Genomic DNA, 84,261 nt, shown 5'->3' with positions numbered 1-84,261 from the left:
ACGATCCGCGGCCCTACGTGTGGACCAAAACCGCCGACCAGATCCTCGAATCCATCGCCCGCTACTGCACACGCATTAACGACTCACGACACTAGCGGGTCAGGCCGCGCAGATAGGCGGCGATCGTCTCCCGCGCGTCGGGACGGGTCGCCGGGTCCATCCCGGACCCGGCGACCCGGTCCAGCAACAGCCCGTCGACCACCGCGACCAGAGCCGGGGCGTGCCGCTCCGGCTCCTCGACGCCGAGCCCCCGCAACGTCTCGGCCGCCGCGGCCAGGAACCCGGCCCGGGCCGGTGAGGCGCTCGTCAGGCGGGCGTGCAGCTCGGGATCCCCGGTCAGCTCCACGACCAGCGCGTAGCGGGCGAGGTGGTCGCCGGGCCGCTCGGCCAGCCGGTCGAGCAGCCGCGCGAGCCGTTCCGCGGCGTCGTCCACCGGTCGCCGCCCCGGTACCCCGGTGATGTCGCGCTCGGCCACTCCCGCCATGTCCCCGGCGGTGCGCGCCGCCAGCCGATGGACCATGGCCTCGATGAGGTCGCGGCGGGTGCGCGCGTAGTACGACGTCGAGCCCGTCGGCAGGCCCAGCTCCTTGTCGATCGCCCGGTGCGTCAGCGACCGGAGCCCTTCCCGCGCCACGATCGCGATCGCCGCGTCCGCGATGGCCTCTCGCCGATCCCCGCTCTTCACAACCCCGACTCTACGGGAGTAGAGTCCTCTACATGCGTAGAGCCACCGTCATCGGCGCCGGAACCGGCGGCCTGACCACCGCCATCGGCCTGCACCGCCTCGGCTGGCAGGTCACCGTCCTCGAGCGTTCCCCCGCCCCGGCGGTGGCCGGGGCCGGCCTGTCCCTGTTCGGCAACGCCTTCGCGGCCCTCGACGCCGTCGGCGCCGGCGACGCGGTCCGGGCCATCGCCGGCCCCCACTCCACGCTCACCGCCGGCCAGCGCCGCTCCGACGGCCGGTGGCTCTCGGTCATCCCGCCCGGGGCGGTGCGCGACCTGCGCGTGGTCCACCGGGCCGACCTCCAGGCCGCCCTGTCGTCGCTGTTGCCGCCGGGCACGGTCCACTACGGTCACCCGCATTCGCCCGCCGACCCGCTCGAGGCCGACGTGGTGGTCGCCGCCGACGGCCTGCGCTCGCCGACCCGCGCCTCGTGGCCCGGCGACCCCGGTGTGCGCTATTCGGGCTATACGAGCTGGCGCGGCGTCACGGCCCACCCGGCCGGCCTGGTCGGCGGAGCCGGCGAGAGCCTCGGACGCGGCGAGCGATTCGGCTTGGCTCCGCTGCCCGACGGGCGCGTCTACTGGTTCGGCGTCGTCTCGCTGCCGGCCCGCACGCCGTTCCCCGACGATCACGCCGAGCTGCGCCGCCGCTTCGGCGGCTGGCACGCCCCGATCGGTGACGTGCTCGCCGCCACCGATCCGGCCGCGATCGTCCGCACCGACATCCACGACCTGGCCCGGCCGCCGGCCACGTTCCGCCGGGGCCGCACGGTCCTGCTGGGCGACGCCGCCCACGCCATGACCCCCGATCTGGGCCAGGGCGCCGCCCAGGCCATGGAGGACGCGGCCACCCTCACCCATCTGCTGGCCACGCTGCCGATCGACGGGGCCCTCACGGCGTACGACCGGGCCCGCCGTCACCGCACCCGCCCGATCGCCGCCCGCGCCCGTGCCATGGGCCGGCTGTTGCAGAGCTCCAGCCCTCTCCGCGACCCTCTGCTGCGCCTTGTCCCCTCGGCCGTGGTCGCCCGGCAGCTCACCGCGCTCCAGTCATGGCGGTTGCCGACCGGTAAATCGGGAGCGCTCAGCGATCTTGGCGGCTAGCGTGACCGGCGACAATCACCGACGTCCCCCGGAGGGGAGAGCAGTCATGCAGCGGGTCAACGACCGTCTGATCAATTGGGCGAGCCTCATCGAGGCCGGCACCTTGGCCCAGGCGGAAACCGCTTCGACACTGCCCTTCATCTTCCCGCACATCGCCCTCATGCCCGACGCCCACCTCGGCAAGGGCGCGACCGTCGGCTCGGTCATCCCGACCCTCGGCGCGATCATCCCGGCCGCCGTGGGCGTCGACATCGGGTGCGGGATGGCCGCGGTGCGGACGCAGTACCACCGCGACGACCTCAAGCCGAACCTGGCCGACCTGCGCACGGCGATCGAGCGCGCGGTTCCGCTGTCGGCCGGCGTCTACAACACGGCGATCACCGACACCGCGGCCCGCCGCGTCGAGACGCTCACCGCCAAGGCGGAGAAGGCCGGATTCGAGCCGGGGCAGTACGCGGGGAACTGGCATCTTCAGCTGGGCACGCTCGGCAGCGGCAACCACTTCATCGAGGTGACCGCCGACGAGACGGGCGCGGTGTGGCTGTTCCTGCACTCGGGTTCGCGCGGCGTCGGCAACAAGATCGCCACGCATCACATCAAGGTGGCGCAGGAGCTGATGAAGCGCTACTGGATCAGCGTGCCCGATCCCGACCTGGCGTACCTGGCCGAGGGCACCGACGAGTTCTGGCGTTACATCCGCGAGCTGCGCTGGGCCCAGGACTTCGCCCTGTCCAACCGCGACGAGATGATGGACCGGGTCGTGGCCTGCTTCGCCGAGTTCACCGGCGGGCCGGTCGAGGAGCTCGAGCGGGTCCAGTGCCACCACAACTACACCGAGCAGGAGACCCACTTCGGCAAGAAGGTGTGGCTGTCCCGCAAGGGCGCCATCAACGCCGAGCAGGGCCGTCCGGGCCTGATCCCGGGTTCGATGGGCGACGCGTCGTACGTGGTCGTGGGCAAGGGAAACCGCCTGGCCCTGAACTCGTCGCCGCACGGCGCCGGCCGTAACTACTCGCGGTCGAAGGCCCGCAAGACCTTCACCCGCGAGCAGCTGCGCGAGGCCATGAAGGGCATCGAGTACCGCGACACCGACGCGTTCCTCGACGAGATCCCGCAGGCTTACAAGCCCATCGACGTGGTCATGAACGACGCCGGCGACCTGGTGGAGATCCGCCACACGCTGCGCCAGATCGTCAACGTCAAGGGCGACTGATCCAACCCGCTAGCCGGGCGGCACAACAGTGACGCCCGGCCAGCGGACCCGCGGCTGATGCCGTTCCAGCCGGGCCCGGGACAGTTCGAGGCTGACGCGGCGGGGGTTTCGCCGCCAGACGCCGTCGAGGAGGTCGTCCAGGCCGAACGGCGCGCACACCTCGATCTCGTCGTCCGGGCCCAGGCACACCGCCACGGCGGTCGCGGTCTCGGGCCAGGTGCCGACGGAGTCCTCGATCGACGTGAACGCCTCGACCGGCTCACCGCCGAACCTCGCCGCGTACCAGGTATGCACGGCGGCCTGGTTCTTGGCCTCCCACGGCACGCCGGGCCGGCGGCGGCCCAGGCGTTCGGTCACCCGGTCGTCGTTGGCACGGCTCAGGTCACCCGGGTCGAAGAAGGCCACATCCACGTCCCGTACGGCCTCAGGGGTGAAGCCGGCGCCGAAACGCTCACCCCACACCAGATCACGCAGGACCCCGGCCCCGGCCCAGGCCTCGGGCACCGCCTCGTCCCGCACCGCCGCGAGCACGCCCATCATCCACGCGTCGCCCCGGATCAGCCCCACGAGCGTCTCCTCCGTCGTCATAGGACCACAATGCACCCTCATGGCGACGAATCCTTGGCTGGCCGGGCCCAGCCCCACCCGGCGACTGGAGCGTGAGCGGCTCGAGGAACGCATCCTCAACCTGCTGTCGTCGCAGAACATGTGCGTGCTGGCCACGGTGGGCCCGGACGGCCCGCTGGCGACGCCGGTGCGCTACTTCCATCTGGACTTCGCCATCGTCTTCACGGCGATGGGCACGTCACCGAAGATGCGCAACATCCGGGCCGATCCCCGCGTGTCGGTGGGGGTGTTCGCCCCTCTCGCCGGCCAGGCGAGCAGCCGGGGCGCGCAGCTGTTCGGGGCCGCCCGGATCCTCGAGCCCGGCGACGACGGCTTCGACCAGTACTGGCCGGTGGTGCGCTGGCAGTCCGACCACGTGGAGCGCTCGCGCCCGCTCGACGAACCGCCGATCGGCACCATCGGCGTGCTGGAGGCGCAGCGCATCGTCTACACCGAGCATTGGCTGCGCCGCGAGGGCTACGCGCCCCGGCAGTTCTGGAAGCGGTGACAGATCTCTGGACTTGCGGGTCCATCGCGGCCTGGCGGGACTACGGCAATCCGCAGTACGCGATGACACTGCTCACGCCGTGAGATCCTCGAGGCGCAGCGAGCACAGGTAGCGGCGGGGCGCCCGGTCGCCCAGGCGGGTGCGGATTCGTTCGGCGACGGCGTCGAGGAGGGGCTCGCGGACGGCCGGATCGAGTTCGCGGCACAGCGACTGGGTGCGCAGCAGATCGGCGAAGCCCTGGCCGTCGAACCACTGGACGACCGGGTACCACCGGCCGGGCTCGGCGAGCACCCGCTCCTCCAGCGGTGGATGACCCCAGGACGGGTTGCCGGGGCTGAAGTGCTCGTGCAGGTCGGCCGTCTCGGCGTACACCTCAAGCTCGCCCGGGCGGCGGACCACCGTGAAGTCGAGCAGGGCGAGGTGACCGGCCAGCGCGGCCGCCCGGCGCCGGCCGATCTCCGGATCGACCCAGTGCCACGACGAGGCGGCCACGAGGACGTCGAAGCGGCGGCCCCGGTCGGGCCAGTCCTCGAAGGCCGCCTCCTCGACCGTGACGTTCGGGAACCCGGCGAGCCGCCGCCGGGCCAGCTCGGCCAGGGCCGGGCCCGGCTCGACGGCGGTCACCGTCCAGCCCAGCGCCGCCATCGACCTGGTGGCCTGGCCGGTGCCGCAGCCGACCTCCAGCACCGGGGCGCCCGGCCTCAGACCGGTCAGGGTGGCCAGGTCGGCGAACAGCTCCTCGGGATAGCCGGGGCGGACCCGGTCGTACAGCTCCGCCACCTCGTCGAATCTCAGGCCCAGCGATCCAGTCATTCCCCCACCTAACCTGTTGTTACGCGAAACGGTCCATCAAGTTACGAGTGTGTTTCCGGATTCCTGGTGCGCGTCTTCTCTCTTTCCCCCGGACGGGCGCGATTCGTACGGTCGCCGCAGCCGAGTTCACGGGTGGAGAGGACACGACGATGGACGGGACCAGCATGGCCGCGGTGGGCATCACCGGATGAGCCGGCGCCCGGGACCCCGCGGAGGTGCCGTCCGCGGGGTCCCGGCGCTACATTCGGCAGCGGTGTTCCAGCTATCCGCCGCCTTCAACCTGCACAGCGCCAAGGCCTTCGTGGGCCGCGACGGTGAGCTGGCCGTGCTGCGCGCGGCTCTGGCCGCTCCCCCGTCGGCCGTGCTCGTCCTCGGCGAGGGCGGCGTCGGCAAGACCCGCCTGGTGGCCGAGGCCCTGTCCGGCATGGCCGGCCGCGTCGTCGTGGCCCATTGCGACGACCTGCGCGAGCCGCTGCCGCTCGGCCCGATCCTGGACGGCCTTCGCCTCTGGTCGCCGGCGCTGCCGCCCGGCCTCGACCCCGCGGTCGCCGTCTTCGCGCCGTACCTGCCGTCGCTGGCCGCCCTCACCCCGCCGCTCCCGCTCGACGATCCGCGGGCCGAGCGGGCCCGCCTGCTGGGGGCCATGGCCGGCCTGCTGGGCGCGCTGGCCCCGGTCGTGGTCGCGCTCGAGGACCTGCACATGGCCGATCCGGTCACTGTGGAGTTCGTGACGTGGCTGGCCGCGCATCCGGTGGACGGCCTCACGGTGGTGATGACCTCCCGCGAGCCGGTCGCGGTCCCGGCCCGCGTCCTGCAACTGGCGCCGCTGTCACCGGCCGAAGTCGGCTCGCTGGCCGGTACGCTGCTGCGCCGCGACGTCCTGCCGCCGGTCTTCGTCGAGCAGCTCTTCGAGCGTACGGCCGGTGTGCCGTTCCTGGTCGAGGAGGTCGTCCGCTCCCTGGTCGAACGCCACGAGATCGACCGCATCGACCAGCGGCCCGACCTGCTGGGCGACGTCCTGGGCGACGTGACCGTGCCCGCTCTGCTGCGCGACGTCCTGCTGTGGCGCATGCGCCCGCTGGACGAGCCCACCCGCGACATCCTCGGCGCCGCCGCCGTGCTGGGCGTGGTGGCCGAGGCCCGCGCCCTCGCCGAGCTGCTGTCGCTGCCCGTCGACCGGGTGGAGGCCGCGCTGGACCGGGCGGCCGAGGCGGGCCTGCTGGACCGGGTGGACGGCCGGTCGCCCCGGTTCCGGCACACGCTGGCCCGCCAGGTCGTCTACGAGCTGCTTCCGGCGCTGGAGCGGCGGATGCTGCACCTGCGCTGCGCCCGGGTCCTGGAACGCCAGGTGCCCCGCCCGGTGGCGCAGCTGGCCCACCACTACCGGCTCGCGGGCAACGCCGCCGACCACGTGCGCAACGCCGAGGCCGCGGCCGACCTGGCCACCGCGCGCGGCGACGACGCGACGGCGGCCCGATTCCTGCTGGCCACCATGGACCATTCGGAGCTGCCCCGCCGTCAGCGGGCCCGGCTGGCCGGCAAGCTCGGCCGCTCGGCCGTCGAGGGCGTCACCCAGGCCGAGGCGATCCCGGTGCTGCGCCGCATCCTGGCCGACCGGCGGCTGCCGCCCGGCGCCCGGGGCGATCTGGGCCTCGCCCTCGGGCGGATGCTGCGCCAGCAGGGCGAGGCCTCGGCCGGCTACGAGGAGATCGAACGCGCCGTCCCCCACCTCAAGCATCACGGCCACCGGGCGCGGGCGCTGGCCATCCTGTCGGCGCCGGACACGGTGCTCGACCGGCACGCCGACGACCATTGGCGCTACGGCGAGGCCGCGCTGGAGGCGGCGCGGCAGTCGGGCGACCCGTCGGCCCTGCTCGCGGTCGAGATCGCCCAGCTGTCGCTACGGCTGGAGCTGGACGATCCGGAGGCCTGGCCGGCGGTCCGCACGGCCCTGACCGATCCCCGCTTCGCCGACCATCCCCGCGACCATCTGCGGGCCTGCCTGAACTGGGCCCAGGGCGCCCTGCACACCGGCCGCCACGACCGGGCCGCGCAGCTCCTGACGATCGCCCGGGGCCTGCCCGCCGCCGGTGAGTACGAGCGCATCCGGCCCGTGGTCGAGCTCACCGAGCATGCCCTCGACCTGGCCACCGGCCACCTGGACGGCCTCGAGGACCGGCTCCGGCACTTCCTGTCCCGGCCCGACCGGCTGCCGCTGACCATGCTGGACGCCCGCCTCCACCTGGGCCGACTCCGGGCCCGCCGGGGCCGCGCCGCGGAGGCCGAGGCCGACCTCCGCTCGGTCATCGCCGACGCCGAGCGGGTGGGGGCGGCGTGGCCGTTGATCCCGGCCCACACCGCCCTGGCCGGCCTGCTCGGCGACCCGGAGCCGGCCCGCACCGCCCTGGCCCTCTCCGACCGCAAAGGCCTGCCGGCGTGGGGCCGCCCGGCCGCCGCCCTGCTCGACCGCCTGACCCCGCCTCAGCCGCGCGGCGGAACGAAGCCGGGCGGAACGAAGCCGGGCGGGACGACGCCGGCCGGGACGAAGCCGGTTCGGCCCGAGCCGATCTCGTAGGCCGTCACCCCGTTCGCCGTGCCGAGATAGCGGGCCCGGCCCTCCACCCGATAGGCGACTCCGGCCGGCAGCTCGACGCGGGCCGTCACGTTGACCGGAACCGTGGCCTCGGCCCGCAGGCCCCGGCTCGTGCGCTGCCACGACAGCCCGACCTCGCCGCGCTGCGTGGGCACCGAGCCGGACGCCCGCCCCAGTCCGGTGGCCGGCGGGGCCAGCACCACGCTGCTCGCTCCGGGCGCGCCGATCCGGATGCCGAGCATGGTCTCGGCGATGTCGACCGCGGCCTGGCTGCCCCAGCCGTGCGATTGGCTGTAGTCGCCCGGCGCCGGGTCCCAGGCCTCCCAGGTGAACGTGCCGCCCTGGTCGAGGATCCGCGCCCAGCCGAGGTCGTCGTGGTTGGTCAGCAGGGCGAGCACCGCGTCGGGCCGCCCGGCTTCGGCCAGGGCCCGCAACAGCACGTGCGCCGTCATCGGCCCCTGCTTCATTCCCTGAGCGGCCAGGTGCCCGGCCAGCGCCGGCAGGTCCGCCTGCGGCGCCACCCCGAAGGCGATGGCGTACGACGTCGAGTGCTGGCCGGCGTGCGGCGACTGCGTCCCGTCGGCCAGCAGACCGTCCACATAAACCCCGTCGCTCCGGCGCAGCTTCTGGTTCATCGCCGCGGCCAGGTCCTCCTGGGCCGTACGGAAGGAAGTGAGCTCCGGTTCGCCCAGCACCGCCGCCATGTCGGCCGCCCGCCGCAGGACCTGCACGCCGAGCGCGTTGACGACGGTTCGCGCCGAGGCGCTCATGTCGTAGCCGAACCGGCCCGGCTCGGGCCAGTCGACGATGCCGTACCGATAGGCGCCGCTGCCCCCGGTGAGGTTGGTGACCAGGCCGGCCGTCGGCCCGTCGGCCGGGATGTGCCGCCGCACGTAGCCGGCGGTCTCGCGGATCGCCGGGTACGCCTCGGCCAGCAGCGATTCGTCGCCGGTGACCTCGTACCAGCGCCATACCCAGTCGACGAACATCTCGGTGAAGTCGGGGATGTCGCGCTTGCCGTCGCCGTTGGGGTAGACCGCGTTGTAGCGCCCGGCGTCGGCCCCGGTGGTCCAGTAGCGCCGGTTGGAGGCGAGGAACTCGCGGATCGCCTTGCGGGTGGCCGCCCGCTCACCGAAGCCCTGCATGGTGGCGTACGAGATGTTGGCCGCGTCGGCCAGGAACTGGCCCTTCTCCCGGGTCGGCGTGTCCACGAACTGCTCTTGTACCGAGTAGAGCGCCGACCGCTGCACGAGCTGCCACACCGCGTTCAGCGTCGGATCGTCGCTGGTGAAGCTCGCCCGCGGCCCCTCGACGGCCGTGTGCACGACCACCGCCCGGACGTCCGCGGCCGTGATCTCCTCGCCCGCCCCGGGGATATCGAGATAGCGGAAGCCCAGGTGGGTAAAGGCCTGGAAGGTCTGCGGGCCGTCGGTCTGCGTGTACGGGAAGGACATGTCGGTGCTCTGCGTGGCCCGCCCGCTGGTGGCGACCCGGCCGTTGCTCGCGAGCTCGTAGCTGGTGCGCAACGTCAATGTTCGTTCGTGCACACCCGCGTCGAAACGAACGATCGGGCGAGCGGGGATGACCACGCCGAAGTCGGCCACCGGTGTGCCGTCGGCGGCGGTCAGCATGCGCACCGGCGTGACGGTCTCCTCGGTGACACGCGCGTCCAGGCCGGTGAGGTGGGTGAACGGGGCCACCGGGTGGGCGCCCAGCACGACCGCCGGCGCCCAGGCCGCGTCGTCGTACCCGGGCCGCTGCCAGCCCTCCACCGCCGCCGCGCGGGTCGCGTCGGCGTGCTCGATCCGGTCCCCCTCGCCGTTGCGAAGGGCGCCTTCCCGGTACGGGCCCTCGTGCGCCCGCCAGCCGCCGTCGCTCACGATGGTCTGGGTGCCGCCGCCGGCGTACTCGATGACGATCTTGACCAGGAGCCCGGGAACGCCGGCCGCGCGCCCCTGCCCGCCGCCGTACCAATGCAGCAGAGCGCCGACCGCGAGCGTCTTCCCGCGGATCAGCCGGGTGACGTCCGAGGCCTGGTAGAAGCCCTCGCCCGGATAGCCGAACGAGCTGCCCCGGTCGGCCCGCCGCCCGTTCAGATAGAGCTCCCAGGTGTGGTCACCGGCGACGTAGGCGCGCGCTCGCACGACGCGTTGCCCGCGCAGGGCGGCCTCGGTGCGCAGAAGTGACCATTCGTCCGCCTGGCGCGCGGAAGTGAACGCCCATTTGCCGGTGCCGTCGCTGAAGTCGTCGCTGAACAGCGTGGCGCCGTCCCGGGTGACCGCGACGTCGTCGAACTCGCCGGCCTCGTTGGCCGCTTCACGGAAACCGACAGTCCCACGGGGGAAGCGGGTGTCCGTTCGCTCATCGACGAGCACGCCGTCGACGAATGTGCGGAAGGTGCCGCCCGCGATGTCCATGCGCACGCGATAGTCGGTCCCGGCCGTCACCATGAGCGGAACGGTCGCCAGTTTGGTGAAGGCTCCACCGATCTGCACGTGGGTGTTGAGCCCGCTGCCCGGAACGAGCTGCCACATATATCCGTTCGCGCGGTCGGGGCTGCGGAACACCCAGCCGGCTCCGCCCGTGCGCGGCCGCACCGTCAGGTCCAGCGTGTAGTCGGTCCATTCGGCGCCCGTCCCGGCCAGGGTGACAAGCCCTCCGGTGACGCGGGCACGGCCATCGGTCACGGCGATCGGCCCGGTGCCGCCCGGGGCGCGCTGGATCCATTGCGCGCCACCCCAGTCCTGGTCGCCGAGGCCGGTCTCGAAGGTCTTCCCGGCCGCCCAGGGCGACGGCCGGCCGGTGCCGTCCCAGGTGCGGACGGTCCAGGTGTACGGCGATCCCGGGGTCAGCGCGGCGCCTCGATAGGCGACATGGGACTGCTCGGATGTGCGCACCCGGCCGGAATCCCACACCGGCACGCCGCGGCGATCGGCGACCCGGATCTGGTACGCGGTCTGCCGCTCCCCGGCGTCACGGTCGACCGGCAGCCACCCGAACAGCGGCGTCCCTTCGACGTTCATCGGCTGCGCGAGGTCGTCGACGGTGAGCCGGATGGGCGCGCCCGGCGCATGCCCACCGTGCGCGGCGGCCGGGGCCGACAGCAGTCCGGCCGCGAGCATCCCCGCTGCCACGGCGCTTGTGTAACGTTTCAACCCGCCACCCCAAGACATCGCTGTTCATGAATGTTAAGGCCGACCCTAGGTAGACGTACCCCGGCCGTCAAGGTTTGCCTAAATGCCTTAGGCAAATGCATAATGTCTAAAGGAAGGAGCATCAAGCCATGATCACCACGCCGATCACCGCCGCCCTCGTCCGCGGCGCCGCCGAGCTCGAGCCCACCCCTCAGGGCCTGCTCCCCCACCGCCTCCCGGGGTGGGCCCGCGCGCAGACCCCCGACCCGCAGCTGGCCATGGTCGAGGCACAACCTTCGGGCGTACGTCTCGTCTTCCGCACCCGCGCCACGACGATCGAGCTGCTGACCGTCCCCACCAAGCGCGTCTTCACCGGCCTGCCGCCACGTCCCGAAGGTGTCTACGACCTCCTGGTCGACGGCGCCCTGACCGCCCAGTCCACCGCCATCGGCGGCACCGTCATCACCATCGACATGTCCACCGGCACCTCCGGCTACCAGCCCGGCTCCCCCGTCGCCGTACCGTTCACCACCCTGCCCGCCGGTGACAAGACCGTCGAGATCTGGCTCCCGCACAACGAGACCACGGAGCTGGTTGCCGTGCGCAGCGACGCCCCGATCGAACCCGGCGCCGACGCCCGGGGCACGATCTGGGTGCACCACGGCAGCTCGATCAGCCAGGGCTCGAACGCCACCAACCCGACCTCCATCTGGCCGGTCCGGGCCGCCCTGGCCGCCGGGGCCGACCTGATCAACCTGGGATTCGGCGGAAGCGCCCTGATGGATCCGTTCGTGGCCCGAACGATCCGCGACACCCCGGCCGGCCTCATCACCCTGAAGCTGGGCATCAACGTGGTCAACGCCGACCTGATGCGCCGCCGCGCCTTCGCCCCCGCCGTCCACGGCTTCCTCGACACCATCCGCGACGGGCACCCCACCACCCCGCTGGCGGTCATCTCGCCGATCTACTGCGCGATCCACGAGGACACTCCGGGCCCCGGCGCCTTCGACCTCGAGGCCCTCCGGGCGGGCGAGGTGAAGTTCCTGGCCACCGGCACCCCCGACCCGACCAAGCTGACCCTGCGCGTCATCCGCGAGGAGCTGGCCCGCGTCGTCACCGAGCGAAAGGACGAAAACCTGAGCTACATCAACGGCCTCGACCTGTACGGCGAGACCGACGCCACCGGCCTCCCCATGCCCGACCGCCTGCACCCGGACACGGCCACCCATCACCTGATCGCCGACCGCTTCGTCAAACTTGTATTGACAAGCTAGGGTGGCGGCTGTGGAAGATCGTGCGAGATATGCCCGGTGGGACGGTCCCGGCCGCCCGTTCGTGATGTGTTCGGCGCCGCTCCCGGCCGAGCCGGCGGCGGGCGAGGTACTGGTGAGAGTCGATCTGGCGACTGTCTGCGGAAGCGACCTGCACACGGTCGCCGGTCATCGTTCGTCACCGGCGCCGGGCGTGCTCGGACACGAGCAGGTGGGCACCGTGGTGGCGGCCGGCGATGGCGCATCCGTGCGGGCCGGCGAGCGGATCGCCTGGTCAGTGACCGCCTCGTGCGGCCGTTGCGCGCGCTGCCGGCGGGGCATTCCGCAGAAGTGCTTCGAACTTCGCAAGTACGGCCACGAGCCGCTCGACGAGAAGCGCCCACTGACCGGAGGCTTCGCATCCCACTGTCTTCTGTGGCCGGGCACCACAGTGGTGAAGGTGCCCGATGACGTGCCGGACGAGGTCGCCGCCCCCGCCGGCTGCGCAACCGCCACGGTGGCGGCCGCGGTGCGAGCGGGCGGGTCAGTGGGGGCCGGGGACCGCGTCCTGGTCACCGGCGCCGGCATGCTGGGCCTGACCGCCACGGCCATGCTGGCCCGGCGGGGCGCACACGTCATCACGGCCGACCCCGACCCGGCCCGGCGCGAGCAGGCCCGTCAGTTCGGCGCCGCCGAGATCGCCGACGGCACCGAGGAAATCGACGGGATCGACCTGGCCGTCGAACTGTCGGGAGCCACGACCGCCGTCCGCACGGCCTTGGATTCGCTGACGATCGGCGGCACTCTGGTGCTGGCCGGCACGGTGTCACCGGGCCCGGCGGTCCCCTTGGACCCGGAACGCACAGTACGCCGCCTGCTCACCGTCACCGGCGTGCACAACTACACTCCCGCCGACCTCCGAACGGCAGTCGACTTCCTGGCCGGCAGCCACCACACTTACCCGTTCGCCACCCTCGTCAGCGCCCCGTACCCCTTGCACCGCTTGGACGAGGCTTTCACCAACGCCGGATCAGCCGCCCGCCACTCCATCGCGCCCGCCAGGTCAGGCAACGGCCGTGCGGAACGCGCGTGAGCTCCGGATGTTCGTGACCGTGAAGGTGGCCACGTCCGGCCGGTAGCGGTCGTCCGACCACTCGATCGGCATGCCCGACGAGTCCGAGGTGAGGCGCCGTTCCCGCAGGAGCGGTGTTCCTTCGGCCACGCCCAGCAGGGCCGCGTCGACCGGGTCGGCCGCGACGGCGTCGAAGGTGTGCCGCGCCGCGTGCAGGTCGACACCCGCCGAGGTCAAATGGGCGTAGATCGATCCGCCGTCCAGATCGACATCCAGCAGGCGGCGGCCGACCGCTTCGATGAACGTGGTCCGCTCCAGCATCGCCGGCTGGTCGTCGAGCAGCCGCAGCCGCAGCAACTCCACGGCCAGGACATCCGGTTCCAGCTGCAGAGCGGCCGCCACCGGCGGCGCGGGTCGGCGTAACGCGATCTCCTGCAGCCGCTGACCCGGCACATATCCGGTGGCCTCGGCCCACACGGTGAACGACATGAACGACTCGAACGGCTGAGCCGGCACCGCGTCGAGCACCACCGAACGCTTGCCCTGTCCCCCGCCGACCAGGCCTTCCTCCCGCAGCGCGGCCAGGGCCTGCCGCACCGGCCCCCGCGAGGCGTTGAACTCACTGCACAGCGCGGCCTCGGACGGCAACGGATCGCCGACGCGCAACTGTCCGCCGCGGATACGCCGCCGGAGTTCCGCCGCGACGGTGCGATGCAGGGGTGTCGTCACGCTACCGGACTATACAAGTCGGCCGCGCGCCCCGTTCATCGGAATAAGCCGAGATGAACGCCGCATGACTTGTCTATACAAGTCATTGACCGGAGCGCCCGAACGCGCGAGCGTTGCCGTCGTGAACCCCACCGATCTGGTCATTGTCGGCGCAGGCATCGTCGGCCTCGCGCACGCCGTCGAGGCGGTCGCGCGCGGCCTGTCCGTCACGGTCGTCGACCGCGACGAGCGCGCTTGTGGCGCTTCCGTGCGCAACTTCGGCCATATCTGCATAACCGCTCAAACCAAAGAGGCTTTGTCGTACGCCCGCGACGGCCGCACGACGTGGCTCCGCACCGGCCGGGAGGCGGGCTTCGCGGTCGCCGAGTGCGGAACGGCCGTCATCGCCCGCTCCCCCGAGGAACTGGCCGCCCTGGAGGAGCTCCGAGCAGAACGCGGCGCCGACGAGGTGGTTCCCCTCACCGCCAGCCAGGTCACCGAGCGGCTTCCCGTCATCGACCCCGAGATCCTGGGCGGGGCCCTTTTCCCCCTGGACCTCCGGGTCGACCAGCGCCGCGCCGCCGCCGCCCTCGCCGACTGGCTCGCCGCCCGGCCCGGCGTACGCATGCTCTGGTCCACTCCGGTCCTGAGCGTTGAGAGCGGCCGGCCCGGCGACTGCCTGGTTCGCACCGGCCGGGGTGAGATCCCGGCTCGGCAGGTCATCGTCTGCGCCGGCCACAACCTCGACCGGCTGCTGCCCGAGATCGCCGACGAGGCCGGACTCCAGCGCTGCACCCTTCAGATGCTTCAGCTGCGCGCGCCCGGCGGGCTGCGGCTCGAGCCGGCCGTGCTCACCGGAAGTTCGATGTTGCGCTATCCGGCGCTCGCGAACACCGAAGGCGCCCGGGCCCTGCGCGAACGCTGGCGAGACGAACGGCCCGAACTGCTCGATGCGGTCGTCAACCACATGTTCACTCAGCTTCCCGGCGGCGATCTGGTCGTCGGTGACACGCACGCGTACGCCCGCACCCCCGAACCGTGGGCCGACGAAGCGCTCGACGAGTTGGTGCTCGCCGAGACACGCGCCCTGCTCGGTCCGGGCCTGAAAGTCGTCCGCCGGTGGCGTGGTGTCTACGCCAGCGCCGGCGGCGAGTTCCTCCGCGCCCGGGTCGCCCCCGGCATCACCGCCGTGGCCGTCACCTCCGGCATCGGCATGACCACCGCCTTCGGCCTCGCGGCCGAGAGCTTCGACAACCCACCCTCCGAGACTCTGGAGTTCTGATATGCGTATCCGCCGTTCCCTTGCCCTCATCACCGCGCTGGTTGCCGCGGTCTCTCTGACCGCTTGCGGCGGCGACGGCGACGCCGCCGCCGGCAGCGCCACCTGCCCCAACGGGAAGATCCGGTTCGGCGTCGAGCCGTTCGAGGATCCCGCCAAGCTCACGCCGGCCGTGAAGGTGCTGGGCGAGGCCGTACAGAAGACTCTGAACTGCCCGGTCGACATCCAGATCACCGAGGACTACTCGGCCGAGGTTCTGGCCATGGAGAACGGAAAGCTGGACGTCGCGATGTTCGGGCCGCTCGGCTACGTCTTCGCGAGCAAGCGGGCCAAGGCCGAAGCGGTCGCCTCCTTCGCCGGCGCCGACGGCAAGCTCTCGTCCTACACCGCCGGCATCTGGGCGCCGGCGAACTCCGACATCGGCACGCTCGCGGCGTTGAAGGGCCGTTCGCTCGCGCTGAGCTCGATCGGCTCGACGTCGGGCGACGCGTTGCCACGCAAGGCGCTCAAGGACGCCGGCATCGACCAGAAGGACCTGAAACTCAACTACGCCGGCGGTCACCCGGAGGCGCTTCTCGCGCTCACCAACGGCAAGGTCGACGCCGCCGAGATCAACTCGCAGCAGCTGGCCACCGCGACCGCCGCCGGCACGTTCGACAAGTCCAAGTTCAAGCAGATCTGGACGTCCGAGGCGATCCCGAACGACCCGATCACCGTGCGCGGCGACCTCGATCCCGCCTTCAAGACCGCCCTGAAGGACGCTCTGCTCAAGCTCGACCCGGCCTCGGTCGGCAAGCTCGGCGAGCTGCTCGACGTCACCCCGCCCGGCCCGCTGGTCGCCGTCGACCAGTCCACCTATCAGCCGCTGTTCGACCTGGCCGACACGCTCGGGCTCACCGAGAAGGACGTCTGATGCTCGCCCTCGACGGCATCCGGGTCCGCTACGGCGACCGGGACGTGCTGCACGGCGTCGACGTCACGGTCGCGGCCGGCGAGTTGCTGGCCGTGCTCGGCGCGAACGGCTCCGGAAAGTCCACATTGCTCCGTGCGGCCGCCGGGCTGGTCTCCGCCTCGGGCGGTGCGGTCACGGTGGCCGGCCGGGCCCGGGGCCCGCTCGACATCGCGCTGGTCTTCCAGCAGATTCATCTGGTACGCCGCAGAAGCGCGCTCGACAACGTATGCGCCGGAGCGCTCGGCCGCCTGCCCCTGCGCCGCTCGCTGACTCCCGCCCTGTTCCCCCGTGAGGTCCGCGAGGAGGCCATGGGCTGCCTCGACCGGGTCGGCCTGGCCGATCGCGCCCACGACCGCGCCGACCGTCTCTCCGGCGGCCAGCAGCAGCGGGTCGCCATCGCCCGCGCCCTCTGCCAGCGCGCTCCCGTGGTGCTGGCCGACGAGCCGGTCTCCGCCCTCGACCCGGCCGCCGCCGACCAGGTGCTGGCCCTGCTCGCCGAGCTCGCCCACCGCGAGGACCTGGCCGTCCTGGCCGTTCTGCACCAGCCCGGCCTGGCCCGCCGCCACGCCGACCGCGTGCTGGGCCTCCGCGAGGGCCGCGTGGTCCTGGAGGGCGACCCCGCCCAGCCCGTGGACGCCCTCTACGGACCCCACCCGCTGGAGGCGGCACGATGAGCGAAACGCCGAGAACCGTCAGCGTGTTCGCCGTCTCCGTGCCGGACAAGCCGCGGCGGCCGGGGCGGGCGGCGCTCGGCTGGGCGATCGCGGCCGTCGTGGTGGCCGCGCATGTGGTGGCCTGGCGGGCCACGGATGTGTCGTTCGGGCTGCTGGTCGAGGGCTGGCAGGGCATGGCCGACTTCCTGGCCGAGGCGTTCCCACCCGACCTGTCGCCCGATGTGCTGCGCGAGAGCGTCGACGGGGCCGCGGTCACGCTGTGGATCGGGCTGCTCGGCACGACTCTGTCGATCCCGGGGTCGCTTCTGCTGGCGTTGCTGGCCGCCCGCGGCACGTCGCCGGCCGGGTGGGTCTATCAGATCGCGCGCGGTGTCCTTTCGTTCTTGCGCGCGGTGCCCGATGTGGTGTTCGCGCTCATCTTCGTGACCGCGGTCGGGCTGGGGCCGTTCCCGGGCGTACTCGCGCTGGTCTGCCACAACGTCGGCGTGATGGGCAAACTGTGGGCCGAGTCCCTGGAGGAGGCCGATCCCGGGCCGTCGCAGGCTCTCCGGTCGGCCGGGGCCGGGCGCATCCAGGTGGCCTCGCACGCGCTGCTGCCGGCGGTGCTGCCGCAACTGGTCGGCTTGCTGCTCTACCGCTTCGACGTGAACGTTCGCTCTTCGCTGGTGCTCGGCCTGGTCGGCGCGGGCGGCATCGGCTTCCTCATCAATCAGTCCATCCGCCTGTTCCAGTTCGATCAGATGCTCACGCACATCCTGGTGATCCTCGTGGTGATCGTGGCCGTCGACAGGTTGTCCGCTTTCGTTCGCCGCAGACTGGGGAGCCCCGCATGATCAGACTTGTTGCCTTGGACATCGCCGGTACGACCGTGGAGGAGGGCGGCACGGTCTACCGCGTGCTCGCCGAGGTCGTCGCCGAGCACGGCGAGCCGGCCGCCGACGAGGAGATCCGCCGCTGGATGGGCGCCGACAAGCGGGCCGCCCTGGCCGCGCTGACCGGCGATCCGGACGCCACCGAGGCGTTGCACGCACGCTTCGTGGAGCGCCTCACGCAGGCGTACGCCCAAGAAAGCCCCCGCCCGATCACCGGCGCCGCCGAAGCCCTGGCCGAGCTTCGCGCGGCCGGCGTCAAGGTCGCCCTGACCACCGGTTTCGACCACGCGGTCACCAATCCCCTGCTGGAGACCGTCGGATGGCGGATCGGCCGGGACCTCGATGCGGTCGTGTGCGCGAGCGACGTCGCCGAGGGAAGGCCCGCCCCGGACATGATCCGCGAGGCGATGCGCCTGACCGGTGTGACCGATCCGGCCCAGGTGCTCGCGGCGGGCGACACCGCCCTCGACGTGCAGGCGGGCCGGGCGGCCGGCGTGGCGTACGTCATCGGGGTTCTGAGCGGTGCCCAAACCGCCGCCGAACTGAGCCGGGAGAACCCGACGCGACTGCTCGACAGCGTCGCCGGCCTGCCGAAACTCCTGCTCGAAGAAAGTTCTCCCGAAGACCGATGAGTTCGGGGGCGGGCGCGGGTCTACTGGGCAGGACTTCGATGAAGGGACACGACAGTGAGCCAGCCAGAGACCCGCACCCTCGTCACCCCCGGCGCGGTGCTGACCTACGACGTGCGCCGCGGTGACGGGCCGATCCTGCTGCTCATCGGCTCGCCGATGCAGGCCGAGGGCTTCGCGACGCTGGCCGGGCACTTCACGGACCGGACGGTCGTCACGTACGACCCGCGCGGCATCGCCCGCAGCGAGCGCACCGACGGCGTGACCGAGTCGACGCCCGACGAGCACGCGGACGACATCGCGTCGATCATCCGGGAGGTTTCCGGCGGCGGCCCGGTCGACGTCTTCGGCAGCAGCGGCGGCGCGGTGAACACCCTCGCGCTCGTTTCGCGTCATCCGGCGCTCGTTCGCACAGTGATCGCTCACGAACCGCCATCGCTGAATGTCCTCTCCGACCGGGCGGCCGCCACCGCGGCGACCGTGGACATCTACGAGACGTACCAGAAGTCAGGCGTGGGACCCGCGATGGTCAAGTTCTTTCTGCTCACCGGGGCCAAGGGCGACATCCCGCCCGGTTTCGGCGACCAGCCGGCGCCGGACCCGGCGCAGTTCGGCCTGCCGGCCGAGGACACCGGCGACCGCAACGATCCGCTGCTGGGCCAGAACCTGATGACGTGCACCCACTACGAGCACGACTTCGAGGCGCTCAAGGCGGCACCGACCCGCATCGTCATCGCGGTCGGCGCCGAGTCGGTGGGCGAGCTGGCCCACCGGGGCGGCGAAGGCGTGGCGGCCCGCTTGGGCACCGAGCCGGTCACATTCCCGAGCCACCACGGCGGCTTCCTGGGCGGCGAGTTCGGCATGACCGGCGACCCGGACGGCTTCGCCGCAGCCTTGCGCGCCGCGCTGCGCTGAACTGCGCACACGCCCCAGCTCTTCCACCCTGGATCGGCAGCGCCTAGATGGGAGGCTGGTTCTCCGTGCAGGCGGGCTCGCCGGCCTGGATGCGCGCGGTGACATGGCAGGCCACCTGGCGCAGGACCTTGATCTGCTCGTCGGTCAGGCCGTCGATCACGTAGCGCCGGACGGCCTCCACGTGACCCGGGGCGGCCTGGACCACCAGGTCCCAGCCGTCGTCGGTGAGGATGGCGACCGTGTAGCGGCCGTTGCACGGGTCGGGCTCCCGGCGCAGCAGGCCGCGCGTTTCGAGGCGCTTCACCACGTTCGACAAGCGGGACAGCGAGCTGGCGATCATGCGCGCCAGCTCGCTCATGCGCAGCGTGCGGCCCTCGGACATGGAGAGGCCGCTCAGCACCATGTAGTCGAACAGCGTGATGTTCTTGTCGCGCAGGAGCTGGGCGTCGAGCGCGGACGGCAACAGGAACATCAGCTGGGCCAGCGAGATCCACGCCTCGCGTTCCTGATCGTCGAGCCACCGCGGTTCCGCCTGCATGCACAGAAGAGTACGGCGCGAGTGCGACCTCCCCGGAAACGGACGTGATCCATCTCCCATGTTCAAGCTTGAAGTGAACCTGCTACGTTGGCTTCAAGCTTGAAGCGAGCGCGAAAGCGTGCGCGGACGGCGAGCGCGAGCGGAGAGCAAGCGCGACAACGCCGAAACCTAGGAGAGCTCCCCATGACCCTGTTCCGCCTGGACGCCAGCATCCGGATCGACGGCTCCACCAGCCGCGAGATCGCCGACATCGTCGAGCAGGAGTGGCTCGCCTCCCACCCCGGCGACAAGGTCGTCAACCGGCACATCGGCGCCGAGCCCATCCCGGCCACCGCCTGGGGCAATGCCGTCGCCGCCGGGGTCACCGACGAAGCACAGCGCACCCCCGGGCAGCGCGAGGCCGTCGCCCTGGCCAAGACGCTGGCCGACGAACTTCTCGGCGCCGACGCCATCCTGTTCGCCGTTCCTCTGTACAACTACGGCGTCTCGCAGCACTTCAAGACGTACGTCGATCTGCTCCTGACCGCCCCCAACGCCTTCGGCCAGCCCTTCCTCCAGGGCAAGCCGGTCGTCCTCGCCACCGTCCGTGGCGGCGCCTACGGCGCCGGCACCCCCCGTGAGGGCTGGGACCACTCCACTCCGTACCTGAAGCGGGTCATCGCCGACGTCTGGGGCGCCGACCTCACCATCGTCGAGCGCGAGTTCACCCTCGTCGGCTCCAACCCGGCGCTCGACCAGTTCACCGACGCCGCCGCCGCGATGCACGCCGAAGCCCTCGACGCCGCCCGTGAGGCGGGCAAGGCGCTCGGTGCTCTTCCCAACGGCATCTGATGTCGGGCACTGTGAACGGGTGAGCCGATTCGTCGATGGTCTGATCGCGAACGCCGCCCGCGCCCGCACCGGCATGGTGACCGGTGAACCGGGCGAACCCCTCCGCCGCACCTGGGGCGAGATCCACGACGCCGCGAGGCGGATAGCCGGTGGACTGGAACCCGGTCAGGCCATCGCCGTCCTGGCCGGGCAGCCCGCACAGATCGCCCCCGTCGCGCAGGCGATCTGGCTTGCCGGCGGCAGCATGACGATGCTGCACCAGCCCACTCCCCGCACCGATCTCGACGTCTGGCGCGACGACACCCTGCGCGTCCTCCGGATGATCGACGCCCGGGCCGTCGTCGTCGGCGCCCCCTTCGAGCCGGTGATTCCGGTCCTTCAGGCGTACGGCATCAAGCACCACCGTGTCGAAGACCTGCTCGACGGCCCGGAAATAGAGGGCGCGCGAGAAGCCGGCGAGGACGACGCCGCGCTTCTGCAGCTCACCAGCGGGTCCACCGCCGAGCCCAAGGCCGTGCGCATCACCCATCGCAACCTCTACGCCAATGTCACCGACTCGGCCCGGCATCTCGGCTGCGACGAGAGCGGCGTGATGGTGTCCTGGCTGCCGATGTTCCACGACATGGGCATGGTCGGCTGTCTGCTGCTGCCCATGCTCAGCGGCCTGGAACTCGTCAGCGTCACCCCCACCGACTTCCTCAGCCGCCCATTGCTGTGGGCCGAGCTGATGAGCCGGTACGGGGGCACCATCACCACCGCCCCCAACTTCGCCTGGGCGGTCCTGGCCCGCCAGCTCACCCGGGTGCCCGACGGGGCCCTCGACCTGTCCGCGCTGCGGGTGGCCGGCAACGGCGCCGAGCCGATCGACCCGGCCACCATGGCGGGCTTCGTGTCGACGGCGACCCGGTTCGGGCTCAGGCCCGAGGCCGTCAACTGCTGCTACGGCGCCGCCGAGAGCACCCTCGTCATCTCGATGTCGGCCATGGCCGACCCGATGCTGCTCGACGTCGTCGACGCGGCCTCGCTCGAACAGGAGCGGCGGGCCGTGCCCACCGAGGGCGGCGCCCGGCAGCTGCCGAAACTCGGCAAGCCGTTCCCCACCGTCGAGGTCCGGGTCGTCGACGACGACGGCAAACCGCTCAGTGAGCGCCAGGTCGGCCGCCTCCAGCTGCGCGGGGAGTCGGTGACCAACGGCTACATCACGCCGGACGGATGGGAGCCCGCGCGCGACGCCGACGGCTGGCTCGACATCGGCGACGAGGGCTACCTCACCGACGGTCAGGTCGTGGTCTGCGGCCGCCGCAAAGACGTGATCATCATGGGCGGCCGGAACATCTACCCGACCGACATCGAGCGGGCCGCCGGCCGCGTTCCCGGGGTCCGGGAGGGCAACGTCGCAGCCGTGCGCCTGCCAGCCGGCGAGGGCCGCGCCCGCGAGTCCTTCGCCGTCATCGTGGAGGCTCGCGAAGGAGCGCCGGACGACATCGCCCGCGAGGTCACCAGCCGCATCGTGGCCGAGATCGACGCCCGCCCGGCCCAGGTGCGGGTCGTGCCGCCGGGTTCCCTGCCCAAGACGCCGTCGGGCAAGCTGCGCCGGGGCGCCGCGCGGGAGCTCCTCGAATGACGCGGATGCTCGTGTTCACCCGCACGGCCGGCTACCGCCACGAGTCCCTTCCGGCCGCGGTCGCGGCGGTTTCGGCTTTCCCGGGTGTACGCGTCGTGCACAGCGAGGATCCCGTCGCGCTGCACGTCCTCAGCGGCTTCGACGTGGTCATGTTCCTGTCGACGACCGAGGACGTCCTCGATCCGCGCGGGCGCTCCGCGCTGCGGTCGTTCGTCCTGGACGGCGGCGGTTTTGTGGGTGTGCACTCGGCGGCGGGGACGGAGCTGAGCGATCCCTGGTACGGCGAGCTTCTCGGTGCCCGCTTTCTTGGGCACCCGGACGGCGTACAACAAGCAACGCTCTTTGATCCTGAGGGTGTGCCCTGGAAGTTCACCGACGAGTGGTACGGCTTCGGCGAGGTCCGCGAGGACCTGGAGATCCTGCTGACGGTGGATGAGGAGACCTACGAGCCGGGTGTGTACGCCATGACGGGCCCCCACCCGCAGGCGTGGCGGCGGCGGGTCGGCGAGGGCCGGTCGTGGTACACCGCGCTGGGCCACACGAGCGAGGCGTGGTCCGATCCGGCGTTCCTCGGCCACGTTCGCGGAGGTGTCGCCTACGCGGCCCGCGGCTGACGGGTTCACGCTGGTGACGACGGTCGCGAAAGGGTGTCACGGCGACACCGGCGGCCTAGCGTGGGCGGGGTGCTGGAACTCATCGACCGCTTCGGCTACCTGGGCGTGGCCGGCGTCGTCCTCGTGGAGAGTTTCGGTGTCCCGGCCCCGGGCGAGACGGCGATAATCGCCGGCGCGGTGGCGGCCGGCAGCGGCCACCTGAACATCTTCGGCGTGGCCGCGATCGCCTTCCTGGCCGCGGTGATCGGCGACACGATCGGCTACGAGATCGGCCGCCGGGGCGGGCGGCCGCTGGTGCACCGCTTCGGCCGGTACGTGCGGCTGACCCCCGAACGCCTGGACAAGGTCGAGGCGTTCATGACCCGCCAGGGCCCGAAGGTCATCGTGGTGGCCCGCTTCGTCGAGGGTCTGCGGCAGTTCAACGGCATCGTGGCCGGCCTCAGCGGCATGCACTACCGCAAGTTCATCGCCTGGAACGCGCTCGGCGCCGCCCTGTGGGTGGGCCTGTGGGCGACCGGCGGCTATTTCGCGGGTGACCACATCGAGCAGATCGCCAAGGCGGCCAGCCGCTATCTGGTGGTCGCGCTCGGCGTGGCGGTGCTGGCCGTCATCGCGTACGTCTGGCGCCGTCGCCGCCGGAAGGTCGATAGGTGACAATGTCCGCGCAGCGAACGTCGTCCTGTAGGAGGCACCGATGAAGGGCCAGATCGTCCACTCCCCCGAGGGCCAGGAGATCGTCCTCGCCGACATCGGCCTGGTCGAGGTGTTCGACAACCCGGTGGTGCGGGTGTGGGACGTGTCGCTGCAGCCGGGCGAGACCCACCCGTGGCATCTGCACCACAACCCGTACGTGGTGCTCAGCATCTCCGGTTCGGAGTGCCGGATGGACTGGCTGGACGGCGCGGAGCCCCGCTTCCTCAGCGAATATCGGGGCGGGGCCGTCTATCGCCCGCTGTCGCCGGTGCACCGGCTCACGAACATCGGCGACCGCTTCTACCAGAACCGCCTGGTCGAGCTGAAGCAGCTGGGCGAGCTGCGCGCCGAGCCGTACCCGGTGGGCGAGGGCGCCCGCAGCGCCCCCGGCCCCCACCCGGGCCCGGTCCTTTCGCACGAGCACCTCCGGGTGTGGACCGTGCAGGCGCCCACCGAGCTCGACCTGGCCGAGGTGCCGCATGTGATCGCCGCGCTGGACGCTCCGCACGAGGTGCGTTTCCACGAGGGCGGCCCGCTGAAGCTGGACGGCGACGGCGAATGGTTCGTGGTGGAGCTGACGTTGCCGGTTTAGAGGCCGGCGTACGCCCGGAGCCCCTCACGCCCGTGCGGAAGCCCATGGTCGGACACCTCGAGGCTGAAATTGGCGAACTCCACCCCGTCGTAGAGCCAGGCCCCCGGATTGGCGGCGAGCACGCGAACGAGCCGCTGCTGCCGTTCGTCCAGCTCCCGGAATCCCGTCCCCTTGGCCACACCGCCGTCCGGGAAGGCGGCCCGCAGCGCCACGGCGAGCGCGGTCAGGGCGGGCTCGGCGCTCACGTGCCGCAGCCTGCCCAGCGCCGCCCCGAGCGGATCCACCCCGATGAGCGGCAGCGAGAGCAGGGCATAACCCCCCGAGGTCCCCTTCGAGGTACGGAATCGACGGGTCCGCGGGCGCATCGCTCGCCGCCCAGCCGAGCAGCTCGTCCCGCACCCGGTCCCCACCCACCCCGAGGCGGGCCAGAGCCACCGCACCCGCCCACCGCAGGGCGGGCTCGTCGCTGCCCAGCGCGCGTTCGGCCACCGGAATGCCGCCGGAGAGCCCCAACAGCCCCACCCCGACAACCGCCGCGGCCTCCTGCCCCCGCGCAGCCTCACCCCGCGCGGCCCCACCCCGCACGCCCTCGCCCCGCACGCCCTCGCCCCGCGCGGCCTCACCCCGCACGCCCTCGCCCCGCACGCCCTCGCCCCGCGCGGCCTCACCCCGCACGCCCTCGCCCCGCGCCGCCTCACCCCGCACGCCCTCGCCCCGTGCGGCCTCACCCCGCACGCCCTCGCCCCGCGCCGCCTCACCCCGCACGCCCTCGCCCCGTGCGGCCTCGCCCCGTGCGGGCTCGCCGCCCGCCGCCCGATTTTTCAGGATATCCAGCGACTTAGCGTCGCCGGGGAACCAGCCCAGGAGGTACGCGGCCGACAGCGCGACGTCCGCGTCCGCGCCGATCCCGCCGGCCAGCCGTTGCAGCACCGGCAACCCCGCCGCCACCGCCTCATAGGCGCGTAGCTCGTCGGCCAACCCCCGGGCCCGCAACTCGGCCACCCGCACCGTCCCCGGCAGCCACATCCCCTCGGCGCCGATCGCGATGATCCCCAGCAGGTGGAGCAGCAGATCGCGATCCGGAGTGGACGGATCGCCCACCAGCTCCAGCAGCGCCGGCACCGCCGCCGCACTGGCCGGATACCGGTTCCCTGGTGCGCGATGCTGGCGTACAACTCCCCGAACGCCTCCCGGCGCTCCTCCTCGTCCCCCGACCTCAGCGCCGCCAGGTGCCCCGGCACGTCCTCCGCCGACCCGTACGCATGCCGCAGCCCCGCCCAATCGACCACCGCGCCATCATGCCAGCGTTTCCTCGATCCCTGTCCGCGCGTTGATCATGCGATGAAACGGCGAGCAACCCTGTTCCTGGCGATCGTGCTGTGCACCCTCGTGCCCTCTGTCCCGGCCCTGGCCACCGGCCCCACTCCCCCACCCGGCGCCCTCACCGCGGCCGGCAGACAGGCCGCGCTCGTCGCCCTCACCGCGGCCGGCGCAGAGACCGCACCCGGCACATCGACCGCGCCCAGCACCCTCACCGCGGCCGGCGCACAAGCCGCGGCCGGCACGCAGGCCGCATCCGGCACGCAGGCCGCCCCGGGCGCCCTCACCGCCGCCGTCGACCGATTCCTCGCCGATCCCGCGCTGGCCGGCGCCCAGACCGGCGTCGTGGTCGCGGACGCCCGGTCGGGCGGGATCCTCGTGAACCGGCGCGGCGACGAGCGCCTCCTGCCCGCCTCCAACGTCAAACTCCTGACCTCGGCCGCCGCCCTGGCCCTGCTCGGCCCCGGCCACCGTTTCGTCACCACCGTGCACGCGGACGGCCCCCGCCGCGGCCCGGTCCTCGACGGCGACCTCTACCTGCGCGGCTCCGGCGATCCCGCGCTGACCCCCGCCTCGCTGGACGCCCTGGCCCGCCGCCTGGCCGCCACCGGCATCCGCCGGGTCACCGGCGACCTGGTCGGCGACGACACCGCTTTCGACGATGTCCGCCTCGGCCTGGAATGGGCCTGGGACGACGAACCCTTCGCCGCCCCTGTGTCCGCCCTCACACTGTCACCCGACGGTGACTTCCTATCCGGAACGGTCACGGTTACTGTCCGTGGCGCCCGGCCGGCTCCGGCTTCACCCTCAAGGCCGTCCGTCCGGCTCACTCCGCCCACCTCGCTCCTCCAGGTCGTCAACAACGCGACCTCCACTCCGGGCGCCTCCACCATCACGGTGACCCGCCGCCACGGCACCGGAACACTCCTGGTGACCGGCACCATCGCCGCCGGCGCTCCCGCCGAGAGCTTTTCAGTCACGGTGAGCGATCCCACCCGCCTCACCACCGAGGTGTTCCGATCCGCGTTGCGCCGTCACGGCGTACACCTGGAAGGCCGGACGAGGACCGCCGAGCCCGCGCCGCCCGGCAGTCGCGAGCTGGCCCGGCACGCGGGTCCGCCGTTGCGGGCGCTCATGGCCCCGCTGCTGAAAGCTTCCAACAACAATATGGCTGAGCTGCTGGTCAAGGCCATCGGCGGCGGCTCCTGGGAGGCCGGCGCGGCCGCCGTCGCCGGCTATCTGTCCCGGCTCGGCATCGACCCGGCGACCCTGCGGCAGGTCGACGGCTCGGGCCTGTCCCGGCGCAACCTGATCCCGCCCGCCGCCTTCACCCGGCTGCTCCTGGCCGTGCGCCGTGAACCCTGGTTCGGCACCTGGTTCGCCGCACTCCCCGTAGCGGGCGACCCCGATCCGCTCGTCGGCGGCACGCTCCGCAACCGCATGCTCGGCACCGCCGCGGCCGGAGTCGTGCACGCCAAGACCGGCACGCTCACCGGCGTCTCGGCCCTCTCCGGGTACGTCGACGGCGACCGCCCGCTCGTCTTCTCGGTGATCGTCAACAACCAGCTGGCGCCCTCGGTGACCCCGGTCATCGACCGTCTCGTGGTCGACCTCGCCGGCACGGCCCGCTCGTCACACACAGTCACCATGGGCCGGGCTTGTGTGCGACCCTCCGTCTGCTGACTGGCGTACTGCGAATACGGTATGGCGGTGACTTCGCTGGGATGACGACGGGGTGATCTCGGCCGAGCGATGCTGGTGGGGGCAAGGATGCCGCGGCACCGCGCATCGAACGACTCTGGAGAACGGCACCGTGACGACCGAGCAGCCCGCTGTGAGCGGCGACCAGGAGATCGCCCGGCGGATCGACAAGACCCTGGCCGTGCCGGCGGCGCCCTCCACGTTCGCCGACGACCTCGGCCACTTCATGCTCGTCTACAAGTTCGGGCTGGCCGAGATCGGCACGAAAATCTCGATCCTGGCCGAGGAGCTCGCCCACCGCGGCCGCGGCAACCCGATCGAGCACGTGCTGCCGCGCCTCAAGAGCACCCAGAGCCTCACCGCTAAGGCCCAGCGCATCAAGTGCCCGCTGAACCTCGACGACATGCGCGCCCGCATCCGGGACATCGCCGGCATCCGCATCGTCTGCAGCTTCGTCTCCGACGTCTACACGGTGGCCGACATGCTCACCCGGCAGCCCGACGTCACGCTGATCGAGACCAAGGACTACATCGCCAACCCGAAGACCAACGGCTACCGCAGCCTGCACCTGATCGTCGAGATCCCGGTCTTCCTGTCCGACCGGGTCGTGTCTGTGCCGGTCGAGGTCCAGCTGCGTACGGTCGCCATGGACTTCTGGGCCAGCCTCGAACACAAGATCCATTACAAGTACGACCCGGACGTGCCGGCCGCGCTGCGGCAGGAGCTGGCGGCGGCCGCGGAGGACGCCGCCCGCCTCGACGTCCGCATGGAACGACTGCACCGGGAGATCCACGGCCCCCGCCGCTGAGCTAGACCCAGAGCCGTCAGACCCAGAGCGCGACCCATTCGATCTCGTCGCCGTCACTGCCCACGTCCTCGCGGGTGGCGATGTTGACGCCCAGGCCGGGCACGTCCATGCCGTCGGTGAACTCGACCGGCTCGGTCAGCTCGAGGCCGCGGGCGATGAGCGCCGGCTCCAGGACGCCGAACGTCGTGTCGTAGAGCTCGATCCCGTCGTACTGGAGAGAGCCGGCGATGAACAGGAGCGACGTGAGCAGCCCGTCCTCGTAGCGCAGGAAGAGGGTCGTGTCCGCGTTGCTGAACTGGTCCTCGTAGGGCCGGTTCTCGTCCGGCGGGCCGAAGCGGCCGGCCAGCGCGGTGCGCAGCTCCTCGCGGCCCGCCCGCAGCCGCACCTCGACATCGCCCGATCGGAGCCCTTTGGTGGGCACCAGCTCCCAGCGCTCGGCCATACCGGCCCTCCCCAGAAAAGGATCATGCTAGGCGCGGGCCTGGAAGACGAGGTTGAAGGGGGTCTCGGCGACGCGGCGGAACTCCGAGAAGCCGGCGCCGGTGGCCACCTCGCGGATGCGGCGCTCGCCCGCCTGCGCCCCGAGTGCGGTCCCGACCTCCTGGGAGAGCGAGTGGGGCGTACACAGAAGGGTCGAGGCTCCGTAATAGACCGCGCCGACCGGGTTGAGGTTGTCGCGCACGGAGTCGCCGGCGAACGGCTCGACGATGAGCAGGGAACCGCCGGGCGACAGCCGCGAGCGCAGGTGGGCCAGGACGCCGTCCGGGTCGCCCATGTCGTGCAGGCAGTCGAACAGGCAGATCAGGTCGTAGTCGCCCTCGAGATCCTTGGCCGGGCCGGTCTCGAAGCGGGTCCGGTTGGCGACGCCGGCCGCGGCTGCGCGCTGCCGGGCCGTCTCGATGGAGCCGGCGTGATAGTCGGTGCCGACGAAGGTCGAGCGCGGATAGGCGGCGGCCATCAGGATCGTCGAGGCGCCGAGCCCGCAGCCGATGTCGGCCACCCGGCCGCCGGCCTTCAGGGTGGCCTCGACGCCGTCCATGGCCGGGATCCACGAGTCGGCCAGATAGGCGTTGTAGCCGGGGCGGAAGAACCGCTCGCAGCCCTCGAACAGGTCGTGGTGGTGCTCGTGCCAGCCGACGCCCTCACCGGTGCGGAAGGCGTCGACGAGCCGGTCCGTGGAGCGTACGGCGGCCAGCATCAGCTCGAAGCCGCCGATCACGCAGGCCGGGCTGTTCTCGTCGGTCAGCGCGACGGCCTGTTCGGCCGGGAGCACGAAAAGGCCGTCCCCGGAGAGCTCGACGTACCCGGCCGCCGCCTGGGCCGAGAGCCACTCGCGGACGTACCGCTCGGCGGTTCCCGTGCGCCGGGCCAGCTCGGCGGGGCTCACCGGCGTCCCGTCGGCCATGGCCCGGTAGAGGCCCAGCTTGTCGCCGATCACGGCCAGCGACCCGGTCAGCATCGAGCCGAAGTCGCCGACCGCCTTGAAGACGAAGTCCATCAGGCGCTGCTCGTTCAATGTCGTAGTCGTCATGCCGGGCAAGCTATTCCGGCCGATTTCCGTTTCGTGTCCGCTTCCCGTCCGCGCGAGTGGCGCCGGGCGCGCACAATCACCGGCATGCCCGGCGAGCTGCGCATCCGGCTGTTCGGCGGCTTCCACGCGGAGGCCGGCGGCGAGACCGTCGTGGAATGGCACCGCAGCGCCGCGCTCTCGTTGGTCAAGCTGCTCGCGGTCACGCCCGGCCACCGGATCCACCGCGAGCGGGCCGTCGATCTGCTGTGGCCGTCGACGCCGTCCCGCCTGAACAAGGCCCTGCATTTCGCCCGCCGCGCGCTGGGCGGCGAACACCTGCTCCTGCGCGGCGAGATGCTCAGCCTGCACGGCTCGCCGCTCTGGGTCGACGCCGACGCCTTCGAGGAGGCGGCCGAGCGGGGCGACATTCCCCAGGCCCTTCAGTTGTACGCCGGTGAGCTGCTCCCCGAGAACAGGTTCGACGCCTGGGCGTCCACCCGCCGCGATCAGCTGCGCGACATCCTGGCTCCGCTTCTGCTGTCCTGGGCCGACGGTCTGCGCGCCCGCGGCGACCGTCGCGGCGCGGTGGCGGCCCTGGAGCGGCTCGCCGACATCGATCCGCTGCGCGAGGAGACGTACGAGCGGCTGATGGTCCTCGAGGATCGTCATCGCGCGCTGCGCTGGTATGCGCGGATCGAGTCGCTGCTGCGCGACGAGCTCGGCGTCGCCCCGGGCGCCGCGCTGCGACGAGCCCACCGGGCGCTGCTGTCCGCCGCCGAGTCACCCGGCGAGGCCGAGGAACGCAAGCTGGTCACCGTGCTCGACGCCGACTTCCGCGGCGTGCCGGGCGACGATCCCGAGCGCGCCCGGCGCGAGGTGGCGGCGTGGACCGGTCTGCTCCGGGAGATCGCCGAGCGGTGGGGAGGCACGGTCCGGACCCGGGTCGGCGGCGGGGTCATCGCCGTCTTCGGCTATCCGGCGGCCCGCGAGGACCACGCCTCGCGCGCGCTGTGGGCCGGTTTCGAGATGTTGCAGCGCTCAGCCGCGCCGCTGCGCCTCGGCGCGGACACCGGCGAGATCATCGCGCCCGGCCCGCCGTCCGACGAGGCGCTCGACGACATCGGCGGCGCCGTTCTCCACGGCGCCGCCCGGCTGCGGGAAGCGGCTCCCCCGCACACATTGCACGCCACCGGGCGCACCCGGCGCGCCGCCCACCGCGGCGCCTTCCGCTTCGGCGGCAGCCGCCTGCTGGCGGCCTCGTGGGCGGCCGAGCAGCAGCCGACCGGCGAGCCGCCGATGGTCGGCCGCGCCGGGGAGCTGAGCGCCGTCCTCGCTCTCATCGACGAGGCAGTGACGAGCCGCCGGCCGCGCCTGATCACGGTGGCCGGCGCGGCCGGCATCGGCAAGAGCCGCCTGGTCCGCGAGGTCGTGCTGGAGGCCGTGGCGGCCCGGCCCGGCATGCGGGTGCTGCGCGGGCGGTGCCTGGCCGCCGGCGACGGCATCACCTACTGGCCGCTCGGCGAGATCCTGCGCGACGCGTGCGGCATTCCGCTGAGCACGCCCGGCCCGGTCGCCGCCGAACGGCTCCGCGGCGCGGTCCGGCCGCTCGACCCGCCGACCGTCCACGCGCTGGCCGCCGGGGCCGCCATCCGCCTGCCCGGCAACCCGCTCGACACCGCCGATCCGCGGACGGTCGACGACGAGCTCGGCCGGGCCTGGCCGCGGTTCGTCACCGCGCTCGCCGCCCGGGGCCCGCTCCTGCTGGTCGTCGAGGATCTGCACTGGGCCGGCGCGCCCATGCTGGCCATGCTGACCCGGCTGCTCGCCCGCTCGGCCGGCCCCGTCGTCCTGCTCGCCACCGCCCGGCCCGAGCTGCTCGAACGGGACCCCGCGTTCGCCGGTTCGGCCGGCGCCTCCGTCGTGTCGCTCAGCGCGCTCACCGACGAGGCCGCCCGCGAGCTGGTCACCCGCCTGCCGCACGATCCGGGGCGCCGCGACGAGATCCTGGCCCGGGCCGAGGGAAATCCGTACTTCCTCGGGCAGCTCGCCGCCCACCTGGCCGAGGGCGGCTCGGGCGCGGCCCTGCCCGACACCCTGCACGCCCTGCTGTCGGCGCGGGTCGACGCGCTGCCGCCGGCCGAGAAGAGCCTCCTGCGGGCGGCCGCCGTCATCGGCCGGGTCTTCTGGACCGAGCCGCTGCGCGACCGGTACGACCCGTCGGCTCTGGCCTCGCTGGAGGCGCGCGGCCTGGTTCTGGCCCGGCCGGGGCCGGGGCGGGAGGAGTACGCCTTCCGGCACGCCCTGCTGCGCGACGTCGCCTACGCCGCGCTGCCGACCGCCCAGCGGGCCACCGGGCACGCCGACGTGGCGGCCTGGCTCGAGGAGGTGTCCCGCGACCGGATCGACGAGGTCGTCGAGCTGGTCGCCTTCCATTACGCGGCGGCCGCCGACAACGCGGAGACCAACGACTGGGTACGGGCCAAGGCGTTCCGCTCCCTGATCGCCGCCGGCGTCGGCGCGCGCCGCCGGTACGCCGTGGACAAGGCCCTCGAACTCCACCGGCGGGCGCTGCGGTACGCGGCCGACCCGGCCGAGGCCCTGGAGGCGATCGGCGACGACCACGAGACCGCGTACGCCGGCGACGACGCCGTCTCGGCCTGGCGGGAGGCGATCGCGCTCACCCACGGCGACCGCCGGGCCGCGCTCTGCCTGAAGACCGCGCAGATGGTGGTGACCCGCTGGGGCGGCTTCCGGGTCCCGGCCGACCCGGCCCTGGGCGACCGGGTCATCGACGACGGCCTGGCCGCGGTCAGCGACCCCGCCACCAAGGCACGGCTGCTCGCCCTGCGCGCGCTCTGCGGCTCCCGCTGGTCGTGGACCGGCCGTCCCGATCCCCTGCCGGTGGCCCGCCGCCGCCAGGCCGCCGACGCGGCGTGCGCGCTCGCCGGCCGCCTCGACTCGCCCGCGCTGCGCGGCGTGTCGCTGCTGGGCCGGGCCGCCGTCCACTTCCAGGAGGGCCGCTACTCCGACGCCGTCCTGGACATCCTGGAACAGACCGGGAACGACGGCAGCGACCGGGACCGGGCCCTGGCCCACCTGATCGCCTGCCTGCTCATCACCGACATCCGGGGCGACCACGAGACCGCCCTGGAGCACGCCCTGCTGGCGTACAACGGCGCCCGCGATCTGTCCCCGCACGACCGTCTCCACGGCACGGCCGTGGTGATGACCTGCCTCGAACATCTGGGCCGCTGGGACGAGATCGACCCGTACCTCCAGGAGCACCTGGCGTTGCGCCAGGGCCCCGAGGCCGAGATGAGTTGCCCGTACATCCGCTCCGGCCCGTTGGTGGCCGCCCTGGCCCTGGCCCGCCGCGGCGAACCGGGCGCCGCCCGCGAGGTGGCCGCCACCGTCACCCCCGACGAGGACCAGCCCGGCAACCCCGAGGCGGCCCGGGCCCGCCTGCTCATCGAGCTGGGCGACCCGGCCGCCGCCCGAGACCTGGCGCTGCGGCTGGTGGCGCGGCGCCGCCGCCCCGGCCCCGAGGAGATCCCGCACGAGGCTCTGGCGCTGGTCGAGGCGTACGAGGCAATGGCCGACCACCAGGCGCTGAGAGATTTCCTCCCCACGGCCAGGGCGGCCGGCGGCTACTTCGCCGCGATCGCCCCGCACTGCGACCGGGCCGAGGCGCGAGCCCTGGCCGCCGCCGGCGACCACAGCGCCGCGGCGACCCTGCTGACCCGCGCCGCCGAAGCCTTCGACCGCATGGCAATGCCGTTGCAGGCGACCCGCACCCGAGCGGCCGCAAACTCCGTGGCGCGGCCCGGCTGACCGTCCGTAGGCTCGCCATCGTGCGACTGACGACCGAACGCCTGCTGCTGCGCCCCCTGCGCCCGGGCGACGAGGCCGACGTGCTGGCCTACCGGGGCCGGGCCGACGTCTCGCGCTACCTGGAGAGCGAGCCCATGGCGCCGGAGGAGGTGACGCCCTTCATCGCCGAGAGGATGAACGCCACGCGCATCGAGAAGCAGGGCGACCGCATTCTCCTGGGCGTCGAGGTCGAGGGCCACGTCATCGGCGACGTACGGCTGCGCGCGGGCCGCATCGAGGACGAGCAGGGCGAGCTGGGCTGGGTCTTCCATCCCGGCCATCAGGGCAAGGGCTACGCCACCGAGGCCGCCCGCGAGTTGGTCCGCCTCGGCTTCGACGACTTGGGCCTGCACCGCGTCTGGGCCCAGCTGGATCCCCGCAACGAGGCTTCGGCCCGCGTCTGCCGCCGCCTCGGCATGCGGCAGGAGGCCCACCTGGTCGAGGAGTCCCGTTTCAAGGGCGAGTGGGGCGACCTGGCCATCTACGCCCTGCTCGACCGCGAGTGGCGGGCCGCGTAGGTGTCGCCCGAAACTCCGTTGATCGGGGCTTGCGCCCGGACGAGGGTGGACGCATGGATTTCTTGAAGGGCCGGGTGCTCAGACCCGGCGATGAGGGCTTCGACACCGTTCACCGGCCGTGGAACCTGGTCGGGCAGGACGTGAGCGCGGTCGTGGAGGCCGCCGACATCGACGACGTGGCCGCGCTCGTGCGGCACGCGGGTGAGAACGGGCTTCAGATCGCCACTCAGGCGGGCGGGCACGGCGCCTCGGGCAACGCCGGCGGGGCGATCCTGCTGCGGCTCGACCACCTGGACGAGTTGACGATCGATCCGGTCGCCGCGACGGCGAGGGCGGGCGCGGGGGTTCGCTGGGGAGCGGTGCAGGAGGCGGCCGGCGCACACGGGCTGACCGGGCTGGCCGGCAGTTCGCCGATCGTGAGCGCCACCGGCTACACGCTCGGCGGCGGCCTGAGCTGGTTCGGCCGGGCGTACGGCTGGGCCGCCGACAGCGTGACGGCATTCGAGGTCGTCACCGCGGAGGGTGAGAGGGCACGGCTGACCGACGGTGACCTGTTCTGGGCGCTGCGCGGCGGGGGCGGCGACTACGCCGTCGTGACCGCGATCGAGTTCGGGCTGCATCCGGCCCCGGAGCTGTACGGCGGCCGCATGCTCTGGCCATTGTCAAAGGCACGGCAGATCTTCCAGACGTACGCCGAAATCACCACCACCGCGCCCGATGCGCTCACGCTGTGGCTCGGAGTGCTGAACTTCCCGGGGATGGACCCGCTCGTCGCGCTCGACGTGACCTATCTCGGGCCGCCCGCTTCCGCGGTCGACCTGCTACGGCCGTTCGGCGACCCGATCAGTGACAGCCGTCGCGTCCTGACCCCGGGCGAGCTGGGCGGGATCACCTCGGATCCGGTCGACCCGAGCGCCTCGGCCTCGCGCAGCCTGCTGCTGACCGGCTTCGACGAGGTGGAGGAGGCGCTGCTCGGCGGGCCGCTGGGCCCGGTCTTCGGCGTGCAGTTGCGCCACTTGGGCGGCGCGCTGGCCGGGCCGTCGGCCACGCCGTTCGGTCCGCTGACCGAGCCGTACTACGTCTACGCGCTGGGCGCGCCCGGCCCGGCCACCTACGCCGGGCTGGACGAGCTCACCGCGCGGCTGGGCAAGTCGGTGAGCCACCGCAAGCCGTACTTCGCCCTGTCACCGTCGAACACGGTGGCCGACGCCTTCGACCCGGACACGCTGGAACGGCTGCGCGCGGTCAAGCGCCGCCACGATCCCCAGGCCGTGCTGCGCGCGAATTACCCGATCGGTTAGCCGTCGAGACTTGGATGCCTGAGTTGGCCGTGATGATCTGGGCGCGGGCGCCTCAGTTGGCCATGATGATCTGGGCGCCGGTCCGGCGGATGGCCTCGAGGCCGGCCGGGTCGGCGCTCGCGTCGGTGATCAGGGTGATCGAGTCGTCGACCGGCCAGATCCGGGCCAGGCAGACCTTGCCGACCTTGGAGCCGTCGGCGACGACGATGACGCGGTCGGCCCGGCGGAGCATGGCGGCGTCGGTGTTCGCCTCGATCTCGTCGTGCGTGGTGAGGCCGCCGCGAGCGCTGATGCCGTCGACACCCACCACCGCGATCTCGATGTTGAGGCCCTGAAGGGCCTGATCGGCGATCGGGCCGACCAGCTCGTACGACTGGGTGCGTGAGACGCCACCGGTCATGATCAGCTTGAGCCGGGGCCGCAGGGCCAGCTCGGCCGCGATGTTCACCGCGTTCGTGATCACCGTCAGGTCGACCCGGACCGCGAGCAGGCGGGCCAGCAGGTGGGTGGTGGTGCCACCGGTCAGCCCGAGCGTCAGCGGGCCCGCCGGGAGCATGAGCGAGGCCTTCTCCGCGATCAGCCTTTTCTCGTCGCGATGCTGCCCGGCCCGATAGCGCACCGGCAGCTCATAGGCCACGTCCACGGCGACGGCGCCGCCGTGCGTGCGCGACAGCAGCCGCTGATCCTCCAGGGTCTGCAGGTCCCGGCGTATCGTGGCCGCGGAGACATCGAACTCCTCGGCCAGGTCGCCGGCGTCGACCGAGCCGAATGCGGCCAGGCGCTCCAGGATCGTCGTGACCCGATCGGCACGGCGTAGCGAAGACAAGGGACGGACCTCCAGACTGCGCGCCGGCTCCCCAGCCGGCCTGAGCGAAACGCGCAGTCAACTTAGTTCGTTTCTAAGCGAATGGCCACCTTGCCTTGTGCGTCTGTGCGCGAAGGCCAACAATCCGCGCATGACGGTGATCGCTTTTCTCGGGGCCGGCAGCGTGGTCTTCACCCGCGAGCTGCTGGCCGACATCCTCTCCTTCGACGAGCTGCGCGGGGTCACCCTGTCCCTGCACGACATCGATCCCGAACGTCTCGAGACCGCCTCGCTCATCGCCCAGCGCACCGCCGATCAGCTCGGCGCGCGGCCCGTGATCAGGGCTTCGCTCGATCGCCGGGAGGCCTTGCGGGACGCCGACTTCGTCATCAACGCCATCCAGGTCGGCATGTACGAGGCGACGGTCCGCGACTTCGAGATCCCCGCCCGCTTCGGCCTCAGGCAGACCATCGCCGACACGCTCGGCGTCGGCGGCATCTTCCGCGCACTGCGCACTTTCCCGGTGCTCGAAGCGATCGCAACCGACATGCGCGAGCTGTGCCCGGACGCGTGGCTGCTCAACTACACGAACCCGATGGCGATGAACGTGGCCTACCTGGCCGCGATCGCCCCCGATCTGAAGGTGGCCGGCCTGTGCCACTCGGTCTTCTGGACCGTGCACGACCTGGCCGAGCTGCTGGAGGTCCCGCTGGAGGAGATCGACTACACCGGCGCCGGCGTCAACCACCAGTCTTGGCTGCTGCGTTTCGAGCATCGGGGCGAGTCGCTCTACCCCCGCCTGGACGCGCTGCTCACCAGGGACACTTCACTGCGCAGACGCGTACGTATGGACATGTACCGGCGACTCGGCTACTTCCCGACCGAGACGAGCGAGCATTCTTCGGAGTACGTCCCCTGGTACCTCCACCACGACGACGAGATCACCCGCCTGCGCATCCCGGTCGGCGACTACCTGCGGATCAGCGCCGACAACGTGGCCGAATATCACCGCACCCGGGACGACCTGCGAGCCGGAAAGCCGCTGGACCTGACGCGCGAGGCGACCGAGTACGCCCCGCAGATCATCCACAGCATCGTGACGGGCGAGCGCCGCCGCATCCACGCGAACGTCGCCAACCACGGCCTGATCAGCAACCTCCCCGAGGGCTACGCCGTCGAGGTGCCCTGCGTGGTCGACCGCCTGGGCGTGCGCCCCGAACGCGTAGGCGCCCTGCCACCACAGTGCGCCGCACTCAACCGCAGTTTCATCAGCGTCGGCGAACTGACCGTCCAGGCGATGCTCGACGGCGATCCGCGCAAAATACGACAGGCCGCCATGCTCGATCCGAACACAGCCGCCACCCTGACCCTCGACCAGATCTGGTCCCTCTGCGACGAACTGACCACCGCCCACGGCGACTTGATCCCCGCCGCGCTGCGCTAGCCCTCGTCGCTCTGAAACACGCAGCATGGAATGCTCGTTTGCTGCGCACATCTTGTTAAACGAAAGCAAACGAGCATAATCAGCGAACATGAATGACACCTCCGCCGAGATCTCCAGCCAGCCGGTGGTGTGGGAGAAAGCCGCTTCACTGGACGGCCACGAACTCGTCGCACCGGGCGAGCGCATGCTCATCCTCGGCTGCGGCACCTCCTGGTTCGTCGCGCAGAGCATCGCCGAGCTGCGCGAGAGCGCCGGCCTCGGCGAGACCGACGCCATCTGCGCCTCCGAGTACGTTCCGCGCCGCCACTACGACCGCGTGGTGGCGGTGACCCGATCGGGCACGTCGACCGAAGTGCTCGAAGCGCTCAGAAACGTGCCCTCCGGTGCGCGCCGGGTCGCGGTCACCGCGGTCCGGGGCGAGCCGGTCGACGACCTGACCGACGCCCAGCTGCTGCTCGACTTCGCCGACGAGCGCAGTGTCGTGCAGACCCGGTTCCCGACGAGTGTGCTTGTGCTCGCGCGAAGCGCGTACGGCGCCGATCTCGAATCTGCCATCGCCGACGGCCGTGACGCGCTGACGGCCGATCTGCCCGCCGACCCGGCCTCGATCGATCATCTCGTCTTCCTCGGCACGGGCTGGACGGTCGGACTCGCTCACGAAGCCGCACTGAAAGTGCGCGAGTCTGCACAAGCGCACTCGGAGTCGTACCCGGCCATGGACTTCCGGCACGGACCGGTCGCTGTGGCCGGGCCGCGCAGCCTCGTCTGGTCGTTCGGCGACGTGCCGCCCGGTCTCGACGACGTCGCCCGCGCGGCCGGCGCCACCGCGTACCGCGACCGGCGTGACCCGCTCGCCCAACTCGTGCTCGCCCAGCGTTTCGCCCTCGCCCTGGCCGCCCACCGCGGCCTCGACCCCGACGCTCCTCGACTGCTCACTCGTTCCGTCGTGCTCACATGACCACGGAGGTGCCCCCGAGATGCGAACCCCCCGACTGCTCGCCGGCGGTGTGACGGCCGCCCTGCTTCTTTCCGCCTGCATGGGCGGCACCCAGGACGATGGAAAGGACGCCGCCGCCGGTTACGACCCCCAGGCGACGGTGGAACTGACGTGGTGGACCGGTCAGACCGAGGACGCGGAAAAGGTCGCCGAATCGCTCGCGGCCGACTACCACAAACTGCATCCCAACGTCACGATCAAGACCTCGCCAGGCGCGCCGACGACCGACGATCTGCTCACGAAACTGTCCGCCGGTTTCACCGGCGGCAGCTACCCCGACATCTCTTACGCGTACGGGAACTGGGCCGGCGACCTCGGCGCGAGCGGCAAGACACAGGACCTGACCTCGTACGTCAATGACCCGTCCTTCAAATGGGACGAGATGCCAGCCGCCGCCCGCACCGTGGCCACCGCCGACGGCAAGGTCATCGGCATTCCGGCGCTGGTCGACAACCTCGCCCTGCTCTACAACAAGGCCATCTTCGACAAGGCGGGCGTCGGCTATCCCACCGACGACTGGACATGGGAGGACTTCCGCGCGGCGGCCGCGAAACTGACGGATCCGGCCACCAACACCTACGGCACGGCTTATTCCGTCTCGGGCAGCGAGGACACGACCTGGCATCTCTGGCCGCTGCTGTGGCAGAACGGCGGCCAGATCCTCGACGGGACGAAACCCGCGTTCAATTCCGACGCCGGTGTGAAGGCCCTCGAGACACTGCGCGCGATGGCGGTCGACGACAAGTCGATGTACCTCGACCAGACCGACGAGAAATACCACCCCCTGTTCAACAGTGGCCGCATCGGCATGATCATCTCCGGGCCGTGGGCGCTGCTGGAAATCAAAGAGGCCAAGCTTTCGTACGGGGTGGCGAATCTGCCCGGCGTGAACGGCGACCACCAGACCGTCTCCGGGCCCGACCTGTGGGTGCTGTTCGACCACGACGACGTCAACCGGGCCGGCGCCTCACGCGATTTCATCAAATGGCTGACCAGCGCCGAGACCGACGCCAAATGGAACCTCGCGGTCGGCAACCTGCCCCTGCGCACCTCGGAGAAGGACACACCGGAGTTCGCGGCGTACGTCAAGGAGTATCCGGGCGGGCAGAAGTTCTTCGACAATCTGGCGAACGCCAAGCAGGCCCGTCCGACCGTGCCCGGCTACGAGGTGCTGTCGCGCAACGTCGGTGACGCGATCGCCTCGGTCCTGCAGGGCAAGTCGTCGGCGAAGGACGCCCTGGACGCGGCCGCGAAGAAGTCGGCCGACGCCGTGGAGAACTGATGGCGGTCACTTTCGCGGCCTCCTCGCGCGCGTTCGCCCAGCCGACTCGCCGCCGTCGTTCGGCGCGCCGCAATCTGACCGGATGGGCTTTCGCCGGGCCGGCTACCGCATTGGTCGCCGGCCTGTCCCTCTTCCCGGCGGTGTGGGCGTTCTTCATCTCGCGCGCCAAATGGAACGGCATCGCCCCGGCCACCCAGGTCGGCTGGGCGAACTACCAGAGACTGGCCACCGATCCGGACATGCTGGCCGCGGCCCGGCACACGTTGCTGCTCACGGCGCTTTTCGTGCCGACGTCAATTTTCCTGGGCATTCTGCTGGCGGTCGCGCTCAACCAGAAGATCCGGCTCATCGGCTTCTACCGGACCTGCCTGTTCGTGCCGTACGTGGCGTCGGCCGCGGCGACCGGAATCCTGGCCGGATTCGTCTTCAATCCCCAGTTCGGCGCGGCCAACGACGTGCTGCGCCACCTCGGCATCCCGGCCCAGCAGTTCCTGGAGAGCCCCTCGCAGGCGCTGTACGTCATCTGCCTGATCGCGCTCTGGGGCGAGGTCGGATTCACCACAGTCATCTACCTGGCGGCGTTGCAGGACATTCCCCGTGAGCTCGTCGAGGCGGCCCGCATGGACGGCGCCGGAAAGTGGCGGGTCTTCCGGCACGTGACGCTCCCGGAACTGCGGCCGGTCACCGTCTTCACGGCGGTCTGGCAGACCATCACGGCGATGCAATTGTTCGACCTGATCTACACCACGACGCGCGGCGGGCCGCTCAACAGCACCCAGACGGTCGTCTATTACATCTACGAACTGGCCTTTCAAACCCAGAGACTGGGGTACGGGGCCGCGGCGGCGTACCTGCTTTTCGCGGTGACGTTCCTGCTCACGCTGCTCGTCATCTGGTACGGCCGTCGACGCGGTTCGGAGGTCTTCTGATGCGGTGGCGTCTCCCGTTCAGCCCGTGGCATCTGCTGCTCATGCCGCTCGCCCTGCTATTCGTGCTGCCACTCGTACAGATGGTGCTGACCTCGTTCATGTCGTCGGCGGAAATCAACCAGTTCCCGCCTCAGTTGTTGCCGACCAGCCTCCACCTGGAGGGCTACCGGTCGCTGCTCACCGAGACACCGGCCCTGCGCTGGCTGTTCAACAGCGTGCTCGTTTCTGTCGTTTCCGTCATCGGCCACCTGATCCTCTGCTCGACGGCGGGCTACGGCTTCGCCCGCCTGAAGTTCGCCGGCCGAGGCGTGGCGTTCCTGGTCATCGTGGCCACGGTGATGATCCCGATCCAGCTCCTGATGATCCCGACGTACCTGATGTTCGCCCGGATCGGCATCGTGGACACCTTGGCCGCGGCCTTCGTACCGTGGCTGGCCTCGGCATTCGGCATCTTCCTGATGCGCCAGTTCTTCCTGGCCCTCCCGGTCGAACTGGAGGAGGCCGCCCTCATCGACGGTTGCGGCACGTGGCGCACGTTCTGGAGCATCGTGCTGCCCCTGGCCCGGCCGGCCTTGGCCACGCTGGCCATCTTCACGCTGCTGTCGAGCTGGAACGACCTGTTGTGGCCGCTGGTCGCCATCTCCGACGACAACCGCTTCACTTTGCAGGTGGGCCTGGCCAACTTCCAGGGAATGCGCCGCACCGAGTGGTCCCAGCTGATGGCCGGCAACGTCCTGGCCACGGCCCCGCTGATCGTCGCTTTCCTGGTGGCCCAGCGCAAGTTCATAGCCACCATGACGTTCTCAGGCCTCAAGGGCTGACCAGCACCGGTGTTGGCGTGAGTTCAGACCAGATCCTGCCGCGTAGCTTGGGCAGCGGTCCCTCCGGCAGCGCGCGTGCTGAGCGATCCCGCCACGGCCGCCCACCGCACGGCCTCGGCCATGTCACGCCCGTCAAGCCGCGCCGCGAGAAAGCCCGCGTTGAAGCTGTCCCCCGCCCCGGTGGCGTCGACCACCTCGACAGCCTTACCCGGCGCCGCGCACTCCCCGCCCGACCACCAGGAACGGGCACCCCGAGCACCATCCTTCATCACCACCGTCGTGCCGCCCTGAACGAGCGCGGCCGCCGCCTCCTCCAGCGCCGCTCCCCTATCCACCGCCGCGACCTCGCCGGGCGTCGCGACCATCTCCACCCCTGCGGCATTCCCTTGCCTCGAGGCCTCTCCCCGCGTTGCGCCCACCTCCGGCCCCGCAGCTTTCCTCCGCCTCGCGGCGCCGGTCACGGCCAGCAGCTCGGCGGCATTCGGCAGGAAGTAGTCCGTGTGCTCGAGGATGTCCTCGATCGCCGCCCACTCCCCCGACGGATCGAAATTCGTGTCCAGCGATGTCGTTCGGCCCAGCCCGTGTGCGCGTTCGAACACGCCCGCGAGTCCTTTTGCCAGCTCCGGCTGCAAATAGAGCGATGCCACATGGACATGTCGCGCACGAACGAGCAGTTCGGCGGTCACGTGCTCGGGCCGCAACGCCGAGATCGTCCCCGGCAGCGTCAGCATCGCGCGGTCGTCCGGCTCGGACAGGATGACGGTCAGTCCGGTCGGCCTGCCGGCGGCTTCAGGCGACACCAGATGTACGCCGGTGAGCTGCTCCCGCACGAGCGTTCCGAACATGTCGTCGCCCACCGCCGCCAGCAACGCCGTACGCAGCCCGAGCTTCGCGCAACCGACCGCCGTGATCGCCGCCGACCCGCCCAGCACCAGCTCGGCCGCCGTGAGCAGCTGCTCCTCCTGCCCGAAGCGCGGCCGCACATCCCCCCGCAGCAGCAGATCCGGGTTGGCGTCCCCCACGACCAGCACGTCGAACTCGGTCATATCCGCGCTCCATCTTGTCCATATGAACACTTGCGAGGCACCATACGCGCACGAACGACTATTGACACGTGCACGTTCGATCAGTTGAATCACTGTCAACGCCTAGCCGGTAGCCAGTCCGGCGGTCAGTTCGCCAGGGCCCGCTGTTCCCCTTCGCCCGAGGCGGGGCGCGTCTCGTGAGGGCGCCCATGATCGTCACCGTCACCTTGAATCCGGCTCTGGATCTGACGTACGGCGTCGACGCCCTGGTCCCACACGGCACCCATCGCGTGGCCACCGTCGCCGAACGCCCAGGCGGCAAGGGCCTCAACGTCGCCCGCGTCCTGCACGCGCTCGGCGAGCCCGTGCTGGCCACCGGCCTCCTCGGCGGCGACACCGGCACCCGGGTGGCGTCCCTTTTGGACACCGAGGGCGTGCCCACTTCGTTCGCACCCATCACCGGGGAGACCCGCCGCACCGTCGCCGTGGTCGACGCCGCGGACGCCACTGGTTTCTGGGAGCCAGGCCCGGTCATCTCATCTGACGAGTGGTCCCGCTTCGTGGCCCACTTCAGCGGCTTGCTTCCCCGAGCTTCCGTGGTCGCCCTATGCGGCTCGTTGCCGCCCGGCCTTCCTTTGGACGCTTACGCCACGCTCATCCGCCTGGCCACCGAAGCCGGCGTCCCTTCTGTCCTGGACACCAGCGGCCCGCCTCTGCACCACGGCCTACGCGCCACCCCCACCATCGCCAAGCCGAACGCGGCAGAACTCACCGAACTCCTCACCGCCCGAACCCCTCCACCCCAAGCCGCACCCTTCGCTCTCTCCTCCGCCGCGCCCTCCAGCAATTCCGATGCAGGTCTCCTCAGCCCTCTGAGCGCTCCGCCCTTCAGCCTTTCCGCCGCCGCATCTCTCGGCCCTTCCGCCGCCGCACCCTCCAGTCCTTCCGCCGCCGCACCCTCCAGTCCTTCCGGCACCACGCCCTCCAGTCCTTCCGGCACCACGCCCTCCAGTCCTTCCGCCGCCGCACCCCTCAGTACCTCGGCTGCCACGCCGCTCAGCCCCTTCGCTGCCGCACTCCTCCGCCCTTCGGCCGCCACGCCCCTCAGCCACTCCACTGCCGGACTCCTCGGCCAACCCGCGGCAGGTATGTTCGGGCTGGATGACGGAATGCTTTCGTTCGTTCGTGAACTGACCGCCGCCGCTATCGTCATCTCGCGTGGACCGGACGGGCTGCTGGCGGTCACGCCCGACGCCGTCCATTCGTGCACTCCGCCCGCACCGCTCGACGGCAACCCCACCGGCGCCGGCGACGCCTGTGTCGCCGCACTCGCCCGCGGGCTGCGCGACGCCACCGACTGGCCCGAGTTGCTCGCTGACGCCGTCGCCCTTTCCGCAGCCGCCGTGGTTTCCCCGGTCGCCGGGTCCTTCGACCCCGAGGTCTACCGCCACACCTTGGCTTTCCTCAGCAGCCATCAAATGACTTCCAGGAGCTCGACATGCTGACCCCGACCGGTGAGCTGGTTGCCGCGGCGCGCTCGAACGGCTGTGCCGTCGGCGCCTTCAACGTGATCACCGTTGAGCATGCCGAGGCGATCGTCTCCGGGGCCGAGGAGGCGGGATTGCCGGTGATTCTTCAGATCAGTGAGAACGCTGTGCGCTTCCATCACGGGCGGCTGGCGCCGATCGCCGCCGCGGCCCGGGCCGTCGCCGAGGAGGCCGTCGTGGCCGTGGCGTTGCATCTCGATCATGTCGAGGATCCGGCGCTGGTCGACGCCGCGCTCGTCAACGGCTTCGGGTCGGTGATGGTCGACGCTTCGAAGTTGCCGTACGGCGAGAATGTCGCCTTCACCGCCGCCGCTGTCAAGCGGTGCCATGCGGCAGGGCTGTGGGTGGAGAGCGAGCTCGGCGAAGTGGGTGGCAAGGACGGTGCTCACGCTCCGGGCGTACGCACCGATCCGGCTGAAGCCGCCGCCTTCGTCACGGCTACCGGTGTCGACGGGCTCGCCGTGGCCGTCGGCTCCTCGCACGCCATGACCAGCCGGACCGCCGCGCTCGACCACCACCTGATCGCCCGGCTGCGGATCGCCGTCGACGTTCCGCTGGTGCTGCACGGCTCGTCGGGGGTGCCCGACGAGGAGCTGGCCGCCGCCGTGCGGGCCGGCATGGCGAAGGTCAACATCGGCACGGCCCTCAACCTGGCCTTCACCGGCGCGGTCCGCACCACCCTCGGCGACCGCCCCGACCTGGTCGACCCGCGCCGCTACCTGGCACCGGCCCGGGCCGCCATGGCCGCCACCGTCGCCGAGTCCCTGCGCCTCTTGGCCGCACCGGTCGTCTGCTGAACGCTCACCACTCTGCGCGAAATCGCGCGCTCCGTCACAAACGAGCACGCCCGTGACAGCACGTGGGCGAGATCCGGCGCCGGCCACGCGGGAGGGGCGCGCAGCGCGGGAGGGGCGCGCAGCGCGGGAGGGGCGCGCAGCGCGGGAGGGGCGCGCAGCGCGGGAGGGGCGCGCAGCGCGGGAGGGGCGTGCAGCGCGGGAGATAGTGGCGGGGCGGGGCGGGAGGGGGTGGCGAGACGGGCGTGACGGCGACGAGGCGGAGCGGAAGTGGGCGGTGGCACAAGCCGGGGCGCGCGCGGCAGGGCAGGCGGAGCAGCGCGGTTTATTTTGGGTTGCTCAAGAAGACCGTTAAAGCTCACACCTATTCCCCCCTGACCGATTTGTCAGGTGAGCTGCCTTCAGCAGAGGGTTGACGACCGACACGAGGCACCCATGACGACGAGCATGTCTCACCCCGCCGGTAACGCCGTGACGCGGTGGTTCGCCAATATGAAGATCAATACCAAGATCGGGGTGCTGGTCGCGGTTCTGACCGTGGCCGCGCTCGGGGTCGGCGTCATCGGCATCAACCGGATGAGCACTCTCAACGGCGAGCTCGAGACGATGAAGACCAAGCACGTCGAGAGCATGGCCAACCTCCTCGGCGTTCAGGGCGGCATGGCCGACATGTACCGCGAGATGCTCATCTACAGCCTCGGGGCCTCCGCCGCCGAGAAGGCCGACGCCGTCACGCAGACCAAGGCCGCCGACGCCGAGATCGACGAGTCGCTCGAGGCCTACGGCACGGCCGCGGCCGGGTCGGCCACCCGGCAGGCCGCCGTGACGGCCCTGACCGAGGCGTTCGCCACCTACCGGGACCTGCGCAACGTTCTGCTCTACCGGGAGACCCCGCCGGCCGGCTTCACCATGCCGACCGATGTCGGCGCCGCCTTCGACGAAGCCGAGGGCACCGTCAACGACACTGTCAGCCAGCTCCGGAACCTCGAGAAGACCGAGGCCAACGACCGGGCCGAGAAGGCCTCCGCCGCCTACTCCACGGCCCGGACCTGGGTCATCATCGCCATCGTCGTGGGCCTGCTGCTCGGGCTCGTGCTGGCGTACGTCATCTCCTCCTCCATCAAGCGCCAGGTCACCTCCGTCGGCAACGCGCTGCGCTCGCTCGCCGCCAACGACCTGACCACCTCCGCCACCGTCTACGGGCGGGACGAGATCGGCGAGATGGCCATCGCCGTCAACGAGGCCCGGGACGGGCTGCGGCACACCCTCAACGAGGTCACCGCCACCGCCGCCACCCTCGCCGCGGCCGGCGCCGACCTGTCACACGCCAACCAGGAGATCTCGACCCACGCCCGGGAGGCCGCCGCGCAAGCCGACATGGTGTCCTCGGCCGCCGACCAGGTCTCGGTGAACGTCTCCACCGTCGCCGCCGGCTCGGAGGAGATGGGCGCCTCGATCCGGGAGATCAGCCAGAACGCCAACGACGCCGTGCAGGTCGCGGCCCAGGCCGTCGGGGTCGCCGAGGCCACCAATCGCACCGTCTCCAAGCTGGGCGAGAGTTCGGCCGAGATCGGCAACGTGGTCAAGACGATCACCGCCATCGCCGAGCAGACGAACCTGCTGGCGCTCAACGCGACCATCGAGGCCGCCCGGGCCGGCGAGACCGGTAAGGGCTTCGCCGTCGTGGCCGGTGAGGTCAAGGATCTGGCCCAGGAGACGGCCAAGGCGACCGAGGACATCTCGCGGCGGGTCGAGGCCATCCAGGCCGACACGTCCAGCGCGGTCGACGCCATCGGGGAGATCAGCCGGATCATCGCCCGGATCAACGACTATCAGGTGACCATCGCGTCGGCGGTCGAGGAGCAGACGGCCACCACGGGCGAGATGACCCGCAGCGTCGGGGACGCGTCCGGCGGCACGACCGACATCGCCTCCAACATCACCGGCGTGGCCAACGCGGCCCAGTCGACCACCGCCGCCCTGGCCCGCGCCACCACCACCGTCGACAACCTGTCGCGGGTGTCGTCCGAGCTTCAGGTCATGGTCGGCCGGTTCCGGCTCTGATCACCGGTTCCGGCTCTGATCGAAGACGCCGGCGCGCTGGTCGAGGACGGCCGCGGCGGCCAGCGCGGCCGACCACACGACGAGGGAGACCAGCGCCAGCGTCAGGCCGTGCTCGGCGCCGTTCCGCAACCACGCGACGACCACTCCGGCCTGCACGATGGCGAAGATCAAGAAAATTGCGGCCGTACGGAGGAGCCACCGTCCCGAGCGCGGTAGGCGGTTCATGGCGATCGCCGTCACGACGATGACGCAGAGCAGGCCCACGAAGGCGGTCACCGCCACCGCCAGGAACGGAAAGGCGAACAACACCGAGGACGGGTCCGTACGCCCGAGCTCGGCGAACAACAGCAGGAACGGCCCGAACGCGAGCTGCGGCAGCAGGAACCACGCCCAGTGCGCGCTCCCGCCGGCCCGCGCGTTCGCCGCGACCGCCGCGCCGGTGGCGGCCAGGCCCGCGAACAACACCGCGATGGCCACCGCGAACAGCACGTCCTCCGAACGGTAGGAGTCGGTGATCTTCTTCAGGTCCGGGGCCGGCGCCGCCGCCGAGCGGGCCGTCGCCGGGAAGCCGATCCGCGTCCAGGTGCCCGCCGCGTCGCGCACCGCGAAGCCGTCCCGCAGGTTCGCCGCCACCACCACGTGCCCGCCCGAGGGCAGGTCCTGCACCACGATCGACCGGCCGGTGAGCTGGCCGTCGCGGTTGTAGACGTCGCCGTAGTCGCGGTAGAGCGCCTCCCGCTCCTCCTCCGACAGCCGCCAGTCGTCGGCCCACGTCCGGCCGTCCGTCGTCATCTGGACCGCCAGCTCGCCCGGCACCAGCCGGTAGCAGGTTTTCGGCTGGGCCTTCGAGCACGCCTCGCGCCGTGGCTGCGTCACGGTCTCGGTGATGCCGGCCGGCGCCGACGCCGGCAGCCAGGTGTGCCCGCCGTCGCGGCTGACCGACCAGTCGACCGCGCGGTATGGCTGCTCGTTCGAGCCCGCGTACAGGACCCCGCCGATCGATTCCACCGAGTCGGCCGACGGGCTCTCCGGCGCGCTGGTCGCGACCACCCCCACCAGCGCGACCGGCAGGAGCACCCCGATCCGGGCCGCGCGCCACCACCGCCCGGCCGTCTCGCTGACGGAATGGCGGAAAGCCCAGTGGGCCACGGCCAGGAACGGGAGCGTGATCAGGTCGGTGGGGTCCGTGCGGAACTCGGTGGCCCGGAGCAGCGACCATGCGTCCGAGGCGGTCGTGGTGGCGTACGGCCAAGCCTTGACCAGGGCGAAACCCACCCCGACGGTGACCGTCGCGATCAGCCCGGCCCGCCGGTCTTTCACGAATGGGGTGAGCAGGACCGCCAGCAGCGCCGGCGCCATGATCAGGCCGGCCGCGTCGCTGAGCTTGCCGGTGAGCCAGCCCGGGTGCGCCGCCTTGAGGTAGTGGTCGTTGAGCAGCAGCAGGCCCAGCCCGAGCACGGTGACGGGATGGATCAGCCAGCTGAAGGCGACGCGTCTCACCCCTACAAGATCGCGGCGCCGCGTCACGGACCGGACACGCAGCAGTCTCGATGTCGGCAGCGAAAAGCCCGGCCGATCACGATCGGCCGGGCTTGCGCGGAAAACGGTCAGACGAGGTCGTAGCGGTCGAGCTCCATGACCTTGGTCCAGGCCGCGACGAAGTCGTTGACGAACTTCTCGGTGGCGTCGTCGCTGGCGTAGACCTCGGCGAGGGCGCGCAGCTGCGAGTTGGAGCCGAAGATGAGGTCGACCGCGGTGGCGGTCCACTTCACCTGGTCGGTGGCGAGGTCGCGGATCTCGTAGACGTGCTCGCCGCTCTCCGCCGCCTTCCACTTGGTGCCCGGGGAGAGCAGGTTGGCGAAGAAGTCGTTGGTCAGCACGCCCGGCTTGCCGGTGAGAACGCCGTGCTGGGCGCCACCGAAGTTGTTGCCGAGGGCGCGCAGGCCGCCGACCAGGACGGTCATCTCGGGCGCGGTCAGGTTGAGCATGTACGCGCGGTCGACCAGCAGGATCTCGGGCTGGGTCTTCTCGCCGGGGCGCAGGTAGTTGCGGAAACCGTCGGCGCGGGGCTCGAGGACCTTGAACGACTCGACGTCGGTCTGCTCCTGGGTGGCGTCGGTGCGGCCCGGGCGGAACGGCACGGTGACCTTGACGCCGGCGTCGGCCGCCGCCTTCTCCACCGCGGCCGAGCCGGCCAGCACGATCAGGTCGGCCACCGAGATCTGGGCGCCGCCGGCCGCGTTGAACTCCTGGGCGATCGCCTCGACCTTGGTCAGCGCGGCCGCGACCGGCTGGTTGACCTCCCAGCTGCGCTGGGGCTCGAGACGGATGCGGGCGCCGTTGGCGCCACCGCGCTTGTCGGTGGAGCGGAACGACGCGGCCGAGGCCCACGCGAGCTGGACGAGCTCGGAGACCGACAGGCCCGAGTCGAGGACCTTCTGCTTCAGGGCCGCGATGTCGGCCTCGCCGACCAGGGCGCCCTCGACGGCCGGGACCGGGTCCTGCCAGAGCTGGGCCTCGGGGACCCAGGGGCCGAGGAAGCGGGCCACCGGGCCCATGTCACGGTGCAGCAGCTTGTACCAGGCCTTGGCGAACGCGAGGCGGAAGTCCTCGGGGTTCTCCAGGAAACGGCGGGAGATCTTCTCGTACGCCGGGTCGACGCGCAGCGACAGGTCGGTCGTCAGCATCGTCGGGCGGTGCTTCTTCGACTCGTCGAACGGGTCCGGGATGATCTCGTCGGTGGTCTTGGCCACGTACTGCTTGGCGCCGCCGGGGCTCGTGGTGAGCTCCCACTCGTACCCGAAGAGGATCTCGAAGAAGCGGTTGCTCCACTGGGTCGGCTTGTCGGTCCAGGTCACCTCGAGGCCGGAGGTGATCTGGTCGGGACCCTTGCCGGTGCCGTGGGTGCTCAGCCAGCCCAGGCCCTGGGCCTCGATCGGGGCGCCCTCGGGCTCGGGGCCGACGTGGCCGTCGGCGACACCGGCGCCGTGGGTCTTGCCGAAGGTGTGGCCGCCGGCGATCAGCGCGACGGTCTCCTCGTCGTTCATCGCCATGCGGGCGAAGGTCTCACGGATGAAGTGCGCTGCCGCTGCCGGGTCGGCAGAGCCCTTCGGGCCCTCGGGGTTGACGTAGATGAGGCCCATCTCGGTGGCGCCGACGCCCTCGGCCATCGTCTTCTCGGAGGCGTAGCGCTCGTCGCCGAGCCAGGTGTCCTCGGGACCCCAGAAGATCTCCTCGGGCTCCCACGTGTCGACGCGGCCGAAGCCGAAGCCGAAGGTCTGGAAGCCCATGTCCTCCAGGGCCACGTTGCCGGCCAGCACCAGCAGGTCGGCCCAGGAGATCTTCTGGCCGTACTTCTGCTTGACCGGCCAGAGCAGGCGGCGGGCCTTGTCGAGGTTGGCGTTGTCGGGCCAGCTGTTGAGCGGGGCGAACCGCTGGCCACCGTCGCCGGCGCCACCACGGCCGTCCTGGATGCGGTAGGTGCCCGCGGCGTGCCAGCTCATGCGGATCATGAGGCCGCCGTAGTGGCCGAAGTCGGCCGGCCACCACTCCTGCGAGGAGTGCAGCGTCTCGGCGATGTCACGCTTGATCGCCTCGACGTCGAGCTTGGCGAACTCCTTGGCGTACTCGAACGCGGGGCCGAGCGGGTTGGCCTTGGACGAGTGGGCGTGCAGCACGTTCAGGTCGAGCTGGTTGGGCCACCAGTCCCGGTTGGTGTGCGGGCGCCCGCCGGTCTTCGGGGTCGGCGAGTCGATCGCCGGGTTCTCGCTCTCACTGCCGTGGGCGGTGACGGAGTCGTGCGCGACCGGGCAACCGCCGGACTTCGGGTCGAAGGTGTCGCTCATCAGTTTCCTTCCGAACAGTCGGGGCAGACGCCCCAGTAGACGACTTCCGCCTCGTCGACCACGAAGCCGTGATCGTCGGACGCGGTGAGACAGGGGGCATGGCCGACGGCGCACGCGACATCCGCGATCGCGCCGCAGGACCGGCACACGACGTGATGGTGGTTGTCGCCCACCCGGGTCTCGTAGCGCGCCGTGGCGCCACGAGGCTGGATGCGGCGCACCAGACCGGCGTCGGTGAGCACACGCAGTACGTCATACACCGCCTGGTGCGACACCGTGGGGAGATCCGCTCGAACGAGCGAGATCACCGCGTCGGTGTCGACGTGTGGGTGGTCGCGCAGCGCGGCCAGCACCGCCAGACGGGGACGGGTGACACGCAGCGAGACCGCCCGAAGCTGTGCTTCGAAGCCGTCCGCCATGCGACGAACACTAGTCCACTTTTCTGGAACAGATCAAGTTTTCGGCGCGGCGGAGTGAGATCCACTATGGACGCGGCGGCACCTGGGCCACACCCCGCGCGGGGGTCACCGGCGTGCCCAGCGGGGTGCCATTGATCATGATGGGGCCGCTGGGTGCCGCGAGAACCGCGGGGGCCACAGGGGCCGCCGGAGCCGCCGGCCACAGGGAGGCCTTGCGCTTGGCCGACACGTCCTCGACCCAGCCGAAGACCAGGACGGCCGCGACGACCAGGGCCGTCTCGACGGCCAGCATCCAGCCGATGTACGACGGGGTGGCCCACTGGACGTCGTAGTGGGCCAGGAGCATGGCGGCCACGGTGATCAGCGGGTAGTGCCACAGGTAGATGGTGATGGCGCGGGCGTTGACGACGCGGATGCCCTCGGCCAGGGCCGGCACCTTGTCGAGGAAGGCCATCGACGGCTTCAGCCGCAGCACGATCAGCACGAACGCCAGCGACCAGAACGTGCGGGCGATCGGCACCGAGTTCAGGTCGAGGCCGTACACGTCCGAGTTCGAGAACAGGTAGTAACCGCCGTAACCACCCAGCGCGGCGATGGCCGGCAGCAGCACGGACAGCGGCAGCCGGGCCAGGCGCCCGTCGCGATGGGCGAAACCGGCGATCCAGCACGCCGCGTACGTCACGAAGTCCCACATCACGCCGTCGACCTGGTCGGGCAGGCGGAATCCGGTGTACACGAGCAGGCCCAGCCCGGCCAGCGGGGCCAGGACCATCGTCCAGGACAGCCGCTTGTAGAGGAACCACAGCAGGGGCGAGACCAGGACGAACAGGAGGTACGCCCGCAGGTACCAGAGAACCTCCCAGAACGGCTCACCCCAGCTGCTGCCGGGCGGGTCCTCGAGCGGGAAGACCCAGAAGAGCAACTGGAGCTTGTGCAGCGGGTGGTCCGGGTCGGTGGCGTTCCAGCCGTGCCAGAGCATCACGGGCACGGCGATCGCGCCGAACACCCACAAAGCGGGCAGCAACCGGCGGATCCGCGACCACACGGCCCGGCGGGCGCCGGCCTTGGCCAGCGACGCCGCCATGAGTGAGCCCGCGATCGCGAACATCACGCCCATGGCGGGCAGCACGAAGCTCAGCCACGCCCAGCCGAAGGCGTGGTAGACGATCACCCGGACGATGGCGACCGCGCGCAGCGTGTCGATGTACCGGTTGCGGGACCCCGCGGGGGCCGTCGTCGTTGTCATGGTGACCTTCCGCGGGTGAGCACAAAATCCTGGCGAGTTACAAGATCACGGCTGTGCTCATGCTGTGAACCGCCGGACGGCCCGGCCCCGATAAGCCGTCCAGCCAGGACAAACGTAGATCAGCCGGCCTTCACGCCGAGCTTGGCGCATTCCTTGTCGAAGCCTTCGCCGGCCTTGTCGACGGCACCGCTGCCGAGCACCTTCTCCGGGTCGGCGCTCGTGGCCGCCTTGTCGAACTCCGCCGACAGCTCCTTGAGGTACTTCGTCACCTCGCTGCCGGCGTCGCCGCCCTGCGCGATCTTGTCGAGGTCGGCGGCGAAGGTGGCGGTGAGCTTCTTCAGGGCGGCCGGGTCGAACTCCCCCGCGGAGTTCGCGGCCGAGGCGAGCGACGTGGTCATGGTCGCCTTGGCCTTGTTGGCCTGTTCGCAGAGCGCCTTGTCACCCGAGGCGGCAGGGGCCGACGAGGTGGCCGGGGCGGCCGGGGCGGCGGACGAGGTGGCCGGGGCGGCCGCCGTATCCGTTTTGTCGGACGAGTCCGAGTCGGAGCCGCACGCGGTCAGCAACGCGAGCGGCAGGGCGATCAGGGTCGACTGGATGAGAGTTAGACGCTTCACGATGGAGCACCCTAGTGCCCGGCGCCCTCGAGCTCATACATCCGCACCCCGTGGGTGCCGGAACGCTTCGCCTCGTACATGGCCAGATCGGCCCGGTGCAGCAGCTCGGCCGGCTCGCAACAGCCCTCGTCCGCGACCGCCACCCCGATGCTGGCCCGCGCCCGAAGCTCGACCCCTTCGACCGTCACCGGCCGGTCGAGGGCGGCCAGGATCCGCGCCGCCACCTGCAGCGGGCAGCCGGCGGTGAGCACCGCCCCGAACTCGTCCCCGCCGAGCCGGCCCAGCAGGTCCTCTTCCCGGACGCAGGACCGCAGCGCCGCCGCCACCGAGGTGAGCAGCGCGTCGCCGTACCGGTGCCCGTAGGTGTCGTTGACCGCCTTGAAGCCGTCCAGGTCGACGAAGAGCACCGCGACCTCCGGGGTCAGCGGGGTCGCCGCGAGGCCGCGCAGGAAGGCGGCCCGGTTGTGCAGCCCGGTCACCTGGTCGTAGGTGGCCTCGTAGGTGAGCCGCTCCTGCATCTCCACGCGCTCGGTCACGTCGCGGAAGTTGACCACGATCCCGCGCACGGCCGGGTTGGCGCTCAGGTCGCGCAGGGCCGACTCGACCCACCGGAGACTCCCGTCGGCGTGCCGCATCCGGGTGAGCAGCGTCTGCGGAGTCGCCGGGTCGGCCACGCACCGCTCGAGGGCGGCCAGGGACAGGGCGACGTCGCCGGGCTCCAGCAGCGGCTCCCACCCCCGGCGGACGTAGGTCTCGACGTCGTAGCCGAGCAGATGCTCGATGGCGGGCGAGACGTAGCCGAGCTTGCCCGACGGGCTGACCACGCAGTAGACGTCGGAGGAGTCCTGCACGAGCGCCTGGTAGAGCGCCTCGGTCCGCTCGCGCTCCTCGGCCGTCGTGCCCAGGACCCGGATGAACAGGACGGTCAGCAGCGCGCCGACCAGACCGGTCACCTGGGCCTGTGCCGGCGGGAGGTAGCAGAAGATCCAGCCCAGGGCGATGCCGGCCTGCCCGGCGGCGATGCACAGGACGGTGAGGACGGCCACCGGTTTCCACAGCCGCCCGCCGAACGCGCGGATGTGCATGCTGAAGACCATGGCGAAGGCCAGGGGCAGGACCGGGCCCCAGCCGACGGCGTAGACGACCCAGCCGGTGATCAGGATGTCCAGGTAGGCGGCCAGGCGGCGCTCCCGCAGGACCGGGAGCTGGGTGACGCCGTACAGCAGGATCGGAAGGACCGTCACCCACAACGGCCCGTCGCCGACGACGCCGAACGGGTGCAGCGCGACCACGGCGAGAAGTCCCACGATCGCTTCGAACCGCAGCCCGAGCCGCCTGCCTGTTCCCACAGACCAGTAGTTCGGCCGCGCCCGCGGCGACCTGAGAAGTCTGACATTTAATCGACGTATTTAGATGTTTGGCCCATGTCGCGGTGGCGGAGCGTGCGATCGGATGGCTTCATCAGCCGTTCCACAAAGGAGGTACCGTGCGCGCTCCATCCCGTGCGTCGGCGGGAACCACCGCCGGGCTGCTGGCGGCCGCGCTCGTCCTGGTCGCCGGATCCGGCAGCCAGGCCGCGCCCGCGAGCCCGGCCGCAGCGAAGGCATCGACCGAGGACGGAACCAAGGACTACCGCCAGGGCCACCTCGCCCCCACGTCCATCCAACGAGCGAAGACCGCGGGCGATCACGTCCGCTGGAACGATTTCGGCACCCCCGCCAGCCTGACCGCCGCCGCCGAGCCGCTCGACGAGGGTCTCGCGGCCGATCCGGTGGCCGCCGCCCGCGCCTACGTCGCGGGCAACCGCGACGTCCTCGGCCTGACCGCGGCCGGCGCCGACTCCCTCGAGCTGCTGACCTCCGCTCCGATCGGGGAGGGCGCGGCGGTCGTCTTCCGGCAGCGCTTCGGCGACCTGGCCGCCGGCCGTGACGGCCTGCTCTCGGTGGGCGTGCGCGACGGCAAGGTCTGGTACGTCAGCTCGTCGCTGGCCCGTGACGCGGCCGCGCCCGAGCCGGCCACGCTCTCCGCCGACCAGGCCGCGGCCGCCGCCAAGGCCGAGGCCGGCCTGCCCGGCGCCACCGTCATGTCGAGCAAGCTGGTGGCCGTGCCCACCGTCGACCGCGGCGCCCGCGCCGCCTATCAGGTGACCTTCGGCGACGACCTGCAGGGCGCCGACCCGGTGGCCTACACGACGTACGTCGACGCCCGCGACGGCAAGGTGCTGGTCCGCGACGACATCGTCGACGCCGACAGCGACCACCCGGAGTGGGAGGTCTTCCCGGCCAACCCGTCGACCAGCTACTCGTCACGCGACACCCGCCGCACGTGGTGCTTCGCCCCCGGGCCCCGCTGCGACGAGGTCGTCGGCACGCCCGCCTCCCCGCTCGGCTGGGACGTGGACCCGGCCACCGGCGAGCCCACCTTCACCACCAGGGGCAACAACGCCATCGCGGTGGAAAACTGGAACTCCAGCGACCCGTTCACGGTCGGCACCGAGACCGCGACCCCGCGGCCGAACCGCGAGTACGACTACCCGTGGACCAACCAGTGGTACCGCGAGCGGTGCGCGCCCACGACCTTCGAGTCGCCGGCCAAGAACGACATCGACGCGGCCCGGGCCAACCTGTTCGCGATGCACAACCGCATGCACGACTGGACGTACCACCTCGGCTTCACCGAGGCCACCTGGAACATGCAGGACGAGAACCCGCGCCCGGGCGGCCTGCCCAACGACTACGAGCAGGGCAACGCGCAGGCCGGCGGCATCAGCGGCGGCCCGCCGACCTTCGCCGCCCGCAACAACGCCAACCAGATCACCCCGCCCGACGGCGAGGCCCCGATCACGAACATGTACCTGTGGCAGCCGATCGCGGGCACCTTCTACGGACCCTGCGTCGACGGTGACTACGACATGTCGGTCATCGCCCACGAGTACGGGCACGCCGTGACCAACCGCATGATCGCCGGCCCGGACGGCGGCCTCTCGTCGCCGCAGGGCATGAGCGAGAGCTGGTCCGACCTGCTGGCCATCGAATATCTCTACGAGCACGGCTACCAGAAGACGTACACGGTCGGCGAATACGTCACGGGCGACGCCACCGCCGGCATCCGCAACCACAACATGAGCCGCAACCCGCAGCTCACCTACGCCAGCGTCGACTACGACTTCGTCGGCCTCCAGGTGCACGCGTCCGGCGAGCTGTGGAGCGCCACCAACTTCGACATCCGCAAGGCCTTCATGCAGCGGTACGGCTCGGGATCGCCGGCGCTGCAGAAGTCGTGCGCCAACGGCCGTACGCCGGTGACGTCCTGCCCGGGCAACCGGCGCTGGATCCAGCTGGTCTTCGACTCGTTCCTGCTGCTGGCCAACAGCGCCAACAGCCAGGTCGACGCCCGTGACGCGCTGATCGGGGCCGACCTGGTGCGCTTCGGCGGCAAGAACCAGGACCTGCTCTGGAACGCCTTCGCCCGGCGCGGCCTCGGCCAGAACGCGCTGAGCAACGGCGCCACCGATGCCGACCCGCGGCCCGACTTCACCTCCCCGTACGCCAAGGAGGCGGTCGTCACGTTCCGCCCGGTCGACGAGCGGGGCCGGCCGGTGGCCGGCGCGAAGCTGTTCGCCGGCGACTACCAGGCGCGGGCGGTGCCGATCGCGGACACCGACCCGGCCACCGCCCTGCCGGACACGGTCAGCATCGTGCCGGGGTCGTACCGGTTCGTCGCCCAGGCGCCCGGTCACGGCCTGGCCCGGGTGGGCGAGTCCTCGTACGGCTGGGGTCAGCGGCGGACGCTCACCGTGCGCATGCCGGTCAACCTGGCGTCGGGCACCTCCGGCGCCACGGCGACCGGCGACGGCGTCAACCTGGCCCGGATCACCGACGACGACGAGGCCACCAACTGGGCCTCGCTCGGCGCCCCGGTGGCCGGCCGTCAGGTCACCGTCGACCTGGCCGGCGACAAGGCCCAGACGGTACGGCGGGTGCAGGTGAGCGCCATGCTGCGGCCGCAGATCACCACCGACGTGGACAACGCCGCGCAGAGCCGGTTCAGCGCGCTGCGGCAGTTCCGGGTCCTGGCCTGCACCGCCTCGGCCACGGTGACCTGCGCGAACGCGGCCGATTTCCGGTCCGTGTTCACCAGCCGGCCGGACGCGTTCCCGTCGGGCAAGCCCCGGCCGCGCGCGCCCGAGGTGATCGTCAAGTCGTTCGACATCCGATCGACTACGGCCACGCACCTGCGCCTCGAGGTGCTGACCAACCAGTGCACCGGCGCGCCCGAGTACGCCGGTGAGCAGGACGCCGACCCCCGCGCGAACACCGACTGCACCACGGCCAGCCCGCAGGCGCTGAACGTGCGGGTGGCCGAGTTCCAGGCCTTCACCAAGTAAATAGGGACGCGTCCCCGGACTACCGCTAGCAGGAATGCACGGGATGTCCGGGGATGCGACCCTGGTGAGGTGACTTTGCGTTGCCTGCTCGTCGATGACAACGAGCACTTCTTAGCCGCCGCGCGCGACCTTCTGGAGCGCGAGGGGCTGGTCGTCGCGGGCACGGCCTCGCACATCGCCGACGCCGTGGGCCGCGCCGGCGAGCTGGGGCCGGACGTGGCCCTGGTCGACATCAACCTGGGCGGGGAGAGCGGCTTCGATCTGGCGCGGCGGCTCTCGCCGACCCCGGTCATCATGATCTCCACGCACGCCGGGGACGACTATCACGACCTGATCGAGGAGAGCCCGGCCATCGGCTTCCTGTCGAAGCTCGAGCTCTCGGCCGCGGCCGTCGAAAAGCTTCTAGCGCGCCTCTAGGAATGTCAGCACGGCCAGCACCCGGCGGTGATGGTCGTCCGTCTCGGGGAGTTGCAGTTTCGCCAGCACGCTGCGGACGTGCTTCTCGACCGTGCCCTCGGTGATGAACAGCCGGCGGGCGATGCCCGCGTTCGACTGGCCCTCGGCCATCTGGGCCAGCACCTCGCGCTCGCGGGCGCTCAGCACGGCCAGCGGGTCGTCGCGGCGCCGTGAGCTGACCAGTTCCTCGACCAGACCCGGGTCGATGACCGAGCCGCCGCCGGCGATCCGCTCCAGCGCGGCCAGGAACTCGGCCACGTCGGTGATCCGGCTCTTCAGCAGATATCCGATGCGGCGGCCGCTGGCCAGCAGCTCCATCGCCTGCTCGACGTCGGCGTAGGCGGACAGCACCAGGATGCCCGTCTCGGGCAGCTCCTCGCGGATCTGCCGGGCCGCCTTGAGCCCCTCGGTGGTGTTCGTCGGCGGCATCCGCACGTCGACCACCACCAGGTCGGGCTTGTGCTGCCGGACCAGCGTCATCAGCTCGACCGCGTCGCCCGCCTGGCCCAGCACCTCGAGGCCGGACCGGTCCAGCAGGCTCGCCAGACCCTCGCGCAGCAGGACGTCGTCCTCCGCCAGTACCACCCGCATCCCGCTCATGGGCGCATTATCGCCGGTCACCTACCGGCTAGCCGGTACCGGGGAGCCGGTAAACGGGAGTCGGGCTAACGGCGATGTGCGGAAACGGCCGGATGACGAGGCTGTAGTCATGTGCGAACACCAGCCGCAGTGCCCCGCCATCGACCAGCCCGGCGCCGAGACCGCGCAGGTCATCATGCATCACGCCGACCTCGGATGGGCCATGCTGTGCAACGGCGCCATCCGGCTCGACAGCGCCGTGCAGGCCGCGCCCGTGATTGCCATCACCAGCCGCAAGCGCCGCGCTCCGCAGCCGGTCACGAGCCGCCGGGCCGCCGCGTAACCATCACCGCCTCGACAACGGCACCCGGCAGGTCACGGTCGTGCCGCCGCCGGCCGGGCTGCGCACGTCGAACGTGCCGCCCAGGGCCTCGATGCGGTCCTTGAGCCCGAGCAGGCCGGTGCCGCGCGTGGGATCCGCTCCCCCGGCGCCGTCGTCCCGGACCACCAGCCGCAGCACGTCGTCGTCGACGTCGACGGTCACCTCGACCACCGACGCGCCGGAGTGCTTGGCCGCGTTGGTCACCATCTCGGACACGACGTAGTAGGCCCCCACCTCGACCGCGGACGGCAGGCGGTCGTCGAGACGTACCTCCACCTCCACCGGAAGCGGTGAACGGCGCGCGAGAGCACGCAGCGCCGGCCGCAGGCCGGAGTCGGAGAGCACCGCCGGGTGGATGCCCCGGGACAGCTCCCGCAGCTCGTCGATCACGGTCATCAGGTCGCCCGCGACGTCGGTCACCTCACGCCGGGTCTCCCCCTCGACGCCCATCCCGAGCCCGCGCAGCCGCAGGGCCAGCGCCACCAGCCGCTGCTGGGCCCCGTCGTGCAGGTCCCGCTCGATGCGCCGCCGGGCCTCGTCGGCCGCGGCCACGATCCGGGCCCGCGAGCTCTGCAGGTCGGCCCGGCTCTGCGCGTCGGCCACGGCGGTCGCCACCAGGTCGGTGTATTCGGTCATCCGGTCCTCGGTGTCGGCCGGCAGCTCCTCCTCGCCCCGGCCCACCACGAACATGCCCCACAGCCGCCCGTTGACGTGGATCGGCACGCCGACCAGGGTGTCGTCGACCCGGGCGGCCCGGCCGGTCTCGCGCACGGTCGCGGCCAGCGCGTCGCCGTCCCACGGGTCGCCCGCGAGCAGCGTGACCGTGCCGTCGAGCTCGTAGCGCACGAGCCGGGCGTGCCCGCCACCGAAGTGCCGCAGCACCTCGGCGGTGACGGCCGTGAAGACCCGCTCGGGCGCCTCGCCCTGGGCGATGAGCAGGGCCAGGCGGCGCAGCGAGGCCTGGGTCTCGGCCAGCTCGCGCAGCTGCTGCTCGGCCTGCGTGTTGGCGATGGCGGTGGCCGCCAGCTCCATGAAGTCGCAGATGCGGGCCTCGGTCCCGGGCGCGAAGTCGGGCTGGGTGGTGGCGGCGACGATCACGCCCCACTGGCGGCCGCCGACCGTGACCGGGGTGGCGATCGCGGCGCCCAGGCCGAGCCGGTCGATGATGTCCTGGAACGGGCCGGTCCGGAACGGCTCGCCCGCCCGCTTGACCGGCTCGCCGGACTCGATCGCGGTGCGCATCAGATAGGAGGTGGCCCCGCTCAGCTCGAGGCGGCGGTCGACCGGCATCTCCTCGGTGAGCAGGCCGTACGAGGCGACCACGGTGACCAGCTCGTCGTCGTCGTGCCGGGCCACGAAGGTGCCCTCGGCCCCGATCAGGCCGGCCAGCTCGTCGGCGATCGCGGTGAACACCTCGGACGGCTTGGCCTGCGCGGCCACCAGCGTGGCGACCCGGCGCAGGGCGGCCTGCTCACCGGCCAGGTCGCCGCGGGCCCGTTCGCTCTCGACCGCGCGGCGGGTGGCCACGGTGGCGACCGTGGAGACGATCGTGGCGGTGCTGACGAAAAGGGCCAGCACGATCAGCGAGGTGTCGTTGAGGACGCGCAGCGGCGGCAGGAAGTACCAGTCGAAGGCCTGCACCGCGGCCACGCCGACCGGCAGCGCGTACATGATCCCGATCGTGCGGGCCAGGAGCAGCACGACCGCGAGCAGGATCAGCCCGAGAAGGGGCGCGTGCACGGTCGGCACGTGGTCGCGCAGATAGGTGCTGATGACCGCCACGACCACGAACGAGCCGACCCCGGACAGCAGGGACAGCGTGACCTCGAGAGAAAGTGGCAGTCGGCGTCGCACCCGTTGAGGCTGCCAAAGCTTTCAATTCCGCACAATGGCGCGGATCATGACCCCCCGCGTCAGCTCCCTCCGCAGGCGCCGGTCGCGGCGCGGGTCGGCCGTGACCGCCACAATCGGCTCGTCCACGGACACTGTCATCGTGGGTCGGCGGCGCAGGCCCTTCGGCGCGGTGAAGCGGATCGAGAGCGGCACCACGGGCACCCGCGCCTGTGCGGCGAGGTGGAACGCCCCCAGCTGGAAGTCGCGCAGGCTGGTGTCGTACGGCCGAAGCTCGCCCTCGGGAAAGAAATGCACGATGCGCCCCCGCGCGAGGAAGAGCTCCATCTCCGAGAAGAACAACGGCAACTGCACAGCCCTCGGGGGTACGGCGACACCGCCCAGCAGTCGTACGAGACCGCCGTACCAGCGATTGTCGAGGTTGACGGGCGCCGAGGTGAAGACGGCCCGGCGCGGGAACAGGGCGATCGCGACCAAGGCGCTGTCGAGGTGGTGCACGTGGTTGCAGACCGTGACGAAGCCGCCCCGGGGCAGCCGGCGACGGCCCTCGCCGCGCACGCCCAGGACCAGGCGGGTCACCAGGTAGAGCAACGGGATGGCGATCGCGTAGTAGAAGACGGCCGACAGCATCCGGTAGAGACGGCCGGCGTAACCGGCGGGACGCTCGGCGGCCCGGCCGGCGCGCGTGTAGACCCGCTCGATCGCCTTGACGCTGCGGTCGACCGAGTAGAGCCGCCCGTACCGCGCGTAGGCCTCGGAGGCGGCGGCCAGGCCGGCCGGATCCTCGATCCAGCCGTCGATCCGCTCGGCCAGCGACGACGGGTCGCCGGCCCGGAACAGGTTGCGCTCCTCGAGGGCGAACTGGCCGGTGGCGCTGCGGCGGCTGTCGGAGATGACCGGGACCAGGCCGCAGGAGAACGCCTCCAGGCACGACAGGCCCTCGATCTCGGCGTCGGAGGCGTGCACGTAGAGGTCGCAGCCGCGGATCAGCTCGATGAGCTCGTCCTGCGCGTAGTAGCCGAAGCGGGCCTCGTTCTCCAGTCTCAAGCTCAGCTTTTTCAACTTCTGCTCCGCCGGCCCGTGTCCCGCGAAGTGCAATTCGATCTTGCCGGCATGCCGTGATCGGCTGACCGCCTTGATCAGTACGTCCTGCCTTTTCTCGGGTGCGAAACGGCCGATCATCAAGATGCGGAACACTGGATTTGTCGGTTTTGTTTGGTGCGGCCGGAATGCCTCGTCCACCCCGTTGGAGATGACGTGCAGCCGGGCCCGGTAGCCGTGGGCGCGCAGCTGGGCCGCGATGAACGCCGACGGGCAGTGGATGTCGGCGAAGCGGCCGTAGAAGAACAGCCGCAGCAGCAGGTAGACCAGGTGCGCGGCCGGGCGGAACCAGCCCAGCCCCACGTTGTAGGTGATGTTCTCGGGCTGCACGTGGAAGGCGGCCACCGCCGGCACGCCGAGCCGGCGGGCGGTCCGCTCGGCGGCCCGGCCCAGCGCCCACGGCTGATAGATGTGCACGACGTCGGCGCCGCTGATCGCGCTCGTCAGGACCGCCCGCACCGGCTTGGCGAACAGGGTGCTCTGTTTGTGCGCGAGCCGGCTCGCGATCGGCACATGCAGCTCGGGCAGGCCGAAGACCTCGGGCCCCCGGCCCGGCTGTCTGCTCTCACCGCAGGCCACGACGCGCACGGTGTGCCCGCGCGCGACCAAGGCGTCGGCGAACCGCGTGGCCGAGATGGTGGTGCCGTTGTTGTTGACGTCGAACGTGTCCGCGACCAGCGTGATGATCACAGTCGAACGCCCCCGGATCCGACGAAATGATCAGCACATTATCCACCGCATCCGCGCCGGTCAATGCCCCGGATCAGGCCGGCGGGGCGGTCGATTCCCGCACCGACAGACTGAGCGGCACGTCCTCCTGCCGGGCCTCGCCGAGCAGCAGCCCGACCGCGGCCACCCCCGACCGGTAGAAGTCCTGCCGCACGGTGGTGAGCGGCGGATAGCAGTAGGCGGCCAGCTCGATGTCGTCCACACTCACGATCGACACGTCCCCCGGCACCGACCGCCCACGCTCCCGCAGCGCCTTGACCACACCGAACGCCATCTCGTCGCTGGCCACGAAGACGGCCGTGACATCCGGGATCATCGCGATGATCTGCCCCAGCCGGTAGCCCGACTCGGGCGACCAGTCCCCTTCGAGCGGCGGCGGCGCGGTCAGCCCGGCCGCCTCGAGGCACTCCCGCCACCCTTGCCGGCGCTGCCGCGCCTCGATCCACTGGTCCGGCCCGGCCAGATGCCACACCTGCCGGTGCCCGAGATCGAGCAGGTGCTGAGTGGCCAGCCGCCCGGCCTCCCGCTGGTCGATGCCGAGAACCTGAGCCCCACGCGTGCGGGAACCATCGAGGGTGACGGTCGGGATCTCGCGGGTGATGTCCTCCATCTTCTGCGTGACGGAGATCAGCGGAACCGCGATGACGATGCCGTCCACCCCTTGATCGGCCAGCTTGGCCAGCGACTTCTCCATCATCCCGGTATCGAGAGCGGCGATGGTGGCGATGTTCACCGACAGCCCGGCCCGGGCCGCGGCCGCCTCGACACCGGCGGTGACGGCCGAACGGGAGTAGTAGCCACCCGACTGGAGCAGAACGAGCCCGATGGTGTTGCTGCGCCCCGACGAGAGGCTGCGCGCCGCGTTGTTGAACCGATAGCCGAGCCGCTCCACAGCTTCCAAGACCCGCCGTCGGGTCTCCGGGTTGACGTTGGGCGAGTCCCGAAGAGTCCGCGACACCGTCTGCGCCGACACCCCCGCCTCCAGCGCGACGTCAGCCATGCTCGGCTGCCTGGTACGCGCCGTGTCATCAACCATGGGTGCCCGTCCTCCGGCTTCCGCTCGAACCCGGGGATCATATCGTTGCTGTTAGCCAAGCTATCGATAACATCGACGGCCGCCCTCGCACGCGAGATCACTCCATCTCTTTGATGGCGCTCTCCAGGTAGCCGGGGAGATCCGCCGCGTCGATCGCCAACTCCTCGAGATGCCAGAACCGTTCTTTGTACGAGGCGATCGTGTCAGTGTTGTCACGCCACGTCGGGCCCTTCCGGTTCTCGACGAAGAGCAGCTCGTCGTCCTCCAGGCCGGGGAACTCGAGAATCGTGAACGGCCCGCCGATGCCGTAATGAAGACCACTGCGAAACGGCAGGATCTGAATCGAGATTCCCGGCCGCTCGGCCAGCTCCTGCAAATACCGCAACTGGCGCACCATCACCTTTCCCGAGCCTGGCGCCTCGCCGACCCATCGCCGCACGACGGCCTCGTCGAGCACGAAGAACATCTCGGGACAGGAGTCCCGCCCCAGCAGTTCCTGTCGTACCATTCGCGCCTCCACGAGGCGTTCGATGTCCCGCCCGGACATATCGGCGGAGGCGAACTGCCGGGTCACCGCGTAGGCGTACTCCTCGGTCTGCAAGAGGCCCGGCACAAGGAGGGTTTCGCTCTGCCGCACCAGCGACGCGGACTCCTCATAGGCCAGATACGCCATGAAGTCCGGGTCCAGAACATCGCGATAGGCCGACCACGCGCTCTGCCGCCGGCTGTCGGCGGCCAGTTCGAGGAGGAGCCGTACTCCATCCGGATCGGTCACGCCGTAGAAGTCGAGCAGCGCGCGCAGGTCGCTCCGCGAGATGCCCGTCTGCCCGTTCTCGATACGGACAAGCTTCGACAGCGACCATCCGAGGTCGGCCACCACCTCCTTCTGGGTCCTGCGGCTCTCGGCCCTGGCCCGCCGCAATTCGGCCCGGAGGCGACGGCGCTGGACCATGGGATGCGGCAGCGGCTCCATGACTCACTCTCGCGTGATCCGCACGCCGCTGACAAGGGGTGTCCGCGTGGCTCCGCTCTGTCAGAATGGTCCGGTGGGCCACGATCGCCTTCGCCGATCTGCCGTTGCGAGCGCAGCGGCGGTAGCAGGCTTCGCCCAGGTGCTCGCCGGCCTTTCGTCCGATGTGAGCCCTCTGCAGATCGTTTGTCTCGCCGTCACCACTCTCGGCTGCGGTGTTGCCGCCGCGCTGCCGCTCTTTCCCGCCGCTGCTCAAAAAAAAGATCGTCAATCTGCTATGCGCAGCCTGCTGTCCGCGAAGTGCTATCAGCTCGAACCAGCCGGGCTCCGCGCTTTGATCGCGTAGATCAGTTTGTCGAGCACTCCCGGGAACGGGGATGACGTCACCTGCGGGAGATGCTCACGGACGGCGGCCAGATGGGGATAGTCGGCGGCGCTGAAGGAGGCGTACGTCTGGGCCAGAGCTCTTTTGTCTGTCTGCTCCTGACCTGGCGCCAACTCAGCCGCGTCCATCGCGGCCAGGGACAGGACCGCGTCGATGAAGTCGGAATAGTGGCGGACGGCGTCGGCGCCCGAGAAGCCGGCCCGCAGCAGCAGGCCCATGCCTATGTCGTCGACTCGTAGTTCGTTCGGGCCGGCGGTGAAGCGGACCGCTCGCAACTGGGCCAGGCGTGGGTGGCGCAGCATCGAGTCGTGCACGCGCTCGCCCAGCTCGCGCAGGGACGCCGCCCAGTCGGGGCCGGGCTCGAACCCGGTCAGCGTCTCGCCGATCAGGCGGTCGGCGATGGCGATGAGCAGCGCGTCCAGGTCGCGGAAGTAGCGGTAGATCGCGCTCGGGTCGGCGCCCAGCTCGACGCCGAGGCGGCGGACGGTGAGCGCGTTGCCGCCGGGGGCCTCGATGAGCCGCAGGGCCGCGTCGATGATCAGGTCGGGTTCGAGGACCACACCGGTGCGGGTGGGCCGCCGCCTCACTCTCGCCGATCCCGTGTCCCGCATGGCCGCCTCCTTATGTCAACGCATTGACTTAAGCGTACGACGAGGGTGTCCTGGGTTCATGACCAGGCCGGCATACGACCTCGACATCCGCACCGACGCTCAACGGCTCCGCTCGGCCCTGGCCGGTGCGGCCCGTACCCCGTTCTGGCTCGAGGATCCGGGCCGGCCGGCCCCGCTGCCCGCCCTCGTGGGCTCGATCGAGACCGACCTGCTGGTCGTCGGCGGCGGCTACTGCGGGCTCTGGACCGCCCTTCAGGCGAAGGAGCGGGACCCGGGCCGTGACGTCGTCCTGGTCGAGGCCGAGGAGATCGGCTGGGCCGCGAGCGGCCGCAACGGCGGTTTCGTCGAGGCCAGCCTCACCCACGGCCCGGCCAACGGCCGGCGCTACTTCGCCGACGACCTGGACGTGCTGGACACCCTCGCGACCGAGAACTTCGCCGGCTTCCGCGACTCGCTGACCAGGCACGGCATCGACGCCGAGTTCGAGGAGGAGGGCGCCCTGTCGGTCGCCACGGAGCCGCACCAGGTCGACGAGCTGCGCGCGCAGCCCGGCTTCCTCGGCCCCGACGACCTGCCCGTGCGGTCGCCGCTCTACCGCGCCGGCGTCTTCCACAAGTCGGGCAACGCGCTGGTGCACCCGGCCAAACTCGCCTGGGGCCTCAAGGCCGCTTGCCAGGCTTCGGGTGTACGCCTCTTCGAGCACACGCCCGTCAAACGCCTGACCGACGGTCGCGGCACCGTCCGCGCCGCCACCGGCATGGGCACGATCCGCGCTCGGCAGGCCGTCCTGGCCACCAACGGCTTCCCGTCCCTGCTGCGCCGCAACCGCCTGCTGACTCTGCCCGTCTACGACTACGTCCTGATGACCGAGCCGCTCACCGACGCCCAGCTCGACGAGATCGGCTGGCACGGCCGTTTCGGCATCTCCGACACGTCGAGGCAGTTCCACTATTACCGCAAGACCGCCGACAACCGGATCCTGTGGGGCGGCTACGACGCCGTCTACCACCGGGGCCGCGGCATCCGCCCCGAATACGACCAGCGCCCGGAGACGTTCAACCGCTTGGCCGACCATTTCCTGCGTACGTTTCCACAACTCCACGACATCAAGTTCACCCACACCTGGGGCGGCATGATCGACATGTCGACGCAGCTGGCCGCGTTCCAGGGTCTGGCGATGAACGGAAAGGTCGCCTACGCGGGCGGGTTCACCGGCTTGGGCGTGGCCGCCACCCGTTTCGCGGGCACCGTCATGCTCGATCTGCTCTCGGGGGCGGACACCAGCCGTACACACCTGAAAATGGCCACCAAGCGCCCGCTGCCCATCCCACCCGAACCCCTCACCTACCCGGCGGTCCAGGTCATTCGCCGCGCGATTGCGGCGTCGGACCGCAATGCGGGCCGCGACGGCCTGATCCTTCGTACGGCGAACCTCATGGGTTTCTCGTTCGACTCATAACAGGATCACGGTCTTGCCGATCGCGGTCCGGTTCTCGACCGCCGCGTGGGCATCGGCGGCCCGCTCCAGGGGGAAGGTCTGCCCGATGAGCGGCCGCACGGTGCCCGCGGCGGCGTGGTCCATCATCCGTGCCGCCCACCGCGCCACATGCGGGCCGAAGTCGAAGAGCTGCTCGATCCCGATCAGGTCCACACCCCGCTCACGCGCCTCGGCCGCTGTCACATCGGTGACGTCGCCGCTGGAGGCCCCGTGCACGGAGAACCGGCCACCCCGGGCCGTCACCGCGAAGGCGGCCCGGCCGATCCGCCCACCGACCCCGTCGAACACCACCGTCGGCCCGGCCCCGCCGGTCATCTCCAGCACCCGGCCGGTCCAGTCGGGCTCGGAATAGTCGACCGCGCCGGTGCCCAACTCTTTTATGGCGGCCAGTTTCCGCGGCCCGCGCGCGGCCCCGACGACGTGCGCGCCGGCCGCGAGGGCGAGCTGAGTCAGAAGGCTGCCCACACCACCGGCCGCCGCCTCGACGAGCACGCGATCGCCGGAGCCGATCCCAGCGCGTTCCACGAGACCCAGCGCCGTGCTGCCGTCGCTGTGCAGAGCGACCGCCTCCGGCAGCCCGAGCCCGTCGGGCACAGGGAACAGGTCGCCGGCCCGCTCGGCGAAGCCACGCACCGACGGACCCGTACCGGTCTACGTCCAGATCGCCGACTACATCGAAGACGACATCAAGACCGGCCGGCTCCAGGCACACGACCGCATCCCCACGGAGAATGAGATGCACGCCGAGTGGGGAGTAGCCAGAACAACAGCAAGACGAGCCGTCAACCTGCTCCGCGAACGAGGCCTGGTCTACACCGTCCCGCAGCGGGGCACATTCGTGAACCCGAAGTAATCTCGCTCTTCGCGGCTCCGCGCCTGCACATCGTTATCCTCGAAATCGGCTCCGACCGACAATCGAGTGGCCCCATTAGATCCGCCGATGTTCCCGGGTATCGATCTACTACTTCCGTGGTCGACGGTAGTAGCGGCGTTGCTGCCCGCTCGGAGCAAGCAACTGAGACGACTTTCGCAAATTGCAGCTTTCGCATAGGAGTTGGAGGTTGGATAGATCGTTCAGGCCTCCCGCGGCAAGCGGAACTACGTGATCGAAATGGTCCGCAGGCAAGGCATCAAGAAGGCCCGTCAAATTTCTTCCGCAGATCGCACAATGGCCTCGATCGCGAAAGAATACGGCGCTCTTTACCCATCTAGGAGGCGCCTTTCGCTTAAGGACACCTTCGCTCTTGAAGAGTTTTCCGCTGTCCTGGTACTCATCAAGCAGATCTGACCCGAATGAATCTGGACCATACTGTTGCACATAGAGAGACAGGGTTCGATGAAGGCGACCGAGGAGAATTCGGTTCGGGAAGATGGTGTGGAAGACTTCATCGGAAATCTGCGCAAGAAGCTGGTCGTAAACCTCTGTCATCTGGAGGTCGCAAGTGTACTCGTAGCAAGCGTCGGCGGCGTCATTGGTTTCGGTCAAGCTTGTGATATTCCCCTCTCTCGATTCTTTCATTACCGGTTCTGGAATTAGAAATGGCTCTTCGTCATTCACCCCGTATGCGCGCAAGGCGATATCGACCGGCAAGTAACGCCTTAAATTCAAGCCGACTTCAGTTTGCTCATATATCGAAATGTATGGGCCGTTCGTATCGTCGAGAAACATCTCGTCGGCGATCACACGAACAAACTTATGCACTGCTGTTTCATGCTGCCAGGGCTGGAAAAACCCTACTATATAGTCGTTGAGGAATTCGAGATCACGCAGGTCGGCAGAAGCGCCAACTGCTCGAGTAAAACGTAGCGCGATTTCGTACGTTCTGTAGTGCCGATGGTTTATCCACTGCCGACCATCAACTACCGGGTCACTTGCCGGTCTGCTTTTCGCCGCCATGCGGAAAGTATAGAGGGTGATTGGCCGTTATGATTCACGCCTGGGTCCCCGATCATGGCGGATGTCGATTAGCGTCTCCGGGCAATTTTGACCCAAGCGTGAGACCAGGAGAAACCGCGATGGCCGCAGAACCGAGTTCGAACGTCGCTGAGATGCTATGCGAGCATTTTCAACCGGCGAGCCCTGATCTACTGCGGGCGATGGTGAAACCTTCGCCGATGCGCTGAAGGCCGTCGACGCGGTGTGCGAAGCCGAGTACGGCGAATGCAGCGACGAACGAACTAACTCCCGCAACGGCTACCGGCATCGCGACTGGGAAACCCGCGCCTGGCACGGTCGAGCTGGCAATCCTGCATTTGCGGCAGGGCAGCTACTTCCCGGACTGCACCGCCGCCGGCCACCCAGAACAAGCTCCTGTCTCGGTCGTGGCCATGGCCTCTGCTGGCGTCTCGACCCGGGGGAGAGAATCTTGTCGAGCAACTCGACGTCAAAGTCCTTGTCCCAGTCCCAGGTCTCGGAGAGGGCACGGCACCTCGACACCCAAGCTGAAGCGTCCCGCAACCGTCCCTCGGCACCGGCCCCTACACCTGCGTCTGGGTAAACGCCTTGGTCACCAAGGTCCGAGAAGCCGGCCGCACGATCAACGACCACGCCCCGAGCACGGTCGGCGTCAATGACAGCAGGCCGCGGATTACTTTAGATGCGCAACAACCTCAGATTCAGCAACTTCGACAGCGCATTACACCTTCGTCCCCGAAGTTATTTCCCCGCCGATTGAATGTAGGCAGCGAAAACACGGCTGCCGACTTCATCGCTGAGTTGAGCCACCAGAGCAGCGATGATACGGCTCGTGGCCTCGGGTCCTGCCGAGTTAAGGAGTCCTCGGCACAAGATGTCGACGAGCGGCTCGAGTGCATCTGCCGCAGGGTAGTGGCGGTCGCCGATTTCTTCGGCAGCCTTGATCACCAACTCGGTGATGCGGCCAGCCTCCTCAGAGACGGCTGCGTTGGCGGCAGCGCCGCCGCCGCGTACTGCGGCGAAAAACGGGTCGATGAATAAGATGACCCAGGCCAGGAGCGCAGAAACGACCTTCGGTCGCGCTGGCGGGATGGTCGCCCTAGCGAGTCCTTCAGCTGCCTGGTAGGCCCAGATAGCGGTTTGTTGGGCGTCCATGTCATTGGGGCGGCGGCGCATGAGCGAGCGAAACTCGTCGAAGGACTTGGGGATGTCGCGCCACGCAGCAGGCCGGGAGATGGCGAGGGCGAGCGGGCTGTCGACCTTCCACCGGGCGTTTTTAGCGAGCGCATGCCATGGCTCGCTGATGGGAATATCGACAACCTTGTTTTCACGTAGAGATACGGTCGCAGCATTAACGCCGTCTTCATCGGCGAACGCTCGGATCAGATCGAGCGAACCGAATGCGGGAACGCCCAAAGCGCGGGCGAGGCGTCGTATGACGACGTCGTCGGCCCAGACCGGGATACCGATTTCTTGGGCGACTGTGATGGCGCTGAGCCAGCGATCTCGGCGGGTGTCAGCGGTGACGGGTGCAACCTGAAGCCCTTGGACGTCGGCCCATACCTGTTCGGCTGCTTCGGAGTGTGCCTGTGCCTCCTCGGGTGTGGTCTCGCTGACGAAGGGGTGCTGTCGACGAGTGTCCCATCCGAGGGTGGCGGTGGACCTCATCGACAAGCTGCTGCGGGCACGGGTGATGTCTTCGCGAACGGGGGCCGGCACGATGACTGAGTCCAGGCGAGCGGCGAGCTTCTTGAACGTGTAACCCGTCCACCGCGCAACCACTAGCGCTGTGGTGTCGATGACAGCGCGGCGCCCCAGCGTTTCCCGTGCAGTTTCCTCGCCGCTGTCGTCGTCGACGGCCATGATGTAGCCGAGGTCGCGTCGGATGAGGCTTTCAGTGCAGGTTCGTCCTGCTGCTTCGGTGAGGATGACCAGAGGGACGCGGCCAGCGCGTACCTCGCTCGACAACTCCTCGAGAGCCTGTTGGCGGGCCTCGCCTCGCCGAAGGAACTCATAAAGGAGGTCAAGGTTGTCATCTTCGACCTTGATCTGAGTAATGGAGGCGTTCTCCCCGTGTCGCTCAAAGTAGTTCTCGAGGTAAAGTCGGAATTCTGCGATCTGTGTCTCGGTAAGGGCGGAGTCGGGTGCCATTAAGACAATTGACATGGCAGCAGCAGCGATCTGCTCGTCGTTGGCCCAATCAGCTGCTGCGCGCATGAACATCGCATATATCTTCGGGTCGCTAAGTCGAGATACCGTCGGCGAAGCGGCTGCATCCTTACTCGAACGGAGCTCCTGAATGGCGGAGTGAAGAATCGTGAGAAATAGTTGAGCCTTTTCGCGTTGGTTGAAACTTAGTGCTGGCGCGCGAAGGAGCACGGTTAGCGCTTTATCGAACTTCTCCATAAAGAATAGCGCCTCGGCCAGTAGCCAATACTCAACCTCGGGAACCGGCAGGCCGTTGAGAGTGGATTCGTCAATTACTTCCTCGGTGCGGATCGCAACGTCTCGCCAAATCTTCCCATTGCGGGCAAGCTGTCGGAGCGCACGTAGAGCCTTCAAGCGTATTGGCCTGGCATCGTCGCGACCCAGCAGCGTGAGCGCGATATTGCGGGCAGTTTCTGCGAGCCCGTTATTCATGGCTATCTCGAGTGCCATGGTTACGAGCGGGATGTCGCCGCGGCTCATGCCTTCGTCTAATACCAGCCGGGCGGCCTCCTCAGCGCGGCCGCTAGCTATGAGTGCATCGGCGTGAGCGTCCAACGCGAGTTCATTGTGTTCCAGACGAACGAATTGCAGAGCCCCTTCCGGGTCTCCCTGGCTGAGGAGGACCCTCGCACGCATAACGTCCGCTAACTGAGGATCGATCTGCCCGAGGCTTTCGATATGGCGCATGACGATCCCCTGCTCATTCTCCTTGAGTGAGTTGAACCTCCGGGCGAGCGCCATCAGGGCTTGAAAATCGCTATGGTGTCGGCCCACGGAATGTTCCAGCGCCGCGAATAGGGCCTCCTTCGCCTCACTTGCCATTTGCGGGTGACCGCCTAGCACCTCAGCACGCATCAATTCACCCTCGACTCGGTCGGGGTTCTTCGCGGCGAGCGCTAGCGCAAGCTCATCATCGCCAGCGGCCCGCGCGATCACGGCACCAAACCGCACCACATCCGGGTGCTTAGCTTCTCGCTGCGATGCGACTCCGTCGGGAGCAGGAAGGAGCAGCCGCATGGCACCGGAAAAATCGCCTTGGATTGAGCGTGCGCGTGCTGCGATGGCCAACGCAGGTCCCGAGGATCCGCCCCAGTCCCGAAGGTTTTCACGAACCTGCAACGCGTCAATTTCCACGATCTTGGCCCGTTTTGAGATTTCGTCTTCTACATCGGTCGAAGTACGGCCAGACGCTGAGACCAAGACACCTAGCATCGCCTGTGCATGGGCCAGCCGCGTCCCTTCCGACTCGGGCCGCAGAGCTAACGCCCATTGTGCGAGCCGCAAGCCGTCGTCGGCGAGATCCCGAGTCACTGGATTGCCGCGCGACTGGCGTACGCCCAGACCAGATGGCACGCCGAGCCGGTCTGCTGCCCCAGGGGTCAGCATCATCTGAGCGAATTGCCGCAGAACCAAGGTCGCCGTGACATCGCGCAACTCCTGGTCGAGTTCGACCTGCGCGACCGGCTCCTTAGGCGCCCTAAGCACGCCCGATGTGTCGACGAGACCTAGCGAGGCGATGGCAGCCTCAGCACGCGCCTTGGTCACCGCGAGGTCGCCGCCGAGCACGGCGCGAAAGAACTCAATGACGGAGCCGACCCGGGCGACGACATCATCCCCGAAGTCGTCCATGGCTCGTGAGTTCGGCTCATCATCGGTGTTGTCTTCGTCGGGTTCTCTTCCGAGGCGTTCAAGTCGGGCAGTGAGGGTAAAGTATGCGCTCGCGCCGAGGTCCCCGGTGAGTCTCGCAGCCGACGCGGCCTGGTCATACCCGCGCCACGCGACCGTAGAGCCGGCGATCGATGCAAGCGAGGAAACTAGTGCCCAGCCGTCTCCGGTGTCGTCCTCGCGCAGCCAAGCCGGTGGCCGGTGTAATGCGCGGTTCAGCCATGTGGCCGCCGCGCCGGCACGCCGGATCTCGGCGAGTGCGCTTTTTGCTGCGTTAGCCCTGGCCGGAGAGCGGCGTCCGAGGCGGTCCATCCAGATCTGGACGCCGCCCGGAAGCGACACAGCAACAGAATCCTTCTGATCGTCGGTGGGTTCAGTGGGGGGCGTTGTTCCGCCGCGCTTGAAGTCATCGGGGTGGGCGAAAGTTAAGATGTCACGGAACAAACTCGCAGCGTTCCCGGCTGCGCGCGGCTGAAGGTCATCGTTTCCGGCTTTAGCCTTGTCGCCGATGAAATCGGAGAGGCCGCGAACGGCGAGGACTGGTAGGTCGTGAATGTCGGCGCCAGCAGCGAGGCCGAACGACTCCATATCCAGCGCTGCCGCGTCCTGAAACCGGGAGCGGATTTCCTGAATAATTGGGCCGTCGGGGTCATGCTGAACCGCCTCGACGGACACGATCGGCGCGACGTAGGCGTGCGCGTGTTTGGCGTTGTAGTGCCGGCTTCGGGAGGATGGGGTCCATTCACTATCGGCGATGCAGGCGTTGACAACGTTGATCAAAGGCGCAGGCACGACGTAAGTCTTGTCCCGACCCAGAAGCTTGGAGCCGAACTCGGTCGGCACCTGCTTACCAACATATGGATTGTGAATTCTGCTCCCCACTACGACATCTAGGTGGCCATGGTCCGTCGGCTTCAAGCCACCGGCCGTGCCGACAAAGGCGACAAGGTTTGCGTGTAAGTCGCGGGCGGCAATCCCGACGAGCGCCGCCGACGTCGCGTTCCCCATACCGGCGCGGGCCAAGTAGACAATCCAGCTAACGTGATTACCGATAACTTCTCCGCGAACCATCCAGATGTCACCTATCCGGACCCGCTCGGTGTTCAGAAGCCGGTTGCCGACTTCCGTGTGCTCCAATTCTACTGCGGTGACTACGAGTGCAATCCGTTCCTGTGGCGAGCCCTCCAACTCCTTGAGCTCTGCGACGTTGGCAGTCGTGGTCCATAGGATCGCCCGGCCTGCCTTGGTCGACCGGACAAGCGCACGGCTCTGAAGCACCTTCAGTACCCGGTTGGCGGTGTTGGGCGCGACACCCGCGATATCGGCCACCTGTCGGCCGCTCAAAGGTTCGGCGGATCGCCGGAGCATCCGCACGATGTCGAGTTCGAGGGCGTTCAGGGATAAGGCCATGTCAGGAGCATGGCAGGTGCACAAGCCATGTGCAAGTCACTCTTGAACTTGCACGTTCATTTTACGCGGTGCAGATGCCAGCCGCCTGAGAAGAGGTCGGGCATGGCGGATGGGACAAAAGGACTGCTTGATTGGACCGACGCCCACCACATCGTGCACTGGAAGGACGGTGGCACGACTTCCCTGAACAACCCCAAGTCTCCCTGGCTGGGAAGATCGCGAGTTCAGCGAACAGTAGGACGTGGCCGTCGTGATCGCCGGGAACGCCGTCTCACTGAGCTCTTCGCGGCTCAGGCGACATGGATCGGCACCGGGTCCGCCGGGAGCTGCCAGCCGCCGCCGCGGTCCTCCTTCGCGAAGCGGGCGGTCAGGTCGGGGATGTGCAGGAAACAGGCGAGCGCGGTGGCGGCCTGGAAGGCGTCGATCGCGGCCTGGCTCATCGGCATGCCCAGGCGCAGCAGGCGTGGATTCACTTCACCCTGGATCTGGTCGACGAACGGCCGCAGCGTGGTCTCGTAGTTCGTCAGGGCGGTGGTGAGGTCGTCGGGGCGCCGGTTGATCTCACCGGCCAACACGTAGGCGCCGACCAGGCCGCCGGAGATGCCCATGCCGCTGTAGGGGGAGGCGCAATGGGCGGCGTCTCCGGCCAGGACGACCCGGCCGCGGGACCACGAGTCGATGCGGACCTGGGCGATCTCCTGGGAGTAGAAGAACGGGCTGGTCGTCATGCCGTCGATGAACCGCCGGGTCTGCCATCCCGCGTCGCGGAACCGGCTGGCCCAGAACTGCTGCTGAGCGTTCACCGGTTGCCGGTGGATCGCCGAGGCTTCGGCGGTTTCTTCCCGCAGCACGAAGTAAACCTGGGTCTCGGCCGGGTTGTGGCTGCGGCGCATGATTTGGCGGCCGCCCGGGACCATGTACGTGTCGCGGATGTTGCTGTCGGAGGCGATGCGCGGGACGAACCAGTAGGCCATGTGGATACCGACCCGCCAGTACGGGTCGGCGCCGCCCGGGAGGATGGCCTGCCGCAGGCGCGAGCCCTGCCCGTCCGCGGCGATCAGCAGGTCGAACTCGCCGGTGGATCCGTCGGAGAAATGCGCGACAACACGGTGTTCGTCCTGCTCGAAGCCGTCCACGCTGCGGTCGAAGAGGTACTCGGTGTCGTCCTTCGTCGCGTCGTGCAGGATGCGCACCAGATCGCCGCGCATGATCTCGTACTCCGAAGTGAGGCTCTGCCGGCCGCGGCCGGAGGTGTTGGCCATGATCGTGGCTTTGGCGCGGCCGTGGGCGTCGATGAAGGCGACGCCCGCCTCGTCGACCAGCTTGCCGCGGACAGCTTCGAGCAGTCCCATCCGGCGGATGGCCTCGATGCCCTGACCGCGCAGGTCGACCTGAGCGCCGCTGGCCCGCAGGGCGGGGAAGCGTTCGGCGACGGTGACCCGGTGTCCACCGCGCGTGAGCCAGAAGGCCAGAGCCTGCCCGGCGACGCCGCCACCGGCCACGAGGATGCGCAGAGAGTGTGTGGTCATGTCTCTCGCCCCAAAATCTATCGGTGAATGATTTCTTCACAATATCTATCGGCGATAGACTCTGCAACGTGACGAAGATCCGCCGCGAAATCGTGGTCGCCGAGGCGCTGGCCCTGCTCGACGAGGCCGGGCTGGACGGCGTCAGCACGAGGCAGCTGGCGAAGCGGCTGGGTGTCGAACAGCCCACGCTCTACCACTACTTCCGTACCAAGAGGGACCTGCTGGCAGCCCTGGCCGAGGCAGCGATGGCGCCGCACGCCACCGCGCCGCTGCCGGCGCCCGGCGACGACTGGCGCGCCTGGTTCCTGGACAACACCCGAAACTTCAGGCGCACCCTGTTGACGCATCGCGACGGCGCGCGGTTGCACGCCGGCAGCGCACCCACCGGCGACATGGAACGGATCCGTCACAAGATGGCGTTCCTGGTCACCTCCGGCGTGCCCGAACGCGACGCGCAGATGGCGATGCTGGCGGCAAGCCGTTTCACCGTCGGCAGCGTGCTGGAGGAGCAGGCCGACACCGGCCCCGGTATGGATCTACCGCCCGACATCCCCGCGATCGATCACGAGTCAGCCTTCGAGGCGGGCCTGGCTCTCATCCTGGCCGGCCTGGCGAGAGCGCTCGACCCGGCTGACCCTTCGCGTGAATCCGGCCCAGCAACATGAGCACCACCGGCAGGCCCCACCCAGTGAACCTCCGCTCGCTAGGTAGGCAACGCTTCATTGCTCTGCCCCAGGCCGTAGCCAGCGCCCCGCCACCTCCGCGCCGTGCCGGGCCCTGAGCCTGCGCGACGGTGACTGCGGCTTCCCCTACTACGACCGTCCGCCCCGCTGGACAGACGACCGCCACGTCACCTCCTGGACCGACGGCGGCCCGACCACCTGAACAACCTGGTCCTGCTCTGCCGCTACCACCACCGCGTGATCCACCACCCGACGGCCGGATGGCAGATCCGCCTCGGCTCCGACGGCCATCCTGACTTCGTTCCACCAGCGTCGATCGACCCCGATCGACAACCCCGCCGTAACGGAGGGACAGTGGTCAGGCAGACCGAGCTGAACTAACGGGCGAGGCGCGGGTCCGAGCGGGCGACCCCGCGCGGCGGGATCGTTCCACGGCCGGGGGATGACGCTCCCATGACGGTCGGCCCGGCCGTCATGCTGCGCTGATGAAACGGATCCTGTCGGTTCTGGTGCTGGTGGCCGCGACCCTGACCGTGGCGCCGCATGCCGCGAGCGCGGCCGGCCCGAAGTGCGGTGACGTGCTGTTCGTCGGAGTCGCCGGCTCCGGGGAGAGCGGCATGGGCGCCGAAGTCACCGCCGTCTACAACGCCGTCAAAGCCAAGGCCAAGGGCCGCACCGTCACCGCCTACGCGCTTCCCTACAAGGCCGCCGCGGTTCCGGTCATGCTGATTCCCGGCAACGGCATCGCCCGGTACATGGAGAGCCTCATCGGCGGTGAGGAGAAGCTCAACACCTTCCTGTTCGAGCGGATCCGCCGCTGTCCCGGTGAGCGTCTCGTCCTGGCCGGCTACTCGCAGGGCGCCATGGTCGTCCACCGCAGCATGCAGATCCTCGGCACCCGCGTGACCGATCGGGTCGACGCCATCGCCCTCATCGGCGACGGCGATCGGCTGCCCGGTGATGACGGGCAGATGCTCGGCACCGCCGGCGCCAAGGCCAAGGGCGTCGGCCAGTGGTATCCGCGCTGGTCCCAGGCCAACGGCCGCAAGTTCGGCGGCGCGCTCGGCGGCCGCGTGTTCAGCCTCTGCCACACCCTCGACATCGTCTGCGATCACAAGCCCGCCGCGCACAGCACCCGCGCCGGCATCGGTGTCGGCATCGCCGTGCACACCAGCTACCGGCTCGGGTCGCAGCTCGCCGATCTCGGGGCCAAGGTCGCCGGCAAGCTGCGCCGGGATGCGCTGACCGTCTACCGGGCCGGCGGCCGGGCCGGCTTCGTCTCGTACGTCACCGGGTTCAGCTGCCCCTCCGTGGCCAGCGGCTATGTTCTCGTCGTGACGCGCGGCGCCGGGCAGTCGGCGTCCGAAGGCTTCACTGATGTGGACAGCAACGCAGCTCGGGTCGGCACCTCCGAGAATGCCGCGCCGGGCACCTACACCGCCACGGTGACCTGCGAGGCGTCCACCGATCCGAACGTGCGCACCGGCGGCCGGGCCCTGATGACGTACGCCTTCACCCAGACCGTCACCAGTGCCAAGCCGATCCTCGGGGTGAGCCCCGCCCGGGCGCGGCCGGGTCAGGTACTGACCGTGACCGACGGTGGCGGCTGCGGCGCCTATCCGGCGCCGGCGCAGAACGTCGAGGTCGCGGTGCACGACGCTGTGCGCGGAGGCAAGCCGGTAGTCACGGCCGCCCGCTCGGTGACCTCGGCCGGCCGCTGGAACGCGGTGTCGCTGACCTTGCCGGCCGGATCCGGCGCCGGTGGCTGGCGGGTCAGTGCCACCTGCCGCGCCGCGAACGACGACACCGCTGATCAGTCCTACCAGCCCTATCCGGCCGTGACTGTGGCGGCGGGCTGACGGGCCCGGTGCGAGCGCCCTCGTGACCTCGTGGTCGACTGACCGCGAGGTGTACGAGGAGAGGCGGGACCGTGATGTCGAGTGCTGAGGCCGGGGTACAGGAACATCTTCAGCCCGGCGAGGCTTTCCGGGCCGCCGTCTGGGTGAGCCGGGCGGACGGGCGCACGGTGGTCGGCATGACCCGGGCCGAGATGTCGCCGTGGCGGTTCCGCCGGCCCGTGCAGGAGCGGCGCGGCCTCAACGGCGCGCCCCGCAGCCTCGCCGCCGGCCTGGACGAGCACATCCGCACGGTCAACGACCCCCGCGTTCTCGCCCTGACCGATCAGCGCCTGATCGTTCTGTCCCAGCGCGGCGGGCTCTTCCGCCGGGCCGCCGACGGAGCGCAGTCCCTGCGGCCGCGCTGGGAGTGTCCCCGCGCGAAGCTGGCCAAGGTGACCGAGAAGGACGGCCGTCTGCGCCTCGATTTCGCCGACGGCTCCTCCATCACCCTGCTGACGCCGGCCGCTCAGGTCACGCCGTTCCTCGAGGCGGCCGGCTGACCCGGTTGCCGTCGTCGCCGGGGCGCACGGTCACCCGCTCCCCGATCGGCTCGCCCTCCGACAGCAGGTCGAGGATCTGGTCGCCGTGGGCCAGGAAACGGCTCCCGTCGGACTCCAGGCGCCCGACCACGATGCCGGTCCGGTCGCCGCCGCGGTCGTGTTTGACGGTGTACGTCTCGATGACCGCCGGGCCGTCCGCGGATGTGGCCTGCGCGGGCGCCGGCCGGGCGTCGAGCTCGGCCTGCAACTTCTGGCTGTCGGACGGCTTCCACGCCACCGGGGTGGTCGTGTAGACGCCGGTCGAGTATTTGCTCATCATGCCGCCGTTGGCCCCCACGAAGCCGTAGCTCCCGGGTTCGGCGCGGCAGCGGGAGACCGTGGAGGCGATCGCGTGCATCGAGTAGTTGTTGCCGGCTCCGCCGAAGAACGGCAGCCCTCCGGTCACGGTCAGGCCGCGCGGGTCGTCCGGTGACAGGCCGAAGGCGTCGGTGATGGCGAAGACCGGCGCCGGGAAGCAGCTGTAGAGGTCCATGCTCGCCACGCCGCCCATGTCGATGCCGGCGAGGTCGAGCGCGTGCCGCGCCGCCGTCACCGCGGCCGGGCTCGCCGACAGGTCGGCCCGGGCCAGCAGGTCACGTTCCCGCAGGTCGGCGTGGCCGGCCAGAAAGACCCACTTCTCCTTGGGTACGCCGAGACGCCGCGCCGCCGCGAGCGACATGAGCAGCACCGCCGCGCCCTGATTGACCTTCTCCCGCGCGACCAGATAGCGGGTGTACGGGTCGGCGATGGGCCGGTTCGCCTCGGAGACGGTGACCAGCTCGGCCGCGCTGCGCACCACCGGCGCCGCCGAGTGCGGGTTCGCGGCCGCGATACGGGTGAACGGCTCGAACAGCTCACCCATGGCCGCCGCGTACGAGGAGCGCGACAGGCCCAGGCGGGCGCGGCGCGCGTTCTCGAAGAGCGCGTAGTACGCGGGGGTGTCCGTCAGGCCGTACGGGAAATGGTCGAGGTCGACGATGCCGTCCAGCCCGAACCCGCGGTCCTCGAGCGAGCCCGGCGCGTGCTCGGTGAAGTCCGGCGGGTCGTCCGAGGAGGCGAGCCGCGAGATGGTCGAGATCGCTTCGGCGCCGGTGAGCAGCACGACCCGGGCGTCTCCGGCCGCGATGGCCGCGGCGAACTCGTTCACCAGATGCTGCGGGCCCTGTCCCCCGCCGACCTCCAGCACCGCCCGGTACGGCGCGGCGCCGACGCGGGCCGCCACCGAACGCGGGAAGTTGTCCGACCGGCCGAGCGGGGCCTGCGAGAACGGCAGGGACACCTCGAACTGGCGTACCGCCGCAATGGTGTCGATCTCGGAAGCGGCGATCGAAGCGTCGTCGAGGGCCTCCCGGGCGGCGTCGGCCGCCAGGTCGGCGGGCGAGCGGCCCCGATAGCCGGGTTCGCCGAAGCGTTCCGAGACCTGGCCGGCGCCGACGATGACCGGGGTGCTGTCAGGCAGGGGCAATGAGACCTCCGAGCTCGGCGATGCGGCGCTGGCAGTCCTCGGCCATCTGGCGGGTGATGTCGCCGGCGGGCCGGATGCCCTGGAACGAGCCGACGACCTGGCCCACGAAGAACGACTCGAGTTTGAGCGCGCCCTCGTGGCCGTCCTGCGCGGCCGCGTCGATGTGCTGCCAGGCCTCCTCGACCAGCATCAGTTGCAGGGGCAACGGCAGCGGCCGCGGGCTGCCGGGCGCCTCCCACTCGTCGTGCCAGGAGGTGCGCAGCTGACGGGCCGGCTTTCCGGTCCGGGTGGGTGAGCGCACGGTGTCGGCGCTGGTCGCGGCCAGGAACTTGTCCTTGATGGCCTGGACCGCGATGTCCTCTTCGCTGGAGAGCCACACCGAGCCGCACCACACGCCGGCGGCGCCGAGGGCCAGCGCCGCCGCCATCTGCCGCCCGTCGGCGATGCCACCGGCGGCCAGCACGGGACGGTCGCCGGCGATGTCGACGATCTCCGGGGTGAGGACCATGGTGGCGATCGTGCCGGTGTGCCCGCCCGCTTCGGTGCCCTGCGCGACGAGCACGTCGACCCCGGCCGCGATCTGGCGTTCGGCGTGCTGGGCCTTGCCGACCAGGGAGGCGACCACGACGCCGGCTTCCTTGGCCCGCGACACGAGCGAGGGCGGCGGCGTGCCGAGCGCGTTGGCGATCAGCGCGATCGGGTGCTTGAACGCCACGTCCAGCAGCGCCGGCGCCCCGTCCGGGGTGATCGCCGCCGCGACCTCACTGTGGTCGATAACAGACGACGAAACGGGAATGTCGTATTTGTCGAGGAGGGAAGCCACGAAGTCGAGATGGGCCGCGGGAATCTGCGCGCGCAAGCTCTCGACGAGGCGCGATGGGTCCCCGGGAACGAACTTCGACGGGACAAGCAGATCCACGCCGTACGGCTTCCCGCCCACCCGCTCCTCGATCCAGCTCAACTGCGCGTCGAGCTCGGCCGGCGAGTACGCCGAGGCGGCCAGCACCCCGAAGCCACCGGCGTTGGTCACCGCCGCGACCACCGCCGGCGAGCGGTTGAAGCCGACGATCGGATGCTCGACGCCGAGCAACTCGGTCAGGGCCGTACGCATGCTGGTCCCCCTTCAGCTGAAGCGGCGCAGGATCTCGGTGAGGGTGTCGCGGCTGTCCCCGATCGTGTCGCCCGACCAGCGCTCCTTCAGCACCAGGGTGCCCCCGCCGTGCAAGGTCAGCTCGGCGTTGAGCGGCACCGCCTTGAGGATCGTGGCCTTGGTGACCTCCTCGAACGGCACGTAGCGATAGGTCCGGGCCAGCTCGGCCGGGTCGTTCGAGGACAGCATCCGGGCGATGCGCTGATCGCCCTCGTCGGTGCTCTTGGGCGCCGGCACCAGGATGAGGCCCTGGTTGAGCAGGATCAGGTCGATCTCCTGATCGCCCACGCGGACGTTGGCCATCGCGCCGATCACGTCGGCCCCGGCGCCGGTGGCCCGGGTCTCGACGACCCGGGCCGCCTCGACGTGGACGCCCAGCTGGGCCATCCGCGCGCGGGCCTCGCCGAGCGTCTCGGGCGAGACGGCCAGCTTGGCGATCTCGGAGTAGTCGACCGGCACGCCGGTGCTGTGCACGACCCGGGCCGGCGAGGACCACGAGTGTTCCCAGCGGGCCTGGCCGCTGCGCACGGCGGCCAGCGCGATCAGGTTCTCCATGATGTCGGCGAACTCGGTGACCGGGTCGGGCGACTCGGGCAGGAACTCGGCCGCCAGCTCGCGCAGGCGCCCCTGCGCGACCAGCTCGAACAGCTCGGGCAGCCCGGCCTCGGGGATGCCGGAGAGGCGGGACAGCGAGCGGAACACCCGGTCGGCGCGGTGCTGCATGACCAGGGTCATCGACGCCGCGGTGAAGTCGGGCCAGGGCAGCACGGTCCGGGCGCCGAAGTCGACGACCTCGCGCTGCAACGCCAGGCCGGCCTGGGTGAGCTGCGGGACGAGGGCGCCGGCGGGGCGGTCGTCGGCCGGGTGCTGCACGGGCGGGAGCGCGCGCATCGCGGCGATCCGCTCCCCCGCCGACGGGTGGGTGTCCCAGCGCGAGGTGCGGCTCTCGGGCTCCTCGTCGCGCAGTTTGGCCAGCTCCCGCGTACGCGCGGCGTACAGGTGGCCGAAGCCGCCGAACACGTCGTCGGGCGCGTACCCGAGCTCCCAGCCGTACGAGATGTAGTTGTTGAAGTAGAAGTTCCAGGCGGCGCCGACGACGGGCAGTTCCCGCATCGGGGAGGTCGCGGCGGCGAGACCGGCCACGCGCACCGAGACCTGGTCCGCCTCCAGCTCCTGCCGCCGGGTCACCGCGTTGCTGACCAGCAGATAGAGGCGGCCGTACGCCTTGAAGACCCACCCGAAGACGTTGAACGGCCCGAGGCGCCGGAGGGTCTCGTGCAGGGCGGTCCGGCCTCGATAGGTGATGGCGGCCAGGCGCGTGTGCGACCCCGAGTAGTGGCCGAGCTCGTGCGCGATCACCGAGCGGAGCTGGTCGACGGTGAAGGTCTGCAGCAGCGGGATGCCCAGGTAGAGGCGGCGCACCCCGGCGGCCAGGCCGAGCAGCCGGGCGTCCTCGGTGACGGCCGCGTTCACCTCGGGGATGAGCCGGATCTCGTCGGGGGCGCGGGTGCCGGCCGCGGCCGCCATGTCGTGCACGAGCCGCCACAGGTCGGGCGCCTGCTGCGGGGTGACGAGCAGGCCCTCGGGCTCGCCCGGCTTGGCGAACAGCGCCTTGCCGAGACCGACCACGACCGCGCCGACACCGATGATCACGAGCCAGCTCAGCTTGGCCGCGCCGTAGCCGTGCAGGTGGCCCCAGATCTCGTACAGCAGGAGACCGGCCGCCGCGAGCTGGATCAGGCCCAGCACATAAAAGCCGACCAGCATGGCGACCGACAGAGCGGCCCGCGACGCAGTGGACACGATCGATCTTCCTCCCCGTGAAAGTGGAAGGAAGATACACCGCTCAGCGGACCACCGTCACCGGGCATTTCGCGTACGAGGCGACGTGCTGGCTGACCGAGCCGAGCACGAGCCCGGCGAAACCGCCGTGGCCGCGGTGCCCGACGACGAGCAGGTCGGCCGAGGCGGACTCGTCGATCAGGACCTTGGCCGGGCGTCCCTGTTTGACGTGCGGGCGGACCAGGACGGGCGGTTCGTCGCCGAGCTCCTCCCGGATGACCTGGACGAGATCGTCCGAGGTGCGCTGGGTGGGCTCCGGGACGTACCGCTCGGAGACGCTGACGCTGCCGGCCGGTGGCAGCAGGGTGTGCTCCCAGACGTTGACCACGACCAGGTCGGCGCCGTGGTCGGCGGCCTCGGCGGCGGCCCAGGTCAGCGCCTTGCGGCTGCCGGGTGATCCGTCGACGCCGACGACGACGGTCTTCCATGCGCTCATCACCGTCACCTCCGAACGTCATTACAAGTCCGGCCGGGACGACGGGTCAACGGCGCCCGTCGATTCAAACCCCTGCCGAACGCACCGACACTCCGAGTTGCGACCCATGCACACCCGGTTTAGCTTCGGCCAAGGAGTGTGATGTGGATCACTCGGCAAGAAGGTGAACTATGACCACTACGACGTCGGGCACCGTCGAGCAGGCCCCGTCCGCGGAGCGACGGCCGCTGATGACGGGCCCCGCCCTGCTGATGATGAACCTCGGGTTCTTCGGGGTGCAGTTCAGCTTCGGGCTCACCCAGTCGGCGGTGAACCCCCTGTTCCTGCTGATCGGAGCGGACCCCGAACAGCTGCCGATCCTCAACCTGGCCGGCCCGGTCACCGGCCTGATCATCCAGCCGCTGATCGGCGCCATCAGCGACCGGACGTGGCATCCGAGGTGGGGTCGGCGACGGCCGTTCATCGTGTCCGGCGCCCTCCTCTGCGCGGTCATCCTGTTCCTGTTCCCGTTCGTCGGCGTCCTCTGGCTCGGCGTGATCTGCTTCTGGCTGCTCGACGCCGGCAACAACACCTCGATGGAGCCGTACCGGGCCTTCATCTCCGACCGGTTGCCGAAGTCGCAGCTGGCCCGCGGCTTCCTGACCCAGAGCATGTTCACCGGGGCCGGCGCCGTGCTGGCCAACCTGTCGCTGTTCGCGCTGCAGAAGGTGGAGCCGTTGCAGGGCACGGCCGGCAACGG

71 protein-coding genes and 1 pseudogene (1 of these 72 only partly in view) are annotated in these 84,261 nt (G+C 70.4%); 41 read left to right on the top strand and 31 right to left on the bottom strand.

Features of this window, described 5'->3' with window-relative positions; genetic code table 11:
• Positions 1-91: 91 nt before the first annotated feature.
• The gene (locus tag ACFY36_RS46905) at positions 92-685 is read right to left on the bottom strand and encodes a TetR/AcrR family transcriptional regulator (RefSeq protein WP_499752422.1); all 594 of its coding nucleotides are present in this window, start codon (positions 683-685) and stop codon (positions 92-94) included.
• A 32-nt stretch (positions 686-717) separates the two neighbouring features.
• Here ACFY36_RS46905 and ACFY36_RS46900 point away from each other — a divergent pair, with 32 nt between their 5' ends.
• Positions 718-1,827, top strand: coding sequence for an FAD-dependent monooxygenase (locus ACFY36_RS46900; protein WP_499752421.1), 1,110 nt, complete (start codon positions 718-720; stop codon positions 1,825-1,827).
• Between the two features lie 46 nt (positions 1,828-1,873).
• Entirely contained in the window at positions 1,874-3,040 is a 1,167-nt protein-coding gene (locus ACFY36_RS46895; protein ID WP_499752420.1) for an RtcB family protein, read from the top strand.
• Positions 3,041-3,049: 9 nt separating this feature from the next.
• Here the strand turns inward: ACFY36_RS46895 and ACFY36_RS46890 are convergent, their stop codons facing one another.
• Positions 3,050-3,628, bottom strand: a complete 579-nt coding sequence (locus tag ACFY36_RS46890; protein ID WP_499752419.1) for a nucleotidyltransferase family protein — start codon at positions 3,626-3,628, stop codon at positions 3,050-3,052.
• A 19-nt stretch (positions 3,629-3,647) separates the two neighbouring features.
• Between ACFY36_RS46890 and ACFY36_RS46885 the strand changes: the two genes are divergently transcribed.
• Positions 3,648-4,154 carry a pyridoxamine 5'-phosphate oxidase family protein gene (locus ACFY36_RS46885; RefSeq protein WP_499752418.1) on the top strand — a complete coding sequence of 169 codons (507 nt, stop codon included), beginning with the start codon at positions 3,648-3,650 and terminating at the stop codon, positions 4,152-4,154.
• Positions 4,155-4,226: 72 nt separating this feature from the next.
• Here ACFY36_RS46885 and ACFY36_RS46880 read toward each other — a convergent pair whose 3' ends face one another.
• Positions 4,227-4,967, bottom strand: a complete 741-nt coding sequence (locus tag ACFY36_RS46880; protein ID WP_499752417.1) for a class I SAM-dependent methyltransferase — start codon at positions 4,965-4,967, stop codon at positions 4,227-4,229.
• A gap of 253 nt (positions 4,968-5,220) precedes the next feature.
• Between ACFY36_RS46880 and ACFY36_RS46875 the strand changes: the two genes are divergently transcribed.
• Positions 5,221-7,542 (top strand): ATP-binding protein, encoded by a 2,322-nt coding sequence (locus tag ACFY36_RS46875; protein WP_499752416.1) that lies wholly within the window; start codon positions 5,221-5,223, stop codon positions 7,540-7,542.
• On the opposite strand, the gene ACFY36_RS46870 is transcribed toward ACFY36_RS46875, so the two are convergent.
• Positions 7,449-10,694: an alpha-L-rhamnosidase-related protein gene (locus ACFY36_RS46870; protein ID WP_499752415.1), complete on the bottom strand. Its 3,246-nt coding sequence runs from the start codon at positions 10,692-10,694 to the stop codon at positions 7,449-7,451. The genes ACFY36_RS46875 and ACFY36_RS46870 overlap by 94 nt on opposite strands.
• Before the next feature lie 149 nt (positions 10,695-10,843).
• Between ACFY36_RS46870 and ACFY36_RS46865 the strand changes: the two genes are divergently transcribed.
• A complete protein-coding gene (locus ACFY36_RS46865; protein WP_499752414.1) occupies positions 10,844-11,968 on the top strand; it encodes an SGNH/GDSL hydrolase family protein in 1,125 nt (374 codons plus the stop codon).
• Positions 11,969-12,032: 64 nt separating this feature from the next.
• The gene (locus ACFY36_RS46860) at positions 12,033-13,037 is read left to right on the top strand and encodes a zinc-binding dehydrogenase (protein ID WP_499752427.1); all 1,005 of its coding nucleotides are present in this window, start codon (positions 12,033-12,035) and stop codon (positions 13,035-13,037) included.
• Here ACFY36_RS46860 and ACFY36_RS46855 read toward each other — a convergent pair.
• Complete coding sequence (locus tag ACFY36_RS46855) at positions 13,008-13,745, bottom strand: GntR family transcriptional regulator (RefSeq protein ID WP_499752413.1); 738 nt, start codon at positions 13,743-13,745, stop codon at positions 13,008-13,010. The two genes, ACFY36_RS46860 and ACFY36_RS46855, sit on opposite strands and share 30 nt — an antisense overlap.
• A 121-nt stretch (positions 13,746-13,866) precedes the next feature.
• Between ACFY36_RS46855 and ACFY36_RS46850 the strand changes: the two genes are divergently transcribed.
• From ACFY36_RS46850 to ACFY36_RS46825, 6 genes are read left to right on the top strand one after another with little or no spacing between them, the layout of a single operon-like run.
• Positions 13,867-15,006, top strand: coding sequence for a TIGR03364 family FAD-dependent oxidoreductase (locus ACFY36_RS46850; protein ID WP_499752412.1), 1,140 nt, complete (start codon positions 13,867-13,869; stop codon positions 15,004-15,006).
• A 1-nt stretch (position 15,007) separates the two neighbouring features.
• A complete protein-coding gene (locus tag ACFY36_RS46845; RefSeq protein ID WP_499752411.1) occupies positions 15,008-15,916 on the top strand; it encodes a phosphate/phosphite/phosphonate ABC transporter substrate-binding protein in 909 nt (302 codons plus the stop codon).
• Positions 15,916-16,629 (top strand): phosphonate ABC transporter ATP-binding protein, encoded by a 714-nt coding sequence (locus ACFY36_RS46840; RefSeq protein WP_499752410.1) that lies wholly within the window; start codon positions 15,916-15,918, stop codon positions 16,627-16,629. The genes ACFY36_RS46845 and ACFY36_RS46840 overlap by 1 nt, the downstream gene beginning before the upstream one ends.
• Entirely contained in the window at positions 16,626-17,462 is an 837-nt protein-coding gene (phnE, locus tag ACFY36_RS46835; protein ID WP_499752409.1) for a phosphonate ABC transporter, permease protein PhnE, read from the top strand. Before ACFY36_RS46840 ends, phnE begins: the two co-directional genes overlap by 4 nt.
• Positions 17,459-18,133, top strand: coding sequence for a phosphonatase-like hydrolase (locus tag ACFY36_RS46830; RefSeq protein ID WP_499752408.1), 675 nt, complete (start codon positions 17,459-17,461; stop codon positions 18,131-18,133). The genes phnE and ACFY36_RS46830 overlap by 4 nt, the downstream gene beginning before the upstream one ends.
• Positions 18,134-18,187: 54 nt before the next feature.
• Positions 18,188-19,045 carry an alpha/beta fold hydrolase gene (locus ACFY36_RS46825; RefSeq protein WP_499752407.1) on the top strand — a complete coding sequence of 286 codons (858 nt, stop codon included), beginning with the start codon at positions 18,188-18,190 and terminating at the stop codon, positions 19,043-19,045.
• Positions 19,046-19,088: 43 nt separating this feature from the next.
• Here the strand turns inward: ACFY36_RS46825 and ACFY36_RS46820 are convergent, their stop codons facing one another.
• On the bottom strand, positions 19,089-19,583 hold the full coding sequence (locus ACFY36_RS46820) for a MarR family winged helix-turn-helix transcriptional regulator (protein ID WP_499752406.1): 495 nt from the start codon (positions 19,581-19,583) through the stop codon (positions 19,089-19,091).
• 183 nt (positions 19,584-19,766) lie between these two features.
• Here ACFY36_RS46820 and ACFY36_RS46815 point away from each other — a divergent pair, with 183 nt between their 5' ends.
• The 5 genes from ACFY36_RS46815 (at position 19,767) to ACFY36_RS46795 (ending at position 23,937) form a co-directional block, all read left to right on the top strand.
• Positions 19,767-20,414 (top strand): FMN-dependent NADH-azoreductase, encoded by a 648-nt coding sequence (locus ACFY36_RS46815; protein WP_499752405.1) that lies wholly within the window; start codon positions 19,767-19,769, stop codon positions 20,412-20,414.
• A 19-nt stretch (positions 20,415-20,433) separates the two neighbouring features.
• Positions 20,434-22,038 carry a fatty acyl-AMP ligase gene (locus ACFY36_RS46810; protein WP_499752404.1) on the top strand — a complete coding sequence of 535 codons (1,605 nt, stop codon included), beginning with the start codon at positions 20,434-20,436 and terminating at the stop codon, positions 22,036-22,038.
• Entirely contained in the window at positions 22,035-22,652 is a 618-nt protein-coding gene (locus ACFY36_RS46805; RefSeq protein ID WP_499752403.1) for a ThuA domain-containing protein, read from the top strand. Before ACFY36_RS46810 ends, ACFY36_RS46805 begins: the two co-directional genes overlap by 4 nt.
• A 69-nt stretch (positions 22,653-22,721) precedes the next feature.
• Positions 22,722-23,306 carry a DedA family protein gene (locus tag ACFY36_RS46800; protein ID WP_499752402.1) on the top strand — a complete coding sequence of 195 codons (585 nt, stop codon included), beginning with the start codon at positions 22,722-22,724 and terminating at the stop codon, positions 23,304-23,306.
• 40 nt (positions 23,307-23,346) lie between these two features.
• Positions 23,347-23,937, top strand: coding sequence for a cupin domain-containing protein (locus tag ACFY36_RS46795; RefSeq protein ID WP_499752401.1), 591 nt, complete (start codon positions 23,347-23,349; stop codon positions 23,935-23,937).
• Here ACFY36_RS46795 and ACFY36_RS46790 read toward each other — a convergent pair.
• Positions 23,934-24,182 carry a hypothetical protein gene (locus ACFY36_RS46790; protein WP_499752400.1) on the bottom strand — a complete coding sequence of 83 codons (249 nt, stop codon included), beginning with the start codon at positions 24,180-24,182 and terminating at the stop codon, positions 23,934-23,936. The genes ACFY36_RS46795 and ACFY36_RS46790 overlap by 4 nt on opposite strands.
• Positions 24,183-25,278: 1,096 nt before the next feature.
• Between ACFY36_RS46790 and dacB the strand changes: the two genes are divergently transcribed.
• Positions 25,279-26,940: a D-alanyl-D-alanine carboxypeptidase/D-alanyl-D-alanine endopeptidase gene (gene dacB / locus ACFY36_RS46785; protein WP_499752399.1), complete on the top strand. Its 1,662-nt coding sequence runs from the start codon at positions 25,279-25,281 to the stop codon at positions 26,938-26,940.
• 130 nt (positions 26,941-27,070) lie between these two features.
• Positions 27,071-27,766, top strand: a complete 696-nt coding sequence (locus ACFY36_RS46780) for a GTP pyrophosphokinase (protein ID WP_499752398.1) — start codon at positions 27,071-27,073, stop codon at positions 27,764-27,766.
• 16 nt (positions 27,767-27,782) lie between these two features.
• Here the strand turns inward: ACFY36_RS46780 and ACFY36_RS46775 are convergent, their stop codons facing one another.
• Both ACFY36_RS46775 and ACFY36_RS46770 read right to left on the bottom strand, forming a co-directional pair.
• A complete protein-coding gene (locus tag ACFY36_RS46775) occupies positions 27,783-28,208 on the bottom strand; it encodes a hypothetical protein (RefSeq protein ID WP_499752397.1) in 426 nt (141 codons plus the stop codon).
• 27 nt (positions 28,209-28,235) lie between these two features.
• Entirely contained in the window at positions 28,236-29,297 is a 1,062-nt protein-coding gene (locus ACFY36_RS46770) for a class I SAM-dependent methyltransferase (RefSeq protein ID WP_499752396.1), read from the bottom strand.
• A gap of 84 nt (positions 29,298-29,381) precedes the next feature.
• Between ACFY36_RS46770 and ACFY36_RS46765 the strand changes: the two genes are divergently transcribed.
• Genes ACFY36_RS46765 through ACFY36_RS46755 form a run of 3 tightly spaced genes read left to right on the top strand, consistent with a single transcriptional unit; the run spans position 29,382 to position 34,965 of the window.
• Positions 29,382-33,107 (top strand): ATP-binding protein, encoded by a 3,726-nt coding sequence (locus ACFY36_RS46765; protein WP_499752395.1) that lies wholly within the window; start codon positions 29,382-29,384, stop codon positions 33,105-33,107.
• Between the two features lie 20 nt (positions 33,108-33,127).
• Complete coding sequence (locus ACFY36_RS46760; protein WP_499752394.1) at positions 33,128-33,664, top strand: GNAT family N-acetyltransferase; 537 nt, start codon at positions 33,128-33,130, stop codon at positions 33,662-33,664.
• A gap of 53 nt (positions 33,665-33,717) precedes the next feature.
• Positions 33,718-34,965, top strand: coding sequence for an FAD-binding oxidoreductase (locus ACFY36_RS46755; protein WP_499752393.1), 1,248 nt, complete (start codon positions 33,718-33,720; stop codon positions 34,963-34,965).
• 52 nt (positions 34,966-35,017) lie between these two features.
• On the opposite strand, the gene ACFY36_RS46750 is transcribed toward ACFY36_RS46755, so the two are convergent.
• A complete protein-coding gene (locus ACFY36_RS46750) occupies positions 35,018-35,791 on the bottom strand; it encodes a DeoR/GlpR family DNA-binding transcription regulator (RefSeq protein ID WP_499752392.1) in 774 nt (257 codons plus the stop codon).
• Positions 35,792-35,921: 130 nt separating this feature from the next.
• Between ACFY36_RS46750 and ACFY36_RS46745 the strand changes: the two genes are divergently transcribed.
• The 5 genes from ACFY36_RS46745 (at position 35,922) to ACFY36_RS46725 (ending at position 41,243) form a co-directional block, all read left to right on the top strand.
• Positions 35,922-37,214 carry an alpha-glucosidase/alpha-galactosidase gene (locus ACFY36_RS46745; protein WP_499752391.1) on the top strand — a complete coding sequence of 431 codons (1,293 nt, stop codon included), beginning with the start codon at positions 35,922-35,924 and terminating at the stop codon, positions 37,212-37,214.
• Between the two features lie 88 nt (positions 37,215-37,302).
• Positions 37,303-38,172: an SIS domain-containing protein gene (locus tag ACFY36_RS46740; RefSeq protein WP_499752390.1), complete on the top strand. Its 870-nt coding sequence runs from the start codon at positions 37,303-37,305 to the stop codon at positions 38,170-38,172.
• Positions 38,173-38,191: 19 nt separating this feature from the next.
• Positions 38,192-39,493, top strand: a complete 1,302-nt coding sequence (locus ACFY36_RS46735) for an ABC transporter substrate-binding protein (RefSeq protein WP_499752389.1) — start codon at positions 38,192-38,194, stop codon at positions 39,491-39,493.
• Positions 39,493-40,422 (top strand): carbohydrate ABC transporter permease, encoded by a 930-nt coding sequence (locus tag ACFY36_RS46730; protein WP_499752388.1) that lies wholly within the window; start codon positions 39,493-39,495, stop codon positions 40,420-40,422. The genes ACFY36_RS46735 and ACFY36_RS46730 overlap by 1 nt, the downstream gene beginning before the upstream one ends.
• Positions 40,422-41,243 (top strand): carbohydrate ABC transporter permease, encoded by an 822-nt coding sequence (locus ACFY36_RS46725; RefSeq protein WP_499752387.1) that lies wholly within the window; start codon positions 40,422-40,424, stop codon positions 41,241-41,243. The genes ACFY36_RS46730 and ACFY36_RS46725 overlap by 1 nt, the downstream gene beginning before the upstream one ends.
• A 23-nt stretch (positions 41,244-41,266) precedes the next feature.
• Here the strand turns inward: ACFY36_RS46725 and ACFY36_RS46720 are convergent, their stop codons facing one another.
• Positions 41,267-42,289, bottom strand: a complete 1,023-nt coding sequence (locus ACFY36_RS46720; protein WP_499752386.1) for a carbohydrate kinase family protein — start codon at positions 42,287-42,289, stop codon at positions 41,267-41,269.
• A 188-nt stretch (positions 42,290-42,477) separates the two neighbouring features.
• Between ACFY36_RS46720 and ACFY36_RS46715 the strand changes: the two genes are divergently transcribed.
• From ACFY36_RS46715 to ACFY36_RS46705, 3 genes are all read left to right on the top strand, one after another.
• On the top strand, positions 42,478-43,773 hold the full coding sequence (locus tag ACFY36_RS46715; RefSeq protein ID WP_499752385.1) for a 1-phosphofructokinase family hexose kinase: 1,296 nt from the start codon (positions 42,478-42,480) through the stop codon (positions 43,771-43,773).
• Positions 43,767-44,612, top strand: coding sequence for a class II fructose-bisphosphate aldolase (locus tag ACFY36_RS46710; RefSeq protein WP_499752384.1), 846 nt, complete (start codon positions 43,767-43,769; stop codon positions 44,610-44,612). The genes ACFY36_RS46715 and ACFY36_RS46710 overlap by 7 nt, the downstream gene beginning before the upstream one ends.
• 489 nt (positions 44,613-45,101) lie before the next feature.
• Positions 45,102-46,673, top strand: coding sequence for a methyl-accepting chemotaxis protein (locus ACFY36_RS46705; protein ID WP_499752383.1), 1,572 nt, complete (start codon positions 45,102-45,104; stop codon positions 46,671-46,673).
• Here ACFY36_RS46705 and ACFY36_RS46700 read toward each other — a convergent pair whose 3' ends face one another.
• The 6 genes from ACFY36_RS46700 to ACFY36_RS46675 all read right to left on the bottom strand — a co-directional run bounded on the left by ACFY36_RS46700 (position 46,674) and on the right by ACFY36_RS46675 (position 54,104).
• Positions 46,674-48,173 carry a hypothetical protein gene (locus ACFY36_RS46700; protein ID WP_499752382.1) on the bottom strand — a complete coding sequence of 500 codons (1,500 nt, stop codon included), beginning with the start codon at positions 48,171-48,173 and terminating at the stop codon, positions 46,674-46,676.
• Positions 48,174-48,280: 107 nt separating this feature from the next.
• A complete protein-coding gene (katG, locus tag ACFY36_RS46695; protein ID WP_499752381.1) occupies positions 48,281-50,518 on the bottom strand; it encodes a catalase/peroxidase HPI in 2,238 nt (745 codons plus the stop codon).
• Positions 50,518-50,937: a Fur family transcriptional regulator gene (locus ACFY36_RS46690; RefSeq protein ID WP_499752380.1), complete on the bottom strand. Its 420-nt coding sequence runs from the start codon at positions 50,935-50,937 to the stop codon at positions 50,518-50,520. The genes katG and ACFY36_RS46690 overlap by 1 nt, the downstream gene beginning before the upstream one ends.
• A 64-nt stretch (positions 50,938-51,001) precedes the next feature.
• Positions 51,002-52,183 (bottom strand): acyltransferase family protein, encoded by a 1,182-nt coding sequence (locus ACFY36_RS46685; protein WP_499752379.1) that lies wholly within the window; start codon positions 52,181-52,183, stop codon positions 51,002-51,004.
• 119 nt (positions 52,184-52,302) lie between these two features.
• A complete protein-coding gene (locus ACFY36_RS46680; protein WP_499752378.1) occupies positions 52,303-52,797 on the bottom strand; it encodes a hypothetical protein in 495 nt (164 codons plus the stop codon).
• 11 nt (positions 52,798-52,808) lie between these two features.
• On the bottom strand, positions 52,809-54,104 hold the full coding sequence (locus ACFY36_RS46675) for a diguanylate cyclase domain-containing protein (RefSeq protein ID WP_499752377.1): 1,296 nt from the start codon (positions 54,102-54,104) through the stop codon (positions 52,809-52,811).
• 179 nt (positions 54,105-54,283) lie between these two features.
• Between ACFY36_RS46675 and ACFY36_RS46670 the strand changes: the two genes are divergently transcribed.
• Positions 54,284-57,184, top strand: coding sequence for a M36 family metallopeptidase (locus tag ACFY36_RS46670; protein ID WP_499752376.1), 2,901 nt, complete (start codon positions 54,284-54,286; stop codon positions 57,182-57,184).
• 69 nt (positions 57,185-57,253) lie between these two features.
• Positions 57,254-57,601 (top strand): response regulator, encoded by a 348-nt coding sequence (locus tag ACFY36_RS46665; protein WP_498699237.1) that lies wholly within the window; start codon positions 57,254-57,256, stop codon positions 57,599-57,601.
• Here ACFY36_RS46665 and ACFY36_RS46660 read toward each other — a convergent pair.
• Positions 57,587-58,231, bottom strand: a complete 645-nt coding sequence (locus ACFY36_RS46660; protein ID WP_499752426.1) for a response regulator — start codon at positions 58,229-58,231, stop codon at positions 57,587-57,589. The two genes, ACFY36_RS46665 and ACFY36_RS46660, sit on opposite strands and share 15 nt — an antisense overlap.
• Before the next feature lie 118 nt (positions 58,232-58,349).
• Here ACFY36_RS46660 and ACFY36_RS46655 point away from each other — a divergent pair, with 118 nt between their 5' ends.
• Complete coding sequence (locus ACFY36_RS46655; protein ID WP_499752375.1) at positions 58,350-58,562, top strand: DUF5999 family protein; 213 nt, start codon at positions 58,350-58,352, stop codon at positions 58,560-58,562.
• 3 nt (positions 58,563-58,565) lie between these two features.
• On the opposite strand, the gene ACFY36_RS46650 is transcribed toward ACFY36_RS46655, so the two are convergent.
• From ACFY36_RS46650 to ACFY36_RS46635, 4 genes are all read right to left on the bottom strand, one after another.
• Complete coding sequence (locus tag ACFY36_RS46650; RefSeq protein WP_499752374.1) at positions 58,566-60,455, bottom strand: GAF domain-containing sensor histidine kinase; 1,890 nt, start codon at positions 60,453-60,455, stop codon at positions 58,566-58,568.
• Between the two features lie 21 nt (positions 60,456-60,476).
• Positions 60,477-62,243: a glycosyltransferase gene (locus ACFY36_RS46645; protein WP_499752373.1), complete on the bottom strand. Its 1,767-nt coding sequence runs from the start codon at positions 62,241-62,243 to the stop codon at positions 60,477-60,479.
• A gap of 73 nt (positions 62,244-62,316) precedes the next feature.
• Positions 62,317-63,282, bottom strand: coding sequence for a LacI family DNA-binding transcriptional regulator (locus ACFY36_RS46640; RefSeq protein ID WP_499752372.1), 966 nt, complete (start codon positions 63,280-63,282; stop codon positions 62,317-62,319).
• 133 nt (positions 63,283-63,415) lie between these two features.
• Entirely contained in the window at positions 63,416-64,291 is an 876-nt protein-coding gene (locus tag ACFY36_RS46635; RefSeq protein ID WP_499752371.1) for a helix-turn-helix domain-containing protein, read from the bottom strand.
• A gap of 73 nt (positions 64,292-64,364) precedes the next feature.
• Here ACFY36_RS46635 and ACFY36_RS46630 point away from each other — a divergent pair, with 73 nt between their 5' ends.
• Positions 64,365-64,634 carry a hypothetical protein gene (locus ACFY36_RS46630; protein WP_499752370.1) on the top strand — a complete coding sequence of 90 codons (270 nt, stop codon included), beginning with the start codon at positions 64,365-64,367 and terminating at the stop codon, positions 64,632-64,634.
• Here the strand turns inward: ACFY36_RS46630 and ACFY36_RS46625 are convergent.
• A complete protein-coding gene (locus ACFY36_RS46625; RefSeq protein ID WP_499752369.1) occupies positions 64,595-65,284 on the bottom strand; it encodes a TetR/AcrR family transcriptional regulator in 690 nt (229 codons plus the stop codon). The genes ACFY36_RS46630 and ACFY36_RS46625 overlap by 40 nt on opposite strands.
• Positions 65,285-65,342: 58 nt before the next feature.
• On the opposite strand from ACFY36_RS46625, the gene ACFY36_RS46620 reads away from it, so the two are divergent.
• Positions 65,343-66,743, top strand: a complete 1,401-nt coding sequence (locus ACFY36_RS46620) for an NAD(P)/FAD-dependent oxidoreductase (protein ID WP_499752368.1) — start codon at positions 65,343-65,345, stop codon at positions 66,741-66,743.
• Here the strand turns inward: ACFY36_RS46620 and ACFY36_RS46615 are convergent.
• Positions 66,738-67,415: a zinc-binding dehydrogenase gene (locus ACFY36_RS46615; protein ID WP_499752367.1), complete on the bottom strand. Its 678-nt coding sequence runs from the start codon at positions 67,413-67,415 to the stop codon at positions 66,738-66,740. The two genes, ACFY36_RS46620 and ACFY36_RS46615, sit on opposite strands and share 6 nt — an antisense overlap.
• Between ACFY36_RS46615 and ACFY36_RS46610 the strand changes: the two genes are divergently transcribed.
• On the top strand, positions 67,321-67,635 hold the full coding sequence (locus ACFY36_RS46610; RefSeq protein WP_499752366.1) for a GntR family transcriptional regulator: 315 nt from the start codon (positions 67,321-67,323) through the stop codon (positions 67,633-67,635). The genes ACFY36_RS46615 and ACFY36_RS46610 overlap by 95 nt on opposite strands.
• A 108-nt stretch (positions 67,636-67,743) precedes the next feature.
• Here the strand turns inward: ACFY36_RS46610 and ACFY36_RS46605 are convergent, their stop codons facing one another.
• Positions 67,744-68,679: an HNH endonuclease gene (locus ACFY36_RS46605; RefSeq protein WP_499752365.1), complete on the bottom strand. Its 936-nt coding sequence runs from the start codon at positions 68,677-68,679 to the stop codon at positions 67,744-67,746.
• Between the two features lie 119 nt (positions 68,680-68,798).
• On the opposite strand from ACFY36_RS46605, the pseudogene ACFY36_RS46600 reads away from it, so the two are divergent.
• A pseudogene (locus ACFY36_RS46600) lies at positions 68,799-69,378 on the top strand (transposase); the annotation flags it as partial.
• Between the two features lie 60 nt (positions 69,379-69,438).
• Here ACFY36_RS46600 and ACFY36_RS46595 read toward each other — a convergent pair.
• Together ACFY36_RS46595 and ACFY36_RS46590 are read right to left on the bottom strand one after the other, a co-directional pair.
• Complete coding sequence (locus tag ACFY36_RS46595) at positions 69,439-73,980, bottom strand: phosphorylase family protein (RefSeq protein ID WP_499752364.1); 4,542 nt, start codon at positions 73,978-73,980, stop codon at positions 69,439-69,441.
• 290 nt (positions 73,981-74,270) lie between these two features.
• The gene (locus ACFY36_RS46590) at positions 74,271-75,509 is read right to left on the bottom strand and encodes an FAD-dependent monooxygenase (RefSeq protein ID WP_499752363.1); all 1,239 of its coding nucleotides are present in this window, start codon (positions 75,507-75,509) and stop codon (positions 74,271-74,273) included.
• 23 nt (positions 75,510-75,532) lie between these two features.
• Between ACFY36_RS46590 and ACFY36_RS46585 the strand changes: the two genes are divergently transcribed.
• From ACFY36_RS46585 to ACFY36_RS46575, 3 genes are all read left to right on the top strand, one after another.
• Entirely contained in the window at positions 75,533-76,174 is a 642-nt protein-coding gene (locus ACFY36_RS46585) for a TetR/AcrR family transcriptional regulator C-terminal domain-containing protein (RefSeq protein ID WP_499752362.1), read from the top strand.
• Between the two features lie 503 nt (positions 76,175-76,677).
• Positions 76,678-78,051, top strand: coding sequence for a cutinase family protein (locus ACFY36_RS46580; RefSeq protein WP_499752361.1), 1,374 nt, complete (start codon positions 76,678-76,680; stop codon positions 78,049-78,051).
• Between the two features lie 74 nt (positions 78,052-78,125).
• Entirely contained in the window at positions 78,126-78,590 is a 465-nt protein-coding gene (locus ACFY36_RS46575; protein ID WP_499752360.1) for a hypothetical protein, read from the top strand.
• On the opposite strand, the gene ACFY36_RS46570 is transcribed toward ACFY36_RS46575, so the two are convergent.
• Genes ACFY36_RS46570 through ACFY36_RS46555 form a run of 4 tightly spaced genes read right to left on the bottom strand, consistent with a single transcriptional unit; the run spans position 78,562 to position 83,522 of the window.
• Positions 78,562-80,094, bottom strand: a complete 1,533-nt coding sequence (locus ACFY36_RS46570; RefSeq protein ID WP_499752359.1) for an acetyl-CoA acetyltransferase — start codon at positions 80,092-80,094, stop codon at positions 78,562-78,564. The two genes, ACFY36_RS46575 and ACFY36_RS46570, sit on opposite strands and share 29 nt — an antisense overlap.
• On the bottom strand, positions 80,081-81,205 hold the full coding sequence (locus tag ACFY36_RS46565; protein WP_499752358.1) for an NAD(P)H-dependent flavin oxidoreductase: 1,125 nt from the start codon (positions 81,203-81,205) through the stop codon (positions 80,081-80,083). Before ACFY36_RS46565 ends, ACFY36_RS46570 begins: the two co-directional genes overlap by 14 nt.
• Positions 81,206-81,217: 12 nt before the next feature.
• Positions 81,218-83,047, bottom strand: coding sequence for a M48 family metallopeptidase (locus ACFY36_RS46560; RefSeq protein WP_499752357.1), 1,830 nt, complete (start codon positions 83,045-83,047; stop codon positions 81,218-81,220).
• A gap of 43 nt (positions 83,048-83,090) precedes the next feature.
• Positions 83,091-83,522: a universal stress protein gene (locus ACFY36_RS46555; protein WP_499752356.1), complete on the bottom strand. Its 432-nt coding sequence runs from the start codon at positions 83,520-83,522 to the stop codon at positions 83,091-83,093.
• Between the two features lie 170 nt (positions 83,523-83,692).
• Between ACFY36_RS46555 and ACFY36_RS46550 the strand changes: the two genes are divergently transcribed.
• Positions 83,693-84,261, top strand: the beginning of a protein-coding gene (locus tag ACFY36_RS46550; protein ID WP_499752355.1) for an MFS transporter. Its footprint extends 1,327 nt past the window's final position; only the first 569 of its 1,896 coding nucleotides appear in the window; the start codon lies at positions 83,693-83,695; the stop codon falls past the right edge of the window.

Origin of the sequence: Actinoplanes sp. NPDC000266 (assembly GCF_042899005.1) — a bacterium.
Taxonomy (GTDB): Bacteria; Actinomycetota; Actinomycetes; order Mycobacteriales; family Micromonosporaceae; genus Actinoplanes.
This window is presented reverse-complemented; position numbering and strand designations above follow the sequence as displayed.

Coding starts and splice junctions, on each gene's coding strand:
- ACFY36_RS46735 (WP_499752389.1), top strand. CDS start 38,192: ATGCGAACCCCCCGACTGCTCGCCGGCGGTGTGACGGCCGCCCTGCTT.
- ACFY36_RS46595 (WP_499752364.1), bottom strand. CDS start 73,980: ATGGCCTTATCCCTGAACGCCCTCGAACTCGACATCGTGCGGATGCTC.
- ACFY36_RS46635 (WP_499752371.1), bottom strand. CDS start 64,291: ATGGAGCCGCTGCCGCATCCCATGGTCCAGCGCCGTCGCCTCCGGGCC.
- ACFY36_RS46755 (WP_499752393.1), top strand. CDS start 33,718: ATGGATTTCTTGAAGGGCCGGGTGCTCAGACCCGGCGATGAGGGCTTC.
- ACFY36_RS46890 (WP_499752419.1), bottom strand. CDS start 3,628: ATGACGACGGAGGAGACGCTCGTGGGGCTGATCCGGGGCGACGCGTGG.
- ACFY36_RS46895 (WP_499752420.1), top strand. CDS start 1,874: ATGCAGCGGGTCAACGACCGTCTGATCAATTGGGCGAGCCTCATCGAG.
- ACFY36_RS46685 (WP_499752379.1), bottom strand. CDS start 52,183: ATGACAACGACGACGGCCCCCGCGGGGTCCCGCAACCGGTACATCGAC.
- ACFY36_RS46705 (WP_499752383.1), top strand. CDS start 45,102: ATGAAGATCAATACCAAGATCGGGGTGCTGGTCGCGGTTCTGACCGTG.
- ACFY36_RS46775 (WP_499752397.1), bottom strand. CDS start 28,208: ATGGCCGAGCGCTGGGAGCTGGTGCCCACCAAAGGGCTCCGATCGGGC.
- ACFY36_RS46640 (WP_499752372.1), bottom strand. CDS start 63,282: ATGGCTGACGTCGCGCTGGAGGCGGGGGTGTCGGCGCAGACGGTGTCG.
- ACFY36_RS46625 (WP_499752369.1), bottom strand. CDS start 65,284: ATGCGGGACACGGGATCGGCGAGAGTGAGGCGGCGGCCCACCCGCACC.
- ACFY36_RS46815 (WP_499752405.1), top strand. CDS start 19,767: ATGACCCTGTTCCGCCTGGACGCCAGCATCCGGATCGACGGCTCCACC.
- ACFY36_RS46575 (WP_499752360.1), top strand. CDS start 78,126: ATGTCGAGTGCTGAGGCCGGGGTACAGGAACATCTTCAGCCCGGCGAG.
- dacB (WP_499752399.1), top strand. CDS start 25,279: ATGAAACGGCGAGCAACCCTGTTCCTGGCGATCGTGCTGTGCACCCTC.
- ACFY36_RS46725 (WP_499752387.1), top strand. CDS start 40,422: ATGCGGTGGCGTCTCCCGTTCAGCCCGTGGCATCTGCTGCTCATGCCG.
- ACFY36_RS46860 (WP_499752427.1), top strand. CDS start 12,033: ATGTGTTCGGCGCCGCTCCCGGCCGAGCCGGCGGCGGGCGAGGTACTG.
- ACFY36_RS46900 (WP_499752421.1), top strand. CDS start 718: ATGCGTAGAGCCACCGTCATCGGCGCCGGAACCGGCGGCCTGACCACC.
- ACFY36_RS46880 (WP_499752417.1), bottom strand. CDS start 4,967: ATGACTGGATCGCTGGGCCTGAGATTCGACGAGGTGGCGGAGCTGTAC.
- ACFY36_RS46795 (WP_499752401.1), top strand. CDS start 23,347: ATGAAGGGCCAGATCGTCCACTCCCCCGAGGGCCAGGAGATCGTCCTC.
- ACFY36_RS46565 (WP_499752358.1), bottom strand. CDS start 81,205: ATGCGTACGGCCCTGACCGAGTTGCTCGGCGTCGAGCATCCGATCGTC.
- ACFY36_RS46845 (WP_499752411.1), top strand. CDS start 15,008: ATGCGTATCCGCCGTTCCCTTGCCCTCATCACCGCGCTGGTTGCCGCG.
- ACFY36_RS46720 (WP_499752386.1), bottom strand. CDS start 42,289: ATGACCGAGTTCGACGTGCTGGTCGTGGGGGACGCCAACCCGGATCTG.
- ACFY36_RS46865 (WP_499752414.1), top strand. CDS start 10,844: ATGATCACCACGCCGATCACCGCCGCCCTCGTCCGCGGCGCCGCCGAG.
- ACFY36_RS46710 (WP_499752384.1), top strand. CDS start 43,767: ATGCTGACCCCGACCGGTGAGCTGGTTGCCGCGGCGCGCTCGAACGGC.
- ACFY36_RS46765 (WP_499752395.1), top strand. CDS start 29,382: ATGCCCGGCGAGCTGCGCATCCGGCTGTTCGGCGGCTTCCACGCGGAG.
- ACFY36_RS46840 (WP_499752410.1), top strand. CDS start 15,916: ATGCTCGCCCTCGACGGCATCCGGGTCCGCTACGGCGACCGGGACGTG.
- ACFY36_RS46590 (WP_499752363.1), bottom strand. CDS start 75,509: ATGACCACACACTCTCTGCGCATCCTCGTGGCCGGTGGCGGCGTCGCC.
- ACFY36_RS46605 (WP_499752365.1), bottom strand. CDS start 68,679: ATGGCGGCGAAAAGCAGACCGGCAAGTGACCCGGTAGTTGATGGTCGG.
- ACFY36_RS46770 (WP_499752396.1), bottom strand. CDS start 29,297: ATGACGACTACGACATTGAACGAGCAGCGCCTGATGGACTTCGTCTTC.
- ACFY36_RS46715 (WP_499752385.1), top strand. CDS start 42,478: ATGATCGTCACCGTCACCTTGAATCCGGCTCTGGATCTGACGTACGGC.
- ACFY36_RS46655 (WP_499752375.1), top strand. CDS start 58,350: ATGTGCGAACACCAGCCGCAGTGCCCCGCCATCGACCAGCCCGGCGCC.
- ACFY36_RS46620 (WP_499752368.1), top strand. CDS start 65,343: ATGACCAGGCCGGCATACGACCTCGACATCCGCACCGACGCTCAACGG.
- ACFY36_RS46555 (WP_499752356.1), bottom strand. CDS start 83,522: ATGAGCGCATGGAAGACCGTCGTCGTCGGCGTCGACGGATCACCCGGC.
- ACFY36_RS46740 (WP_499752390.1), top strand. CDS start 37,303: ATGAATGACACCTCCGCCGAGATCTCCAGCCAGCCGGTGGTGTGGGAG.
- ACFY36_RS46730 (WP_499752388.1), top strand. CDS start 39,493: ATGGCGGTCACTTTCGCGGCCTCCTCGCGCGCGTTCGCCCAGCCGACT.
- ACFY36_RS46820 (WP_499752406.1), bottom strand. CDS start 19,583: ATGCAGGCGGAACCGCGGTGGCTCGACGATCAGGAACGCGAGGCGTGG.
- ACFY36_RS46745 (WP_499752391.1), top strand. CDS start 35,922: ATGACGGTGATCGCTTTTCTCGGGGCCGGCAGCGTGGTCTTCACCCGC.
- ACFY36_RS46580 (WP_499752361.1), top strand. CDS start 76,678: ATGAAACGGATCCTGTCGGTTCTGGTGCTGGTGGCCGCGACCCTGACC.
- phnE (WP_499752409.1), top strand. CDS start 16,626: ATGAGCGAAACGCCGAGAACCGTCAGCGTGTTCGCCGTCTCCGTGCCG.
- ACFY36_RS46830 (WP_499752408.1), top strand. CDS start 17,459: ATGATCAGACTTGTTGCCTTGGACATCGCCGGTACGACCGTGGAGGAG.
- ACFY36_RS46690 (WP_499752380.1), bottom strand. CDS start 50,937: ATGGCGGACGGCTTCGAAGCACAGCTTCGGGCGGTCTCGCTGCGTGTC.
- ACFY36_RS46805 (WP_499752403.1), top strand. CDS start 22,035: ATGACGCGGATGCTCGTGTTCACCCGCACGGCCGGCTACCGCCACGAG.
- katG (WP_499752381.1), bottom strand. CDS start 50,518: ATGAGCGACACCTTCGACCCGAAGTCCGGCGGTTGCCCGGTCGCGCAC.
- ACFY36_RS46660 (WP_499752426.1), bottom strand. CDS start 58,231: ATGCGGGTGGTACTGGCGGAGGACGACGTCCTGCTGCGCGAGGGTCTG.
- ACFY36_RS46885 (WP_499752418.1), top strand. CDS start 3,648: ATGGCGACGAATCCTTGGCTGGCCGGGCCCAGCCCCACCCGGCGACTG.